The sequence below is a fragment of the Phytoactinopolyspora alkaliphila genome (assembly GCF_010550695.1).
In the GTDB taxonomy this organism is placed as follows: domain Bacteria; phylum Actinomycetota; class Actinomycetes; order Jiangellales; family Jiangellaceae; genus Phytoactinopolyspora; species Phytoactinopolyspora alkaliphila.
In genome coordinates, this window is the sequence record NZ_JAAGOB010000013.1 from 1 (window position 1) to 114,889 (window position 114,889).

At 68.1% G+C, this 114,889-nt stretch carries 105 protein-coding genes, 1 tRNA gene and 4 pseudogenes (1 of these 110 cut by a window edge); 64 read left to right on the forward strand and 46 right to left on the reverse strand.

Going from position 1 to position 114,889, the window contains the following annotated elements; all coding sequences use genetic code 11:
- The 4 genes from G1H11_RS27220 to xylB form a co-directional block, all read left to right on the forward strand.
- On the forward strand, positions 1-103 hold a 103-nt coding region (locus G1H11_RS27220), incomplete at its 5' end, for a hypothetical protein (protein WP_343074871.1).
- Positions 104-323: 220 nt separating this feature from the next.
- The gene (locus G1H11_RS20270) at positions 324-1,553 is read left to right on the forward strand and encodes an ROK family transcriptional regulator (protein ID WP_163820432.1); all 1,230 of its coding nucleotides are present in this window, start codon (positions 324-326) and stop codon (positions 1,551-1,553) included.
- 11 nt (positions 1,554-1,564) lie between these two features.
- Complete coding sequence (xylA, locus tag G1H11_RS20275) at positions 1,565-2,752, forward strand: xylose isomerase (protein ID WP_163820433.1); 1,188 nt, start codon at positions 1,565-1,567, stop codon at positions 2,750-2,752.
- A gap of 134 nt (positions 2,753-2,886) precedes the next feature.
- Entirely contained in the window at positions 2,887-4,278 is a 1,392-nt protein-coding gene (xylB, locus tag G1H11_RS20280) for a xylulokinase (protein WP_163820434.1), read from the forward strand.
- Here xylB and G1H11_RS20285 read toward each other — a convergent pair.
- From G1H11_RS20285 to G1H11_RS20315, 7 genes are all read right to left on the reverse strand, one after another.
- A complete protein-coding gene (locus G1H11_RS20285; RefSeq protein WP_163820435.1) occupies positions 4,236-4,676 on the reverse strand; it encodes a 2'-5' RNA ligase family protein in 441 nt (146 codons plus the stop codon). The genes xylB and G1H11_RS20285 overlap by 43 nt on opposite strands.
- Positions 4,673-5,200: a class I SAM-dependent methyltransferase gene (locus G1H11_RS20290; RefSeq protein ID WP_163820436.1), complete on the reverse strand. Its 528-nt coding sequence runs from the start codon at positions 5,198-5,200 to the stop codon at positions 4,673-4,675. The genes G1H11_RS20285 and G1H11_RS20290 overlap by 4 nt, the downstream gene beginning before the upstream one ends.
- 107 nt (positions 5,201-5,307) lie before the next feature.
- The gene (locus G1H11_RS20295; protein ID WP_163820437.1) at positions 5,308-5,775 is read right to left on the reverse strand and encodes an NUDIX domain-containing protein; all 468 of its coding nucleotides are present in this window, start codon (positions 5,773-5,775) and stop codon (positions 5,308-5,310) included.
- Positions 5,776-5,796: 21 nt separating this feature from the next.
- Positions 5,797-6,444 carry a response regulator gene (locus tag G1H11_RS20300; protein ID WP_343074892.1) on the reverse strand — a complete coding sequence of 216 codons (648 nt, stop codon included), beginning with the start codon at positions 6,442-6,444 and terminating at the stop codon, positions 5,797-5,799.
- Between the two features lie 75 nt (positions 6,445-6,519).
- Complete coding sequence (locus G1H11_RS27225) at positions 6,520-7,824, reverse strand: histidine kinase (RefSeq protein WP_163820438.1); 1,305 nt, start codon at positions 7,822-7,824, stop codon at positions 6,520-6,522.
- Positions 7,800-8,651, reverse strand: coding sequence for an ABC transporter permease (locus G1H11_RS20310; RefSeq protein WP_163820439.1), 852 nt, complete (start codon positions 8,649-8,651; stop codon positions 7,800-7,802). The genes G1H11_RS27225 and G1H11_RS20310 overlap by 25 nt, the downstream gene beginning before the upstream one ends.
- Positions 8,648-9,535 carry an ABC transporter ATP-binding protein gene (locus G1H11_RS20315; protein WP_163820440.1) on the reverse strand — a complete coding sequence of 296 codons (888 nt, stop codon included), beginning with the start codon at positions 9,533-9,535 and terminating at the stop codon, positions 8,648-8,650. Before G1H11_RS20315 ends, G1H11_RS20310 begins: the two co-directional genes overlap by 4 nt.
- Before the next feature lie 243 nt (positions 9,536-9,778).
- Between G1H11_RS20315 and G1H11_RS20320 the strand changes: the two genes are divergently transcribed.
- Together G1H11_RS20320 and G1H11_RS26655 are read left to right on the forward strand one after the other, a co-directional pair.
- Positions 9,779-9,949 (forward strand): hypothetical protein, encoded by a 171-nt coding sequence (locus G1H11_RS20320; protein WP_163820441.1) that lies wholly within the window; start codon positions 9,779-9,781, stop codon positions 9,947-9,949.
- An 80-nt stretch (positions 9,950-10,029) separates the two neighbouring features.
- Complete coding sequence (locus G1H11_RS26655) at positions 10,030-12,927, forward strand: AAA family ATPase (protein WP_163820442.1); 2,898 nt, start codon at positions 10,030-10,032, stop codon at positions 12,925-12,927.
- 58 nt (positions 12,928-12,985) lie between these two features.
- Here the strand turns inward: G1H11_RS26655 and G1H11_RS20330 are convergent, their stop codons facing one another.
- Positions 12,986-13,609 (reverse strand): MBL fold metallo-hydrolase, encoded by a 624-nt coding sequence (locus tag G1H11_RS20330; RefSeq protein WP_163820443.1) that lies wholly within the window; start codon positions 13,607-13,609, stop codon positions 12,986-12,988.
- A 385-nt stretch (positions 13,610-13,994) separates the two neighbouring features.
- On the opposite strand from G1H11_RS20330, the gene G1H11_RS20335 reads away from it, so the two are divergent.
- Together G1H11_RS20335 and G1H11_RS20340 are read left to right on the forward strand one after the other, a co-directional pair.
- A complete protein-coding gene (locus G1H11_RS20335; protein WP_163820444.1) occupies positions 13,995-14,411 on the forward strand; it encodes a hypothetical protein in 417 nt (138 codons plus the stop codon).
- Positions 14,412-14,468: 57 nt separating this feature from the next.
- Complete coding sequence (locus G1H11_RS20340; RefSeq protein ID WP_163820445.1) at positions 14,469-14,942, forward strand: cupredoxin domain-containing protein; 474 nt, start codon at positions 14,469-14,471, stop codon at positions 14,940-14,942.
- A 115-nt stretch (positions 14,943-15,057) separates the two neighbouring features.
- On the opposite strand, the gene G1H11_RS20345 is transcribed toward G1H11_RS20340, so the two are convergent.
- The 7 genes from G1H11_RS20345 to gdhA form a co-directional block, all read right to left on the reverse strand.
- Entirely contained in the window at positions 15,058-16,209 is a 1,152-nt protein-coding gene (locus tag G1H11_RS20345) for a glycoside hydrolase family 3 protein (protein ID WP_163820446.1), read from the reverse strand.
- Positions 16,210-16,246: 37 nt separating this feature from the next.
- Positions 16,247-17,281, reverse strand: a complete 1,035-nt coding sequence (locus G1H11_RS20350) for an oligopeptide/dipeptide ABC transporter ATP-binding protein (RefSeq protein ID WP_163820447.1) — start codon at positions 17,279-17,281, stop codon at positions 16,247-16,249.
- The gene (locus G1H11_RS20355) at positions 17,278-18,420 is read right to left on the reverse strand and encodes an ABC transporter ATP-binding protein (RefSeq protein WP_163820448.1); all 1,143 of its coding nucleotides are present in this window, start codon (positions 18,418-18,420) and stop codon (positions 17,278-17,280) included. Before G1H11_RS20355 ends, G1H11_RS20350 begins: the two co-directional genes overlap by 4 nt.
- Before the next feature lie 3 nt (positions 18,421-18,423).
- On the reverse strand, positions 18,424-19,332 hold the full coding sequence (locus tag G1H11_RS20360) for an ABC transporter permease (protein WP_216843969.1): 909 nt from the start codon (positions 19,330-19,332) through the stop codon (positions 18,424-18,426).
- Positions 19,329-20,333 (reverse strand): ABC transporter permease, encoded by a 1,005-nt coding sequence (locus tag G1H11_RS20365; RefSeq protein WP_216843970.1) that lies wholly within the window; start codon positions 20,331-20,333, stop codon positions 19,329-19,331. The genes G1H11_RS20360 and G1H11_RS20365 overlap by 4 nt, the downstream gene beginning before the upstream one ends.
- An 18-nt stretch (positions 20,334-20,351) precedes the next feature.
- Positions 20,352-22,223, reverse strand: coding sequence for an ABC transporter substrate-binding protein (locus G1H11_RS20370; RefSeq protein WP_163820449.1), 1,872 nt, complete (start codon positions 22,221-22,223; stop codon positions 20,352-20,354).
- 202 nt (positions 22,224-22,425) lie between these two features.
- Positions 22,426-23,775 (reverse strand): NADP-specific glutamate dehydrogenase, encoded by a 1,350-nt coding sequence (gene gdhA, locus G1H11_RS20375; protein ID WP_163820450.1) that lies wholly within the window; start codon positions 23,773-23,775, stop codon positions 22,426-22,428.
- A gap of 334 nt (positions 23,776-24,109) precedes the next feature.
- Here gdhA and G1H11_RS20380 point away from each other — a divergent pair, with 334 nt between their 5' ends.
- The 4 genes from G1H11_RS20380 to G1H11_RS20395 all read left to right on the forward strand — a co-directional run bounded on the left by G1H11_RS20380 (position 24,110) and on the right by G1H11_RS20395 (position 28,897).
- Positions 24,110-24,718, forward strand: a complete 609-nt coding sequence (locus G1H11_RS20380; protein WP_163820451.1) for a dihydrofolate reductase family protein — start codon at positions 24,110-24,112, stop codon at positions 24,716-24,718.
- 29 nt (positions 24,719-24,747) lie between these two features.
- On the forward strand, positions 24,748-25,110 hold the full coding sequence (locus G1H11_RS20385) for a YciI family protein (protein WP_163820452.1): 363 nt from the start codon (positions 24,748-24,750) through the stop codon (positions 25,108-25,110).
- Entirely contained in the window at positions 25,107-26,432 is a 1,326-nt protein-coding gene (locus G1H11_RS20390) for a sigma-70 family RNA polymerase sigma factor (protein WP_163820453.1), read from the forward strand. The genes G1H11_RS20385 and G1H11_RS20390 overlap by 4 nt, the downstream gene beginning before the upstream one ends.
- A gap of 299 nt (positions 26,433-26,731) precedes the next feature.
- Complete coding sequence (locus G1H11_RS20395; protein WP_216843971.1) at positions 26,732-28,897, forward strand: MMPL family transporter; 2,166 nt, start codon at positions 26,732-26,734, stop codon at positions 28,895-28,897.
- Positions 28,898-28,994: 97 nt separating this feature from the next.
- Here G1H11_RS20395 and G1H11_RS20400 read toward each other — a convergent pair whose 3' ends face one another.
- Complete coding sequence (locus tag G1H11_RS20400; RefSeq protein WP_163820455.1) at positions 28,995-29,852, reverse strand: oxygenase MpaB family protein; 858 nt, start codon at positions 29,850-29,852, stop codon at positions 28,995-28,997.
- 111 nt (positions 29,853-29,963) lie between these two features.
- Between G1H11_RS20400 and G1H11_RS20405 the strand changes: the two genes are divergently transcribed.
- From G1H11_RS20405 to G1H11_RS20415, 3 genes and pseudogenes are all read left to right on the forward strand, one after another.
- Positions 29,964-30,881, forward strand: a complete 918-nt coding sequence (locus G1H11_RS20405) for an NADP-dependent oxidoreductase (protein ID WP_163820456.1) — start codon at positions 29,964-29,966, stop codon at positions 30,879-30,881.
- 227 nt (positions 30,882-31,108) lie between these two features.
- Positions 31,109-31,270 (forward strand): annotated as a pseudogene (locus G1H11_RS27230) (MerR family DNA-binding transcriptional regulator); the annotation flags it as partial.
- 117 nt (positions 31,271-31,387) lie between these two features.
- Positions 31,388-31,594, forward strand: a complete 207-nt coding sequence (locus G1H11_RS20415; protein ID WP_163820457.1) for a hypothetical protein — start codon at positions 31,388-31,390, stop codon at positions 31,592-31,594.
- A 25-nt stretch (positions 31,595-31,619) separates the two neighbouring features.
- Here the strand turns inward: G1H11_RS20415 and G1H11_RS20420 are convergent, their stop codons facing one another.
- From G1H11_RS20420 to G1H11_RS20435, 4 genes are all read right to left on the reverse strand, one after another.
- The gene (locus G1H11_RS20420) at positions 31,620-31,979 is read right to left on the reverse strand and encodes a rhodanese-like domain-containing protein (RefSeq protein ID WP_216843973.1); all 360 of its coding nucleotides are present in this window, start codon (positions 31,977-31,979) and stop codon (positions 31,620-31,622) included.
- Between the two features lie 116 nt (positions 31,980-32,095).
- Positions 32,096-32,419: a hypothetical protein gene (locus tag G1H11_RS20425; RefSeq protein ID WP_163820458.1), complete on the reverse strand. Its 324-nt coding sequence runs from the start codon at positions 32,417-32,419 to the stop codon at positions 32,096-32,098.
- A gap of 133 nt (positions 32,420-32,552) precedes the next feature.
- Positions 32,553-33,077, reverse strand: a complete 525-nt coding sequence (locus tag G1H11_RS20430) for a 2'-5' RNA ligase family protein (protein ID WP_163820459.1) — start codon at positions 33,075-33,077, stop codon at positions 32,553-32,555.
- 9 nt (positions 33,078-33,086) lie between these two features.
- Positions 33,087-34,067, reverse strand: coding sequence for a zinc metalloprotease (locus G1H11_RS20435; protein WP_216843974.1), 981 nt, complete (start codon positions 34,065-34,067; stop codon positions 33,087-33,089).
- 279 nt (positions 34,068-34,346) lie between these two features.
- Between G1H11_RS20435 and G1H11_RS20440 the strand changes: the two genes are divergently transcribed.
- From G1H11_RS20440 to ggt, 3 genes are all read left to right on the forward strand, one after another.
- Positions 34,347-35,111: a class E sortase gene (locus G1H11_RS20440; RefSeq protein WP_163820460.1), complete on the forward strand. Its 765-nt coding sequence runs from the start codon at positions 34,347-34,349 to the stop codon at positions 35,109-35,111.
- The gene (locus tag G1H11_RS25035; RefSeq protein WP_174257841.1) at positions 35,112-35,267 is read left to right on the forward strand and encodes a hypothetical protein; all 156 of its coding nucleotides are present in this window, start codon (positions 35,112-35,114) and stop codon (positions 35,265-35,267) included.
- A gap of 165 nt (positions 35,268-35,432) precedes the next feature.
- Positions 35,433-37,268: a gamma-glutamyltransferase gene (gene ggt, locus G1H11_RS20445; protein WP_216843975.1), complete on the forward strand. Its 1,836-nt coding sequence runs from the start codon at positions 35,433-35,435 to the stop codon at positions 37,266-37,268.
- On the opposite strand, the gene G1H11_RS20450 is transcribed toward ggt, so the two are convergent.
- Positions 37,258-38,613: a multicopper oxidase family protein gene (locus G1H11_RS20450; protein WP_163820461.1), complete on the reverse strand. Its 1,356-nt coding sequence runs from the start codon at positions 38,611-38,613 to the stop codon at positions 37,258-37,260. The two genes, ggt and G1H11_RS20450, sit on opposite strands and share 11 nt — an antisense overlap.
- 146 nt (positions 38,614-38,759) lie before the next feature.
- On the reverse strand, positions 38,760-39,659 hold the full coding sequence (locus tag G1H11_RS20455; protein WP_163820462.1) for a DUF3152 domain-containing protein: 900 nt from the start codon (positions 39,657-39,659) through the stop codon (positions 38,760-38,762).
- Between the two features lie 81 nt (positions 39,660-39,740).
- Here G1H11_RS20455 and G1H11_RS20460 point away from each other — a divergent pair, with 81 nt between their 5' ends.
- A complete protein-coding gene (locus tag G1H11_RS20460; RefSeq protein ID WP_163820463.1) occupies positions 39,741-41,099 on the forward strand; it encodes a dihydrolipoyl dehydrogenase family protein in 1,359 nt (452 codons plus the stop codon).
- Here G1H11_RS20460 and G1H11_RS20465 read toward each other — a convergent pair.
- A complete protein-coding gene (locus G1H11_RS20465) occupies positions 41,084-42,253 on the reverse strand; it encodes a 3-deoxy-7-phosphoheptulonate synthase (RefSeq protein WP_163820464.1) in 1,170 nt (389 codons plus the stop codon). The genes G1H11_RS20460 and G1H11_RS20465 overlap by 16 nt on opposite strands.
- A 490-nt stretch (positions 42,254-42,743) precedes the next feature.
- Between G1H11_RS20465 and G1H11_RS20470 the strand changes: the two genes are divergently transcribed.
- From G1H11_RS20470 to G1H11_RS20545, 17 genes are all read left to right on the forward strand, one after another.
- On the forward strand, positions 42,744-44,207 hold the full coding sequence (locus tag G1H11_RS20470; protein ID WP_163820465.1) for an amidase: 1,464 nt from the start codon (positions 42,744-42,746) through the stop codon (positions 44,205-44,207).
- Between the two features lie 196 nt (positions 44,208-44,403).
- Positions 44,404-45,054, forward strand: coding sequence for a TetR family transcriptional regulator (locus tag G1H11_RS20475; RefSeq protein WP_163820564.1), 651 nt, complete (start codon positions 44,404-44,406; stop codon positions 45,052-45,054).
- A gap of 129 nt (positions 45,055-45,183) precedes the next feature.
- Positions 45,184-46,704, forward strand: a complete 1,521-nt coding sequence (locus G1H11_RS20480) for an MFS transporter (RefSeq protein WP_163820466.1) — start codon at positions 45,184-45,186, stop codon at positions 46,702-46,704.
- A 174-nt stretch (positions 46,705-46,878) separates the two neighbouring features.
- On the forward strand, positions 46,879-47,634 hold the full coding sequence (locus G1H11_RS20485) for a TIGR03936 family radical SAM-associated protein (protein WP_216843978.1): 756 nt from the start codon (positions 46,879-46,881) through the stop codon (positions 47,632-47,634).
- 164 nt (positions 47,635-47,798) lie between these two features.
- Positions 47,799-48,110, forward strand: a complete 312-nt coding sequence (rplU, locus tag G1H11_RS20490) for a 50S ribosomal protein L21 (RefSeq protein ID WP_163820467.1) — start codon at positions 47,799-47,801, stop codon at positions 48,108-48,110.
- 12 nt (positions 48,111-48,122) lie between these two features.
- On the forward strand, positions 48,123-48,380 hold the full coding sequence (gene rpmA, locus G1H11_RS20495; protein WP_163820468.1) for a 50S ribosomal protein L27: 258 nt from the start codon (positions 48,123-48,125) through the stop codon (positions 48,378-48,380).
- Between the two features lie 115 nt (positions 48,381-48,495).
- Positions 48,496-49,851, forward strand: a complete 1,356-nt coding sequence (obgE, locus tag G1H11_RS20500; protein WP_163820566.1) for a GTPase ObgE — start codon at positions 48,496-48,498, stop codon at positions 49,849-49,851.
- A 70-nt stretch (positions 49,852-49,921) separates the two neighbouring features.
- Positions 49,922-51,070 carry a glutamate 5-kinase gene (gene proB / locus G1H11_RS20505; protein WP_163820567.1) on the forward strand — a complete coding sequence of 383 codons (1,149 nt, stop codon included), beginning with the start codon at positions 49,922-49,924 and terminating at the stop codon, positions 51,068-51,070.
- 9 nt (positions 51,071-51,079) lie between these two features.
- On the forward strand, positions 51,080-52,057 hold the full coding sequence (locus G1H11_RS20510) for a sulfotransferase domain-containing protein (protein WP_163820469.1): 978 nt from the start codon (positions 51,080-51,082) through the stop codon (positions 52,055-52,057).
- A gap of 68 nt (positions 52,058-52,125) precedes the next feature.
- The gene (locus G1H11_RS20515) at positions 52,126-52,440 is read left to right on the forward strand and encodes a type II toxin-antitoxin system death-on-curing family toxin (protein ID WP_216843979.1); all 315 of its coding nucleotides are present in this window, start codon (positions 52,126-52,128) and stop codon (positions 52,438-52,440) included.
- 28 nt (positions 52,441-52,468) lie between these two features.
- Positions 52,469-52,714, forward strand: a complete 246-nt coding sequence (locus G1H11_RS20520) for a type II toxin-antitoxin system Phd/YefM family antitoxin (protein WP_163820471.1) — start codon at positions 52,469-52,471, stop codon at positions 52,712-52,714.
- The gene (locus tag G1H11_RS20525; RefSeq protein WP_216843980.1) at positions 52,711-53,124 is read left to right on the forward strand and encodes a type II toxin-antitoxin system death-on-curing family toxin; all 414 of its coding nucleotides are present in this window, start codon (positions 52,711-52,713) and stop codon (positions 53,122-53,124) included. The genes G1H11_RS20520 and G1H11_RS20525 overlap by 4 nt, the downstream gene beginning before the upstream one ends.
- A 71-nt stretch (positions 53,125-53,195) precedes the next feature.
- A complete protein-coding gene (locus G1H11_RS20530; protein WP_163820472.1) occupies positions 53,196-54,458 on the forward strand; it encodes a glutamate-5-semialdehyde dehydrogenase in 1,263 nt (420 codons plus the stop codon).
- Positions 54,459-54,486: 28 nt separating this feature from the next.
- Complete coding sequence (locus G1H11_RS25040; RefSeq protein ID WP_174257842.1) at positions 54,487-54,633, forward strand: hypothetical protein; 147 nt, start codon at positions 54,487-54,489, stop codon at positions 54,631-54,633.
- A 12-nt stretch (positions 54,634-54,645) separates the two neighbouring features.
- The gene (gene nadD, locus G1H11_RS20535) at positions 54,646-55,242 is read left to right on the forward strand and encodes a nicotinate-nucleotide adenylyltransferase (RefSeq protein WP_343074893.1); all 597 of its coding nucleotides are present in this window, start codon (positions 54,646-54,648) and stop codon (positions 55,240-55,242) included.
- Positions 55,243-55,293: 51 nt separating this feature from the next.
- The gene (rsfS, locus tag G1H11_RS20540) at positions 55,294-55,689 is read left to right on the forward strand and encodes a ribosome silencing factor (RefSeq protein ID WP_163820473.1); all 396 of its coding nucleotides are present in this window, start codon (positions 55,294-55,296) and stop codon (positions 55,687-55,689) included.
- The gene (locus G1H11_RS20545; RefSeq protein WP_163820474.1) at positions 55,686-56,321 is read left to right on the forward strand and encodes a histidine phosphatase family protein; all 636 of its coding nucleotides are present in this window, start codon (positions 55,686-55,688) and stop codon (positions 56,319-56,321) included. The genes rsfS and G1H11_RS20545 overlap by 4 nt, the downstream gene beginning before the upstream one ends.
- A gap of 46 nt (positions 56,322-56,367) precedes the next feature.
- Here G1H11_RS20545 and G1H11_RS20550 read toward each other — a convergent pair whose 3' ends face one another.
- Positions 56,368-58,569, reverse strand: coding sequence for an MMPL family transporter (locus tag G1H11_RS20550; protein ID WP_163820475.1), 2,202 nt, complete (start codon positions 58,567-58,569; stop codon positions 56,368-56,370).
- A gap of 146 nt (positions 58,570-58,715) precedes the next feature.
- On the opposite strand from G1H11_RS20550, the gene G1H11_RS20555 reads away from it, so the two are divergent.
- Positions 58,716-58,791 (forward strand) — tRNA-Ala (locus G1H11_RS20555).
- 12 nt (positions 58,792-58,803) lie between these two features.
- Here G1H11_RS20555 and G1H11_RS20560 read toward each other — a convergent pair.
- On the reverse strand, positions 58,804-58,959 hold the full coding sequence (locus G1H11_RS20560; protein WP_163820476.1) for a hypothetical protein: 156 nt from the start codon (positions 58,957-58,959) through the stop codon (positions 58,804-58,806).
- Positions 58,960-59,320: 361 nt separating this feature from the next.
- Between G1H11_RS20560 and G1H11_RS27235 the strand changes: the two genes are divergently transcribed.
- The 4 genes and pseudogenes from G1H11_RS27235 to G1H11_RS20580 all read left to right on the forward strand — a co-directional run bounded on the left by G1H11_RS27235 (position 59,321) and on the right by G1H11_RS20580 (position 61,956).
- Complete coding sequence (locus tag G1H11_RS27235) at positions 59,321-60,160, forward strand: helix-turn-helix domain-containing protein (RefSeq protein WP_216843981.1); 840 nt, start codon at positions 59,321-59,323, stop codon at positions 60,158-60,160.
- A 79-nt stretch (positions 60,161-60,239) separates the two neighbouring features.
- A pseudogene (locus G1H11_RS27500) lies at positions 60,240-60,326 on the forward strand (dihydrofolate reductase); the annotation flags it as partial.
- Positions 60,327-60,788: 462 nt separating this feature from the next.
- Complete coding sequence (locus G1H11_RS20575) at positions 60,789-61,343, forward strand: dihydrofolate reductase family protein (RefSeq protein ID WP_163820478.1); 555 nt, start codon at positions 60,789-60,791, stop codon at positions 61,341-61,343.
- 13 nt (positions 61,344-61,356) lie between these two features.
- Entirely contained in the window at positions 61,357-61,956 is a 600-nt protein-coding gene (locus G1H11_RS20580) for a dihydrofolate reductase family protein (protein WP_163820479.1), read from the forward strand.
- Here the strand turns inward: G1H11_RS20580 and G1H11_RS27505 are convergent.
- Positions 61,871-63,034, reverse strand: coding sequence for a serine hydrolase domain-containing protein (locus tag G1H11_RS27505; RefSeq protein ID WP_163820480.1), 1,164 nt, complete (start codon positions 63,032-63,034; stop codon positions 61,871-61,873). The genes G1H11_RS20580 and G1H11_RS27505 overlap by 86 nt on opposite strands.
- A gap of 221 nt (positions 63,035-63,255) precedes the next feature.
- Here G1H11_RS27505 and G1H11_RS20590 point away from each other — a divergent pair, with 221 nt between their 5' ends.
- The 8 genes from G1H11_RS20590 (at position 63,256) to G1H11_RS20625 (ending at position 72,934) form a co-directional block, all read left to right on the forward strand.
- Positions 63,256-63,807, forward strand: a complete 552-nt coding sequence (locus G1H11_RS20590; RefSeq protein WP_163820481.1) for a sigma-70 family RNA polymerase sigma factor — start codon at positions 63,256-63,258, stop codon at positions 63,805-63,807.
- Positions 63,807-65,057 (forward strand): hypothetical protein, encoded by a 1,251-nt coding sequence (locus tag G1H11_RS20595; protein ID WP_163820482.1) that lies wholly within the window; start codon positions 63,807-63,809, stop codon positions 65,055-65,057. Before G1H11_RS20590 ends, G1H11_RS20595 begins: the two co-directional genes overlap by 1 nt.
- 238 nt (positions 65,058-65,295) lie before the next feature.
- Positions 65,296-66,318 (forward strand): LacI family DNA-binding transcriptional regulator, encoded by a 1,023-nt coding sequence (locus tag G1H11_RS20600; RefSeq protein WP_216843982.1) that lies wholly within the window; start codon positions 65,296-65,298, stop codon positions 66,316-66,318.
- Between the two features lie 49 nt (positions 66,319-66,367).
- A complete protein-coding gene (locus G1H11_RS20605; protein ID WP_163820484.1) occupies positions 66,368-67,636 on the forward strand; it encodes a sugar ABC transporter substrate-binding protein in 1,269 nt (422 codons plus the stop codon).
- A 4-nt stretch (positions 67,637-67,640) separates the two neighbouring features.
- Positions 67,641-68,582 carry a carbohydrate ABC transporter permease gene (locus G1H11_RS20610; RefSeq protein ID WP_425501265.1) on the forward strand — a complete coding sequence of 314 codons (942 nt, stop codon included), beginning with the start codon at positions 67,641-67,643 and terminating at the stop codon, positions 68,580-68,582.
- Entirely contained in the window at positions 68,579-69,460 is an 882-nt protein-coding gene (locus tag G1H11_RS20615; RefSeq protein WP_163820485.1) for a carbohydrate ABC transporter permease, read from the forward strand. The genes G1H11_RS20610 and G1H11_RS20615 overlap by 4 nt, the downstream gene beginning before the upstream one ends.
- Positions 69,461-69,497: 37 nt before the next feature.
- Positions 69,498-71,090 carry a glucoamylase family protein gene (locus G1H11_RS20620; RefSeq protein ID WP_163820486.1) on the forward strand — a complete coding sequence of 531 codons (1,593 nt, stop codon included), beginning with the start codon at positions 69,498-69,500 and terminating at the stop codon, positions 71,088-71,090.
- Positions 71,087-72,934, forward strand: coding sequence for a GH39 family glycosyl hydrolase (locus tag G1H11_RS20625; protein WP_163820487.1), 1,848 nt, complete (start codon positions 71,087-71,089; stop codon positions 72,932-72,934). The genes G1H11_RS20620 and G1H11_RS20625 overlap by 4 nt, the downstream gene beginning before the upstream one ends.
- 84 nt (positions 72,935-73,018) lie before the next feature.
- On the opposite strand, the gene G1H11_RS20630 is transcribed toward G1H11_RS20625, so the two are convergent.
- Genes G1H11_RS20630 through G1H11_RS20645 form a run of 4 tightly spaced genes read right to left on the reverse strand, consistent with a single transcriptional unit; the run spans position 73,019 to position 78,757 of the window.
- Entirely contained in the window at positions 73,019-75,499 is a 2,481-nt protein-coding gene (locus G1H11_RS20630) for a beta-xylosidase/alpha-l-arabinosidase (RefSeq protein ID WP_163820488.1), read from the reverse strand.
- Between the two features lie 17 nt (positions 75,500-75,516).
- Positions 75,517-76,404: a carbohydrate ABC transporter permease gene (locus G1H11_RS20635; protein WP_163820489.1), complete on the reverse strand. Its 888-nt coding sequence runs from the start codon at positions 76,402-76,404 to the stop codon at positions 75,517-75,519.
- Entirely contained in the window at positions 76,401-77,351 is a 951-nt protein-coding gene (locus G1H11_RS26060) for a carbohydrate ABC transporter permease (protein ID WP_163820572.1), read from the reverse strand. Before G1H11_RS26060 ends, G1H11_RS20635 begins: the two co-directional genes overlap by 4 nt.
- A gap of 38 nt (positions 77,352-77,389) precedes the next feature.
- Positions 77,390-78,757, reverse strand: a complete 1,368-nt coding sequence (locus tag G1H11_RS20645; RefSeq protein ID WP_163820490.1) for an extracellular solute-binding protein — start codon at positions 78,755-78,757, stop codon at positions 77,390-77,392.
- A 168-nt stretch (positions 78,758-78,925) separates the two neighbouring features.
- Here G1H11_RS20645 and G1H11_RS20650 point away from each other — a divergent pair, with 168 nt between their 5' ends.
- A complete protein-coding gene (locus G1H11_RS20650; RefSeq protein ID WP_163820491.1) occupies positions 78,926-79,927 on the forward strand; it encodes a LacI family DNA-binding transcriptional regulator in 1,002 nt (333 codons plus the stop codon).
- An 84-nt stretch (positions 79,928-80,011) separates the two neighbouring features.
- A complete protein-coding gene (locus G1H11_RS20655) occupies positions 80,012-81,031 on the forward strand; it encodes a TerC/Alx family metal homeostasis membrane protein (RefSeq protein ID WP_163820492.1) in 1,020 nt (339 codons plus the stop codon).
- Between the two features lie 2 nt (positions 81,032-81,033).
- On the opposite strand, the gene G1H11_RS20660 is transcribed toward G1H11_RS20655, so the two are convergent.
- Entirely contained in the window at positions 81,034-81,462 is a 429-nt protein-coding gene (locus G1H11_RS20660) for a DUF1801 domain-containing protein (protein WP_163820493.1), read from the reverse strand.
- A gap of 191 nt (positions 81,463-81,653) precedes the next feature.
- Between G1H11_RS20660 and G1H11_RS20665 the strand changes: the two genes are divergently transcribed.
- Positions 81,654-82,280, forward strand: a complete 627-nt coding sequence (locus G1H11_RS20665; RefSeq protein WP_163820494.1) for a GyrI-like domain-containing protein — start codon at positions 81,654-81,656, stop codon at positions 82,278-82,280.
- A gap of 53 nt (positions 82,281-82,333) precedes the next feature.
- On the opposite strand, the gene G1H11_RS20670 is transcribed toward G1H11_RS20665, so the two are convergent.
- The 7 genes from G1H11_RS20670 to G1H11_RS20700 form a co-directional block, all read right to left on the reverse strand.
- Positions 82,334-83,389 (reverse strand): serine hydrolase domain-containing protein, encoded by a 1,056-nt coding sequence (locus tag G1H11_RS20670; protein ID WP_163820495.1) that lies wholly within the window; start codon positions 83,387-83,389, stop codon positions 82,334-82,336.
- Positions 83,386-83,916: a PadR family transcriptional regulator gene (locus G1H11_RS20675; RefSeq protein WP_163820496.1), complete on the reverse strand. Its 531-nt coding sequence runs from the start codon at positions 83,914-83,916 to the stop codon at positions 83,386-83,388. The genes G1H11_RS20670 and G1H11_RS20675 overlap by 4 nt, the downstream gene beginning before the upstream one ends.
- A gap of 83 nt (positions 83,917-83,999) precedes the next feature.
- The gene (gene helR, locus G1H11_RS20680; protein ID WP_163820497.1) at positions 84,000-86,162 is read right to left on the reverse strand and encodes an RNA polymerase recycling motor ATPase HelR; all 2,163 of its coding nucleotides are present in this window, start codon (positions 86,160-86,162) and stop codon (positions 84,000-84,002) included.
- A gap of 119 nt (positions 86,163-86,281) precedes the next feature.
- Positions 86,282-86,899: a dihydrofolate reductase family protein gene (locus G1H11_RS20685; protein ID WP_163820498.1), complete on the reverse strand. Its 618-nt coding sequence runs from the start codon at positions 86,897-86,899 to the stop codon at positions 86,282-86,284.
- A gap of 5 nt (positions 86,900-86,904) precedes the next feature.
- Positions 86,905-87,735 (reverse strand): metalloregulator ArsR/SmtB family transcription factor, encoded by an 831-nt coding sequence (locus G1H11_RS20690; protein ID WP_163820499.1) that lies wholly within the window; start codon positions 87,733-87,735, stop codon positions 86,905-86,907.
- 70 nt (positions 87,736-87,805) lie between these two features.
- Positions 87,806-88,144, reverse strand: a complete 339-nt coding sequence (locus tag G1H11_RS20695; protein ID WP_343074894.1) for a TfoX/Sxy family protein — start codon at positions 88,142-88,144, stop codon at positions 87,806-87,808.
- A 90-nt stretch (positions 88,145-88,234) separates the two neighbouring features.
- Complete coding sequence (locus G1H11_RS20700; protein WP_216843986.1) at positions 88,235-88,636, reverse strand: nuclear transport factor 2 family protein; 402 nt, start codon at positions 88,634-88,636, stop codon at positions 88,235-88,237.
- 76 nt (positions 88,637-88,712) lie between these two features.
- On the opposite strand from G1H11_RS20700, the gene G1H11_RS20705 reads away from it, so the two are divergent.
- Entirely contained in the window at positions 88,713-89,738 is a 1,026-nt protein-coding gene (locus tag G1H11_RS20705) for an RNA polymerase subunit sigma-70 (protein WP_163820501.1), read from the forward strand.
- A 57-nt stretch (positions 89,739-89,795) separates the two neighbouring features.
- Here the strand turns inward: G1H11_RS20705 and G1H11_RS20710 are convergent, their stop codons facing one another.
- The 3 genes from G1H11_RS20710 to G1H11_RS20720 all read right to left on the reverse strand — a co-directional run bounded on the left by G1H11_RS20710 (position 89,796) and on the right by G1H11_RS20720 (position 97,161).
- Positions 89,796-95,243: an ATP-binding protein gene (locus tag G1H11_RS20710; protein WP_246211652.1), complete on the reverse strand. Its 5,448-nt coding sequence runs from the start codon at positions 95,241-95,243 to the stop codon at positions 89,796-89,798.
- 196 nt (positions 95,244-95,439) lie between these two features.
- The gene (locus G1H11_RS20715; RefSeq protein WP_163820503.1) at positions 95,440-96,726 is read right to left on the reverse strand and encodes an RNA polymerase sigma factor; all 1,287 of its coding nucleotides are present in this window, start codon (positions 96,724-96,726) and stop codon (positions 95,440-95,442) included.
- Positions 96,727-96,741: 15 nt separating this feature from the next.
- Positions 96,742-97,161, reverse strand: coding sequence for a YciI family protein (locus G1H11_RS20720; protein WP_163820504.1), 420 nt, complete (start codon positions 97,159-97,161; stop codon positions 96,742-96,744).
- A gap of 177 nt (positions 97,162-97,338) precedes the next feature.
- Between G1H11_RS20720 and G1H11_RS20725 the strand changes: the two genes are divergently transcribed.
- The gene (locus tag G1H11_RS20725; protein WP_163820505.1) at positions 97,339-99,321 is read left to right on the forward strand and encodes a PAS domain S-box protein; all 1,983 of its coding nucleotides are present in this window, start codon (positions 97,339-97,341) and stop codon (positions 99,319-99,321) included.
- 149 nt (positions 99,322-99,470) lie between these two features.
- On the forward strand, positions 99,471-100,286 hold the full coding sequence (locus tag G1H11_RS20730) for an AraC family transcriptional regulator (RefSeq protein ID WP_163820506.1): 816 nt from the start codon (positions 99,471-99,473) through the stop codon (positions 100,284-100,286).
- On the opposite strand, the gene G1H11_RS20735 is transcribed toward G1H11_RS20730, so the two are convergent.
- From G1H11_RS20735 to G1H11_RS20750, 4 genes are all read right to left on the reverse strand, one after another.
- Positions 100,244-101,215 (reverse strand): NAD(P)-dependent oxidoreductase, encoded by a 972-nt coding sequence (locus G1H11_RS20735; RefSeq protein WP_163820574.1) that lies wholly within the window; start codon positions 101,213-101,215, stop codon positions 100,244-100,246. The genes G1H11_RS20730 and G1H11_RS20735 overlap by 43 nt on opposite strands.
- A 143-nt stretch (positions 101,216-101,358) precedes the next feature.
- Positions 101,359-101,514 (reverse strand): hypothetical protein, encoded by a 156-nt coding sequence (locus G1H11_RS20740; RefSeq protein WP_163820507.1) that lies wholly within the window; start codon positions 101,512-101,514, stop codon positions 101,359-101,361.
- Between the two features lie 223 nt (positions 101,515-101,737).
- Complete coding sequence (locus G1H11_RS20745; protein WP_163820508.1) at positions 101,738-102,268, reverse strand: CGNR zinc finger domain-containing protein; 531 nt, start codon at positions 102,266-102,268, stop codon at positions 101,738-101,740.
- Between the two features lie 325 nt (positions 102,269-102,593).
- Positions 102,594-105,443: a DUF222 domain-containing protein gene (locus G1H11_RS20750; RefSeq protein ID WP_163820509.1), complete on the reverse strand. Its 2,850-nt coding sequence runs from the start codon at positions 105,441-105,443 to the stop codon at positions 102,594-102,596.
- A 569-nt stretch (positions 105,444-106,012) separates the two neighbouring features.
- Between G1H11_RS20750 and G1H11_RS26660 the strand changes: the two are divergent.
- The 9 genes and pseudogenes from G1H11_RS26660 to G1H11_RS20795 all read left to right on the forward strand — a co-directional run.
- Positions 106,013-107,866 (forward strand): annotated as a pseudogene (locus tag G1H11_RS26660) (GTP-binding protein); the annotation flags it as partial.
- 171 nt (positions 107,867-108,037) lie between these two features.
- Positions 108,038-108,883: pseudogene (locus tag G1H11_RS26665) on the forward strand (exodeoxyribonuclease III); the annotation flags it as partial.
- 185 nt (positions 108,884-109,068) lie between these two features.
- Positions 109,069-109,554 carry a VOC family protein gene (locus tag G1H11_RS20765; RefSeq protein WP_163820511.1) on the forward strand — a complete coding sequence of 162 codons (486 nt, stop codon included), beginning with the start codon at positions 109,069-109,071 and terminating at the stop codon, positions 109,552-109,554.
- A gap of 18 nt (positions 109,555-109,572) precedes the next feature.
- Positions 109,573-109,914, forward strand: a complete 342-nt coding sequence (locus tag G1H11_RS20770; protein ID WP_163820512.1) for a YciI family protein — start codon at positions 109,573-109,575, stop codon at positions 109,912-109,914.
- Entirely contained in the window at positions 109,911-111,113 is a 1,203-nt protein-coding gene (locus G1H11_RS20775) for an RNA polymerase sigma factor (protein WP_163820513.1), read from the forward strand. Before G1H11_RS20770 ends, G1H11_RS20775 begins: the two co-directional genes overlap by 4 nt.
- Positions 111,114-111,190: 77 nt before the next feature.
- A complete protein-coding gene (locus G1H11_RS26065; protein ID WP_163820514.1) occupies positions 111,191-111,496 on the forward strand; it encodes an N-acetyltransferase in 306 nt (101 codons plus the stop codon).
- 35 nt (positions 111,497-111,531) lie between these two features.
- Positions 111,532-112,152 carry a DUF4232 domain-containing protein gene (locus G1H11_RS26070; RefSeq protein ID WP_163820515.1) on the forward strand — a complete coding sequence of 207 codons (621 nt, stop codon included), beginning with the start codon at positions 111,532-111,534 and terminating at the stop codon, positions 112,150-112,152.
- 118 nt (positions 112,153-112,270) lie between these two features.
- Complete coding sequence (locus tag G1H11_RS20790) at positions 112,271-113,188, forward strand: phytanoyl-CoA dioxygenase family protein (RefSeq protein WP_216843988.1); 918 nt, start codon at positions 112,271-112,273, stop codon at positions 113,186-113,188.
- A gap of 107 nt (positions 113,189-113,295) precedes the next feature.
- Entirely contained in the window at positions 113,296-114,102 is an 807-nt protein-coding gene (locus G1H11_RS20795) for a helix-turn-helix domain-containing protein (RefSeq protein ID WP_163820516.1), read from the forward strand.
- Positions 114,103-114,178: 76 nt separating this feature from the next.
- On the opposite strand, the gene G1H11_RS20800 is transcribed toward G1H11_RS20795, so the two are convergent.
- Positions 114,179-114,889: the 3' portion of an ABC transporter ATP-binding protein gene (locus G1H11_RS20800; protein ID WP_163820517.1), read on the reverse strand. Its footprint extends 363 nt past the window's final position; only the last 711 of its 1,074 coding nucleotides appear in the window; the start codon falls outside the window, past its right edge — the gene reads right to left on this strand; the stop codon is at positions 114,179-114,181.

The following is a 114,889-nucleotide window of genomic DNA, read 5'->3' on the forward strand; positions in this document are numbered from 1 at the left end:
CGTCATCACCCGCGTCGCCTACGGATTCAAAGACCCTCACGCCCTCATCGCCCTGGCCATGCTCTCCCTCGGCGGCTACCGCCCAGCCCTCCCGGGCCGCTAACCCACGGAAACGTCAGGAGAGCCCCAAATGATCATGTAAACCATGTTTTCTCGTGCGATACCAGGCCTGCAGGCATGGTGAAGCACGAGAAAACATGGTTTACATGATCATTTGGAGCGGAGCCCCAGGCGGCCGCGGTTGACGCCGGCGTGCCGGGACGGATACCGTCGGCGTAATTTGTTGTAGGCATATCGAAATCCGGCGCGACGAGGGCGATGCCATGCGGATCGAGCAGGGCTCCACGCACGAGGCGGTGCGCAGGCACAACCTCAGCGTCGTGCTGCGCCAGCTCCACCTCGGCGGTGATCTCTCCCGCTCCGAGCTTGCGGTCAGGACCGAGCTGAACCGCAGCACTATCAAGGCCCTGGTACACCAGCTCGGCGGTCTCGGGCTCGTGGCGGAGGGCCCGAGCGACCTGCGGGGAACCCCCGGCCGTCCCTCGCCCATGGTGGGCGTTCAGCGCAAGCGCCTCGCGGTGCTGGCCGTGGAGATCGCCGTCGATTCCGTGGCGGTGGCCACCGTGGGCCTGGGGGGTCACGTCCACGACCGGCGTCGGGTGGAGCGCCCGGATGATCGGTCGGAACCGGCCGAGATCGTCGGCATGGTGCGAGCGCTCGCCGCGGAGCTGATCCGCCCGGACCGGCCGATCATCGGTATCGGCGTGGCCATCGTCGGTATCGTCCGCGGCGACGACGGTTTCGTCCACGTCGCACCCAACCTCGGCTGGACCGCGGTTCCGTTCGGGGACGTCGTCGCGCGCGGGCTTCGCCCACTGGTGAACAGCGACGACGCCCCGGTCTTCGTGGCCAATGAAGGGGACCTCGGCGTGCTGGCCGAGCACACCCGCGGGGCGGCACGCGGATACGACGACGTCCTCTACGTCTCGGGGGAGGTCGGTATCGGCGGGGGCGCGATCGTCGGCGGGCAACGGCTGACCGGCGCCAGCGGCTACGCGGTCGAGGTCGGGCATCTGCCGGTGAACCCGCAGGGCAGCCGGTGCGGCTGTGGCGGTCGTGGGTGCTGGGAGACCGAGGCCGGTCAGCGCCGTCTCCTCCACCTGGCCGGCGTTCCCGACAGCGACGCCGGTCCTGCGGCCTTCGCCGGCGTCGTCGCCGCGGCGCGGGCCGGCGAACAGCGGGCTCGGCAGGCCGTGGAGGAGGTCGGCCGCTGGCTGGGGATCGGGCTGACCGGCCTGATCAACGTCTTCAACCCCGAGCGAGTGCTCCTCGGCGGCATGTACGCCCGTGCCTTCGACATCCTGGAACCCGTCGTTGTGAACGTGCTGCGTGAGCGAGCGCTCACGCCGTCGCCGGCGGAGATCGTCCCCGCGGCGCTCGGCAGCGACGCCGCACTGATCGGCGCTGCCGAACTGGCCCTCGCCCCCCTGCTCGAACACCCGGACACCGGCCTGAACGGCCGCGTGTCACTCACCGACCAACCCACCGGATGAAGGGAACCACCATGGCTGCGCATCCCACACGCGAGGACCGCTTCTCGTTCGGACTCTGGACGGTGGGCTGGCCCGCGCAGGACCCGTTCGGCCCCGCCACCCGTCCCGCGCTCGACCCGGTCGAGTCGGTACACCGGCTAGCCGAGCTGGGCGCCTACGGCGTGACGTTCCACGACGACGACCTCTTCCCCTTCGGGTCCTCGGACTCCGAACGGGCGGGACACATCGAGCGGTTCAAGACAGCACTGGCCGAGACCGGACTCGTCGTCCCGATGGTCACCACCAACCTCTTCAGTCACCCGGTCTTCAAGGACGGCGGCTTCACCAGCAACGACCGGTCGGTGCGGCGGTTCGCGCTGCGCAAGGTGATGCGCAACATCGACCTCGCCGCCGAGCTGGGCGCGTCCACCTTCGTCATGTGGGGCGGCCGGGAAGGCTCCGAGTCCGACGCCGCGAAGGACGTCGTCGCCGCTCTCGACCGGTACCGCGAGGGGGTCGACACCCTGGCGGCCTACGTCGTCGAGCAGGGCTACGGCCTGCGCTTCGCCCTCGAGCCCAAGCCCAACGAGCCGCGCGGGGACATCCTGCTCCCCACCATCGGGCACGCCTTGGCATTCATCTCCACCCTGGAGCACGCCGACATGGTCGGGCTCAACCCGGAGGTCGGCCACGAGCAGATGGCCGGTCTGAACTTCGTGCACGGTGTCGCGCAGGCCATGTGGCAGAAGAAGCTGTTCCACATCGACCTCAATGGCCAGCGCAGCATCAAGTACGACCAGGACCTCGTCTTCGGCCACGGCGACCTGCTGAACGCGTTCTTCCTGGTCGACCTCCTGGAGCACGGCCCGTTCGGCGGCGGCCCCGGCTACGACGGGCCGCGGCACTTCGACTACAAGCCGCTGCGTACCGAGAACATCGACGGCGTCTGGGCCTCGGCCGCGGCGAACATGCGGACGTATCTGCTGCTCAAGGAGCGGGCTGCGGCATTCCGGGCCGACTCGGAGGTCAAGGAGGCCCTGGCGGCGGCGCGTGTCCTGGAGCTCTCCGAGCCCACGCTCGCGCCGGGGGAGACCTACACGGATCTCCTCGCGGATGCGTCCGCGTACGAGGACTACGATGCCGAGGCCGCGGGCGCGCAGGGCTACAGCGTGGTCCGGCTCAACCAGCTGGCGCTCGAGCATCTGGTCGGAGCCCGCTAGTCAGTCCCCGCCCTAAATGATCATGTAAACCATGTTTCTTCGTGCTTCACCAGGCCTGTAAGCATGGTGAAGCACGAGAAATCATGGTTTACATGATCATTTAGGAAAAGTCGTCGGAGAAGGAGGCAGGCAACATGGCGCTGGTCGCGGGAATCGACTCGTCCACGCAGGCGTGCAAGGTGGTGCTCGTCGACGCCGATTCAGGGAAGATCGTCGACACCGGCCGGGCCGATCACCCGGACGGCACCGAGGTGGACCCGCAGGCATGGTGGGATGCGCTGGGCACCGCTGGTGCCGGCCTGCTGGAGCGGGCCGACGCGGTCGCCGTCGGGGGACAGCAGCACGGCATGGTCACCCTTGACGCTCAGCGCGACGTCGTCCGTCCGGCGCTGCTGTGGAACGACACCCGCTCCGCCGGCGCCGCGCGTGAGCTGACGAAGGAGTTCGGCGGGGCTCAGGCGTGGGCGGACGCGGTCGGCCTCGTGCTCGTCGCCAGCTTCACCGTCACCAAATTGCGCTGGCTGGCTCGGGAGGAGCCGGCCTCCGCCGAGCGTGTCGAGCAGGTCATGCTCCCGCACGACTGGCTCACCTGGCAGCTGGCCGGGCGCCCCGATCAGCCGACGACGGACCGCGGCGACGCGTCCGGCACCGGGTACTGGTCAGCGGCCACGGGTGAGTATCGCCCGGATCTGTTGGGCCTCGCCTTCGGGCGGGAGATCGGGGTGCCCAGGGTCGCGGCACCGGCCGAGGTAGTCGGCCGGACGTCGTCCGGCGCCGTCGTCGCACCCGGTACGGGTGACAACATGGGCGCCGCGCTGGGCCTGGGGCTGGCACCGGGCGACGTCGTCGTGTCCCTCGGCACCAGCGGAACCGTGTTCGCCACGTCGGAGGTCTCGGTGGTCGACGCATCGGGGTTCGTCGCCGGCTTCGCCGACGCCACAGGCCGGCACCTGCCGCTGGTCTGCACGCTGAACGCGGCGCGCGTGCTCTCCGCGACCGCCGCGATGCTCGGCGCCAGTTTGGCCGAGCTGGACCGGCTGGCCGTCCAGGCGCCGCCAGGATCCGGCGGACTGGTTCTGCTCCCGTACCTCGACGGCGAGCGGACACCCGACCTTCCGGATGCGACCGGAACCCTCGCCGGTCTGACCAGGGAATCTATGACCCCGCAAAACCTGGCCCGAGCGGCGATCGAGGGGATGCTCTGCGGCCTCGCCGACGGGGTGGACGCGCTCCGTGCGCACCAGGTGCCGGTGGAACGGATCTTCCTGATCGGCGGGGCGGCGCAGTCGGCCGCGGTTCAGCAGATCGCACCAGAAGTCTTCGGGGTCCCGGTTCTGGTGCCGAACCCGGGGGAGTACGTGGCGCTGGGAGCAGCGCGGCAGGCGGCATGGGCTCTGCACGGCGGCGACGAGGCGCCGGACTGGGACGTGAGCGTCGAGGCGGTCCTGGAACCCCAGGGTTCTGCGGACGCCATCCGCGACGCCTACCGGGCGGCGCGCATCCGCTCGCATCCCGAGACCGAGTGAGGATTGTTCGGTTTGCGGTGCACGGCGTTCAAGCACGGCGTCGCACGGCGAGGGTCATCGGAACGGGAACCGAGCGAGCATGCGGCTGTCGCCCGGCTGGTACCAGTGCAGTGACGCAGGCGGAACTCGAACCGTTCCACCGTCGCGAAGAGCGCTGTGAGCTCGTCCAGGAGGCGTCGGTCGATGATGCTGATGTCCGCGAACGGCCCGAGGAGCGTGATGTGCGCGTGGACCGAGTCGCTGTCCCGGCATAGGAACTCCGGGGCGTTCTCCTCGATCTGACGGCGGACCAGCGGCTCGATCTCGGCTACCGGTACGAGCAGGACCGAGGTTCCTGTCGACTCGTGGTCCCGAGCCGTGCCTGCGTTGCTGGGAGCCTCAAGACGGCTGTCGGTCACCGCGGCCGTCCGGTGAGACACAGCAGCGTGGCTCCGCTCCGGGCGGTTGCCGTGCACGTCGTCACCGCGTATCCGGCCTGTTCCAGCGCCGTTTCCGTGGTCTCGGCGGTGGAGCGGGCCTTGTCCCCGGACGGCGGCTCGTAGATGAGGTGGAGTGTCCCTCCGGGGGCGAGCATCCGGCGGATCTTCTCCAGTTCCTGGCCGGGGGGTCGAACCCAGAACAGGTTCACATTCACTGCGAAGACGGTGTCGAAAGCTAGGCCGGGCGGCTGGAGATCTTCGAGGGAGACGGTCCGGAGAGTAGCCAGGCCGGACGCGAGATGCCGGGCATTGAGCGCGGATGCGGCTTCTACCGCCGTGGACGATCGGTCGATCCCGCTCACCAGACCGGTTTCGAGCCGGTCGCAAATCAACGATATCGCCACCCCGCGGCCGCAGCCGATCTCCAAGATGCGTTGGCCGGGAGCGACCTGGATCTGATCGACCGCCCACGTGATGCGTTCAGGCACGGTTCGGCTTGCCATGGAGCAGGAGCCTAGCGCGGCGCCTCCTGGCTCGACGTTGCGCGTGGAGCCAGTATGAGGCTCGCACCCGCAACCTACGGCCAGGAGGTCCTCGGTAGGCTTCGCGGTCATCCCGCGAGGTGCTGCTCAAGCCGTTCGAGGAAGGCTCGCTGCGCGGCGACGATCTTCTCGCCCGCCACGGCCAGGCCGAACCATTCCACCCGATCGACCTCCGGAAACTCCTGTCTCCGCCCAGAACGGGGCGGCCACTCCAGTTCGAACGTCCCGGGCACCACCACGGCAGGATCGAGATCGGATTCGGCCGCCCAGACAGCCACGGTCTTGCCGCCGGACTGGCGTACGCTGCCCAGCTCTATCAGCTCGGTGTCGGGTGCCGGGACGCCGAGCTCCTCCTCGAACTCGCGTCGGGCCGCGGCCTGAGGATCCTCGTCGGGCTCGTACTCGCCCTTGATCACCGACCACGCGGCGGCGTCACGGCGCGCCCAGAACGGGCCGCCCATGTGTCCGAGCAGCACCTCCAGCACACCTCCGGTGCGACGGAACAGAAGGACCCCCGCGCTGTGTTTGCCTGCCACGCCGCTGATTGTGCCAGTGCCCTAGGCGTCAGGACCGCCCGGGATCGGGAGGATACCCAGCCGGTACGCCTTGGTGACCGCGGCGGTGCGGTCGTCGACCTCGAGCTTGCTGAAGATGCGGATCAGGTGGGTCTTCACCGTCGCCTCGCCGATGTACAGCTCGCGGCCGATGTCGGGGTTGGACAGCCCGCGGGCGACCGCCGTGAGGACCTCCGTCTCGCGAGGCGTCAGCACCGGAACCGCCGGCGCGCGTAGCCGGCTGACCAGGCGTGCGGCCACGGGAGGCGCGAGTACCGTCTCACCGCGGGCAGCGGCCCGGATGGCCTCGGCGAGCTGAGCTCTCGGGGTGTCCTTGAGCAGGTAACCGGTAGCACCGGACTCGACTGCGCGGACGATGTCGGCGTCGGTGTCATAGGTGGTGAGCACGAGCACGCGCGTACCCTGGCAGGACGACAGGATCGCGGCGGTGGCGTCCGCGCCGTCCATCTCGGGCATCCGCAGATCCATCAGGACGACGTCGGGGGACAGCCGCTGAGCGAGCGTCACAGCCTCGGCGCCGTCGCCTGCTTCTCCGACGACGACGAGGTCCTCCTCCGCGCTGAGCATGCCGGCCAGGCCGGCGCGGACCACGGGGTGGTCGTCGGCGAGCAGGATCCGCAGGGTGGTCACGCGCGCCAACGCTACCCGGACCCTGCGTGATCATCGGCGATCGGCCGGGTAACGGCACAGGACGATCGTCGATGATCACGCAGAGATGGGAACGTGAACCCGGACCGTCGTGCCGGCGCCAGGCGCGCTGACCACCTCGAGTCCGCCCCCCACCTGCTGGGCACGGGACCGCATACCACGCAGACCGAAACCCTCGGAGCGCTCCACCAGGAATCCCCGGCCGTCGTCGGTGACGCTGACCGAGGCGAGACCGTGGCCCTCCGGCAGAAAGGAAATGGTGATCCGGACCTGGCTCGCAGCGGCGTGCTTGCCGACGTTGGCGAGAGACTCCTGCACCGCCCGGAGGAGGACGATCTCGCCGTGGACCGGGATGGCGACGCGCGAGCCTTCCTCCCTGATCTCCGTGCGGACCCCGGTCTCGTCACTGAACCGGGCCGCGACCCGGCGAACGGCCTCGGGCAGATTCGCCTGCTGAAGGTCGACGGGAGCAAGAGCGTTGACCAGGGCGCGAGTCTCGGCGAGGTTGTCTCGCGCGGTGCGCTCCAGCAGCGCCAGACGCTCACGAACGGCGTCCGGGTCCCGCTCCAGGGAGGCGTCGATGGCCTGTGCGAGGGTCAGCACGCTGGTGAATCCCTGCGCCAGGGTGTCGTGGATCTCCCTGGCCAGCCGCTCTCGTTCGGCGAGGACGCCCCGCGCCCGCTCGGTCTCCGCGAGCTCCGACCGGGTCGCCTCGAGCTCGTCGATCACCGCGGCCCGGCTTTCCGCCTGGTTCACCACACCGACGATGAGCAGGCCCATCAGCAGCACCAGGCCGGCCTGCATGATCGCCTCGGGGACGTGGCGGACCGTCACGGTCCAGCCCCAGCCACCCAGGTGGATCAGCGTCAGCGTCATGCCGCAGATCCCGACCAGCGAGGCAGCCGCGGCCGCCCGAGGACTCGGCAAGAAGGCCCACACCTGTGGGAAGAGGCCGAACAACAGGAGGAACGCGCTGGTGTCGCCGCTGGTGACGAGGAGGATGCCGTAGAACGCGGACCAGGTGAGTGACAGGTAGAGCACCGCCCGGAGCGGACCCGGCTCCTCGAACAGGCGCACGCCCAGCACGAGATAGCCGGCGGCCATCACGGCGATGAGACCGGCCGCCGCCCACCGCTGGTCCGCTCCCAGCCGGACATCGATGAGGGTCGTGACGGCCGCCAGCGCGAGCAGACCCAGGTAGAGCACGTGCCAGATCGGGATGATCCTGCCCCACCAGCGATCCAGCTCGTCGGATCCACCAGACACCGGCGGACGCTCGGCCTCGTTGCCAGGTAGGTACCGGCGCAGTACCTCGGCGGCCGAGAGCCGCCACGGGCTCACCCGTCGTCCCGTCGCATCCACCGGAACGTCCGCGCCGCCAAGATCAACCCCAGGACGATCCAGGCCGTCAGGATCAGCGCTGTGGCGCCGTGTTCCCACGACCCCGATACTTCCATAGCCTCCATCTCGTCGGACAGCAGCGCGGAGCGCATCCCCTGGGCGAGCCACTTGACCGGGAATACCGACGCTACGGTCTGCAGCCACTCGGGAAGGTCGTTGAAGACGAAGAAGACGCCGGACACGAACAGCAGCACCAGCAGCGGTCCGACGACAAGGCTGTCGGCGCTCTTCGCCGACTTCGGCACCGAGGAGTAGGCGATGCCGAGGGTGGTCCCGGCGGCGGTGCCGAGGACGAATACCCACGCGAACGTCAGCCACTTCGTCGCGTCTGACGGCAGCTCCACCCCGAAGGCGAGAACGGCGACTCCGAGCAGGAGAGCCAACTGAGCCGCAGCGGTGACCAGGACCATGCCGATCTTTCCGAGGAAGTAGGCGACCGGCGGCATCGGCGTTCCGCGCAGCCGCTTGAGCGTGCGGTCGTCGCGTTCGGCCGCGATGCCGATTGCGAGCGTCTGGAAGCTGACCATCATGATCCCGGCGGCCGCCATGCCGGGAGTGAAGTATTGGACGAAGTCGACGCCTGGGGAGTCCTCGGTGAAGATCTCGCCGTCGGCGAACGCCACCGCGAAGACGGCCAGCAGCCCGATCGGCAGGAGAAAGCTGAAGACCACCGCGCCCTTCTCCCGGAAGAATCCCTTCAGCTCGAGCGTGGTCCGGGCGGCGGCGACGCGCAGCAGCGGGGGTGTAGCTGGGACGGTAGCGGTCCGAGGCCGGGTGGTGGTGTTCATGCGTGCTCCAGGTGCTCGGTAGGGCCGTCGTGACGGGTGGATGCGCCGATCAGGCGTAGGTAGGTGTCCTCGAGCGACGGGCGGGAGACCGTCAGTCCCGGGACCTCGCCGCCGAAGCGCGCGGAAAGGCCGGCGATGAATCGGGCCGGTTCGGCGGTCGCCATCTCCTGGCGGCTTCCACGGTCGACCCAGCCCACGACCGCCGTGTCCTGTTCTCGGCCGCCGAGGCGAGCAGGCGCGTCCACGGCGACGATCCGTCCGCCGGCGATCACGCCCACCCGGTCGGCGAGGTGCTCGGCCTCGTCGAGATAGTGCGTGGTCAGCAGGATGGTGGTGCCGTCGTCGGCGAGGGAGGCGATCAGATCCCAGAACTCCCGTCGGGCTTCAGGGTCGAATCCTGTGGTCGGCTCGTCAAGAAACAGCAGCTCAGGCCGGCCGAGGATGCCGAGGGCCACGTCCAGGCGGCGGCGCTGGCCTCCGGAGAGATGCCGGACTCGGGTGGAGCGCTTGTCCTCGAGCCCTACGGCATGGATCACCTCGTCGGCGTCCCTCGCAGCCGGATAGTAGCCGGCGAAGTGCCGGATGACTTCGTCGACGGTGAGCTCGTCATGGCCCCCTGTGTTCTGCAGGACGATGCCGATCCGGGCCTGCCAGGTGCGATCGGCCGTGGCCGGGTCCGTCCCGAGGACGCTCACCTCACCCCCGTCTCGCCGGCGGAACCCTTCGAGGATCTCCACCGTGGTGGTCTTGCCCGCACCGTTGGGTCCGAGCAGGGCGAACACCTCGCCGTGGTCGATGTCGAGGTCGACGCCGTCGACGGCTGGTGTGCCGGCGTACGTCTTGCGCAGGCCACGCAGGCTGATGGCGGCATTGGTTGTGTTCATGGCTCTCAGCCTGCCGGCGGTCAGGTCGCCGCGGCGAGATCTAGGAGGCTGACATGGGGTCCACCGGTCGACGTACCCCGCGGCCGGTGCCATGCCCTAGGGGCCTTAGGCGAAGGCGGGTGGTCATGAGGGCCTGACTAAGGCCCCTCCTGAGGCCAAGATGCGGCACCTGCCCGATGTGGGGGTGCGGCACTTACGGCGAAGCTCGGGTTATCACCGGGAGAACCGACGGAAGGCCACATCATGTTTTACACCGACGACGTGTTCCAGGCCATGCACGAGCAGCGTGCGCGGGAACTGCGAGACGAGAGCGTAGCGCGTGGCCTGCTTCGCAGGCAGCGGCCCACCCGGCGTCAGCGCCGACGTCGGCTCAGCCTGCCAGCGGCCGTGACCAGCCGCCCGCGGGCGATCTGATCGCCCGTCGGGTGGTGGCTTCGGACCCTCAGGCAGACGCAACCCGCACGATGTCAGTGCCGAGTGGCACGATGGAGGATGTGAGCCTTCACGTGACCCGTTCGGCGCTGCTAGGACGGGACGACGAGCTCGCCGATCTGCGTGACATCTTCAAGGCTGTTCGCGGCGGCGAGCCGTCTGCCGTGCTGATCAGCGGCGAGGCCGGCATCGGCAAGACCCGCCTGGTCGAGGAGTTCAGCGCGGAGGCGACCAGCGGCGGGGCACGGGTGGCCTTGGGCCGCTCCGTCGAGCTCGACGGCGACGAGCTGGCTTTCATGCCCGTCATCGGCCTGCTCCGCGACCTGCTTGCGGAGTTCGGTCCACAGCGTTTGATCGAGCTGGCCGGCCCAGGAGCTCAAGCGCTGAGTGCCCTTCTGCCTGAGGTGGGTGGCATCTCCGCCGGCACCAGCGCCGGTGGCCGTGGATCCTTGTATGAGGTCGTCACCTCGGTACTGGAAGGTGCCGCAGCCGACGTCCCGCTGGTGGCCGTTGTCGAAGACCTGCACTGGGCGGACGGGCCGAGCCGGGATCTGCTCCGGTTCGTGGTGCGCAGCATCATGGCCGCTCCGGTGCTGCTGATCATGACCTACCGGGCCGACGAGGTCGGTCGCGGTCATCCGCTCCGGCAGCTTCTCGCCGAGTTCGACCGATCCCGGCGAGTGGTCCGTGTCGACCTCCCCCGGCTCGGCCGAGAGGACGTAGGGGCGCAGCTTCAGCAGATCTCCGGCCACGACGTCGACACCGAACAGATCCAGCGAGTTTTCGAGCGCAGCGAAGGCGTGCCGTTTTACGTCGAGGAGCTGGCCCGCGCCGACCATCGCGACGGCGCGCCGGGTCTTCCCGACTCGCTGCGAGACATTCTGCTTGCCCGGTTCGAGCCGCTGCCCGAATCCACCCAGCGGTTGCTACGGCTGATGGCCATTGCAGGTCAGCGGGTCAGTCATGCGTTGCTTGACGCGGTGGCCGACTACGATCATGCCGCCCTCGAAGCGGCACTTCGCGATGCCATCTCCGCGGGCTTGATCGTCGTCGACGGTGACGGGTACGGATTCCGGCACGCGCTGCTGTGGGAGGCCGTCCATCAGGACCTGCTGCCCGGTGAGAGTGCCCGCACCCACGCCCGCTATGCCTCCGCCCTGCAGCGACGCCCGGAGCTGGTGCCCACGGGGCAGGCCGCGGCAGTCGCGCATCATCTCTACATGGCGCACGATGTGCCGGGTGCGTTCCGGTGGTCTCTGGCCGCCGCCGACGAGCTGATCAAGGCCTATGCGCACAGCAGCGCCCAGCAGAAGCTCGAGCGGGCGCTTGAGCTGTGGGATCAGGTCGACGATCCCGAGGAGGTGTCCGGCGGCACGCGGCTGGACCTCATGATGAGGACCGCCCAGGAGGCGTATGAATCGGGCGAGCATGAGCGTGCCCTCACGCTCATGAAGGCTGCGTCGCGGTATATCGACGAGGACGCCCGCCCGGTGGAGGCCGGCGCCTTCCTCGGACGGTACGGACGGCTGATCGGCAAGGCCGGGCTGCCAGACGCGATGGACATGTTGAACCGGGCGCGTGACCTGCTGCCCGTGGAGCCACCGTCCATCGCCCGGGCTCGGGTGCTCGAATCCCTGGCCATGATGACGATGCTGGAGTGGCGTCACGAGGAATCGCTTCGACTGGCCGACGAGGCCGAGGCGGTCGCCCGGGCAGTGGACGCGGACCAGCTTGTGGCCTCCGCCCGAATCACGCGCGCTACGGTTTGGGGCTCGCAGGGAAAGGTCAGCCAGGCGCTGGCCGAGTTCGACGCCGTCCGGTTGGCCGGCGAGGCCGAGTCCACGTTCGCCTTGCGGTATTACGTGAACCTTTCCGATGCGCTCAACCTGTTCGGCAGGTACGCCGAGTCCGTGAAGGTGGCCACGGCCGGCAGGGATCGGGCCGAGGTGATCGGACGCCGGCGGTCGGTGGGATCAATGCTGGCGGGCAACGCCGCGGACGCCATGCTCTCCCTCGGTGAGTGGGAGCGCGCCGAGCGGTTGATCACACGTTCACTGGACCTCCAGCCACCAGCCGAGCACGTACGTCACCTGCGCAAGCTATGGGCATTGCTCTCGGTGTGGCGGGGAGATCTCGACCCGGCCGAGGCCACCGTCGATCAGCTTCGGCGGGACATGTCCGCTGAGGTGATCTTCCCTCAGGAGTCCAGGCACTTGGTGATGGTCCGCGCGGACCTGCTTTATGCCCGTGGCGCGCACGAGGAAGCGTGGGCGATTGTGTCCGCCGAACTGCGATCCAGGGCCAGTCTGTGGGCCCCCGGCCACTACCTGCCCGTGGTGTATGCCGGTGCACGCGCCTTGGGTGCGCGCAAGCTCGCCCAGAGCGTGCCGGACGATGAGTTCATCGCCGAGGCGGACTGGTTGCGCACTAGGGCGGCGGAGCTCTCGGCAGCATCACCGATCACCATGTGGAGAGCGATGGTCGAGGCCGAGCTACGCGGGCATGATGGCGAGGCCTGGGACCGCGCGCTCGCCGAGTTGTCCGTGGCTGAAGGTCCCGCGCGTCTGGTCCCTTATGCGTGGTATCGACGTGGGTGGGCCGCCCTGCAGGCCGGTGACCGCCCAGAGGCGGAGAAGGCCCTTCGGCAGGCGGATGCCGAAGCCGGTGCGCTGGGCGCGGCTCTGGTCCAGGGGTGGGTGCGGACGCTGGCCGGGCGGACGCGTATCACGCTGGCTTCCGGTCACCCGGGTGGACGTCGCGGGTACGGCCTCACGGTGCGGGAGCGGGATGTGCTCCGTCTTGTGGCCGACGGCCGGAGTAACCGCGAGATCGGCGAGGCGTTGTTCATCTCCGCCAAGACAGCAAGCGTGCACGTCTCGAACATTCTGGCCAAGCTGGAAGTGAGCGGGCGTGGTGAGGCGGCGGCAGTGGCCCATCGGGAGGCTCTGCTCGATCCGTAGCTCGCTCACTTTGTAGCCAGGCGGACGTGTGGCTACGCGCCAGTGCGATCGACGGATGTCAGGCACTGGTCGCTGCTCGCCCGGGCGCAGACTCAGCGGTGATGGTGGTGGTGTCGCCATGACCGGGATACACCGTCGTGTCTGGCGGAAGGGTCAGCAAGCGGTCCTGGATCGACCGGGCGAGCGCGCCGGAGTCGCTGAATGATCCGCCCGTGGAACCCGCCCCTCCGCGGATCAGCGTGTCGCCGGTAAAGACTGCGTTCGCGGATGGCAGGTAAAAGCACACCGACCCGGGAGTGTGCCCCGGCGTGTGAAGAACGTGCAGGTCCTCTCCGCCGACGGTCAGGGTCTTGCCATCGACGAGGTGGGCGTCCGGAGCGACGCCGGGATAGACCCGATCCCACAGCATGCGGTCGGCCGGATGCAGGAATATCTGTGCGCCGGTGGCGTCCCACAGAGACCCGACTGCGCCGAGATGGTCATCGTGGCCATGGGTCAGCAGGATCGCCAAGACCTGGCGGCCGCTCACCACGTCGAGGATGGCACTGCCGTCGTGCGGCGCGTCGATCACCACGCACTCGTGCTCGTCGCCGACTATCCAGGCATTGTTGTCCACGAGAATTGTCTTACCGTCGAGACTAAAAGTTCCGGACGTGGTCGTGTGGCCGATGCGCACAGTCATGAGTGACTCCTGATGTGGTTGGCCGACGTCTGGACTCCACCGTATGTACAGGATAAGGGTCGGGTGTTCGGTTGAAGAAATACGCGAGCAAACGTGACGACTCAGGGCAACACTCACAAGTGAGCCTCTTGTCGAGAGTCTCGTCCGGGAAGATGGCGGACTGTGCGGCGGCGTTTCGGCCGATGATCCGGCGGTGTGTACGGGCGTACGCGCGAAGCCCCACAGGTTCCGGCCCGGACTTTCCCACGCAGAGCAGGAGTACAACTAGTGCGGGACACTTGTGCCGGAACGACGACATGGCGGCGTGCACCTGACGGCACAGGCATGGCGGTGCGAACAGCGCGGCGCGGACGTGCGAGCCGACGGATGAGGGAGAATCTGGCTGATGGGACTGCTGGACAGGGTAAAAGAGATGTTCAACCGGGACGCCGGCGAGGAGCCGCCCGAACTGCCTCTGGACGTGGAGAAGCGCCGTGCTCAGCTGGACGAGCTGGAGAACGCCTTGCGTTCCCTCACCCGGGCGATGGCCGGCGAAGGCGAGCGGATGAACAACCCGGGCTGGCGTGGCCGGGTCGACGACCTCCGGTTCGCGGCGAACGAGGCAGGCCGGCTCTCTCACGAGGGTTTCGACCGCGCTGCGTTGCATGACCTCGCTGCCGAGGTGCGGCCGCTGTATGGTGACGGTCCGGTTCCTGCGGAGTACGCCGCGTTCGCCGTGGAACACGAACGTGTCATGGGTGCCGTGCGGGAGCTGCGGCAGCCATTGCCCACCGAGGGCGAGGGCGACTCCGCACAGGGCTGACCGTACGGTTCTGCGATAGGACGACGCGACGAGGGAACGGCTGGGTAGGGTGGTGCGATGCGACGCCACACTCTGATCGCCCTGGCAGCCGTCGGTGCCATCGGCCTGGCCGGGTGCGGTGGGGACGACGCCGATCCCGCCGCCGACATGCCGGCCGAGACCGAGCCGGCCGAGGACGCACTCACTGAGGATGACACAGCCGAAGACGATCCTGCTGAGGGCGAGCCGGCGGAGGAAGATCCCGCTGAAGACGGGGACGTCGTCGAGACGATCAACGTCGAGGCCGGCGACCTCTACTTCGAGGGCATCCCGGATACTCTGCCGGCCGGCACCATCGAGATCGTGCTCGACAACGTGGGCGACATGCCGCACGACGTCACCATCGAGGAGCTGGATGACCTCCTCGTGGTGGCCGCGGGCGGCGGTGAGTCAGCCACCGGCACTGTGACCCTTGAGCCCGGCGAGTACACGTTCTACTGCGCGGTACCCGGACACCGGCCCCAGATGGAAGTGACCGTCACGGTCGAGTGAGCGCGAGGACGCCGGTCCTGACGCACTTCTGTCGTCCTGACGCCGTTCTGTCGCGCCAAAGGCTTCATGCCACGGGTTTGGCGCGACAAAAGAGGGTCAGGACGACAGGAGAGCGTCAGGATTGCACGGCGCTGAGCAGGCGCCTGGCCTGCTGCTGGTGATCGCGCGAGCCCACCGTCTTGGCCACGATCTCCGGGTCCACGAGCGGGTCGTCGAAGAGCCCCGCGTTCTTCTTCAGCCGCAGGATCCGCTCGACGGACTGGTCGAGCCGTTCCACGCTCAGCTCACCGTCTTCGACGGCCTTCCGGATCGTCTCGACAGCGGCGGTGAATGAACCGACGGTGGGGGTGAGCAGTTGGTCGGCTCCGGCCTGCAGGGCCCGCAGCGGCGCCTCGTGGTCGGGGTGCGCCATCCGGGCGGCGGACATCTCCAGCCCGTCGGTGACCACCACGCCGTCGAAGCCGAGTTCGGTGCGGAGGAGGTCGGTGAGGATCCGGCGGGACGTGGTGGCGATGGCTTCGGAGCGATCGAGCTCGGGGAAGATCAGATGCCCGGTCATGATGGAGTCGACGCCGGCGGCGATCGCCGCCTGGAACGGCGGCAGGTCCAGTTCCTCCCACTCCTCGCGGGTGTGGGTGATGACTGCCCGGCCGGTGTGAGTGTCGACGGAGGTGTCTCCGTGCCCGGGAAAGTGCTTGACCGTGGCTCGCACACCACCGGCCTGGAAACCCTCCACCTGAGCCTGGACGAACTCCGACGCCACTTGCGGGTCGGCGCTGAACGAGCGGTCGCCGATGACGGGGTTCGCCGGGTTCACGTTGACGTCCGCGACCGGCGCGTAGTTCTGCGCGATACCCATGCAGCGCAACTCGCGGCCCATCAACGTCGCGGCGTCCGTTGCCGCCGCGGCACCCGCCGAGGCGAGCACTCGCGCCGCCGGTATCCATGTGGCCGGCGGTGACATCCGGGCCACCCGCCCGCCTTCGTGGTCTGTGGTGATCAGGACCGGGATAGGGTCGGAAGAGCGCTTCAGCGCGGCCTGCTGGATGGCGTTGGAGAGCTCTGCCACCTGCACCGGGTTCTCGATGTTCCCGGTGTCGCGGAAATAGATGACTCCGCCGGGCTGATATCGCTCGACCAGCTCGGCGGTGCTGTCGACACCGTAGGCGGCCTGGGTGCGCGCCACCGACTCGGGGTCGGTGGTGTCAGCGGTGGCCCCGTACACCCGCAGGACGAACAGCTGGGTGATCTTCTCGTCCAATGTCATGTTCGCGACTCGCATCATTCACCAAGGCTTCCATGTGTCATGACCGCTGGATTGGGGCGGCCGCGACCTGCCGCTGTACGGGGTGGAAACACGCGTGCACCCGACCGCCCGGATCTTGTAGTGACTCATGTGCGTGACCCAGCCTAGGCCATTCTGTGACACAACGGTCATCGGCGAACGGACATCTGCTTGAGAACAGGCAATGTGCGCCGTCCTCGGCGTGGGACGCCGCGTCTGCGGCCTGCACCGGCTTGACCTGTTCCGCGCCAGGCTGCTCCACACCGTAGAGCACCGGGATGGCCGACAGAAGAGCCTGCGTATACGGGTGCACCGGGTCCGCGATGATCGTCTCGGTCGGTCCACGCTCGATCACCTGGCCCCGATAGATGACGTACATGTCGCCGTCGTCGCCGATGTAGCGGGCGGTGGCCACGTCGTGGGTGATGTAGAGGAGGCTCACACCGAGTCGTTCTCGCAGGTCGCGCAGCAAACTGAGAATGCCCAGGCGCAATGATACGTCGATCATGGAGACCGCCTCGTCGGCGATGAGTACCTCGGGGTCGACGGTCAGTGCGCGGGCGATCACCACGCGCTGGCGCATTCCGCCGGAGAGCTGGTGCGGGTAGCGCGGCAGCACGTAGCCGGGGTCCAGGCCGACCAGGTTGAGCAGTTCCTCGGCACGGTCATAGGTCCACTGCCGGCTCCGGCCGGTCTGCCGGGCACGCAGTTTCAGCGGGTCGTGCAGCGACTGGTGGATGGTACGGGTGGGATTCAGTGCGGAGTACGGGTCCTGGTGAATGAGCTGGACCTTGCGGAAGTGCGGCTGCTGCGCGCGGTGGCGCAGCGACGACATGTCGACACCGCCGATGGTGATCTCACCGTCGTCGTAGGTCTCCAGCCCGGCGATGATCCTGCCCAGCGTCGTCTTGCCGCACCCGGATTCGCCGATGAAGGAGATCGCACCACCCTTGGGGATGGTGAAGTCGACGCCGCGCAACGCCGGAACCTCGCGCTTGTCCAGGACGTTGCCTCGCTGTTTGAACGTCTTGACGATGTTCGTCCCGGTGATCACGCGGAGTCTCCCTCGTTGGTCTCGCGGGCGACGACGCCGTCCCCGTCCGCGGCCGGCTCGCGCCTCCCCGAGCCGATGCCCGACCACGCCCTCGAAGGCGTCATTTCCCGCTCGCTCTCCGAGGTCGTCGTCGTGAAAGTTGCGGCAGGCGCGACCGCGTGGCAGGCGACCATGCGATCGCCGGTGCTCTGGAACAGCGGGTCCACCGTGTCGCATACGTCCATCCGCAGGGCGCACCGGCTCCGGAAGACGCAGCCCTGGTCCGGGATGGTGGTGAGCGTGGGCGGCCGGCCGGGCAGCGCCTGTGCCTCGTCGATGTCGCCGGTGAGCCGGGGGATCGCCTGGATCAGCCCGCGCGTGTACGGGTGGTGGGGATCGCCGAGCACCGCGCGCACCGGGCCCTGCTCGACCAGCCGCCCGCCGTACATCACGGCGATCTCGTCCGCCACCTCAGCGACCACACCGATGTCGTGCGTGATGACGAGCGTGGTGAGGCCCCGTTCGGCGTGGATCTCGCGAATGATCTCCAGGATGTTCGCCTGGGTGATCATGTCGAGGGCGGTGGTGGGCTCGTCGAGGACGACGACGTGGGCGTTGAGCACGAGCGCGAGCATGATGCCGACTCGCTGGCGCATCCCGCCGGAGAGCTCGTGCTGGTAGGAGTCGAGGACTCGGGCGCCGTCCAGACCCATCCGGGCCAGCAGGTCGCGGGCTTCGGCCACGAGCGCGCGCAGATCCTTGACGTCGTGGGAACGGCCCAGGTCGAGGAGCTGTTTGCCGACAGTCTTCAGCGGGTTGAGTGAGTTCTGCGCCGCCTGGAAGACGTAGCCGATCTGTCCGCCGCGGGCCTGGCGGAGCTTGTCGCCGCGCAGCTGGACGACGTCGCCCAGGCCGCCGATGTCCACACTGCCCGCGCTGATCCGGCCTGGCGGCTGCACGGCGTTGAGCAGGGACAGCGCCAGCGTGGACTTACCGGAGCCGGACTCACCGACCAGGCCGGTGACGGTGCCGGGCGCGAGATCCATCGAGACATCACGGACGGCGGGCAGCTCGCCGGCAGCGGTCCGGTACACGACGGTCAGGTCGCGGATGCGTACGCTGGGAGGGCCGTCCGGAGACATGGGCGTGGTGAGGGTCATCGGTCACTCCACCCGCAGCCGCGGGTTGAAGACCTCGTCCATCGCGTCGACGACGAGCACGATGGCGATGGTCAGCAACAGGATGGCCAGCAGCGGCGCCAGCATGTAGGGCAGCCGGGCCGGCGTGGTCATGGCGCCGAAGTCGAAGACGGCGCGGTTGAGCATCACGCCCCAGTTCTCGCCGATCACCGGCATCACGCCGAGGAAGAAGAGACCGACCTGGGCGTAGACGGCGACGATCAGGCTCATCAGCGCGTTCATGGCGATATAGGGCGCGATGGGCGGAAGTAGCTCACGTCCGACGATGTGCCTGTTCGGCAGCCCCAGACCCCGGGCGGCCTCGACGAATCCACGCTCCCGAAGGGACAGCGTTTGCGAGCGGACGGCGCGCGCCAGCCCGCCCCAGCCGAGCAGCCCCAGCACCAGGCCCATCTCCCAGGCACCGGAGAACTCCCACACCGTGGAGAGGACCAGGAGCAGCGGCAGACCCGGGATGGTGAGGTTCACGTCGGTGATGCGCATCAGGACGGCGTCGAGCGCGCCCCTCCGGAAGCCGGCGACCAGCCCGACGGCGGTCCCGAGCAGCACGCTGACGACGGCTGTGATCAACGCGGTGAGCAGCACGTACCGGGAGCCGATGACCAGGAGCGAGAACACGTCGGTGCCCTGGAAGTCGGTGCCGAACGGGTGCCGGAGGCTGGGGGAGGCGAATTGCACCGATGGATCCCGGGGCAGCGGCCGGTCGTAGAGCATCGGCCCGATGGAACCCATGAACGCGAAGCCGAGCATCAGGACGACGCCCAGCAGCCGGCTGGGCTTGCGCAGGAGGACTCGCCAGACGCTGCCCCAGAAGTTGCGCCGGAGAGTGGCCCGGGTGACGGTGGCACCCGTCATGGCGGCGACGTCGCTCATGCGGCATCACCTGCCCGCCGCACCCTGGGATCGATCACCGTGTAGAACATGTCGGCGACGATGTTCGCGACGATCACCGCGGCCGTGATGAGCAGGAACGCGCCGGTCATGACCGTGATGTCGCGCCGTCCGATGCTGTTGATGAGGAGCATGCCGAGGCCCGGATAGTTGAAGATCCGCTCCACGAAGATCGCTCCGCTGAACAGCGCCGCGATCGAGAGGGCGAAGATGGTGAACAGGGGCAGGATGGCGTTGCGGGCGATGTAACGGAAGATGACCGACCGCTTCATCCCGCGCAGCTCTGCCGCGAGGATGAAATCGTCGCCCAGCACGGTGACTACGCTGGACTTCATGGCCAGGATCCAGCCGCCGTAGCTGGAGATCGCGTACGTGGCGATCGGGAGGATGGCGTGCTGGCCGAGGGACAGGATGTAGTCCAGGTTGAATCCGGGCTCGTACAGGATGTTCACCGCGCCGGACCGAGGCAGCACCGGCCACAGCGTGGCGAAGATGGCCGCCAGGATGAGCGCCACCACAAAGTCCGGCAGGCCGCGCAGCAGTGAGCCGGACAGGGTGAGCGCGTCACCGAGTTTGCCGGAACGTTTGATCGCGGCGTACACCCCGATGAGCACGCCCAGGACGAAGCTGAGCACGGTGCCGATGAGGACGGGGATGACAGTCCAGCGGGTGGCTTCGCCGAGGATCGTGGAGACATCCACCCGGGTGACCACCGACTGTCCCAGGTCGAGTCGGAGCAGCGACCCCATGTACTCCAGATACTGCTCGAGAACGCTGCCGGTGGGCCGGAACCGGTGCAGCATGGCGGTCTGCGCCTCGGCCTGCTGCGGGGAGTGCCCCTGCTGGAGCAGTAACTCGTATTCGGCCTGTACCGGGTCGCCCGGCATGATGCTGACGATCACGAAGGTGAACGTCAGCACCACCCAGATCATGACGAGCCCGCGGGCCAGATGGCCCGCGAGCCGCCGTGCTATCCCCTTCAACGTGCGTATCTCCGTGTATCAGCCGGCCGCGCTGACCCAGCCCTGCTGGATCCAGACGCCAGCGAGGGCGGCGACACCGGTGATACGGCGGGCGTCGTCGGGCGGATCGGTGATGAACCGGTTGTTGTTGGAGAACTGGGTGTTGATGTAGTCCCACATCTGGATGGCGGGAAGGGTCTCGTTGGTCACCTGGGCGAGGATCGACATGATCTCGTCGACCCGCTCCGGGCTGGCTGTGTTGAGCTCGTGTGCCAGCTCACCCGGGTTGACCGTGCCGATGCCGTCGACCTCGACAGTCTCCGGGCCGCCCTTCCAGTTGCCGTCCTCGCCGGGCGGGGAGTAGCTGAGGTTCCCCTGCAGGACCTGCCAGCCGTTGGACTGGCCGTAGAGCCGCTGGAAGATGTTGTACGGGCTGGGGCCCAGGCCGATCAGCCAGAACCCCACCGGGTACTCGCCGTTGGCCATGTCCTCCTGGTACACCGTGAAGTCGGGTGCGGTCAGGATCTCCGACTGGATGCCGAACTCGTTGAGCTGAGTGGCGATGTTCTCTCCGGCGGTGATCCAGTCGGAGAAGCCGGTGACCACCTGGATGGGAACTTCGAAGGGCTCGCCGCTCGGAAGCATCCAGCGGCCGTTCTCCTGCGTCATTCCCGCAGCCTCGAGCTCCTCGGCAGCGCGGTCGAGATCATGTGCGTACGGCTCGAGCTCGCCCGCGACCTCTCCCGCCCAGGCGTCCAGGACCTCCTGGTGCATGCCGGAGGTGGTGATGGCCGGCGTGCCGCCGTCGGGGGTCGCGATGCTCACGGTCTGCTCACGGTCGATCGCGAAGGCCAGCGCCCGGCGGACGTGGACGTCGTCGAACGGCTTGTAGCTCTGGTTGAAGGCGAGCCCCGCGACCACGGGCGAGTAGGTGCGGCTGACCTCGTTGCCGGGTACCTGCTCGATCTGCTGGACGACGTCCGGCGGGACCGCGGTGAACTGTGCGAAGTCCAGCTCGCCGGCCCGCAGGTAGTCCCAGATCTGCTCGTTGCCGGTGTAGTTGCGCAGGATGACCTGGTCCGGGGCTACGAGATGGTCGTGGTGAAAGTGCTCGTTGCGGACCAGGAGCGCCTCGCTCGGGTTGATCCGCTCCAGCACGTACGGCCCCGCGGACACGTCCTCCTCAGGTGCGAAGCTGGCCAGCGCCTCGCCTGCCTCGCTCACCGTCTCACGGGCGGCCTCGCCGGCGTCGTCGTCATTGCGCGCCGCCTCGAGGGTTTGGGCGAAGTCGTCCGGAAGCTGATCGGCGTAGACGTGCGCCGGCACGATGACCATGTCCATGATGCCGTTGATGAACGTGCTGGTGGGATTCTCCGGATCCTGGGTGAACTGGACCGTCTTGTCGTCGATCACCTCGACGTCGGACGCTGTGCCGGCCGCGCCGGGGGAGAGGATGAACGCTCCGGCACCGCGGGTGTAGGCGATGTCGGAGGAGACGACGACGTCTTCCGCGGTCACCGGGGTGCCGTCGGACCAGGTGGCGTCGGGGTGAATGGTGACCGTGAGCGTCGAGTTGTCCGGCGCCACGTCCCATTCGGAAGCCAGGCCCGGATAAAATTCGCTGGGATTCGTCGGGTGGTTCTTCACCCAGCCCAGGCGCATGGAGTTGTAGCCCAGGTAGGAGTTGCCCTGGGGGAAGAACGGGTTCGGCGGCGCCGTGGCGTCCAGCTGCGTGGCGGCGATGGTGGTGTAGACCCCGCCGCGCTGAACCTCGCCCTCGGCCGGCGTCTCGTCGACGGCTCCGTTCTCGTCGTCGGGCGTGGTGGGCGAGTCGTCGTCGCCGTCGCCGCCGCATGCGGCGAGCACCAGCGCGACCGCCGCCAGGCTTGCTGTGAGTCGTGTGACCTTCATGGTGCTGCTCCCGAGGTGCGTCGTCGTCGCCGCAAATGGCACCGGTGGTTTAGACCTTTGCCCGGAAGCTAGCGCGAAAATTATTACCGGTCAATAGAGAGGCAAACGGCTTTGTCGAAACTGTTACCAATCGGCCTCGCCTGCCGGTGGTACGCCGGATTTGTGCACGCTCACCGTGAGCGGTGGCTACGCCGCAAGGGCATCAGATGACGCCCATGGCGAGCATAGCGTCCGCCACCCGGGTGAAACCGGCGATATTGGCACCGGCGATGTAGTCCCCCGGAGAACCGTATTCTTCAGCGGTCTCGGCGCATCGATCGTGGATGCCGCACATGATCTCGGCCAGGCGGTTCTCCGTGTACTCGAACGTCCACGAGTCTCGCGACGCGTTCTGCTGCATCTCGAGTGCGCTGGTGGCGACGCCCCCGGCGTTGGCCGCCTTGCCGGGCGCGAACCGTACCCCAGCCTCACGGAATACCCTCACGCCGTCCGGTGTGGTGGGCATGTTGGCTCCCTCTCCGACCACCCGGCAGCCGTTCTTGACGAGTGTGGCGGCGTGGGCGCCGCTCAGTTCGTTCTGTGTGGCCGACGGCAGGGCGATGTCGCAGGGAACGTCCCATACGGGTTGATCGGCTACGAACTTCGCGGCGCCGCCGCGGAGGTCTGCATACTCCTCGATCCGGAGACGCCGGGTTTCCTTGATGTCCTTGAGGATCTCGAGGTCGATACCCTTCTCGTCGACCACGTAGCCGGCGGAGTCCGAACAGGCCACGACGGTTCCACCGAGCTGGTGGACCTTCTCGATCGCATAGATCGCCACGTTCCCGGACCCGGAGACCACCACCCGTTTGCCGTCGAACGACTGCCCGTGGGCCTTGAGCATCTCGTTCACGAAGTAGACGGTTCCGTAACCGGTGGCTTCCTTGCGGACCTGGGATCCGCCCCAGGTGAGCCCCTTGCCGGTCAGTACCCCTGATTCATAGCTGTTGGTCATCCGCTTGTACTGGCCGAACAGGTAGCCGATCTCTCGTGCGCCGACGCCGATATCACCCGCGGGCACGTCCAGATACTCGCCGACATGCCGGCCCAGCTCAGTCATCAGCGACTGGCAGAATCGCATGACCTCGGCGTCCGAGCGGCCCTTCGGGTCGAAGTCGGAACCGCCCTTGGCGCCGCCGATGGGCATGCCGGTGAGGGAGTTCTTGAAGATCTGCTCGAAGCTGAGGAACTTGATGGTTCCGAGATAGACGCTGGGGTGGAAACGCAAACCACCCTTGAACGGGCCGAGCGCTGAGTTGAACTGGACGCGGAAGCCACGGTTCAGCTGGATCTGACCGGAATCGTCCACCCATGGCACCCGGAAGATGATCTGCCGCTCCGGCTCGCAGAGCCGGTCGAGCACGGCGGCCTCTACGTATTCCGGGTGCTTGACCACCACCGGCCCCAGGCTGCCCAGCACCTCGCGCACGGCCTGATGGAACTCCTGCTCGCCAGGATTGCGGCTCAAGACCTCTGCGTAGATGCTCTGCAGTTTTTCATCCAGGCCTGACACAGCGGCCACCTCCACGGCTTCTCGGACGCAGCCGCCCGAGTCTCGGCATACTTCTCCTTCGTCCCACGGCATGTGCCGTGGAATCGGCGACTTTGGCGATTTCCTCGAGATTACCTGCCCGCGTATGCGCGGGAACCGCTCGGCCCCGCCTTGCTGCTCGGGCCGCCCGGTGATCCGGTGCCGTGGAGGGAGCGGGAGATTCGTCGTGGACCGGAAATCGTCATGGATTCAGCCGCCGTCGCTGTCGATCCGGCGCTTGGCCATTCGTGTAGAGGGTGAGGACCGGCCAGAGAGACCGGCCCGGTCCGCAACCAGAGACGAAAGGAAGAACGACGTGGCCAGGATCATCGTGACAAACAACGTGACGCTTGACGGTGTGATGCAGGCGCCGGGACGGGCGGATGAAGACCGCCGCGGTGGCTTCGAACACGGGGGATGGGCGCTGCCCTACAACGACGACGTCATGGGCCGGGTGATGGGTGAGAGTATGGCCGGCACCGGATCGCTGCTGCTCGGACGGCGGACCTACCAGGACTTTCACGCCTTCTGGCCGCAACAGACCGGCAACCCGTTCACCGAGGTGCTCAACAAGACGCAGAAGTACGTCGTGTCGACGACGCTCGACGAGCCGCTTCCCTGGGAGAACTCGACGCTGATCCCGGGGGATGTGGTCGCGGCGGTGTCGAAGCTCAAGCAGCAGCCGGGCAAGGACATCGCCGTCCTCGGTAGCGGCGAGCTCATCCAGACACTGGCCCGGCAGGATCTCGTCGACCAGTACACGCTGCTGATCCACCCCGTCCTCCTCGAATCGGGTCGCCGCCTCTTTCCCGACGGCGGCACATTCGCCTCGCTGCGGCTCGCCGATACCGTCACCACCACCACGGGGGTCATGATCGCGACATATCAGCCCGCCCGAACACACCCAGCACACAGCCGGCGGTAACGTCGGCACCTCGAAGGAGGAGCATCACCATGACGCAATACCTTCTCAGCATCTACCAGCCCGACGGTCCGACGCCGCCGCCGGAGTTCCTGGAGCCGATCATGCGCGACCTCCAGGCGGTCAACGCCGAGCTCCAGGCGGCCGGGGCGTGGGTTTTCGCCGCGGGGCTCCATCCGGCCAGCTCCGCCACCGTGCTTCGGGTCAGGGACGACGACGTTCTGGTCACCGACGGGCCCTACACCGAAGGAAAGGAGCACATCGGTGGCTTCACGGTGATCGAGGCGGCGGATCTGGATGCCGCGCTGAAGTGGGGCCGCAAGCTGGCCCGCGCTCTCACCCTCCCGGTGGAGGTCAGGCCGATGATCGACGACGAGGAGCGTACCTTCGCGTGACTCCGGGCACGCCGCGACCGTCCGCTGCGGACATCGAGCACGTCTTCCGCGAGGAGTACGGCCGCGCGGTTGCCGTGCTGGTCCGCGCCTTCGGAGACATCGACGTCGCGGAGGAGGCGGTCCAGGACGCGTTCGCCGCGGCGGTACAACGGTGGCCGGAGGTCGGCCTGCCGTCGAGCCCGGCCGGATGGATCATCACCACGGCCCGCAACAAGGTCATCGATCGGCTACGGCGTGAAGCCTCCCGGGCTGATCGGCACGCCCAGGCGCTGCTGCTGCGCGCTGATGCCGAACCGGTCGAGGAGGGACCTGTGCGTGACGACCGCCTGCGCCTGATCTTCACCTGCTGCCATCCTGCTCTCGCCACCACGGCGCAGGTCGCGCTGACGCTCCGGCTCCTGGGCGGGCTCAGCACGGCGGACATCGCCCGGGCCTTTCTGGTGCCGGAGCCCACCATGGCGCAGCGACTCGTGCGGGCCAAGGGGAAGATCCGCGACGCTGGGATCCCGTACCGGATCCCCGCCGAGGCGGATCTGCCGGAGAGGCTCAGCGCCGTCCTGGCGGTCGTCTATCTGATCTTCAACGAGGGATACGCGGCAAGCTCGGGCGACGAGCTGGTCCGGGAAGACCTCGGTGCGGAGGCGATCCGCCTGGGCCGGGTGCTGGCCGAGCTGATGCCCGACGAGCCGGAGGTCCTCGGTCTGCTCGCGCTCATGCTGCTGATCGAGTCGCGTCGCGGCGCCCGGGTCGGAGCCGATGGCGGGCTTGTACTCCTGGGCGGCCAGGACCGCGCCCAGTGGGATCGTGCGCTGATAGGCGAGGGCCAGGAGCTGGTCCGGCGCTGCCTACGGCGTAACCAGCCGGGCCCGTATCAGATCCAGGCGGCGATCAACGCCGTGCACAGCGATGCGCCGACCGCGGCGGACACGGACTGGCGACAGATTCTGGCCTTGTACGACCAGCTCCTGTCCGTTGCACCGGGCCCGGTGGTGGCCCTCAACCGGGCGGTGGCGGTGGCCGAGGTGGACGGTCCCGGCGCGGCATTGGCTCTGGTGGAGGGGCTGGACCAGCGCGCGGTCCGCGGTTACCACCTGTTCCACGCCATCCGCGCCGATCTGCTCCGCCGACTTGGCCGCGACGACGACGCGATCCAGGCGTACGGCGAGGCGATCACCCGGGCTGGCAACGCCGCCGAGCGTGAGTTCCTGCGCCGCCGCCGTGACGCCCTTCCCCACGATCACGGGGAGGGTGGGGAGGTGGTGCGGCCGGCTGTCCCACGCCCCTTGTCTCGTGGGACAGCCGGCCCCGACTCCGTGTCCTGAGGACCGGGTTCGGTGCCGGGAGTCTAATGCCCGGGCCCGGTGCTCGCCCCCGGATGGGGCGGGTGGGGGTGGCCCCAGTGCACCATGTGCGGCTGTCGCCAGCACTGCTCGGTGGCTGACACCAGCGCGCCGCGCGTCCGGCTGGAGAACGATGGAGACGGCAGCTGCACACGGGGGAGCTCGCCAGCCGGCGGTCTCAATCGTCGCGACCCATCCACCTATGCCGAGTCCCGATGCCCGAGGAGGGCCGTACGGTGCCCCAGCAGACAGCCCGTCCCCCATTCAGGATCCGCCCACCCGTGACAGTCCGGATCGCCCGGTGGAGCGCGACTCATCCGTGGCGCGCCATCGGGGCGTGGTTCACCTTCATGGTCCTGTGTGTGGGCGCGCTGAGCCTGGCTGGGATTCAGCAAGCCAGCGATGTCGAACTCGGCGTGGGGGAGGCCGGCCGTGCGGACCAGATCGTCGCCGGCAGCGATCTGGAGCCGTCGATCACCGAGAATGTTCTGATCACCGCCGAATCGGGGTTGCTCGATCCTGCGACGGCTCGGGCGGCCGCCGCAGACGTCGCGGCGCGGATGTCGGCGCTGCCCGACGTGGCCGGCGTCGACGAGGCGATCCCCTCCGGGGACGGCGAGTCCGTGCTGGTTCCGGTCACCGTCGCTGGTGACGCCGAGACCGCTGACGAGCGGGTCGGTGCGTTGCTCGGTGTCACCGAATCGATCGACGAGCAGTACCCGGACCTGACGATCGAACAGGCCGGCGAGGCGTCGATCTCGGAGGCGTTCTTCGAACTGCTGGAAGAAGACCTGGGCACCATCGCCATGCTCAGTGTCCCCGTGACGCTGATCGTGCTGCTCCTGGCCTTCGGTGCGATTCTGGCCGCGGGTGTGCCGGTACTGCTGGGCATCTCCTCGGTGGCATCGGCGATCGGCCTCTACGCGCTGGCCTCTTACGCGATCCCGGACGGCGGCACGGTGACGCATCTGATGCTCCTGATCGGGCTTGCCGTCGGTGTCGACTACTCGTTGTTCTACCTGCGCAGGGAACGGGAGGAGCGCGCCAGGGGACGGGGCACCGTCGAGGCGATCGAGATCGCCGCCGCCACGTCCGGGCACTCCGTAGTGGTGTCCGGCCTTGCCGTGGCCGTCTCGATGGCCGGGCTCTACCTGTCCGCCGACGTCAACTTCTCTTCCATGGCCACCGGCGCGATTCTCGTGGTCGCGGTGGCCGTCGCCGGATCGCTCACCGTTCTGCCTGCCCTGCTCGCCAAGCTGGGCCATCGGATCGACCGGCCCCGGGTGCCGGTCCTGTGGCGGCTCACCAATCAGTCGCGGCCGGCGCGGTTCTGGCCTGCCGTGCTGCGGCCCGCGCTGCGGTATCCGGCGGCGACGCTCGTGGTCGCGGTGCTGGGCCTGCTCGCCGTCGCCGCGCCGGCCACGGACATGAAGCTCAGCGACCCGTCGGAGGAGAACTTTTCGCGCAGCCTGCCGGTCATGCAGACCTACGATCGGCTGGTCGAGGCGTTTCCCAGCTCCGGTACGTCACACATGGTGGCGGTCGAGGCCCGGGAGGGTGACGAGAACGTTCTGCGCTCGGCGCTGGCCGGTCTCGCGGCGCTGACAGCTCAGGACAGCCGCTTCGCTCACGATCAGGCCCCGGTGGTGCAGGTGTCCGGTGACGGTCGGGTGGCGACGATGACGGTCGGTGTTCCATACCCGGCGGAATCCGCGGAGGCCGAAGCGTCGCTGGACGTCTTGCGCGGGGATTTCGCGCCACGCGCACTGGACGGGCTCGACGCCGAGTACGCCGTCGGCGGAGAGGTGGCGTCGACCGTCGACTACACGGACAACCTGGCCTCGAAGCTGCCGTGGATCATCGCGTTCGTCCTGGCGCTGGCGTTCATCATGATGACAGTCACCTTCCGGTCGGTGGTGATCGGCCTGACGACGGTGGCGGTGAACCTCCTGTCCACGGTGGCCGCGTTCGGAGTGCTGGCCGTCGTGTTCCAGAACACGTGGGCCGAAGGGCTGCTCGGCTTCACCTCGACCGGTTCCGTGGTGGTCTGGATCCCGCTCTTCCTGTTCGTGATCCTCTTCGGCCTGTCGATGGACTATCACGTGTTCGTGGTCAGCCGGATCCGCGAAGCCGTAGACCGAGGGCTGTCCACCAAGGACGCCGTTCGAAACGGGATCACCGGTTCGGCCGGGGTCATCACCAGCGCGGCGGTGGTCATGGTGGCCATCTTCGGCCTGTTCGCGGCGATGCGCGTCGTGGAGATGAAGCAGATGGGTGTGGGCCTCGCGGTGGCGGTGCTCATCGACGCGGTGATCATCCGGGCCGTGGTGCTGCCGTCGCTGATGGTCCTGCTCGGCCGGGCCAACTGGTGGGCGCCTCGGTTCCTGCGGGGCCGGGTGCCGGTCTTTCCTGCGAATGAGGACCGTCAGCTGAAACCTGTGTCCTGACGGAGTCGGTACAACGGAGGAATGAGCCTGGTGTCGCGGAGGAGTGAATCCGTTGTTGTCATCGTGACATCAATGTCACTCCTCCGCCGCAGTAACGTCACTCCGCCAGATTCGAGTGTCGATAGCGCGGCGTTGCCCCAGCGAGCTCCGCCCGGCGCATGGCGTCGCGGTATATCGGCCCCTCTCGGATCGGGAGGAGGCCGATCACCGCGCGCAGACTCCGCGCGCTCAGACCCGCGACGATATCGGTGGTGGGGAGGCCGGGCGCCTTGTACAGGCGTCGAGCCCACGGGGGCAACAGCCCGAAGGCGGTGCCGGCAACGGCGAGCCAGGGGGGCCGTCCCACCGTCCAGCCGATCTTGCGTGGCATCGGCGGGAAGAGGAGGAAGCGGGCGACGTCGCGGGCCGCGGGTGTCAGCGCGAGTTCGGGGCGGACGCCGCGGTAGTAGTTCGCTACACCGGCGGCGGACGCGGGCACGATCGCGGGATCGAGACCGACCAGCTCGGCGGCTCGCAACTGTTCCGAGTAGTAGCCGTCCACCTCGTCATCGGTCAGCCGCACGCCGGCTCGCCGAGCTGTGCTGAGGAACGATTCCACCTCGGTGACGTGCACCCAGCGCAGCAGACCCGGCTCGTCGACCCGATACTCCTCGCCGGTCTCGGGATCCCGGGCGCGGAGCCGGTCATGAATCCTCTGGACACGCTGCCCCGCTTTCCTGGCGTCCTCGGTCGTCCCGTAGACCACCGTGGTGACGTACTCGGCGGTGCGGAACAGCCGCGCCCACGAGTCGCGCCGGAAATCCGTGTTCTGAACGACGCCGCCTACGGCGCGCGGGTGCAGGGCCTGCAGGTAGAGGGCCCGTATTCCGGCCACCCACAGGATCGGTTCGGCATGCACCCGCCAGCTGACGCTCTCCGGCCCGAACAGCCCGAGGTCCGCCTCGGCTTCCGTCATAGCTCCAGCGTACGTCGCACGTGTCCCTCGCTCCCGATCCTGTGGAGGACGTGACAGGGTGGGGGAGGAGCAGCGGGAGCGCCGGAGTCGCGGTGAAGGGACGGGGCCACCATGGGCCGAGCAGTGGTGTTCGACGAGTACGGCGATGCTGAGGTGCTGCGGGTCGTCGACGCCGATCCGCCGGTACCCGGACCCGGAAAGGTGCGGATCCGGGTCCGCGCAGCTGGCCTGCAGCCGTTCGACGTCAAGCTCCGGCGCGGCGACACAGCCGACTGGGCCCCGGCGAGATTTCCGCAAGGCGGTGGGTCCGAGGCAGCGGGTGTGGTCGACGCTCTTGGCGACGGAGTCACAAGATTCGCCGCGGGCGACGAGATCCTGGGCGGGACCACCGGGCCGGCACATGCCGAATACGCGCTCGCGAAGGTGGACGACCTTATCGTCAAGCCGGCCAACATGCCCTGGGACGAAGCGGGAGCGCTGTCGGCATCCGGGCAGACCGCCCATGCCGCCCTGACCGCTTTGGGGGTGCGGGCAGGGGAGACGGTGCTGATTCACGCTGCCGCGGGCGGAGTCGGATCGATGGCCGTGCAACTCGTACGGGCGTGGGGCGGCGTCGTCGTCGGAACCGCGAGCGAGCGCAACCACGCCTACCTGCGTGAGCTGGGAGCTGTCCCGGTCACGTACGGAGACGGGCTCGTGCAGCGGGTCCGCCAGGCGGCCCCCGGCGGGGTGGACGCCGTCCTCGACGCGGTGGGCACCCGCGAAGTGCTGGACGCCTCCGTCGAACTGGTTCCGGACCGGAACCGGATCGGCACCATCGCCGGTCAGGAGTTCGCGGGTGACCTGGGCATCCGTTCGCTCGGCCTGGAACGCTCCGCCGGCCGGCTGGCCGAGCTGGTCAGCCTGTACGACGACGGGCGGCTGCGGGTCCACGTGCATGCGACCTACCCGCTTGAGGACGCCGCTGCGGCGCACCGCGAGGTCGAAAGCGGGCACGTGCGCGGCAAGATCGTGCTTACCGTGTCATAGGGAAGTATGGGGGTAGCCAGGCGTGACGCCGGAATCGTCTGCCGTCTCCCTGCTTCGGGCGACGAGGATCCATGCCGTGACTACCGACATTGTCCGGGTGATTGCCCGGACAATGTCGGTTCACTGCCCGACAAGGCGTCGCACACGTTGACCCTCAACCTGGTTGAGATGGCAAGGTGCGATCCATGGACGACGAGCGGCTGGACGACGAGCAGGTGGACCACGATCTGCGCGGCATCGGGCAGATGGCCCGAGCGAGCGGGCTGAGCGTCAGCGCTCTGCGTTTCTACGACCGTGCCGGCGTCCTGGTGTCCGCCGTCACTGACCCCGGTTCCGGGTATCGCCGCTACGCGCCCGATCAGGTACACGCCGCTCGGCTGGTGGCCGGGTTTGGCGCTGGCAGCCGGGCTTCGGCATCCGGCCCGCGCCGGCGGTGGCCGCGGCCCTGGTGACCGGCTTCGGCACCGGGCTGTTCACCACCCATGTGGTGCCCATGGTGCTCGGCAATGCCCCGCGCACGCACCCTTGCCCGCGTCCAGGCCGTCGTCCTCATCGCCCAGTCGGCCCCCTTGCTGCTCACCAACAACGGGCCCGGCCTGCTCGCTGATGCGACTCGAGCCGATCTGGTGATCGGCGTCTGCGCGGGCAGCCTGATCATGTGCACGCTGGTGGCGCTGTCCTCTCCGGCACTGCGCGGGCATCGGACCCGGTGAGCCTGGCCTTCCGGTGCTGCTGGGGTCACCGCCTCAGCAGCCGCCGCCACAGTGACCGAGTGCGGCGCCGTCCGGGCTCGGCTCCCGTGACCACCGGGTGCCCGGCCGCTGCCCACGCCTTGGTCCCGCCCCGCAGCGAGAACGACGTCCGGCCGGTCCGCGCCAGCGCGGTGGCGCCGCGGAGCGATCGGATGCCCGTCGAACACACAGTGACCACCTGGCCGCGGGGGAGCTCCCCCTCGCGGACCGCCAGCTCGCGCAGCGGGATGTTCACAGCTCCGGCGACGTGGCCGGCGGCGAACTCCTCAGGCGAACGGACGTCGACGATGAGGTCACCGGCCATCCACATGGCGTAGGCGGTGGGGACGTCGATCTCTTCGCTCACGGTGCCGTCGTGCCCTCCGTTTGTCTACCGACATTGTCCGGGTGATCACCCGGACGATGTCGGTTCGCTTGGCTTGGTGCCGGCTGCCGGATCCGTCCTTGCCGCTGCGCCCTGGTTCACCCCTGGATTGGACGCAGCCGCAGCACGTCATCGGTGAGGTCGGCGATGCGCAGGACGGCGTCGGTTCCGCCGTCGGGGCCGAGCAGCCGGAGGGTATCTTCGCTGTCGCCGCTCCAAGTCTGCTCGTCCGAGGCCACCGGCGCGTCCACCGGGCCGAGCGCCCAGCGGACGAAGGTGCCGTCCGGGCGGAACTCGATGCCGTCGCGGCTCCGGGCTGGCGGCAGTGGGTACTCGGCCGGCCGGTAGACACGGATGTCCTCGGTGTCCTCCTCCTGCATGTGGACCCAGCGGCGGAAGAGTCCGGGCGGCAAAACAGGCATGCTTCCAGTGTGCACGCTTGCGGGACAGCGAGCCCGGGAATCAGCGAGCCCGGCGGGTCAGCCGGCTTGGCTCAGTGAGCCAGGGATCCGTGAGCCAGGGTCTGCCAGTCCGCGGTCCACGCTCTGCCGGCGATCAGGGGATATGGCCCAGCGGCCAGCGCTCACCGGTGCCGCTGTCGATCAGCGCCGCCCGGTCGGCTCGGACCTTCAACGGCACGACGTCGTTGACCGCCGCCGCGATCTTCGGCAGCGCGGCGAGCTGAACCCGCGGCGCGAGAGTGCAATGCGGTATCCAGGCACCGGGAAGGTAGTTGTGGTGCAGTTGCGCACCCGTAGCCACCAAGGCCTCCGCAATCCTTGCCTGCCTGGCCACGACGTTCGCGTCCATGGCGGGGATCAGCCAGGTCCGGCCTCTGGGGAACGTGCCGACACCGTCGAAGGACAGCTCCACCGGCCCGCCGTCGGGTACCTGCTCGACGGCCGACCGGACGTCGTCCAGACACCATTCCCGCAGCACGGCATAGGAGAGATGCGGGACGTGGCGGCCATGGGTGTGGGAGCGCAACGTGGGAACGCCGCCTTCCTCCAACCGGTCCCAGAGCCGGCGCACGGCTCGCTCGGATCGGGCGTCGAAGAGCAGGCACACCGCCAGAGCCACGACTCCACACTAGTGTCCGGCGGAAGCCTGGCCGGCGGTCGACGCGGTTCCCGTCGCCGCGGTGCCGGCTGACGGGCTTCCGGCTGGTGCGGTGAGCAATGCCGCACGAGGGCCGGACAAGGCGGCGTTCATCCGCTCCACCTGCCCGGCCGTGAACATCGCCATGCAGGCGTCGTCGGTGTAGTCCATGAAATTCATGAACATATCGCCGTGCGGACCGTTGGCGCAGCTGACGGTGGGATAGGTGGGGCGGCCCTGGTTCGGGCCGCCCTGGTTGGGGGTGTCGTCGACGAAATCGCTGCCGTGGCAGCCTTCGCCGTCGTCGCCCCAGATGTGGCGCAGGTTGAGCCAGTGGCCTACCTCGTGCGTGGTGGTGCGACCGCCGTCGAACGGAGTGATCGCGGTGCCGGTGGTGCCGAAGGCGGTATGGGTGATCACCACGCCGTCCGTGGTGGGCGGGCCGCTGGGAAACTGCGCGTAGCCCAGCACGCCGCCGGCCAGCTGGCAGACCCAGATGTTCAGGTAATGCTCGGCCGGCCAGGCGTCGGAGCCGCCGGTGGCTCCCGCCTTGACCGAGTCGTCGGTGCCGAAGGCAGGCACGGACGTAGGTACCCGGATGATGCCGCTGGTCGGCTCGCCGTCCGGATCCTCCTCCGCCAGGAAGAACTCCACACGCGCGTCGCCGACGAGACCGCGCCACACCTCCGGAATGAGGGCGATGTCCGGCGTCTCCCCGCGGAAATCCCGGTTCAGCACCTCGATCTGGCCGGCCACCTGCTCGTCGCCGACGTCGTCGGGCGACTCCCGCACCACATGGACGACCACGGGGATCCGGGCGACCTCCTGCCGCGCCGCCTCGGGACGCCGGAAGGTGAAGTTCTCCAGCTCGGCGCACCGGCCCGCGTATCCCGGCGCGGAGTCCAGCAGCCGGCGGTGCACCGGCATGGTCGCGCATCGCTGCGGGGTCGCGACGTAGGGCAGCTCAGTCACACTCCGACGTTATCGCCGGCTTCGGGGGAAGATCACGTCAACGGTGAACAGAGGGCAGAAACAGCAGGCTCCACGCCAGCGTGAGGGCGGTCGATCCGACCCACATGGCGGGGTTGGATGCCGCCGGGCTCGTCACCCGGACACCGCGTGGGACGAAATGTCCCATATGCCCGGACGGCGCCTGCGGACCGCTGTTCTCGGATTGACGATCAGGAACTCACCTGGTCAAGTAGCCGTTGGGGGAGATGTCAGGGTGTGGGCGGAGCTACGGGGACTCGGATGACCATGCGTGAACAGGCGGAGACGGGACAGCCACGCTCGGGCGCGAGGGTGCGGGGCACGCCACCACGGCGCAGCGTGCCCGCGATGATCGCGGGCGGGTTCGGGGAACTGCTGCTGACCGCTGGTGCGCTCGTCCTCCTCTTCGTGGTCTACCTTCTGTGGGGAACCGGCCTGCAGACGGCGGCTGCGCAGGACGACCTTCGCGGCCAGCTCGATCTTGGCGGTTCAGCGAGCTCGTCGCAGGACGGCTCGTCGCCGGACGAGTCGGACAGCTCATCGGACAGGTCGCTGGATGAGCTGGCTCTCGGTGACGCGTACGGCATCATCCGGATCCCCCGCTTCGGTGACGACTGGGAATGGGTGATCGTCCAGGGAGTCGAGGACGATGATCTGCGCAATGGCCCCGGGCACTATCCGGACAGTGCCAATCCGGGGGAGCTGGGAAACTTCGCCGTCGCGGCGCATCGGTCCGGTCATGGCGAGCCGTTCGCCCCGTTCCCGCGATTGCACGTGGGTGACATCGTGGAGATCGAGACCGTCGACGGCACCTTCGTCTACAAGCTCGACGACGCCCCCGACGGCGACTCCGACGGGAATCGCATCTCGATCAGCGACAGCTGGGTGGTGGACCCGGTCCCGGGCCAGCCGCGGGATGCCGAGCCGGTGGAGAAGCGGATTACCCTGACTACGTGCTGGCCGCGGTTCGGCTCGTCCCACCGCATGTACGCGACCGGAGTTCTGATCGAGGAGGAACAGCGTTAGATGTATGCCTGGGTGTGGCGCCACCTGCCCGGACCGTGGCCGGTCCGGCTGGTCATCTTCCTGATCCTACTCGCAGCGATCGTGTACGCGCTGTTCATCTGGGTCTTTCCCTGGGTTGAGGAGACTCTGGAGATCAGCGAGGTCACCGTCGGCTGACGCCGGCCTACCGCCTGCGCTCGCGTCCCGCGACCCATCTGCTCCTGGTGGGCGGACCGGGTCTTCTCATGCTGCCCGGGAACCGGCAGGGTAGGAGTGCCCGGAGCGGACGGACGACGTGTCCCGGCCGCGCGGGCGGAGTGCCCGGACCGTGAGGAGCAGGCCATGACGTGGAAACGGCAGAGTCGAATGGGAGCCGTCGCCGTGACGGCGACGGTGCTGGCAGCGGGGCTTCTCGGGCCCGCGCACGCCGGAGACGCAGACCCGCAGGGGCGCGGTGGGCCGAAGGAGCCACCGAAGACGCCGGTGGCCGTCGGGATTGGCGGCGCCGTCTCCACGGTGGACGCGGATGCCACCGCCGCGGGCCTGCGGATGTTGCGCCGTGGCGGCACCGCCGTGGACGCCGCGGTCGCCGCCGCGGCCGCGCTGGGCGTGACCGAGCCGTTCTCAGCCGGCATCGGCGGCGGCGGGTTCTTCGTCTACTACGACGCCGCGTCTGGCACGGTCTCCACGCTCGACGGCCGGGAGACGGCGCCGGCTACGGCGGGAGCGGATCTCCTGCTCGACCCGGAGGCCGGCGAACCCCTGCCCTTCCAGGAGGCGCGGGTCAGCGGCCTGTCCATCGGCACGCCCGGCACGCTTCAGACGTGGGACGACGCGCTCGACCGCTGGGGCAGGTTCTCCCTGCGGACCACCCTGCAGCCGGCGATCCGCCTGGCCAGGAGTGGGTTCGTCGTCGATGAGACCTTCCATTCCCAGGTAGAGGACAATGCGGATATCTTCGCCGACTTCCCGGCATCCGCCGAGCTGTTCCTGCCGGATGGAGCACCGCCCGAGGTCGGCACAAAGCTGCGTAATCGGGACCTGGCCGACACATACAAGCTGATCGCCAAGCACGGCACCGACGTCTTCTACTCCGGTGAGATCGCGGAGGAGATCGCCGCGACGGTCCAGGCACCTCCGGTGGCCGACGATGCGGAGCGCGTCGTCCGTTCCGGCGAGCTCAGTGTCGACGACCTTGCCGGCTACCGGGTGATCGAGCGCGAGCCGACGCTCGTCGAGTACGACGGTCTGGAGGTCTACGGCATGGGCCCGCCGTCGTCGGGCGGATCCACCGTGGGAGAGGCGCTCAACATCCTGGAGAACTTCGAGCTCGACTCCGGCGACGAGGCCTCTGCCCTGCACGTGTACCTGGAGGCCAGCGCGCTGGCGTTCGCGGATCGCAACCGTTACGTCGGCGACCCCGACGTGATCGACGTGCCACTCGCCGAGCTGCTCTCCCAGGGGTTCGCCGACGAGCGGGCGTGTGAGATCGACCCGGATCAGGCGGCACCGAAGCCGGTGGCGCCGGGCAGCCCGGACGGAGACTACGCCCCGTGCGGTGAGTCCGCCGATGCTGCCGGGGCTGTCCCGGGTGGCGGCTCGACCACCCATCTGACCACAGCCGACCGGTGGGGCAACGTCGTGTCCTACACGCTGACCATCGAGCAGACCGGCGGCAGCGGGATCACCGTCCCCGGCCGTGGGTTCCTGCTGAACAACGAGCTGACCGACTTCAACGCCGTGCCCACCCAGGGCGATGCGCCGGATCCGAACCTGCCCGGCCCGGGCAAGCGGCCGCGCTCGTCGATGTCTCCCACCATCGTGCTCGATGAGGGGGAGCCCTTCCTTGCACTGGGCAGTCCCGGCGGCGCCACCATCATCACCACGGTCCTGCAGACGCTGCTCAACCGGATCGATCTCGGTATGGATCTTCCGGACGCGGTGGCGGCGCCGCGGCTGTCGCAGCGCAACGGCGCGGTCACCAACGCCGAGCCGGCGGCACTCGGGACGCCGGTGGCTGCCGAGCTGGAGGAGCTGGGTCACGTGTTCAGCGAGACTGCCGAGATCGGCGCGGTGACCGGCATCGAGTTCCTGCCCCGTGGGCGGATGATGGCGGTCGCGGAGCCGGAGCGGCGTGGCGGAGGCAGCGCGGGAGTGCTGGTCCCGGTCAGGCGCTGACGCGGCAGGAGACGCGGATGGCGACCTGACCCTTGGGCGGGACCCGGTAGGTGTCCCGCCAGATCTCGGGGTCGGTGTGCCAGGACGCGTCTCCGGCCGGAGCTCCCCGCACCTCCAGCACCTGGAACGGGTTGCCCAAGAGATGCACCGGCCGCTGCACGTCGTCGTCGTTGATCACGAGCCAGTCCTCGACGGTGCCGAGGCTGTCGCGTGCCCACCTGTCCAGGGTGACCTCGCGGCCGTCCGCGAGATATCGGCAACCGGAGCCGTCGTGCCCGTTCTGGTCTCCGGCGACGCGCACGGTGCGTTGCTTGACGACCGGCCCCGTGGGAATGGGTAGCGTGTCGACCAGCTGCCTCGGCAGCCGGCTGAAGATGGGGCGCCCGTCGACCACCATCGACGCCAGCTCCGCGGCCGGGACCGCAACGCTGCGAGCGTCGTGCTGGTAACCCTGCGCAAAGACCCGGTAGGTGCCTGGCTTGGTCGCTCGCACCAGCAGCTCGGCCCGGTTTCCCGGCATGAGCATGACGCCCTGGACCGGTCGCGCGCGGGTGAACGGGATGCCGTCCTGGCCGATGTGGTGGAGCGTGTGCCCCTCGGCATGCAGCCAGACGCAGCGTTCGGGATGGGCGTTCAGCACTCGCCAGCGCTGGATCTCGCCGGGCCGGATGTCGATCTCCGGCTGCCGCTGGCCGTTCACCCGGAGAAGCGGGACGGCAGCTCCGTGACGTCCGGGCCCGTGCCCGTCGATCACCAGCACCCGGTCACGGGCCGCCGCGATGGCAGGCACCCGGTCGATGTCGCCCTCGACGACGACCGGCCCAACGAGGCGGCCGCACGAGCGGCGGGCACGTTCGCCGAGCGGGTAGTACCAGTGCAGGCCGGACGGCTGGTCGGCTGGGACGTCGTAGTCGTACTGGTGGCTGCTGCCGGGCGGCACCCGGACGAACACGTTGTCGCTCACGCCGCTGGCCGAGACGTGCGGCCCGGTGACCGGCACGTCGGCGGAATCGGTGCCGTTGTGGATCCGGATGGTGATCCGGTCACCCGCTCGTACCCGGAGCAACTCTCCCGGGCCCGCGTGTCCGTATCCTGCCAGGCCAGGCTTCGATGCCGCCGCGACGTCCTCGGGGGTGACGCGCACCGAGTGGTACAGCTTCCGTTCGTGACTGCGGATCTGCTCCAGATCACGCAACGGCCGGCCCGCGGAAAGCGCCGGATGCGGGCTGCCGGGCTGCCGCTGTGCCGGGACGGCGGTGTCGTTCCCCATGGTGGGCCGCGCGGCAAGGTCGCCTGGTTCGGCGGGCTGTGGCCTGCGGGTGCCCGGGTAGCGTGCAACCGTCATCGTGGCGTTCTCCGTCCCGAATGCGTGTAATGTCATGGATGTCATAAAGTCAAGAGCAGAGTCATGTTCTCGGGACGGATCTTGCCACAGCTGGGGCGGCAGGTGCGATCAGCCGACCGGATGAACTCGTCTCGGCTGGGCGTCCCTCAGCGCGCCGGCCACGGATTGGCCGTGCAGCCCTCCAGCGATTTGGTCTGCTGAACCATCACGGGGGCGCGGGCTCCCTCGGCGGGACAGCCCACGTGGCCGTGGCCCAGCGCATGACCGACCTCGTGGTTGATCAGGTACTCGCGGTAGCTGAGGAGATCCGCGCCGAAGGTGCGCGATCCCAAGCCCCAGCGCTCGGCGTTGATGACGGCCCGCGTGCCGTTCCAGCACGAGACCCGCCCACGGGTGAGCAGCGGGTAGCACTGGTCGTCGGTCAGGCCGGCGCTGGACAGGGAGACGCGGAAGTCCACGTCGCCGCGCTCCACTCGCCGGAACCGGACGCTGTCGTCATGGCCCCATCCGCGCTCGTCGTTGAGGATGCTGTGCACGTCGTCGGCGAACTCGTCGGCGCTGAACGGAAGGCCGCGCTCCACCTCGACCACGTAGCGCCGGACATCGCCAGACCTACCGCGGGGCGGCCGCGCACCGCCAGGCACCGTGCGGTACTTGCCCTCGGCGCTGTCCGGCGGGTCCACGGGGTACGGCTGGCGGCGGCCGTTGACCACGGGCCCGTAGACCCTGGCCGGAACGGACGGATCGAGCGTCGGCTTGCGCCGGCTGTCCTGGCTGCGGGAGTGGTCCGGGTCGCGCTGGGCCGGATCGTCCGGGCCGTTCACGTCGGGATGCCCCAACTGCGGCCCGGCCAGAACAGTCCCGCGGCCGTCAGTTGGGCCATCCTGCTCGCCGGGCACGGCGGCGACGATCGTGGCCGCGCCGGCGCAGAGCAGGATGACCGAGCCCAGCAGGGCTCGCCATGCGCGGGCGGGATGTGCCGGCGGCCGCGCTGACTCGGTGCGCGTGCGAAGCCGGCGGAAGGCGCGGATGAATGATCTACTCATGACCACTGAACAGGCTAGCCTGTGTGGAGTGGTCGTGAGCAATTCCTGCGACGAGCGGTGGACGGAGCGTGAGCGAGACTCATGAGCGAGCAAGCGGATGTCGTGGTTCTCGGCCTGGGCGTCGGCGGCGAAGCCGTGGCCGGGTGGCTCGCGGAGGCGGGTCTTGACGTCGTCGGCGTCGAGGGGAACCTCGTCGGCGGCGAATGCCCGTACTGGGGATGCATTCCCAGCAAGATGATGATTCGCTCGGCGGGCCTGCTCGCGGAGGGCCGCCGGATCGACGGCATGGCCGGCCACGCCGAGGTCCACCCGGACTGGGCACCGGTGGCGCAGCGCATTCGCGACGAGGCCACCACGGACTGGAACGATCAGATCGCGGCAGACCGGCTGACCGGCAAGGGCGCGCGGCTGGTCCGCGGATGGGGCCGGCTGGCCGGGCCGGGCGCCGTGGAGGTCGACGGAACCGTCTATCGGGCGCGCCGGGCCGTCGTCGTCGGCGCGGGCACAGCACCGGCCATCCCTCCCATCGAAGGGCTCGCCGACACGCCGTACTGGACCAACCGCGAAGCCCTGGAGACCAAGGAGCTTCCTGAGTCCCTGCTGGTGCTCGGTGGCGGCGCCATCGGGCTGGAACTCGCTCAGGCGTTCGCCAGATTCGGCTCGCAGGTCACCGTCGCTGAGGCCGCGGACCGCTTGCTGTCGATGGAGGAACCGGAGGCCTCCGACGTGGTTCGTGCCGCGATGGAGGCTGACGGCGTCCGGGTGCACACCGGCAATGCCGCATCCATGGTGAGCCACGACGGGCTCGAGTTCGCGGTCACTCTCCAGGACGGCACGGACCACACCGTCCAGCGCCTGCTCGTCTCGGTGGGCCGCCGGGTGCAGCTCGGGAATCTGGGCGTGGATACGGTGGGCCTCGACCCGTCGGCGCGGGCCATCGAGGTCGACGAGCGGATGCGGGCGGCCGAGAAACTCTGGGCGGTAGGCGACGTCACGGGTCGTGGCGCGTTCACCCACGTCGCGATGTACCAGGCCGCGATCGTCGTCCGCGACATCCTCGGGCAGGAAGGGCCGCCGGCTGACTACTCGGCGCTGCCGAGGGTCACGTTCACCGACCCGGAGGTCGGCGCGGTGGGGATGACCCAGGCTCAGGCGGAGAAGGCCGGACTGCGGGTGCGGGTCGGAGTCGCCGAGGTGCCCTCCACCACCCGCGGCTGGATCCACAAAGCCGGCAACGATGGCGTCATCAAGCTGGTCGAAGACGCGGACCGGGGCGTGCTGGTCGGGGCCACGACGGCCGGACCGCACGGCGGTGAGGTGCTCGGTGCGCTGGCGGTCGCCGTCCACGGCGAGGTGCCGGTGGAACGCCTGAGGCACATGATCTATGCGTACCCGACGTTCCACCGCGGCATCGAGGAGGCCGTTCAGTCGCTGGCCTGAGTTCCCGTCGTGCGGCGTGCGCGGACGGCGCCGGCGAGCTCGCTCAGGACGTCGGTGGTGGCCTCCCACCCCATGCACGCGTCGGTGACGCTCTGGCCGTAGGTCAGGGGCGCGTCGCCGAGATTCTGCCGGCCGGCAACCAGGAAGCTCTCCAGCATGATCCCGGCGATGCCGGATTCCCCGGCCGTGATCTGCCCGGCGATCTCACCAGCGACGGCCGCCTGCCGGATGTGGTCCTTGCCGCTGTTTCCGTGGCTCGCGTCGATGACGAGCCGCTCTGGCAGTTCCGCCTTGTGCAGCAAGGCCAGGGCGTCTCGGACGTCTGTAGGCCCGTAGTTGGGTCCGGCCTGGCCGCCGCGGAGGATGACATGGCAGTCCGGGTTCCCCGCCGTGGACACCGCGGCGGCCCGGCCGTCCTCGTCGACGCCGAAGAAGACGTGGCTGTTCGCCGCCGTGATGCATCCGTCGATGGCGGCCTGGACGTCGCCGCTGGTGGCGTTCTTGAATCCCACGGGCATCGAGAGTCCGGACGCGAGCTGGCGGTGGACCTGGCTCTCCGGTGTCCGGGCGCCGATAGCGCCCCACGACACCGTGTCGGCGATGTACTGCGGGCTGATCGGCTCCAAGAACTCGCACCCCACCGGGAGGCCGGTGCCGAGGACGTCGAACAGCAGCGTCCGCGCCGTGCGCAGGCCGCGCTGGACGTCGAACGTCCCGTCCAGGCCGGGATCGTTGATCAGGCCCTTCCAGCCGACCGTCGTCCGCGGCTTCTCGAAGTACACCCGCATGACGATGGCCAGATCGGCGCGGTGCTGCTCGGCCAGCGGGGCGAGGCGGCGTGCGTAGTCCAGGGCAGCGTCGGGATCGTGGACCGAGCACGGCCCGACGACGACGAGCAACCGGTCGTCGTCGCCGGCGAGGATGGCCCGGACGTCGTTCCGTGACCGGCGGACCAGCTCGGCATGCTCCTCACTGAGGGGGAGCTCCTCGAGCAGCTCACGCGGAGCGGTCAGAGGTTTGAAGCCGGTGATTCGCAGGTCGCTGGTGGTGAGGTGGTCGCTGGGCGTGTGCCGTTCGCCGGGTGTGGGGTGTTCGCTGGGCGTGGGGGCGCCCGCGGCGTCGGTCGAACGGCTGCTGGGGTGAGTGTGCGACATGGCTGGGTGCGCTTTCCGTCTCTGGTATGGACGGCGGGAGACCCAGAGTTCCACCGGAGCCGCCCGCCTGAATGACGAAAGGCAGAGACGAGACGTCTCTGCCTTAGTGGCTCCGGGTGGAGATGTTGGTCAGCGTGCGCTGCCTCCGGCTCGACCCGGAGCCGCAGTAAAGCGCCGATACCAACGATTCTCAACCACGTCGCGGACTATAACACAACACGTCCGTGTGAAGCTCTGGATCTCCGCGTGTGAGTCCTGACCGCTTGTGGATCAGATGGCGAAAGCGCGCCGAGGAACGTCGTTCGTTCACCTGATCGTTTAGCGTCCACGAATTGAGACGAGATCAGACGGCACATCGAGGCATCTACCGCGGTGTTTGCCCCCTGATCATCACCGCCGGGGCGATCAGACGACATATCGACGATCAGGTGGTCAACGGATACTGCGGCGATTCGCCGGACACGTCGCGCACTCGCCGTCGTAGGGTCGAATGGTGACCGAGATCCACGAGCTGACGGCGCTGGAGCTCGCGGCGGCCGTCCGCGCCGGCGAGACATCTCCGCACGAGGTGCTCTCGCACGCGCTGAACCGGGCCGAGAGGCTGGGTCCGGACCTCGGAGCGTTCATCACGCTGACCCCCGAACTGGCCCGCCATCACGCCGATGCAGCCGCCGGCGCCGCGGCTGAGCGGCTCACGGCCGCCGAACATCGGGAGCGCCCACTGCTGGGCGTGCCGTGCCCGGTCAAGGACCTGAGCATGGTTGCCGGGGTGCCCACCCGGGCAGGCAGCGCTGCCGTGGAAGAGGTGGTCGCCGAGGTCGACGACGGTGTCGTCACGCTGCTGCGCGCAGCCGGCACCATGATGCTGGGCAAGACCAACACCCCCGAGTTCGGCCTGCCGGCGTACACCGAGCCCGCCATCGCGCCGCCGGCCCGCAGCCCGTGGGATCCGCGCCGGTCGGCCGGGGGATCGAGCGGGGGAGCCGCAGCCGCCGTGGCGGCGGGCATCGCGCCGATCGCGCACGCCAGCGACGGCGGAGGCTCGATCCGCATCCCGGCCGCGGCGTGCGGCCTGGTGGGGCTCAAGCCGAGCCGTGGACGGGTCAGTCCCGGTCCCTACGGCGTCGACGGCGCCGGGTTTGCGGTGCACGGCGTGCTCACGCGTGATGTCCGGGACACCGCCGCCGGCCTGGATGTCCTGGCGCAGCCGTGGCCAGGGGACACCTACACGCTCCCGGGGCCGCGCACCAGCTTCCTGGACGCCTGTGACCGCGATCCCGGACGGCTGCGCATCGGTGTGCTCATTCAGCCGGTCATCACCGACACCGAGGTGGATCCGGAGTGCCTCACCGCGGTGCGCGAGACGGCGACACTCCTGCAGGAGCTGGGCCACGACGTCGAACCCGCCCCGGTGCCCTTCCCGGCGAAGCGATGGTCGTCGTTCGAGGCGCTCTGGGCGGTGCTGGCGCTCAGCGCTCCGGTGGCGCCGGAGGCCGAAGACCGCCTGACCCCGCTGACGCGCTGGCTACGAGACGCGGGCCGTTCGGTGTCCGGGCTCAAGTATGCCCAGGCGTTCAACACGGTGCAGCTGATCACACGAGAGGCCGCGGCGACGTGGGCCGAGTACGACGTCATCTTGTCGCCTACGCTGGCCCGCCCGCCCGCGTTCGTCGGGGAATTGCGCGACGACGACGATCCGGCCGCCGATTTCTCGGCACAGATGGCTTACACGCCCTGGACGAGCGTCTGGAACATCACCGGCTGGCCGGCGGTCAGTTTGCCCCTGCACTGGACGGAACTGCCGGCGACGGGACGGGACGAGCCGCACGGCACGCCGCTGCCGATCGGGGTGATGCTGGGCGGGCGGCTGGGCGCCGAGGAAGGCCTTCTGTCGCTGTCCGCGCAGCTCGAAGAGGCGCGCCCGTGGCGGCACCGCCGCCCGCCGATCTGGTAAGAAGCGGCCGAAGTGATGCAGGTCACATTTTACTCAGGAATTAGTGGGGACCCAGTCCCCGTTTCACCCGGTGTTCGGTGCAAAGCGGGGATTCAGTCCCCAGATGCCGAAAAAATGGGGAGACAATCCCCGGATTGCCGTGGATGATGGCAGGGAAGGGCTCGAGATGGCAGCAGCCCGAGGAGTGGAGCAGGAGATGGGCGCGAAGAGCGTGGGGGTGGCCCCGCCGGAGAGACTGCGGGCGGACGCGTCCCGCAATCGGGACCGCATCGTCAGCGCCGCTCGCGACGTCCTCGTCGAGTTCGGCCCGGACGTCCCGCTGGACACCATCGCGAGCCGGGCGGGAGTCGGTAACGCCACTGTATACCGGCACTTCGCCAGTCGGCGGGAGCTGATTCTGCAGGCCACGCTGTACTCGATGGCCCGGATCGCGGACGAGGCCGAGGCCGCCCTGACCGACGGCGACGATCCCTTCGAAGCGCTGCGGGGTTTCATCATCCGTGCCGCGGACGAGCGATTCGGTTCGTTGTGTTCGTTCTTCGGCGACGACTTCGACAAGTCCGACCCGCAGGTCCGTGCCGCCATCGACCGGCTCGAGGGCGCCGTCAACGCCCTGATGGACCGGGCTCGCCGCTCGGGCCAGTTGCGTCGCGACGTCGCCCTTGGCGATCTCATGGTCGCCGTCACGCAGCTGACCCGCCCCATCGCGGGCACCGGCTGTGAGTTCGCCATCCGCTATTTCCGTCGTCATCTGCAGTTGTTCGTCGACGGACTGCACAATCCTGTCCGGTCAGAGCTGCCCGGCGTAGCTGTCACCTTGGAAGATCTGGAGCGCCGCCAAAGCTGATCACGAAAGACCGAAACACTCCGTAGGCCACACGCCGATCTGCGCCACCGCGATGCGCACGCGGCCGGGCTGACGGCGGTCACTCACGTCACTCACCACCCCTTTGAACAACCGATTGGTGGATCACGCATGTCCGAAACATCCGAACTAGCGGCGCGGCCGGGGGCCGATCCGCGCCGGTGGCGGGCGCTGGCCTTCATCGCCATCGCCCAGCTGATGGTCGTCCTCGACGGCACCATCGTGAACATCGCCCTCCCATCCGCTCAGGCCGACCTCGGCATCTCCGACGCGAACCGTCAGTGGGTCATCACCGCCTACGCGCTGGCCTTCGGAGGACTCCTCCTGCTCGGTGGCCGCATCGCCGACCTGTGGGGCCGGAAGAACACGTTTCTGACCGGGCTGGTCGGATTCGCGATCGCCTCGGCCATCGGAGGCGTCGCCGCCAACGAGGCGATGCTGTTCGCCTCCCGTGCCCTGCAGGGCGTCTTCGGCGCACTGCTGGCTCCCGCCGCACTGTCCCTCCTTGCCGTCACCTTCACCGACGGCAAGGAGCGCGCGAAGGCGTTCGGCATCTTCGGCGCTATCGCCGGTGGCGGCGCTGCTGTGGGGCTGATCCTCGGCGGCGTCCTGACCGAGTATTTGGACTGGCGCTGGGTATTCTTCGTCAACATTCCCATCGCCGCGGTCGCCTTCTTCGGTGCGCTGACCGAAATCCGCGATCCCAAGGAAAGCCGGAACCCCTCGCCCCTCGACATTCCCGGAACGCTCCTGGGCACATTGGGTCTGGTGGCTCTCGTCTACGGCTTCACCCGCGCCGAGACCGACGGCTGGACCGACCCCGTGACCGTCGGCATGTTCGTGGCGACCGTCGTGTTGCTTGGTGTGTTCGTCGCTGTCGAACGGAAAGTGAAGGCTCCGCTGCTGCCGCTGCGCGTCGTCCTCGACCGCAACCGTGGCGGTGTCTACCTGTCAATGGGGCTGGCGATCGTCTCGATGTTCGGCCTGTTCCTGTTCCTGACGTACTACCTGCAGATCGTCGAGGGCTACAGCCCGGTGCGCACCGGCGTGGCGTTCCTGCCGATGGTCGCCGGCATGATTACCGGTTCCACCCAGATCGGCGCCAGGCTGATGACCCGGATTCCCGCCCGCTACCTCATGGGCCCGGGTCTGGCGATCGCCGCGGTAGGCATGTTGATGCTTACCCAGCTGGAGCCCGGCAGCTCGTACGTGGGCCTGATCCTGCCCGCCCAGGTCTTGCTCGGACTCGGCCTGGGGACGACGTTCATGCCGGCGATGAGCCTGGCGACGTACGGTGTGGAGCCGCGCGACTCCGGGATCGCCTCCGCCATGATCAACACCTCGCAGCAGGTGGGTGGCGCGATCGGCATCGCGTTGCTGAACACCATCGCTGCAAGTGCCACCACCACCTACGTCGCGGCCAACGCCGCTTCGGCGGCGTCGCCCGAGCTGCTCCGGCTCGACGCGATGGTGTACGGCTTCACGTCGGCGATCTGGTGGGCGGTCGTCATCCTGGCGGCAGCCGCGGTGGTGGCCTACACCTTCGTCACCGCAGGCAAGCCGGCCGACGACGTCGCACTAGCCGCTGACGGCGAGGGCGACGGTGAGCTGGCGCCGGTGATGGTCCACTAGCGCCGGCACCTCCCGGGGGTGTTCACCCTCCCCCTCCTAGCCCTTGGCATGGGTTGCGGTCGTTGAAATCGGGCAAATCGGACCGAATCACGACCACAACCCATGCCAGGGGTTGTGGTCGTGCGGGTGGAGGGGGCGCGCGGGATGGTACTGGGGGCTCGTAGGCTGTCCGGCGTGAGCACCCAGTCCCACAGAGCGGCGCCGGACCGTCATCAGCTGCCGGCCGTGCAGAAGCTCCGAGTCCGCTTCGCCAAGCGAGGCCGGCTGCGGTTTACCAGTCACCGGGACTTCCAGCGCGCGTTCGAGCGAGCACTCAGGCGTGCGAAGGTGCCCATGGCCTACTCGCACGGGTTCACCCCGCACCCGAAGGTCTCCTTCGTCGGGGCGGCGCCCACGGGCGCGGCCAGCGAGGCAGAGTACCTGGAGATCTCGCTCACCGAGCGACGAGATCCCGCCCAGGTCCGGGCCGACCTGGACGCGGCGCTGCCGCCCGGCCTGGACGTCCTCGAGGTCAGTGACACCGAGGGCCAGAAGACGGCGCTGGCGGATCTGCTGCGCGCATCGTCGTGGGAAATCGCACTCGACGAAGCGTCCGGGGCGGAGGTCGCTGCCGCCGTGACGGCGTTCATGGCCGAGGAATCGGTGCCGGTGGAGCGCCTGACGAAGAAGGGCGTGCGCACCCTCGAAGCCCGCGGAGCGGTTCTTGACGCCGCAGTGCACGTAGCCGCGTCGTCGCCGGGGCAGGCGGACCAGCCGAGCACGGTGGTGATCCGGTGCGTCGTCGAACACCAGGCGCCCACCGTGCGCCCGGAGGAGATCCTGGCCGGTCTACGGGTCGCCACCGGGTTCACGCCGGTGTCCCCGCCGCGGAACAAGCGGCTCGCGCAGGGCGTCTGGGATGCGCAGCGGCGTGAGGTGGTGGCTCCTTAGTGCCGGTGTCCCAGCCTCCTGCGCCGGTTTGACCTGACGCGGCCGGAGTCCGTATTCTTGGTCGTCGGCGTGCTTCACGCCTGAGCTCGTGTGCCCGCTAGCGGCGCGCGTGTGCCCAAATCCCGAGCTAGACCATTAGGCCCGATTGAGAGAGTGAGCCCGCGGTGTACGCGATTGTCCGTAGCGGCGGCAACCAGCAGAAGGTTTCTGTCGGCGATGTCATCAATGTCGACCGGCTCGACAGCAAGGCCGGATCCTCGGTGACCCTGCCGGCGCTGCTCGTGGTCGACGGCGACGCCGTCACCAGCGAGGCGAAGAAGCTCGCCAAGTACACGGTGACCGCCGAGGTCGTCGACGAGGTGAAGGGTCCCAAGATCCACATCCTTCGCTACAAGAACAAGACCGGATACCGCAGGCGCCAAGGGCACCGGCAGAAGTACACGCAGGTGAAGATCACCGGCATCGAGACGAAGTAGGCAGGAAGCGCTATGGCTCACAAGAAGGGCGCCTCGTCCAGCAAGAACGGGCGCGACTCCAACGCACAGCGGCTCGGCGTGAAGCGTTTCGGCGGCCAGCTGGTCAACGCCGGCGAGATCATCGTCCGTCAGCGCGGCACCCACTTCCACCCTGGTGAGAATGTCGGGCGCGGCAAGGACGACACGCTGTTCGCCACGTCCGCGGGCGCGGTCGAGTTCGGCCGCAAGCGCGGCCGCAAAGTTGTCAACATTGTCCCGGCGGGGGAATGACCCCCCGTCTTCAGACGTTGTGAGAGAAAGCGGGCCGGTCAACGCGACCGGCCCGCTTTTTCGTCGGGCAGAGCGTCCGGATTGAGGGTAAGGAAGGGAGGTTCGGGCCGTGGCGATTCCGTCGTTCGTAGACCGCGTCGTACTGCACCTGTCCGCCGGCAACGGCGGTCATGGCTGCGCGTCCGTGCACCGGGAGAAGTTCAAGCCATTGGGTGGCCCGGACGGCGGTAACGGTGGGCGCGGGGGCGACGTCGTACTCGTCGTCGACGCCAACACCACCACCCTGCTCGACTACCACCGCTCGCCGCACCGCCGCGCCGGGAACGGAAGCCCGGGCGAGGGCGGCCACCGCAACGGCGCCGACGGCGACGACGTGATCTTGAAGGTCCCGGATGGCACCGTCGTGTCCGCTGCGGACGGGGAGGTTCTCGCGGACCTCGTCGGCGACGGCTCGCGGCTGGTCGTGGCGCACGGCGGCCGGGGCGGGCTCGGCAACGCCGCGCTTGCCAGCACCAGGCGCAAGGCGCCGGGCTTCGCTCTCAAGGGCGAGCCGGGCGAGGCTCTGGACGTCGTCCTCGAACTGAAGAGCGTCGCGGACATCGGGCTGGTCGGCTATCCGAGTGCGGGCAAGTCCAGCCTGATCGCGGCGATCTCCGCTGCGCGCCCCAAGATCGCGGACTACCCGTTCACCACGCTGGTGCCGAACCTCGGTGTCGTCGAGGCCGGCGACGTCAGGTTCACCGTCGCCGACGTTCCTGGACTGATCGAGGGCGCCAGCGAGGGCCGGGGTCTCGGGCACACGTTCCTCCGCCACGTCGAGCGGTGCGCCGCCCTGGCGCACGTGGTCGACTGTGCGACGCTGGAGCCGGGCCGCGACCCGCTCAGCGACATCGACGTCATCGAGACCGAGCTGGAACGCTACGGCGGGCTCGCGGACCGGCCACGCTTCGTCGTCCTGAACAAGATCGACGTCCCGGAGGCGCGGGAGCTTGCTGAGTTCGTCCGCGCCGACGTCGAGGTGCGCGGCTGGCAGGCGTTCAGCGTCTCGGCGGTGAGCCGGGAGGGCCTGCGGGAACTCACCTTCGAGATGGCGAAGATCGTCAGCGCGGCGCGTGCCGCGGCGCCGCCGCCGGAGGCCACCCGGGTCATCCTGCGGCCCACGGCGGTCGACGATGAAGGCTTCACCATCACCCACGAGCGCACCCACGACGGTGAGCGCTTCCGCATCCGGGGCCGCAAGCCGGAGCGCTGGGTTCTGCAGACCGACTTCTCCAACGACGAGGCCGTCGGTTACCTCGCGGACCGGCTGGCCAGGCTGGGCATCGAGGAGCAGCTTGTCAAGGCCGGAGCGAAGGCCGGCGACGAGGTAGTGATCGGCGGCGAGGACGCCGTCGTCTTCGACTGGGAGCCCACGGTTCAGGCCGGGGCGGAGCGGCTGGGGCCGCGCGGCACCGATTCCCGCCTGGCCTGACCGGTCTCAGGGGAGATCGGCACGAGCACCCGGCACGAGCAGGGCACGAGAGTTGAGGAGTGACGTGGACATGGGGTCGGCCAGGACCCGCGAGCCGATCGCGAAGGCGGCCCGGGTGGTGGTCAAGGTCGGGTCGTCGTCGCTGACCACCACCAGTGGTGGCCTGGACGAGACGAGGCTCACGGCGCTGGTGGACACCCTGGGCTGGGCCCGGGCAACCGGCCGCGAGGTGGTGCTGGTCTCCTCCGGCGCCATCGCGGCCGGACTCGCGCCGCTGGGCATCCCGAGCCGGCCGCGCGACCTGGCCCGGCAGCAAGCCGCCGCGAGTGTGGGGCAAGGCCTGCTCGTCGCCTACTACACGGCGGCGTTCGCTTCGCACGGCCTTCAGGTGGGCCAGGTGCTGCTGACCGTTGACGACGTCACCCGGCGCTCGCACTACCGCAACGCCTACCGGACCCTGCACAAGCTGCTCAGCCTGGGCGTGGTGCCCGTCGTCAACGAGAACGACACCGTCGCCACCCACGAGATCAGGTTCGGCGACAACGACCGGCTGGCGGCGCTGGTGGCGCAGCTCGTCCACGCGGACGCCCTCGTCCTGCTGTCGGACGTGGACGGCCTGTACGACGGCGACCCGCGGCGGCCCGGCGCGTCGCGCGTCGCCGACGTGCATGACCCCGCCGACCTGGACGGGCTGCAGATTGGCGGCACCGGCCGGTCCGGGCTCGGCAGCGGGGGCATGCAGACCAAGGTTGAGGCGGCGGCGATCGCCACCGGCGCCGCCATCGAGGTGGTCCTTGCCTCCGCCCCCGAGGCGCGCGACGCCCTGGCCGGGGCCGAGGTCGGCACGTGGTTCCATTCCCGGTCGCGGCGGCGCTCCACCCGCCTGCTGTGGCTGGAGCACGCCGCGGATGGGCTCGGCCGGTTGCACCTGGACGCCGGTGCCGTGCGGGCCGTCGTCGAGCGGCGCAGTTCGCTCCTGCCGGCCGGCGTCACAGCCGTTGACGGGCGCTTCACCGCGGGAGATCCCGTGGACCTGGTGGACGAGGAGGGGCGCGTCGTCGCTCGCGGGCTGGTGAACTACGACGCCGCCGAGCTGCCGCCGCTGCTCGGCCGGTCCACCCGCGAGCTGGCCCGCGAACTCGGCGCCGAATACGAGCGGGAGCTGGTGCATCGCGACGACCTGGTTGTGCTCGCGTCCCGCTCCGGGCGCTCTGGCTAGGATCGGCGGATGCCCTCCGCCCCCGTCCGCTACCGCTCCTACGACGACGACAGCTCCCGCTGGCTGAGCTTTCCGTTCCGCGAGGGTGACATCGTCATCAGCACCCGATCCAAGAGCGGCACCACCTGGATGCAGATGATCTGCGCGCTCCTGGTGTTGCAGACGCCGGAGCTTCCGGCACCGCTGCCGACACTCTCACCATGGCTGGACTGGCTGGTCGAGCCGCGCGAGGACGTGTACCGGCGGCTGGCCGAGCAGGATCACCGGCGTTTCATCAAGACGCACACCCCGCTGGACGGCCTGCCGATCGACCCCCGCGCCACCTACGTCGTGGTGGCCCGCCATCCGCTGGACATGGCCGTCTCGCTGTATCATCACGCGGAGAACCTCGACCGCGACCGGATGCGTGAGCTGATCTCCCCGGACGAGCCGGGACCTCCGCGTCGAGCCCGGCCGGAGCTGCGGGAGTGGGTCCTCGGCTGGATCGAGCGCGACGACGACCCGCGCGAGCAACTGGACTCCCTCGCGGGAGTCATGCTGCACCTGTCCGACGCGTGGTCTCGCCGAACCGAGCCGAACGTCGTTCTCGTGCACTACGACGACCTCTCCGCAGACCTCGCGGGCGAGATGCGCCGGCTGGCCGAGCGGCTGGGGATCACCGTCCCGGAGGAGCGGTGGCCTGCCCTGGTACGGGCCGCGTCGTTCGACCAGATGCGTGCCGACGCGGACCGGGTGGCACCGGACCCCGCCGGCATCATGAAGAGCAAGGCGGCGTTCTTCCGCTCCGGCACGTCCGGCGCCGGGCGCGACATGCTCTCCGACGACGAGCTGGCCCGCTACCGCGCCCGGGCCGCGGAACTGGCACCGCCGGACATGCTGGCCTGGCTGCACCGGGACGCGCACGCCCCGGACGCGGAGGTCTATCAGATCGCCGCCGGCCTTGCCGACCGATACGCCGACGCGCTGCGCCGGCTGGGCACGGCATGAGCGGTATCCGGTATCTCACCGCTGGCCAGATGGTTCGAATCGCGGAATTGGCCACGGGGTCGACGCCTATGATCCGGGACCGCGGGCAGCTTGCGTCGGCCGCTGAGCGCCCGTCGTCGTCGATGTTCGGCGCCGAGATGTATCCCGGAGTACTCGACAAGGCAGCCGCGACGTTCCATTCGATCGCGCGATTCCATCCTCTCGTCGACGGCAACAAGAGGATGGCGTGGCTCGCCGCGGCGGTCTTGTGCGAGCTCAACGGGCTCGAGGTGATCGCCACGAACGACGAGGCGTTCGACCTCACGATGGCGGTGGCACGCGGCGAGTATGACGACGTGCCGGAGCTCGCCCGGGCGCTGGAGCCGCTGATTCGAACTGTATAAAACAGCGTGTGTTCTGTACATTTCAGTCATGGCTGCAGAGCCGTTGCGCGAGATTCCGGACGAGATCTCGGTGACCGAGGCCAGGAAGATCCTTGGTGAGCTCGCCGAAGCCGCGGAGAATGGCCGGGTGATCCATTTGACCAAGCGCGGTCAGCGCATCGCGAAGATCATGCCCGAGCACTCTCAGGCCGATGTCGACGAGGCGTTCATGCAAAGCGCCGACTGGATCATCGACCGGTACAGCGACATGTTTGACCGCATGGCAGAGCTGTGACCAATACGCGATTTCCCACCCTTGGCGAAGCGCTGGCGATCAACCGGAGATTCACCGGTCTCGCCGTGCGCGACATCGGCCTGCTCGCATCTGCGCTGGGTCGGCCGCAAGCCTCGGCATTCGGGCGGGACGCGTATCCCGATCTTTGGAGCAAGGCGGCCGCCCTGGTGCATTCGGTGATCCGCAACTACCCCTTCATGGAGGCGAACAAGCGCACTTCAACGGTTCTGGCGCTCAACCTCCTCCGAGTAAACGGCACAGACGTGGACGACGTGGATACTGAAGCGATGCTCAGTATCGCCGTTGCGGTCGCCAACAGCGATATCGACGTGGACAAGATCGCTGTCGCCTTGCGCGTGGCGGTGGAGCGGGTCGAGCCGTTCGATCCACGCTGGCACCTGCTCGCCTGATCCGCCGATCAGAACACGGATCGCACCCCGCCTGGGGGCCCGGCGCGTGCTTCGCGACGTAGAATTCCGGCATGACCGATGAGCTTGCCGACTCCGTTCTGGGCGCTGCGCGCCGTGCCCGCGCAGCCGCCGCTGACCTCGCCGTCCTGACCCGGGCGCAGAAGGACGCCGCGCTGGAGGCTATGGCCAGCGCGCTTGAGGCGGAGACGCCGCGCATCACCGATGCCAATGCGCAGGACGTGGCGCGGGCCCGGGAGAACGGCACCAGCGAGGCGATCATCGACCGGCTCCGGCTGGACGAGAAGCGGATCGCCGCGATGGCCGACGGGTTGCGCCAGGTGGCCGGTCTCCCGGACCCCGTCGGGGAGGTCGAGCGCGGCTATGCGCTGCCGAACGGGCTGCAAGTCACGCAGCGCCGGGTGCCCATGGGAGTCGTCGGCATCATCTACGAGGCGCGGCCGAACGTGACCGCCGATGCCGCGGGGCTGGCGCTCAAGAGCGGAAACGCGGTGCTGCTGCGGGGCTCCTCCAGCGCGCTGGCGTCCAACACCGCCATCGTCGACGTCGTGCGAGCGGCCACCGCACGCACCGACGTGCCGCAGGACGCCGTCCAGCTGGTGCCGGGTGACGGGCACGAAGCCGCGAAGCATTTGATGCGCGCCCGTGGCCTGGTCGACGTCCTGATCCCGCGCGGCGGGGCGGGCTTGATCCGCAGCGTCGTGGAGGAGTCCACGGTGCCGGTGATCGAAACCGGCGTCGGCAACTGCCATGTCTACGTCGACGCCGACGCCGACCTCGACAAGGCCGTCGACATCGTCCTCAACGCCAAGACGCACCGGCCCAGCGTCTGCAACGCGGCCGAGACGCTGCTGGTGCACGCGGACGTCGCCGGTGCGTTCCTGCCGCGGGTCCTGGGTGCGCTGCAGGATGCGGGGGTCACCATCCACGGCGACGAGCGGGTACGGGGTTACGCCGAGCACGTCGTTCCCGCCACCGACGACGACTGGGCTGTGGAGTACCTCTCCCTGGACCTGGCCGTCGCGGTCGTCGACTCGCTGGACGACGCCGTCGCGCACATCAGGCGCTGGGGGAGCGGGCACACCGAAGCGATCGTCACCCGGTCCCTGGCCGCGTCTCAGCGCTTCGCCGCGACCACAGACTCGGCGGCGGTGATGATCAACGCCTCCACCCGGTTCACCGACGGCGAGCAGTTCGGCTTCGGCGCGGAGATCGGCATCTCGACCCAGAAGCTGCACGCGCGCGGGCCGATGGGGCTGCGTGAACTCACTACCACCACCTACGTCGTCACCGGCGACGGGCACGTGCGCGGCTGAGCTCGGCGGCTGGGATAAAGTGTCGGGCATGGACAAGCTCGTGCTGCTGGCGGAAGAGGCCCACGTTGACGAAGGCGGCTTCCCCGCCGTGGGGTGGGGCATCGGGGCTTTGGTCATCCTGATGACGCTGCTGCTGGTGACGCTCGCGTTCGGCAAGGGCCGGCCGCACGCCTGAGGTGGCGCCGCGGTGAGTGAGCGTAAGCGGCTGGGCATCATGGGCGGAACGTTCGACCCGATCCACCATGGTCACCTGGTCGCCGCGAGCGAGGTCCAGCATGATTTCGGCCTGGACGAGGTCGTTTTCGTGCCTACCGGTCAGCCCTGGCAGAAGGGTGATCGCGACGTCACCGCCGCTGAGGACCGCTACCTGATGACGGTGATCGCGACCGCCTCCAACCCGCGATTCTCCGTCAGCCGGGTCGACATCGACCGCGGCGGACTCACCTACACGGTGGACACCCTGCGCGACCTGCGCGACGAGCGGGGTGACAACACCGACCTGTACTTCATCACCGGGGCCGATGCCCTGGAACAGATCCTGTCCTGGCGCGACGTCGACGAGCTGTTCGACCTCGCGCACTTCGTCGGCTGTACCCGTCCCGGCCATGCGCTCTCGGATGTGGGGCTGCCGGACGGCAAGGTGACCTTGGTCGAGGTGCCGGCGCTGGCCATCTCCTCGAGCGAGTGCCGGGAGCGGGTGGGCACGGGTGAGCCGATCTGGTATCTGGTGCCGGATGGGATCGTGCAGTACATCAACAAGCGTCGCCTCTACGTCTCGGCGTAGGATCAACGGTGAGAACACACCGTTTTCCCGCCCAGATGAAAGGTTTGGGATTTGCCCGCAACCGAACGAGCTGTCCAACTCGTCGTCGCGGCCGCTGAAGCGGCGGCCGACAAGCTGGCCGAGAATATCGTCGCCTTCGACGTCTCTGAGCAGCTGGCCATCACCGACGCGTTCGTCGTCTGTTCCGCGTCCAACGACCGCCAGGTCCGTGCCATCGTCGATGCCATCGAAGACCGGCTGCGCGACCTCGATGCCAAGCCGGTGCGGCGCGAGGGTGAGCGCGAGGGCCGGTGGATCCTGATCGACTACATCGACGTCGTCATCCATGTCCAGCACGCTGAGGACCGCGTGTACTACTCGCTCGAGCGGCTGTGGAAGGACTGCCCCACCATCGCGCTCCCGGAGAGTGTGCAGGTGGGCCGGGACGGCCACGGGGCTGGGGAGTGAGCCGGCGGATCGTGCTGTGGCGACACGGCCGCACGGAGTGGAACGCAGCGGGCCGGTTCCAGGGGCAGACCGATGTCGAGCTCGACGACGTGGGCCGGCAGCAGGCCCGCGACTCGGCCGCCCGGCTCGCAGCCTTGGAGCCGGATTTGCTCGTCACCTCCGATCTCAAGCGCACCCGGGACACGATGGCCATGCTGGCCGCGCTGACCGGAGCCGAGGCCGAGCTGGACGTCCGCCTGCGGGAAACCTACGCGGGGGAGTGGCAGGGCTGCACAGCCGCGGAGATCGCGATGCGCTGGCCGATCGAGTACAAGGCGTGGCGTGCCGGTGACCCGCTGCTGAGGGTAGGCGGAGGCGAAACCCGCCAGGAGGTGGCGGACCGGATGAAGGCTGCCGTCGTGGATGCCGCCGCCCGCCTACCGGGAGACGGATTGGCCGTCCTGACCTCGCACGGTGGGGCGGCCCGGCTGGGGATCGCGGCTTTGATCGGCATGCCCCTGGAGCTGTTCACCAACATCGGCGGGCTGTCGAACTGCTCGTGGTCCATGTTGCGTGAAGGCGACGACGGCTGGATCCTCGTCGAGCACAACGCCGGGACGCTTCCTCCGCCGGTGGTCATCGAAGAGGGCTGAGAACGTCAAGCACTATCTCCGCTGTGGCGGGAAAGCAATCGTCGGCTCAGCGGCTCGTGCTTTGTGCCGGCCGCCGGTTGTCGCCGGCTTGGTCGGTGAGTCGGGCGCCCTCCACGTCGAGGCTCGGCAGCAGGCGGTCCAGCCAGTGTGGCAACCACCAGGCTCGATCGCCTACCAGCGCCAGCACTGCGGGCACGATCGACATGCGCACGACGAACGCGTCGAACGCGATCGCCGCGGCCAGTGCCAGGCCGATCTGCCGGACGTCGCTGGCGTCACCCAAGGCGAACCCGCCGAAGACGCTGATCATGATGACAGCGGCGGCAGCCACCACGCGAGATCCGTGCTGGAACCCGACCCGGATGGCCGACGTCGCGTCCGCGCCGTGCACGTACTCCTCGCGCATCCGGGTCACCAGGAACACCTCGTAGTCCATGGCAAGTCCGAACACCACACCGACGATGAAGATGGGCAGGAGACTGATGACCGATCCGGTCGGCTCCAGGCCGAGCGGCCCCTCCAGCCAGCCCCACTGGAACACGGCCACAAGCGCGCCGAAGGTCGCCGCGATGGTCAGCAGGAAGCCGGCCGCGGCCTTGGCCGGAACCACGATCGACCGGAAGGCGATCATGAGCAGGACGAACGACAGCCCCACCACCAGGAGGAGATAGGGGAGCAGGGCGTCACCCATCTTCTCGGTGAAGTCGATGAACACGGCGGTGGTCCCCGTGACGGCCACCGCGGCGCCAGACTGTTCGGCCGTGGCCGCTATGTCATCGCGGAGACGGCCGACGAGCTGTTCGGTCTCCTGGCTGTCCGGGCCGCTGGCTGGGATGACGCCGACGATGGCGGTGTCGCCCGCGGCGTTGAACTCCGGCGGAGCCGCGGACTGCACTCCCTGGAGCTCAGTCACGGCGGCGTGGACCTGGTCGGCGGCGGCCTCGGGTGCGTCGCTGCCGGCAGCGTCGACCACCACCATCAGCGGGCCGTTGAACCCGGGACCGAACGCCTGGGCGGTGAGATCGTATGCCCGGCGCTGCGTGCTGTCCTCGGGATAGGTGCCCTCGTCCGGTATGCCGAGCCGCAGGTCGGCGATGGGGCTGGCGAGCACTGCCATGCCCACGACGGCGACGCTGAGAACTGCGACCGGCCGCCGTGTGACGAGGTCCGCCCACCGGCGGCCGAGCGTCGGCTTCTGCTGATCCTCGCCTTCAGGATCGCGCACCCTCAGGCCGGGGACCCGGACACCGAGCACGCGCCTGCCCGCAAAGCCCAGAAGCGCCGGGAGCAGCGTCAGAGCGACGACAACAGCGATCACGACGGTGACGGCGGCCGCCAGGCCCATCTCGGTGAGGATCGGGATTCCGACGACGGACAAGCCGGCCAGCGCGATCATGACGGTCAGGCCGGCGAACACCACGGCCGAGCCGGCGGTGCCGATGGCACGCCCGGCGGCGTCGGCACCCTCCCGGCCGGTGGCCAGCTCGTGCCGATACCTGGAGACAATGAACAGGGCGTAGTCGATGCCCACCGCCAGGCCGAGCATCAGCGCCAGGATGGGCGTCGTCGAGCCCATGTCGATGAAACCTGTGGCCGCCGTGATGGCGGCGATGCCGACGGCGACGCCGGTGATGCCGGTGACCAGTGGCATACCGGCCGAGACCAAGGAACCGAAGGTGATGATGAGCACCATGGCGGCGACGCCGAGACCGAGCAGCTCGCTGCCGACCTCGGGCTCACTCTCGATCGCATCCCCGCCGAGCTCGACGGTCAAGCCGGCGGACCGGCCGGACTCAGCGGCGGCGAACAGCGCCTCCTTCGTTTCCTCTTCGATCTCGATGAACGGCACGGCATAGGTGATCTGGGCCAGTCCGATGGTGCCGTCCTCGGAGACGAGGCCGGTGTCGTATGGGCTCTCCACCTGCGCGACCTGCTGGTTCGCCGTGACCTCGTCGAGTACGCGGGCGACGATCGCCTCCGTCTCAGGGCCTTCGAGTGTCTGGCCGTCGTCGGCCACGAACACCACGCGGGCCGAGGCGCCGTCCACGGGGGTGCCGGGGAAGCGCTCGTCGAGCAGGTCGAACGCCTCCTGGGACTCGGTGCCGGGAATGGTGAACGAGTCCGATGTCTGCCCGGACAAGGTGGCGGCGCCAATACCGACGGCGACGACGACGGCCAGCCAGATCAAGCCGACCAGCCTCCGGCTCTGATAGGAGAACCGGCCGAGCCGGTACAGAAACATCGCCATGGCACCCTCCACAGTTCGGTCACGCAGCGCGCGAAACCTGAAAGTCACTCCTATTTGACAGTAACTGTCATAATGATCGGACGCAAGGCGGACCCGATTATGAGCTTCGGCCGGGTGTCGGTTAAGCTAGCCGGGCTGTTCGAAAAGGGGCTGTGGCGCAGCTGGTAGCGCACCTCCATGGCATGGAGGGGGTCAGGGGTTCGAGTCCCCTCAGCTCCACCATTTGGTCGAAGTTCAACCCTGCCCCGTTTCGGTGGGCAGGGTTGCTTCGCAGAACTCGGCGTGCAGGCGGTTCGTCGGGTTGAGGACGGTCTCGTAGACGCCGGTGAACTCGGATCGCACGTCGAGGTTCTCGGTGAGGTGATCTTGGCGAAGAATGCCTGGTTGCACAGCCTCAGGCGGGCGTCGTCGCACGCGGCGGTCGAGTGGGTGGCTCGGATGACGGCGTTGTGTTAGTCGATGGGTGATCCGCCGATGGTCCAGCACACGGTCGGGTCGTCGCGTCCTTCGGCGGCTCCGGCTCGGCCGAGTGCGAACAGGAATTGGTCGAGGTTCACTCGATCGGCCGGACGATTGGGCGCTTGGTCGTGCTCATTCGGGATGGTGGTTGGCTCCTCGTGCTGTCCGTGCGGTCTTCTCGGTGGTGGCGTGGTGGTGTCGGCACTCCTTCGCCGGAGACACGCGGAGGCCTTCGATCGTAGGGTCTCTTGAGCCCTGGCGGCGTTCTCGGTGGTCGGCGATGCTGTGATGTGTGAAGTATGTATCTAGAGTGGCGCGCCCGCCACTGGACGAATTGATCGATGATCTCTACTACCTGGAGGGCGCGCGGCCGTACCCTCGCCTCACGCTGCCGCCTATGCCGTCGGCGGTGCTCATCCTCAATCTCGGGGAGCCGTTCCACATCCGTGCCGGCACCGAGGTCGAGACGGCTGAGTATGCCGACGGTTGTGTGGTGACCATGCCTACCCGCGCTTTCGAGTTCGGCTACCCGCCCGGAACCCGGTCGGTCGGCGTGCACTTCAAGCCGTGGGGGCTGGCGCCGTTCCTGCCGATGCCCGCGGCCGAGCTGCGGGACCGGCCGGTCACGGTGGAGCAGGTGTGGGGCCGCTCCGGCGTTGCCGAGCTCCGAGACAGGCTGACCATGGCGAGCGGTCCGCACGAGATGCTGACGTTGCTTGAGCTTGAGTTGATGCGACGCCTTGGCGACACCGTCGGCTTGGGCCTGGTCCGGCAGGCGAGCACTGTCATCGCGGCGGCCTCGGGAGCGCTGGCGATCAGTGACCTGGGCGTGGCGACCGGCGTCAGCAGCACCCACCTCGCGCAGCGGTTCAAGGAACTGATCGGCGTCACCCCCAAGCGGCTCGCCCGCACGTACCGCTTCGCCGCGACGGTGCAGGCGATCGATCCCGCGGGTCCGGTCGACTGGGTCGACCTCGCCGATCGCGCCGGGTACTTTGACCAGGCCCATTTCGGCCACGAGTTCCGGGCATTCACGGGGCTCACGCCGACCCAGTACGTCGAAGTCCGGCGGCGGTTCCTCCGCGAGCATCCCGGCCATGCGCTCGACGTCGGCCCGCTGCCGGCCGATTGATTTCTTACAAGACCCGACAGCCCTCGATCCGCCACGATAGGCACCCTGAGCGGAGGGGAGGCACACGGGCAAGGTGGTCATGGACAACACGGTGTCGGTGGACGGCTTGATTGCCGACGAGAACCACAGGATCGGGCTGCTGTTCGACTGGATGTCCAACGGTGACGCGTGTGGCCGGGTGCTCGCCGCGGGACTCGTCGACCAGGTCACCATGGACGTCTTGCCGGTCGTGTTCCGGCCTAGCATCCGCTGCTTCGGATCGATTGACTCACATCCCATTCCGCCGGTGGCGGCGGCCGTTGCGGCCGCGGAAACCGGTGGGCTGAGTTCATGACCGGGACGATCGGGGACGCTGAACAGGATCACGCAGCGATAGCTAGGGCGGTCATCGAGTCCAACGTGTACCTGACGTTGGGACGGCCGACGAGACGGCCACTCCCTGGAGGCGAGGGATTCGACCAACCCTGTCCAAGCGCCCGCGGATCAGCATGGTGATCTTCGACTCGACCCTGCCGATCTACACCGGCCAGGCGGTCTACATGTCCGACGTGGCCGAGGAGCTGTCCGGAGCCGAGTTGGAGCGGGGCCTGGAGCCAGATTCATGCCCACACAACCTAGAGGAGCAGCAATGGGAAAGATCATCGTCTACAACCAGATCACCGTCAACGGCGCCTTCGAGGCGCCCTCCCCCGAGGAATGGTTGGAGCTCGACGCCGACAGTGGTGAAGCTAACCTCCAACAGTTGATCTTGGCCGACGCGATGCTCCTCGGCCGCAAGACGTACGAGGGCCTGGCAGCCGTCTGGCCGCACCTCGGCGAGGATCCGACGATGGGCTACTTCGCGGAGCGAGTCAACAGCATGCCGAAGTACGTCGCCTCGCGGACGCTGAGCGGACCGCTGGCGTGGAACGCCACCCTGATAGAAGGCGAGGTCGTTCAGGCCGTCCCCGCACTCAAGGAGAAGCACACCGGCAACCTGATCGTCTCCGGATGCGGGGAACTAGCGCACACCCTCGCACAGGAGGGCCTGGTCGACGAGTTCTGGTTCTGCGTGAATCCGCATCTGTGGCCGTCCGGGCCGCGGGTCTTCGACGGTGTCGGCCCGATCCGCCTCCAGCTCGTCTCGGCCACACCCTATCGTTCCGGCGTCGTCTGGCTACGCTACCGGCCGGCCGGGGCCTGAGGGGGGAAGAGTCATGGGAAAGACGATCATGTACGCCGCTATGTCGGCCGACGGCTATGTCGCGAGGACCGATGGTGATATCGGCCCACTCTTCGACTGGTTCGGAAACGGCCCGATCGCCTGGAACTGGTTGGGCGGGGAGATGCGTACCAACCAGGCCTCCAAGGACTTCATCCAGACCGTCTACTCCGACATCGGCGCGATGGTAGTCGGACGGTATGTGTTCGACCAGACCAACGGCTGGGATGGTCAGGCCGTGGCCGGTGATCACGTCTTCGTGGTGACGCACGAGCCGCCCAGGACCTGGGAGTACGCTGACACCGCGCCGTTCACTTTCGTGACCGGCGGGGTCGAGTCGGCCATTGCCCAGGCACGCGAGGTCGCTGGCGACCGGATCGTGGATGTCGCGGCCGGGAACGTCGGTGGCCAGGCTCTGCGCCTCGGGGTGATCGACCAGGTGGTGATGAACGTGGTTCCAGTGGTGTTCGGCGACGGCCGGCCGTTCTTCGGCAGCGCCGCCGGCGAGGTCACCCTCGCCAACCCCTCCCTCGTCGCCCAGGGTGACGGGGTGACTCATCTCCTGTACGACGTGCCAAGATCGGCCAAGATCTGACCAGCAGCGGGCCGGGGCGTGCCGGTCGCATCCTGGTGCCGCTACTGGTTGGTGGTCGGATCGAGCCTGCGTGGTTTCTCGGTCCCGCAGCTGAGATCTCGCAGCATGTTCGGACGGCCCGTTGGCCTGGCCATAACCCCGCACCAGATGTCGGGTCAGGCGGCCATCGCTTCCCAGGTAGCGAACGCCAGGCCAAGAGAGCGCTCGTCCCCCGGTGGTGGTGCCGGTCATCTTGTTCATGGTGTAGGCCAGCGTCATGCCCGCGTCGAGATCGATGATCACCAGTGAGCCACCGTAACCGCCCCAGTACAGCGTGTTGGCGTTGGGCATGCCCGTACCGATGGCGAAACCGAGCCCGAACCGGATCGGTATGTCGAGGACGAGGTCGCGCCCGTCGACCTGTGGCGTCAGCGCCTTGCGGCATCCCGCCTCGAGGCATCGGCAACGCCCGCTCGCTCGCCAAACTGCACGCGGCCAGCCCGATGTGGAAGTCGATGCCGAGAGGTTCGGCGAGTTGCTCACGGAAGACTGTGCCCACCGTCTGCCCCGTGATCCGGCGGACCACCTCGCCCACAAGGTACCCCTGGGTGATGGCGTGGTAGCCCGAGGCCGTCCCCGGCTCCCAGAACGGAGCCTGCGCCGCCAGCAGCGTCGTCACCTTCTCCCCATCCAGCAGGTCTTCGGCGGTGATCGGCATCTCCCAGCCGGACAGGCCGGACGAGTGGCTCATCACCTGCGCCACGGTGACGTGCTCTTTGCCGTTGGCCGCGAACTCCGGCCAATAGCGCGCCACTGGCACATCGAAATCGAGCTCGCCATGGTCGGCTAGTAGCAGCGCAGTCAATGCTGTGACCGTCTTGGTGGTGGAGTAGACGCCCACGATTGTGTCCTGCAGCCACGGACGACTCTGGCCGTGGTCGGCGAATCCGCCCCACAGGTCGACGACGATGTCGCCTTCGACCGTCACACAGAACGACGCGCCCACGTCTCGTCCGGTGGCCAGGTTCTCCTCGAAGACCCGACGCGCCCCGTCGTAAGCGTCGTCGGTGAAGCCGTGCACGGAGATCTCGCTGGTCACATGCGCTCCTCACGCTGGAATCGGCCGATGACCACGTCGCCGCACCCAATGATGCATGCGAACGGCACGAGCCGCCAGGAGTTTCTTGTCCGCTCGAAGCCCGGGTGCTACGACAAGCCGATCGAGGGATCGCGCGGCTCGCAGGACAACGATCGGGTGTGTGTGGTCGTCTTTGTCTGTGACGGGACGTGACCGGCGGCCCGCATGGCGGTAGGAGCACAGTGACAGCCGAGGATGCGCTCGTTGTCGTGGCCGGCGAACGCCACCGCGCGCTGGTCGGGTATGCCTATCTGCTGACCGCGGATCTGGCGGAAGCCGAGGACCTGGTCCAGGAGGCGATCGTGCGGACGTTCGCCCGGTCATTGCGCGGCCTGGAACTCCAGGATGCGGAAAGCTATGTGCGCCGTGCGGTCTTGCGGCTGTACGTCGATGGTCACCGGCGCTGGGGTCGCTGGCTCGGCGTCCGGCATCTGGTGGCCACGAGAAGCGACGATCGAGGAGCGCTGGCCGGCCCAGAACTCACCGACACTCAGATCGACGTGCGACGAGCGCTGGCCGATCTCCCTCGCCGGGAACGCGCCTGCGTGGTCCTGCGCTACTTCGAGGACTTGACCGTTCCGCAGATCGCGGACCGGTTGGGCGTGAGCGACGGATCGGTGAAGCGATACCTGAGCCAGGGTGTGCGGCGGCTGAGGACCGTGCTTGGCGCGGCGGTCCCCGCCGCCGACGACGGCGATCCCGCGCCCGGCGGCGTGGGCACGAAGGAGCGATGATGACCGACGAACTGAGGCAGCGGCTCCAGGAGATCGCAACCGCGGCAGGGAGCGCTGCCCGCGACGGTGACATCGCCGGGATGCGTGCGCGGGTGCGCAAGGGTCGACGGCGCCGGATGGTCGCGGCTACGGGCATCGGCGTGATGGTTGCCGCGGCGAGCGTCGGCGTGGTTGTGGCGCTCGACGGTTCTCCCGAGCCATCGGTTGCTGGTGGGGCGTGGGAAGCGTGTGGGCAGGAAGTCGAGACCGCCGCCGCTGGAGCGTTCGGTAACGCCGACGTCTTCGCCGACGACGGTCCGGTCAGCCTCCGACTCGATCCGCTCAATGCGACTGGTTCCGGGGAGGTGTACGTCGCCGCGGAGATGACCTACGCGGCCAGCGGCGTAGACAGGTTCGCTGTCGTGAACGCGGGTGGATCACCGCTGGCCCTGTGGGTGGTCGACGCCGGCGGGCGAGTCGTCGGCACTGCGCGCCCGGTAGGAACCTATCCGGACGATCTGGTGATCATGCCGCAGGACTCCACCTGGATGGATGTCGGGTTCGAGGTGCGCTCGTGCGGTGACGCCGGCGGAACAGCGCGCGGGGAGGTGCTCCCGTCCGGGGACTACGACGTCGTCGGGGCTGTGGGCGTCGCCCCGGCGCCGGCGGGCCAGTCCGACGAGCCCACCCGGGCTGTCGCCGTCGTGCTGGCATCGTCGGTGCTCACGGTGGGGGAGAAGGGCGACGGCCCGGCAGTCGATTCGCAGTGCGAGGCCGCCTGGCCGCAGGACGCCGTCCCGTCCACGGACGGTCACGAGCTGGGCCTGCGGATCGAAGGTCCCGCCGACCTCGGCGAGGTGGCGCCACAGGATCCGGACGACGGCGACCCGCCGGGTGCCGCGTTCACCGTGACCGCCACCAATACGGGCGCCGACCTGGAAGGCTGGACCGGGCACCCGTGGATCGTGGTGGTCCGGGACGGGGTCGTCGTGGGAACAACCGGTGGGATGGACGACATGGGGCTGGATGCCAGCATGGCGGCAGGCGCGTCCATCGAGTACGACGCGTGGGTGCCGTTGCATGACTGCGCGACAGTGGGGGTGGGTGAGCATGCCGATACCGGCGGCGGTGAGCCTCTGCCCGCGGGAACGTACGAGTTGTACGCGGAGATGGAGTTCTTCTTCACCACCCCGCCCGGCGACGACGGGCCTGAGCAGGACCGTACCGACGTCACTGCCATAGGTGGTCCCTGGGCCGTCACCGTTCCCTGACCGTCCTCGCCCCGCCAGAGCACCGTCGTGAATGATCATTGCCGAGTCACTACCCGCCCAGGGGTAGTAACTCGGCGGTGATCAGCGGGCGGGCGCGTCAGCGACGGGGCGTCGCGAACTCCTCATGTCCCAGGACCGCGAGCGCTCCGACCGAGAACGGGAGATCCCATCCAGGTCTTGTAACCGGTATCAGATACCGGTTACATTGATCTGTACCAACGACAGCGAGGAGGCTGGCGTGGCGGTATCCACCGGTGAGGGCGTGACGATCCGCGATGTGGCGGCACGCGCGGGTGTGTCGATCGCCACGGTTTCGCGGGTCCTCCGGGGCAATATTCCGGTCTCGGAGCCCACCAAGGAACGCGTCCTCACGGTCGTGTCGGAGCTCGGATACCGTCCGAGCGTGCTCGGCCGATCGCTCGCCGAAGGCCGGCACGCGGCCAACGGCATCGTCTTCCCGGACCTCTCCGGCCCGTACTACGCGGAGGTCGTGCTCGGCTACGAAGAAGCCGCGGGCGAGCTGGGTCGATCGGTGCTGATCCTGTCCACTCATGGTCGTGACGCCGCGCCGGAGATGGTCCGGGAGCTGGCCAGGCGTGTCGACGGCATGGTCGTGCTGGGCCGTACCGTCAGCGACGAGGTGGTTCAGGAAATCGCCGCACGCGGCCTTCCGATCGTCCTGCTCGCCCGGTCTGCGGCCGGTGAAGTCGATTCGGTGAACGCCGAGAACGTCGCGAGCGCCATCCGGCTGACCGAGCATCTGATCGACCACGGACACCGGACGTTCGCCGTGGTCGGCGGCGCCGAAAGCTCGCCGGACACCATGGAGCGCTGGGCAGGGGTCCGCACGGCACTGCTGCGGGCCGGACTCACCCCACCTGCCGAGCCGGTTCCGGCCGGGTTGCGCGAAGAGGAGGGCACACGCGTCGCCGAGGACCTGCTCGTGGCCGGTGTTCCCGACGCTGTCGTCTGTGCCAACGACGAGCTCGCCCTCGGCGTCATCACCGGCCTGCGTGCCGCGGGAATCGACGTGCCGGGGCAGGTGGCCGTCACCGGCTGGGACGACGTGATGGCCGCACGCTACGCCGGACTGACGACGGTCCGGCAGCCGATGCGCGAGCTTGGAGTACGCGCGGCGCGAATGCTCGATTTGCGGATCCGCGGCGACGCCGGGCCGGCGCGCCACGAGGTCCTGCCCACCAACCTGGTGGTCCGGAACAGTTGCGGCCGGCATGAGCCGCCTGACCTGGACCGCCGCTGATCGCCGGGCGGCGAACGCCGTCCGGCTCGCGAGAGAGGTGTCTGTGCCGATGAAGACCAGAACACTCGTGAGTGGAGCGCTCGTGGCCGCCGTGATGCTGGCCGCGTGTGGACGCGATGACGGCGGGGACGGCGGTGATGCGCCAGGGGACGCCGCTCCCGCGCCGGAGGTCACCGGACCGGTCGAGGGTGAGATCTCGGTCTGGGCGATGGGGACCGAAGGTGAGCACCTCGATGTGCTGGCCGACGAGTTCATGGCGGAGCATCCGGAGGTGACCGTGTCGGTCACCGCCGTGCCGTGGGATGCCGCCCACGATCGCATCGTCAACGCCATCGCCGGTGGCCAGGTTCCAGACGTCAGCCAGATCGGCACCACCTGGATGGGTGAGTTTGCCGCCATCGGCGGTCTGGAACGCACGCCGGACAGTATCGATCCCGGTCAGTTCTTCGAAGGCGCGTGGGACACGACGGTCGTCGACGGGGTGAGCTATGGGGTTCCGTGGTACGTCGAGACGCGCCTGCTCTATTACCGCACCGACCTGGCCGAGGAGGCCGGCTTTACTGAGCCGCCCACCTCGTGGGATGAGCTCAAACAGATGGCCGAGGGGATGACGGACGCCGGGGCCCAGTACGGACTCAACCTGCAGCCCGGCGGTGCTGGTGCGTGGCAGATGTTCATGCCGTTCTTCTGGCAGCAGGGCGGCGAGATCGTCGACGACAGCGGAGCGTTCACCCTCGACTCGCCGGCCTGTGTCGACGCTATGACGTACTACAACTCCTACTTCGAGGAGGAGCTGACGCCCCGGCAGGAGAGCGACGTGCCGATCGAGAGCCAGTTCGCCGACGGGGAGGTGGGTGCGTTCATCAGTGGCCCGTGGATGGTCGGCATCGTCGACGAGGCGGGCGCCGATCCCGACGCCTGGACCGTCGCGCACCAGCCCGTCGAGCAGTCGGGCACGTCGTTCGTTGGCGGCGCGAACCTGGGTGTCTTCTCCGACAGCGACAACAAGCCGGCAGCGTGGGCGTTCGTCGAGTACGTCAGCCAGCCCGAGGTACAGGCGACATGGTACGAGACCGTGAACGCGCTGCCGGCCGTGCAGGCCGCGTGGGACGATCCCGCGCTGAGTGGTGACGAGTTGCTGACCGCTTTCGGTGACCAACTCGAGGACGCCAAGGCGCCGCCGGCGATTCCGAACTGGGAGCAGGTAGCCTCGGCGATCGACAGTCAGATCGAGCAGGTCGCGGTAGGCGGCGTGGCACCGGAGGACTCCTGCGCCGCCATGCAACAGGAGGCAGAGGCGATCGGCACCGGGCTCTGAGCCGATGACCTCGCGAACTGCTTCCAGCCGAGCGCATCGGACGGACGTGAGACGCCGTCCGATGCGGCCCGGCCGAGCCCGCGAAGGCCTGGTGGGGTGGAGTTTCGCGCTGCCCTTCGTGGTCTTCTTCACCGTGTTCATGGCGGGGCCGATCCTTGCGGCGCTGGTCACGAGCTTCACCGACCTTCGGGTCACGGACATCCGAAGCCCGTTCAGCGTCGATATCGTCGGCGTCGACAACTACGTCGCCGTCCTGCAGGACCCGATCTTCCATCGCGCGGCCGTCAACACCGCCATCTTCGTGCTCGTGGGCATCCCGCTGACCATGGTTCTCGGGCTGCTCACCGCGGTAGGGCTGAACTCGGCCATCGTGAAGTTCCGCACCCTGTTCCGAGTCGGCTACTACATGCCCGTGGTGACCAGCATCGCGGCCGTCGCGGTGGTATGGCGGATGGTCCTGGGCGCCGAGATCGGTCTGGTCAACGGCATTCTCTCTGTCTTCGGAATCACCGGGCCGGGCTGGCTCACCAGCTCGTCGCTCGCCCTTGGGTCGCTCATCGTGATGGCGGCCTGGCGGAACATGGGCTTTCTCATGATCATCTTTCTCGCGGGGTTGCAGACCATCCCGCGGGATCTCTACGAGGCAGCGGAGGTGGACGGATCCAGCCGGTGGCAACAGTTCCGGCATGTCACCCTGCCGTTGCTCCGCCCGACAATGCTTTTCGCGGCCGTCATCACGGGCATCGGCTACCTCCAGTTCTTCGAGGAGCCGTTCGTGATGACCCAGGGTGGCCCGTTGAACTCCACACTGTCGGTTGCCTATCACGCGTACAACCAGTTCAGCTTCGGAAACTACGGCTACACCGCCGCGGCGTCATATGTGCTCTTCCTGGCGATCGCGCTGCTGACCGTGTTCTGGTTCCGGCTCTTCAGGCCGCAGACATGACCGCCCCAACGATCCCACGGGGCAGCCATTCCCCGAGTCAGCCGACCGGACACAAGGGGCCTGGCCGAAGGCGCGGTTGGCTGCTGCACCTCGGCCTCCTCGGTGGCCTCATTCTGGTGGTCACGCCGTTCGTGTGGATGATCCTCGGCTCCTTCAAGACCACCGCGGAGCTGCGCAGAGTCCCGCCCACCTGGCTGCCTGAACAGATCACCCTGAGCAACTATCAGGATCTCTTCGAGCGTCTGGACTTCGGCCGCTACTTCTTCAACTCCGCTCTGGTGGCGACGGCGGTGACGGTCGGCAATCTGGTCTTCTGCTCGATGCTCGGCTACGCCCTGGCCAAGCTGCGCTTCCCGGGTCGCCGGCCGCTGTTCCTGCTGGTCCTGACGACGCTGATGGTGCCGGGACTGGTGACGTTCATGCCGCTGTTCGTCCTGGTGGCGAACATGGGATTGGTCAACACCCATGCCGGGCTGGCGTTGCCGTTCGTCGCGCAGGCATTCGGCGTCTTCCTGATGCGCCAGTTCATCATCGGCATCCCGGACGACCTGCTCGATGCCGCCAGGATCGATGGTGCGGGTGAGCATTACATCTTCTGGCGCATCGTGATTCCGCTGACCGGACCGGCACTGGCGACGCTGGCCATCTTGATGTTCCTCGGAAGCTGGAACAACTTCCTCTGGCCGCTGGTGGTCGCGACGACGGAGGACATGTACACCCTCCCGGTGGCGATCGCACTGTTCTCGACCGGCCAGCACGAGACCAATCTGGGGCTGCTCATGGCCGGGTCAGCTGCGGCCCTGGTCCCCGTACTCGTGGTGTTCGTCGCCTTGCAGCGCTTCTTCACCCAGGGCATCGCCATGACCGGCATCAAGTGATTCACACCATTCCGACGGAGCTCATACGGAGGTAGTAGTGAGACGACTGATCGCGATCGCCATTGCGACGCTGCTCGCGGCCACGGTGAGCGTTGCCCAAGCCGCGGGGCCGCGTGATCGTCTGGTCGGCGACGACGCCATCCTGTCCGATTACGCCGCCGACACGTGGCACTCGTTCGTCAAGCTCGTCGAGCCACGTACCGGCCTGCCCGCCGACAACATCGGCGGCGACCTGCATCCCCGGAGCCGGTCTGCCTACACCTCACCCACCAACATCGGCATGTACCTGTGGGCGACGCTGGCCGCGCGCGACATCGGGCTGGTGACCGAGAAGGAGGCACGCGAGCGGATCGGCCGGACACTCGACAGCGTCGAGCGGCTTGAGCGACACGAGGCGTCGGGCCAGTTCTACAACTGGTACCACCCCACCACGCGGGAGCTTCTCACCACGTGGCCGGAACCTCCGGGACATCCCGTCTACCCCTTCCTGTCCAGTGTGGACAACGGCTGGCTGGCCGCTGCGCTGATCATGGTCTCGAATGCCGTGCCGGAGCACCGCGACCAGGCATGGCAGCTCGCCACCAGCATGGACTTCAGCTGCTACTACGACCCCGACGCCAAGGGACCGGATGCCGGCGCGGGCCTGCTGAGAGGCGGTTTCTGGGTCGAGGGCGGGGCGCCTCCGGACAGCGACGGTTATCCGCGCGGCGACTACTGCGGCATGGCGGAGGACGTCGTCTACACCGGTCACCACTACGGCGCCTTCAACACCGAGCCGAGGGTCGCGTCGTACATCGGCATCGCACTGGATCAGATACCCGCCGAGCACTACTTCGCCGGCTGGCGGACGTTCCCCGACACATGCGACTGGAACTGGCAGGGCGCGCAGCCGGTTGGAGAGTGGCGCACCTACCTTGGCATCGACGTCTTCGAAGGGACGTACCGGTACTCCGACAAGCTGGTGGTGCCGACCTGGGGCGGCAGCATGTTCGAGGCGATGATGGTGCCGCTGGTGGTTCCCGAGATCGAGTGGGGTCCGGACAGCTGGGCGGTGACTCACCCGCTGTACGTCGAGGCGCAGATCGAGTTCGGACTGGAAGAGGCCGGATACGGCTACTGGGGATTCTCCCCGGCCAGCGACCCGGCCGGTGGCTACCGGGAGTACGGCGTCGACGCCCTTGGCCTGGATCCCGACGGCTACGCCGCCGACGCCGAGGGGCTGACGCTGGTGGACACCGGCTGGGACGACCCGGACTGCCCACGTGAGCCGGCTCCCATCGACGAGTACGGCGAGGGCGTGGTGACACCGCACGCCGCGTTCCTGGCGCTGGAGGTCGCTCCGGACGCGACGCTGGCGAATCTGGCCAACCTCGCTGACGACTTCCCTGACCTGTATGGCCGCGGCGGCTTCAAGGACGCGGTCAACGTCGCCACCGGTCAGATTGCCGACCGCTACCTCGCGCTGGACCAGGGCATGGTGATCGCCGCCGTGGCCAACCACATGCTCGACGGCGGCCTGCGCGACTACCTGAGCGAGTCGCTGGAGCCGTCGCTGCGCCCGTTGATGGAGATGGAGCAGTTCGGGGCGACTCGCACGACGCCGAACGACGATATGAGAGGAGCGCGATGACATCCGCGAGCCGCGATGCACGGACCGACTGGGAGAGCCGGATCGGACGCCACACGGATGTGCGGACGTACCGGCCACCGGCGCTTGAGGCGCCTGCTGGGCTCGAGGCGACGCCCGGCCGGGGACAGGTGACCCTCACCTGGGACCCGGTGGACGGGGCGGTCGGCTACCTCGTCCAGCGCGCGGATGCTCCTGATGGCGCCTACCGGCCGGTGGAGGTGGGGGAGCCGCTGGTTCGCGCGGTTCCGCACCCCCCGTTCACCGACACGACGGTGGTTCCCGGGCGGCCCGTGTGGTACCGGGTGTCCGCCGTCGGCGCCGTCGACGATCACGAGCAGCCCGCGTGCAGCCCGGTTCCCGCGACGCCGGCCGCTGACGGAGCCGCTCGCTGCATGGTCGCGGTAGACGCGGCGGCAGCCCTGGGCCCCGTCCACCGGCCATGGCGGCCGATGATCGGATCGGAACACCTGAGCCAGCTCGGCTACGGTGCCGGCCCCGGCGGCAGGCACATCGGCGACGAGTTCGCCGAGGCGTTGCGTATGGCACACGAGGATCTCGGCGTGCGTGCGGCGCGGGCGCATGCGATCCTCCACGACGAGCTCGGCGTCTACCGGGAGGTCGACGGCCAGCCGGTTCATGACTTCAGCGGCATCGACCAGATCTATGATCAGCTGCTCGAGATTGGCCTGCGCCCCATCGTCGAGATCGGATTCATGCCCCGTGACCTGGCTCGGGACCCGTCGAAGACGGTGTTCGAATACGACGCGATCATCTCGCCGCCCCGAGACTGGGAACGTTGGGAATCGCTGGTGGCCGACCTCACTGCTCACCTGGTGGACCGGTACGGGCTCGAGGAGGTGCGCACGTGGGGCTTCGAAGTATGGAACGAGGCCAACCTCGAAGTCTTCTGGGCGGGAACACCCGAGGAGTATCTGCGGCTCTACGACGTCACCGCCCGTGCCGTGAAGGGTGTGGATGCGCAGCTGCCCGTGGGCGGTCCGGCATCCGCGGCGGCCGGCTGGCTGGATCTGTTCCTGGAGCACGCGAGCAGTACGGGCTCCCCGGTCGATTTCCTCTCCACGCACACCTACGGCAACGCCCCACTGGACCTGCGTGCACTGGCGGCCAGGCACGGCTTTCCCGGCTTGCCGCTGTGGTGGACGGAATGGGGCGCCCACGCCAGCCACTTCAACGGTGCCCACGACTCGGTGTGGAGCGCGGCGTACCTGGTCCGCGGCATGGTGAGCGCGATGGGCCGGCTGGACGCACTGGCGTACTGGACGGTGTCGGACCACTTCGAAGAGCTGGGCCGGGCGCCTTCCCTGCTGCATGGTGGATTTGGGCTGCTCAGCGTGGGGAATCTCCGCAAGCCGCGGTGGTGGGGCCTATGGATGCTGGAGCAGCTGAAAGAGGAACGAGTGGCCGCGGACGTCACCGGTGACGGCGCCGGTGACATGGTGGACGCCATCGCGTCGCGCAGCCCGGACGGCAGCGTCACCGTCGTCGTCTGGAACGGCACGGCCGACGTCACGAAATCTATCGGGGAGCCGTTGCTCGACCGGCAGGTGGAACTCACCGTGACTGGGATACCCACCGGCCGGTACGAGCTGCGGCATCGCCGGCTGGACGAGCGCCACTCCAATCTGAACGGCGCGTGGGCCGCGGTCAGCCAGGGACGCGACTGGCCGGACGACGAGGACGAGTGGGCCGAGCTGCGCCGCTCCGACCGGCTGCAGGACCTCGAACCGCCGGCCACTGTCGAGGCCGGTGACGATCCCATCACCATGACGTTCGAGATGCCGATGCCGGCGGTGTCGCTGATCGAACTCCGGCCCATCGCCTAGGGACGCTGACTCGGACCACCCGCTCGTCTACCGACATTGTCCGGGTGATGACCCGGACAATGTCGGTTCGTCGGTCTCGACCCGTCAGCAGCGGGCGACGCTCACCTTGACCACACGCTCGTCCCCTGGCGTGACGACGTGCGACTCGCCAGTCACCGCGATGGTCGCACGCTGCGAGACGTCGCCGTCATCGGCGCCGGCCACTGCCTGCGGTTCGGACTCCGCCTGGGCGATGCCGTCGGCGCGCGGGCGCGACCGGTTGCCGGCCGCGGAACGGCCGACCCACACCACGACGTCGCCTGGTTCGACGACGCGGACCATGCGGCGGCCGGTGAAGGCCAGCCGAGTGGTGGGCACCTCGAAGCGCACGACGGCCGACTCACCGGCGTCGAGGAGAACCCGGTGGTACCCCAGAAGCTGGACCGTCGGCCGGGTGACACTGGCCACGAGATCTCGCCCGTACAGCTGTACCACGTCAGCGCCGGCGCGGTCGCCGGTGTTCGTGACCCGGACAGACGCCACGAATGCGCCACTGGCGATCACCGCGGGATCGACGGTGAAGTCGTCGTAGGCGAACGTCGTATACGACATGCCGTGCCCGAACGGCCTGACCGGAGTGGTGTCTGCGGTGGTGACGTCGTTCGGGCCGCCGAGCGGCGGGTGCAGATACGTGTACGGCTGGGCTCCGGCCGAGCGTGGCATCGAGACGGGAAGCCGCCCGGACGGATTGACCCGCCCGGAAAGCACCCCGGCGACGGCCGTGCCGCCCTCCTCGCCGGGGAAGAATGCCTGGAGCACCGCGCTGGCGGCGTCCGGTCCGTCCAGCGCCCAGTCGATCGCGTACGGGCGCCCGGTGATGAGGACGAGCACGGTCGGGGTGCCGGTGGCCCGCACCGCTTCGACGAGATCCCGCTGGACACCGGGCAGTTCGAGACTCTCGACGTCGTTGCCCTCCCCCACGGTCCCTCGCCCGAAGAGTCCGGCTTGGTCTCCGGCGACGACCACCGCGACGTCGGCGTCACGCGCCACGTCGGTCGCCGCGGCGAACCCGGAACGGTCGGCGCCCTCGACGTCACACCCACGCACGACGACGATCTCCGCCCCGGCGAGCGCGCCCGTGGCTGATTCCTGGCGGAGCCCGTCCACGACGGTGGGTATCTCGATCCCGACCGGGACATCGGGTCGGTGCGCGAGCACATGGTTGACGAACGAGTAGCAGCCCAGCAATGCCTCGGCGCGGTCGGCGTTGGGGCCGATCACCGCGATACGGCGCGGCGTCGTCCGGCCGGGACCGCCCAGCGGAAGCACGCCGTCGTTCGACAGCAGCACGATCGATTCCTCGGCCAGCCGCCGGGCGAGATCCCGGTGCTCCGAGGAGTCCAGGTCAACCGGCGCCGGCGGGTCGCCTTCGAAGGTCTCGTCGAGCAGGCCGAGCTCCTCCTTCTGGGCAAGCGCGCGCAGCACCGCGCGGTCGACGAGCTTCTCGTCGACCAGCCCGGCACGCACCCGTTCGGCGAGCGGTCCGAGGTAGGCGTCGCCGGTCGGCAGCTCGATGTCGACGCCGGCCGTGAGCGCCTGTGCGGCCGCGTCGCCGCGGTCCGCGGCCACTGCGTGCAACAGGGTCAGGAACGCGACGGAGAAGTAGTCCGACACCACCGTCCCCGTGAATCCCCATTGCTCCCGGAGCAGGCCGGTCAGCAGGTCGGCGTCGGCCGCCACCGGGACGCCGTCGATCTCGGCGTAGGAGTTCATGACCGAGCGGGCGCCTCCGTCGAACAGGGCCATCTCGAACGGCGGCAACAAGAGATCGACCAGCTCACGCGGCCCCGCGTGCACCGGGGCGTGGTTGCGCCCGGCCTGGGACGCCGAGTAGCCGACGAAGTGCTTGAGGGTCGCGTGCACGCCGGCCGACTGCAGCCCCCGCACGTACGACGTGCCCAGCGTCGCGACCACGTACGGGTCCTCGGCGATGCACTCGTCCACGCGGCCCCAACGCGGATCCCGGATCACATCGAGAACCGGCGCGAGCCCTTGGTGGATGCCGAGCGCCCGCATCGACGAGCCGATCACTCTGCCCATCTGCTCGACGAGGTCCGGGTCGAACGACGCCCCCCAGGCGAGCGGCGTCGGGAACGTCGCGGCCTGCCACGCGGCCAGACCGGTCAGGCACTCCTCATGCACTAGTGCGGGGATGCCGAGGCGGGTGTCCGAGCGCAGCCGGCGCTGCTGGTTCCACAGCCAGTCCGCGCGTTTGACCGGGTCGACCGGATGGGTTCCGTATACCCGGGTCAGGTGGCCGATGCCATGCCGGATGGCATCCCCGAAGGGCTGCTGTGATGCGGTTGCGGTCATCTCTTCCTGCATCGGCGCGACCTCACCTGGGTGGTCCTGGCTGTCGCTGCTGGCGCCGCGATCCTGGTCCACCCAGTAGCCGACCAGCTGTGCGAGCTTCTCCTCGAGCGTCATCCGGGCGAGCAGATCGCGGACGCGCCGGGACGCGCGGGGCGGTGGTGGAATGGCGGCGTCGACGTCAGTCACGAAAGTGGGCTCCTTCTTCGGGGTCATCGGGGGTCATGCGGGCCTCATCCTTTGACCGCGCCTTGCAGGCCCCCGACGATGCGCTTCTGGAACACCAGGAAAAGCACAAGGGCAGGCAGCATGGACAGCGAGGTGAAAGCGAACACACCGGCGATGTCGGCGGAGTACTCCGAGGAGTAGTCCGCGACACCGAGCGGGAGCGTGCGCATGTCGCCTTGCAGGAGCAGCAGCGGTAGCAGGTAGGCATGCCAGGACTGGACGAACGCCACCACTCCGACCGTGACCATCGCCGGCCAGCAGAGTGGAATGACGATCCGCCAGAAGAAGCCGATGCGCGATGAACCGTCGACCATCGCCGCGTCCTCCAGCTCGTTCGGCAACGCGGCGATGAACGGGCGCAGGATGACGACGCTCAGCGGCAGCGTGAACGCCGCTTGGGGCAGCGCGATTCCCCACCAGGTGTTGCTGAGCCCCATGTTCTGGCTGACGAGGATGAACAGCGGGATCGCCGCGACAGTCGCGGGAAACAGCAACCCGGCGACGAACACCGTGAACAGCGCCTCGCGCCCCCGGAACCGATAGCGCGCCAACGGGTAGGCCGCCATCATCCCGAAGACCACGACCACCACCGTGGTGATGGCGCCGATGGCCAGCGAGTTTCCGGTGAACTGCCAGAACGCCGGGTTAGTGAACGCGTCCCGATAGTTGAAGAGCACCCACGGGTCCGGCCAGCCGCCTGGGTTCTGCGCGAGTTGGGCGTTCGTCCGGAAGCCGCCGAGCACGGCGATCAGTACCGGCCCGAGCGATGCCGCGGCGATGACGAGCGCGAGCACGTAGACGAGGGGATTGCCGCCGGAATAGGCATCGCGGCGGCCCCGTTGACGTCCGGTGGCGGGCTCGGCGGGTGGCGCGAGCACAGTCGGGGTTGTCATCGTCCGGCCTCCTTCGTGTCCCGCCGCAGGAAGATCCGCTGGTAGGTGATCGCCATGACGAGCGCGATTACGAAGAGGATCACCGAAGCCGCGCCGGCGATGCCGTAGTTGCCGCGCTCGGTGCCCTGGTTGACGAGGAACGTCACCATGGTGGTCGTCGAGTTGGCGGGGCCTCCGCGGGTGAGGACCCACACCATGTCGAACAACTGCAGTGATCCGATCATGGACAGGAACGCCCATGTCCGCATCGTCGGGCCGAGCAGCGGGATGGTGATCTTGCGTTGTGTCTGCCACCAGGTGGCGCCGTCGAGTTGCGCGGCTTCGTACAGCTCTTCTGAGATGCTCTGCAGCCCGGCGAGGAACAGCAGGATCGGCAGGCCGAGGTACTTCCAGGTCAGTACGATCAGGATGGTCCACAGGGCGAAGTCGCGATCACCCAGCCAGCCTTGCGGAGGTCCGGTGAGCCCGACGGCCTCCAGCAGCGTGTCGATGACCCCGTAGCGTGGTTGCAGCAGCTGGAACCAGATGACTCCAGCGATGACCTCGGACAGGACGAAGGGCACGAACACGATGGTTCGCAGCAGACCCTGGCCCTTCATCTTGCGATTGAGGAGCAGTGCTATCCCGAGACCGAGCGGCAACTGGAGGAGGATCGACCCCACGACGATCGTCATGGTGTGACCGACGGCGCCTTGGAAGACGTCGTTGGTCAACACCGACGCGTAATTCCTGAACCCGACGAAGTCCTCGAGCGGACCGAAACCACGCCACCGGTACACGGACATCTGCACCGCCGTGAGTACCGGCACGATCACGAACAGAGCGAACAGCGCGAGCGCGGGCGTGACGAAGAACAAGATCTCCGCGGCCTTACGCCAGTCGCGCCGGGATCCCCGGCCCTTTCGGGTGGTGGCACCCGTGAGTGGAGGTTCCGCTGGCGGCTTCATCGGGTGGCGGCCGCCAGCGGAACCGGCTAGTGCCTTCGTCACTGCTCGGCTTCGTACGCTTCTCGGATGGCGTCGACGACGTCCTGCGGCGTGGCGTCGCCGGCGAACATCTCCACGATCTTGTCGTTCATCGCGCCACCGATCGACTCCCCGAACTGGGTGTCGAAGTAGAGCATGTTGTACGGAGCGGCGGAGAGCGGCTCGATCAGCGCGGCCAGTGCCGGGTCGGCCACCGAGTCCGAAGCTGCCGCGTTGACCGGCAGACCCATGTTGTTCTCGGCGAACGTCTGCTGCATCTCGTCGGAGACCAAGTACGAGATGAAGTCAGCCGCTACATCAGGGGCGTTCGCCGACAGCGCCCACGCGTCACCGCCACCGATCAGCGCGCCCGGCGCGCCTTCCTGTCCCGGGATCTCCGGGAACGGGAACCAGCCGAGGTTGCCTGCCAGGCCCTGGCCGTCCTCGGTCAGACCCTCCATGACGCCGGGTTCCCAGTGTCCCGCCAGTTCCATGGCCACCCGCTCGGTCGCCAGCAGACCTGAGGCCGACGTCGGACCCTCCTGTGCCGGTGTCGCCAGGAACCCGGCGTTGAACGGCTCGGCCGCGATGATCTCCTGCAGCGTCTCACCTGCGCGCAGGAAGCAGGGGTCAGGGTCGGAGAAGTCGAGCGTGTTGACCGCCTCGGTCAAGACCTCCTCGGAGCACTGCCGCAGCGCGGTGTAGTACCAGTAGTGCGCGGCCGGCCAGCCGTCGCGGGCGCCGACGGCGACAGGCTCGATGTCCGCAGCCTTGAGCGCATCGACCGCGGCGAACCAGTCGTCCAGATCCTGCGGCGGATCGGTGATGCCGGCCTCCTCGAAGAGCGACGTGTTATACCAGAAGCCGACCGCACCTGCCGTGAACGGCAGCGCGTACGCACGGCCTTCCACCTCGTAGGTGGAGCCCACACCGCCGAGGTTTGCGATCGCGTCGGCCGCGAGATCGGTGATGTCTTTGGTCAGGCCCGCCTCGACGTGGGCGGTGAGTTCCCCGCCGCCGCGTTCCATGTAGATGTCGGGCATGTCACCGCTCTGGAACGCGGCATTGAGACGCGTGAGCATGTCTTCGTGCTCCTGCGCCGTGATCTCGATCGTGACGTTCGGGTTGGCCTCCATGAAATCGGCCGCCGCCTGTTCGTATACCCCTCTGCCTGGCTCATTGTTCGAGTTGTGCCACCACGCGAGGGTGATCGGCTCGTCGCTGTTGCCCTCATCGGTGCCCTGATCGCCGCCACTGTCATTGTCGTCAGCGGTGTCCGCGCCGTTGTCGTTGTTGTCGGAGTCGCCGCCCTGCCCTGCGCAAGCGGTAGCAAAGAGCGCACCTGCCACCACGAGTAGCAGAGCCTGCTTCCGTGTTCTGTGAGTCATCTCGGTGCCCTTCCAGTCGTCCCTGACGGAATGTGCCGGAGTCTGGCAGCCCGGTCGGAAGGGTGTCAATCGTTATCGACATCGATATCGACAACGGTATCGATATCGTTATCGAGTCATGCCGTCGATCAATATGCCGCGGGCACGCCGGCACGCTACTGTCATGTCATGCAGCCCACGGGAAGGGTGACCATCGGCGACGTCGCGAGGACCGCAAAGGTCTCGGTCGCGACGGTGTCGAAGGTGATCAACGGCCGGTACGGCGTCGCGCCGGCCACCGAGCTACGGGTCCAAGAGGTCATCAAGCAACTCGGATACGAGTCGTCACTCGTGGCTCGGAGTCTCCGCAGCCGCCGCACGAACGTCATCGGCATTCTTCTCGCGGAATTCGAGCCGTTCTCCACCGAACTGCTGAAGGGCATCTCTGAGGCCGTGGACGGGACCGGCTATGAGCTGATGGCCTACACCGGCGGTCTCGGCCGGCATGATCGGGTGGGCTGGGAGAATCGCTATCTGACCCGCCTGGCAGGCACGCTGATCGACGGCGCCGTGCTCGTCACGCCCACCGTGAGCATCGAGCACGAGACGATTCCCGTCGTCGCCGTCGACCCGCACGCCGGACCGTCCGGCACCCCGACCATCGACGCGGACAGCCTCGCCGGCGCTACGGCGGCGACTCAGCATCTGATCTCGCTCGGACACACCCGTATCGGCTTCCTCGGCGGCCGCGTCGACCTCGAATCGGCGAGGCTTCGGGAGCAGGGCTACCGCTCGGCGCTGGAGAAAGCCGGAATCAAGACCGATCCCGCTCTGATGCGGATCGGCGGTTACCGCCCAGACCTGGCCGATGCCCCCGCCCATGAGTTGCTGTCGATGCCTGATCGCCCGACGGCGATCTTCGCGGCCAACGACCTCTCCGCGATCCGCACCATGGAGATCGCTCGTGAGCTCGGGCTTCGCGTCCCGGAAGACATTTCAGTGATCGGCTTCGACAACGTGCCGGAGTCGGCGCTGACCGACCCTCCGCTCACCACCGTCGCCCAGCCCATCCATGAGATGGGGGCGGAAGCCCTGGGCATGGTCATCGATCTGATCAACGGCGAGTCCCGTTCGCCGCACGTCCGGCTGCCGACAAGCCTGATTACACGCGCCAGCTGTCGCCCGCTGTGAGCGAACAGGACCAGCAGCGCTTGCTCGCTGGCATGATGGTGACTCTCGCCTCAGCTCGAAGCGGAATCGCAAGGGGAGGAACCTGTGCTCGACATCAGCGCACTCACCTGGGCTGTCACCATTGGGTTGATCATCGCGCTGCTGACGGTCGATCTGGCCCTGGCCGCGGCCCGGCCCCACCGGGTCGGGTTCGCGGAGGCGACCGCCTGGTCGGTGTTCTACATCGCTGTCGCCGTGGGCTTCGGAGTGTGGTTCACCCTCCAACACGGCGGCCGGTACGGCACGGAGTACTTCGCCGGCTACATCGTCGAGAAAAGCTTGTCGGTGGACAACCTCTTCGTCTTCGTCATCATCATCGCCACCTTCGCCGTGCCGGAGAAACACCAGCACAAGGTGCTCACCTTCGGCATCGTGCTCGCGCTGATCATGCGTGCGATCTTCATCGCGCTCGGTGCGACGTTGCTGGCGCTGTTCTCGTTCATGTTCCTGCTGTTCGGCCTGCTGCTCGTGTACACCGCTGTGCAGCTGTTCCGGCACCGCCATGAGGACCCTGACGTCGAGAACAACGTCATGGTCAAGACTGCCCAGCGGGTCCTGCCGATCACGACGGAGTACGTCGGCGGCAAACTCGTCGCCCGCCTCGGTGGGCGCCGCGTATTCACGCCGCTGTTCGTCGTCTTGATCGCGATCGGCAGCGTCGACCTGCTCTTCGCCATGGACTCCATCCCGGCGGTGTTCGGTGTCACCGAGGAGCCCTACATCGTCTTCACGGCCAACGCATTCGCGCTCCTTGGCTTGCGCGCTCTGTTCTTCCTGGTGAAGGGACTTCTCGAACGACTGGTCTACTTGTCGGCCGGACTGGCGCTGATCCTCGCGTTCATCGGTGTCAAGCTCATCCTGCACTGGGCCCACGTCGATCTGGACGATCGCGTCCCAGAGATCTCCACGCCAGTCAGCCTGATAGTGATCGTTGCCGTACTCGCGGTCGTCACCGTCGCAAGCCTGATCAAGACCCGGCGCGACCCTTCCGCGAAGGCCCACCCGGGCGCGCTGCGCGCACACTCGGGCCGCACAAAGAAGACCGACGACGGCCACACACCCTGACGTCACATCCTCTGGCCCGGCAGATTGCTGGCCTGCTCGATCCAGGACCGGAGCTGATCCTCGTCGAGCTCGTCGTCCTCGTGGATGTCGAGGTAGCGCACCTCGTCGTGCTTGGACGCCTTCGGTGGCATGGGATCGAGCGACGCCCCTCTGAGGAACTGCAGTTGCACGTAGTTCGTGTAGCAACGGAACGACAGATGCCCGTCCTCACCGTTGAGACCGTAGAACGGCTGGTTCCACTTCACGGCCTTGTGACCATCGGAGACCGTGCGCACGATGAGGTCGTCGAGGCGTTTCCCGACGTCGCGTTTCCATCCCGGCATGGCAGCGATGTAGTCCTGCACTGGCCCGTTCCCCTCGCCCTTGGGGATCTGCGGATTGCCGCCCGAGAGCAGCTTCGGCCCTGCGTCGTTCTTCTTGCGATCGGTCATGGCATGACATCCTGGATGCGGTCCGTGACAGCCGGCGAGCTGATTCGCGAGCGCGGCGACGTGAAATTGTAGCCCGACGTGATCCCGGCTCGGCACGCGCCGACTCGCGCGGACAGCGCGGGGCCTACTCGTACGCACTGAGCCTCGTGCAGGCAGAAAGGTCGTGGCTCGCGACGCGAGCTCAGGTACCGGTGACGGACAGAATCGATTTCAAGCGGCAGCTCGACGCGTACCGCGCGAAGAAGGGGCAGACCCGGATCGTGGATGTGCCCGATCTGCAGTACCTCATGATCGACGGGCATGGCGACCCCAACTCGTCTCCGGCCTTCTCCGACGCTGCACAGGCGCTCTACCCCCTGGCGTACACGCTGAAGTTCGCCAGCAAGCGAGTCCTTGGGCGCGACTACGTCGTCATGCCCCTGGAGGGCTTGTGGTGGGCCGACGACATGGAGGCGTTCACGACGTCACGTGACAAGTCCCAGTGGGACTGGACGCTAATGATCATGATCCCCGACTGGATCGACCAAAACATGTTCGCCGGCGCCGTCGAGCAGGTCGAGGCCAAGGATGGCCCACGGCGCCTCCACGAGGTCCGACTGGACTCCCTGTCCGAGGGCCGCTGTGTGCAGACCCTGCATGTCGGCTCCTACGACGACGAGGCCGAGGTGCTGGCGCGGATACACCGCGAGTTCATCCCGGACAACGGGCTGCGGATGGTCGGCAAGCATCATGAGATCTACCTCAGCGACTCCCGCAAGGTGGCGCCCGAGAAGCTGCGCACCATCCTCAGGCAGCCAGTCACCGCGTCAGCCTTGTGAACCGGCGGAGGATCCGGTCGAGTGGGCCGGGCGAGGTGCGCGCCGCATTTCGATCATCGGACGTGAGCCACGAGCCGCAACAGGAGGCGGTGGGCCAGGCTGCGGGGGCGCATCTGGTTGACGGTTGCGGCCACGTAGACGTCCCGTTCCGGGAGGTAATAGAGCACGTTCCCGAACGCGCCAGAGTGACCGATCATCGCCGGGAAAGGTGTGAACGGCGACTGCCAGCGGGGCAATTTGAACCGCATGATACCGATGCCGTAGTCCATGGCGTCGAGGCGGGAGAAGATCGGGTTCCAGTGCGCGGTCATCTCGGTCAGGTACTGCGCAGGGAACAACTCACCCGTGATGAAGGCACGAAGAAGTCGCACCTGGTCGGCCGAGGTCGACACCACGGCGCCATCCGGAGGGAACGAAGCGATTGCCTTCGGGACGTGCACAGGGGTGGGGCCGTGCAGGACCGGTGCGGCCTCGCCGTAGCGACTCAGCGTCTGCGGTGTGAACAGCCACGTGTGGCGCAGTCCGAGTTTGTCGATAATCCGGCTGCGGATGGCGTCGTCGTAACTGCCTGATGTGGCGACCTCGACGATGCGTCCGAGCAGTTGGTAGTTGGTGTCGCCGTACTGCGCCTTACCTGGTGTCGACGGGGCGAACCGGCTAGGCACGGCCCGTGCCATCTCGATGAAATCCTCGAAGGTCCACGCGGCGTCGGTGCGGAGCATGTCATCGAGGAAGGTGGTGCCGTCGGGGCGCTTCTGCTCGAAGTAGTCCGGTATCCCTGAGGTCTGCGCCAGCAGCTCGCGCACGGTGATCGCCGGACCGTAGTCGTGGCCGTTGTGCACGTTCAACCCGCTCATGGTGTCCTCACCGAGCAGCTCGGCGACGCGCGTGTCGAGTGTCAGGACGTTCTCCTCGCGAAGCTGCATGATCATCGCGGTGGTGTACAGCTTGGTGATGCTGGCGACGAAGTACGGCTGGCCGGTGTCGCCGTATCCCCAGGAGAATCCGGTGGACGGTTGCTCGATCGCCACGCTCATCGACGAGACCTTCGGCTTCGCGGCGTAGCGGGCGGCGACTCGATCGAGCTTGGCCGAGATGGGCAGACTCATGGCGTGATCCGTTCGAGTTGTCGTTGTGTTGAGGCCAACCAGTCGAGCTCAGCCCTGGCATGGGCGATGCCGTTGGCGAGCGTCGCCGAACGGAGTACCTGGCCGGCCTCGGTAGCGTTCGCCGGAACGGCGATCGCCTCCAGCGCCGCCAGTTGTTCGGCTACTTCCTGCCGGCGGGTGTCCACCAGCTTCTGGATGCGGTCCGCCGGCAACCTGTCCGCGAAGAACAGCCGCGCCAGGAACGGCTCGCGGATCGGCGGTGTCTGCAACGGTGAGGCGAGCCATGTGTCCAGTTCGGCCAAGCCGCGGTCGGTCGCGCTGTGCAGATGCAGGTTGGGCCGATCCTCCTGCACCACAGTGCGGCGGGACGCCAGGCCGTCGTCCACCAGAGTACTGAGCGTGCGGTACACCTGCGACTGATCCGCCGTCCAGAAGTGCCCGACGCTCTCGTCGATGACCTTCTTCAGCTCATAGCCGCTCATCGGCTGAATGGACAGGAGCCCGAGGATCGCGTGCCGTAAGGACATGGATAGATGATAGCGCACATATGTGTATTGACATATATGTGCGCTATCACTCGATGGGGCTCGGTGCCGTTACATTGCCTGCGTCACGTGCTCGTGAGGATGACGAGCTGCTGGGTAGCCCGGGTCATGGCGACGTAGCGGTCGACGGCTCCCTCGTGGCCAGTGCCGAATGCTTCCGGGTCGATGAGGATCACCAGGTCGAACTCGAGCCCCTTCGAGTGTTCCGGGGCCAGGGAGCGCACGCGCGGTGACGGCTCGAACGTGCCGGATTCGATGTCAGCAGTGCCGATGACGCAGGCTGTGCCTTCGGCGTGCGTGGCAAGCCAGGTGTCGAGGATCGATCCCAGATCCGACGTCGAGCCGTGGACGACGGGGACGTCGCTGCTGCGGATGGAGGTTGGCACGTTGGCGTTCGGGAGCACCGCCCGGATGACGGGCTCGGCTTCCGCCATGACCTCCTCCGGCGTCCGGTAGTTGATATTCAACGAGGCCAGGTTGACCCGGTCGAGCCCGATCCGCGTGAGCCGTTCCTGCCACAACTCCGTGAACCCGTGCCTGGCCTGGGCCCGGTCACCGACGATGGTGAAGCTACGGGACGGGCAGCGCAGCAGCAGCATCTGCCATTCGGCATCGGTCAGCTCCTGGGCCTCGTCCACGACGATGTGCGCGAAGGGGCCGGCGAGCTGGTCGGAGACATCCTCGGGCAGGGCGCCCTCGTCGACGAGAGCGTCGCGGATGCCCTCCTGGCTCAACTGGGCGATCATGCCGTCTTCGTCGTCGACCTGCAGGAGCGCGTCGACGACCCGGTCCATCTGCTCTCGTTCGGCGTCGGCCGCCCTCTTCTGCCGTCGCTTCCGGCGTGAGGCCTCCGGGTCACCAAGCCGTTGCCGGGCGGCGTCCAGCAGTGGGAGATCCGACACCGTCCAGGCGTTGGGATCCTCGCGTCGTAGCTTCCCCACCTCGTCGGGGGTGAGCCAGGGAGCGCACATGCGCAGGTAGGCGGGCACCGACCACAGGTCTCCCACGATGTCTGCTGCTTCGAGCAACGGCCATGCCCTGCTGAAGACCCTGGTCAGTTCCCTGTTCTGCACGAGCGAGCGGCGCAGCAGGTGGGCCGGCACATCCTCGCCGTCGTGCTTGTCGATCAGGATGGCCAGCAACTCCTCCCAGACCTGGTCACGAGCCTCGTTGTGCGCAGTGCCCGGGTCCGGAGCCTCGAACGCCTCGGCCCAGTCGGCGGCACTGAGCGAGATGTCGGACCAGTGAGTCTGGACGGTCATCCCCGTGGTGGGCGGTTCCTCGTACAGCCTGACCGCAGGCTCGATCACCTTCACCATGGCCGCGGAGGACTTCAGACGCGCCACGTCCGGGTCTGTCTCGGTCCTCGCGGAGGCTCCTTCGGAGACGAGATCGCGCAGCGTGCAGGTCCGCACGCCTTCCTCACCGAGGCTGGGAAGGATGTCGGCGACGTAGGCCAGATAGGCCTGGTGTGGACCGACGAACAGCACGCCACCCCTGCCGTCACGAAGGCGAGGGTCGGAGTAGAGCAGATAGGCAGCGCGGTGCAGAGCGACGACCGTCTTCCCCGTGCCCGGACCGCCGTCGACGACGAGAGCACCGCGCGAACTCGCACGGATGATCGCGTCCTGATCGGCTTGGATGGTGCCGAGCACATCTCGCATCCGGGGCGACCGGCTGCTGCCGAGACTGGCGATGAACGCGGACTGGTCGTCTAGCGCGGCGTGGCCTTCCAGCCCGTCAGCGGCGAAGACCTCCTCCCAGTAGTCGCTGATCCGGCCGCGGGTCCAGCGGTACCTGCGGCGGCTTATCAGACCCATCGGATTGGCATGCGTGGCGGCGAAGAACGGCTCGGCCGCCGGGGCGCGCCAGTCGACCAGCAGCCGACGACCCTCGCTGTCGGTCAGGCCGAGCCGCCCGATGTAGACCGGCTCGGGATCGTCTGCGCTGACCATGCGTCCCAGGCACAGATCCAGGCCGAAGCGTCGCAAGAGGTGCAGGCGGGCGGTCAGCCGGTGGACCTCCAGGTCTCGGTCCATCGCCGCCTGGCCCGTGCCGCCAGGGGCCTTCCGCTGGACGTCGAGGCGGTCGGCGAGGTCGGCGATCTGTTGCCGGAGCCTGTCCGCGACGGCGGCGAAATGCTGCTCGTCGGCGGCGATCAGGGCCGGGTCGCCCTTGGCGGAGAGATGTTCAGGCAGGTTGAACGCACTAGTGGTCATGGGGTTCACGTCGTCAGCTCCGATATCGAGGCAGTGGCTTCGAGGCCGGAGACTGATTCTGCACCCCACCCGGGGTCTTGCGGCAAGGCCCCGGGTGCGCTATAGCTTAAGAGTGGGAGGAACGGCTATCAGCGTGTGCGGTCGTAGACCATAGCCATCTCACCCAGCTCCCCGGTCTCCTGGTGTGTGAGCTTCCACGTCGAAGGCGGCAGGCCGTCGTCGAACAGTTGCTGTCCGCCTCCGGTGATCTCGGGACTGATCATGAGATACAGCCGGTCGAGCAGGTCGGCGGCGAGTACCGCCTTGATGATGCTGGCGCTGCTGTTGACGAGTATGTCGCCCTCGCCGGTTGCCTTGAGCTCGTTGACGACGTCCGCGGTGGGGGCGTTCACCACACGGGTGCGTTCCCACGGCGCCTCGGTCAGGGTGGTCGAGAGGACCACCTTCTCGGTGTCGACCAGCCACGTGGCGTATCCCCGATCACGTGGATCGGCATTCTTGTCGTCGGCGACTGACGGCCAGAATCCGAGGAATCCTTCGGCGTTGAGCCGGCCGAGCAGCGCCGTGGTCGCGTTCTGCCAGATGCGGGAGAGGTGGTCGCGCGCGACCTCGGTGACGGCGTACGGGACGATGGCGCCCAAATCGCCCGGTCCGCCGGGACCGTTGTAACGCCCGTCGAGGGTGAGATTGATGTTGGCGGTCACCCTGCGGCTGGTCGAGCTGGTCGAGCTGGTCGAGCTGGTCATGATGGTCATTCCCTTCCCGTGGTGGGTGAGTGGGTGGTTCGCTGCGATGCGCCCACGGCCTCGGCGAGGTTGTCCAGTACCTGGCCCCAGCCCGTTGTGATCCCGGCGATGTAGGGGACGGCTTCAACTGTCGTGTCGGTGGTGGTCAGGTCGACCCGCAGCCGGGTGCCTTCCGCTACCGCGGTGAGCATCACGTCGTAGTGGCCGGTGAACGAGACCCCGCCGGTCGCGTCCAGCACCGAGAGGTCGAAGGTGAGATGCGCAGGCTCCTGCGCGGCGTGGACCTGGCCCTCGGAGCGATACCGCCCCTCGGCGTCGCGGTACTCGAGAACGGCACGCCCACCCGCTCGTGGCTCAAGAGTGCAGTCGGTGACCGTCATCGACGGTGGAACCCACCAGGCCGCCAGCAGGTCAGGGTCGACCCAGTACCGCCAGACGGCCTCCGGAGGCGCGGCCAGCACGCGCTCGAAGGAGGAGGTGCGACCGTCCGCCCACCGGTCTCGGTCCGCGACCTTGGAATCGGCTTCGATGGCGGCGCGGTACCGCGCGATGACGTCCCGCTCGCCCTCGTGTGCCTCCGTGGCCTCAATCAGTTCTTGTAGCCGCCTCGCGAGAGCGACCAGCGGCGCTGTCTCGACTGCGTAGACGCGACGTTGCCCGAGCGGGAAGACGGTGACAAGGCCGGCTCGAGCCAGGGTCTGGAGGTGTTTGGTGGTCTGCGGCTGCCGTAAACCGGTCAGTTCGGCCAGCTCACCGACTGACCGGGGCCGCTCGGCAAGCAATTCCACGATGCGCCACCGCGCACCGTCCCCGAGAGCTGACGTGATCCGATCCATGGAGCAGAGTATTCACGTAGACGAATATTCGTGTCAAGGAATATTTTGCCCCATCGGGTTGGAGAGCTGATCAACCTCTTTCCCGTCCGGCGTACTCCAGCGTGACGCCCACCCAGAATTCGAGGTCTTCCTGGGTTGCGACGGCTGCGTCGTCAATCGCGATCCAGCCCTTCCCCATGTTCCGTCCGGTGCCCATGTCGGCGGGGCGTGCGCCATCGGCGGTGAGCAACTCGTCCGCCCGCTCCGGGGCAGCGCGTATCAGAAGGCTGCCGTCGCCCATCACACTCAGAATCATTCGCTCGTTCACCATGAACGCGAGACCACCGAACATGCGCACTTCACGGAATGACCTTTGAGTTGTGAGTGATTCACGAATGCGGGCCGCAAGTGCGTTCCGTCGATTCACCACCAGCAACTCCTTTCTGAATTACCGGCGAGGCCGCGCCGCATGGCTGTCAACCGCTGTGCGGCGCGGCCTGAGTGCACCGCCTCCGCCCTCCTACTGCTGCTGTGGTGGAGCGTACGAGAGGCGATCGAAGATGAGCAGACTCTCCACGATCTGCCCCTCACGAACAGTGAAATGTTCGGCGGCAGGTGCGGTGCTGGTCGTTGCCGTGTGCGGATAGTAGAACAACAGCGCACGTTCGCCGTCGCCGAGCGCCGCGACATCCGTCAAACCAGTAAAGACCTGGAGAAAGCCGCCCAGGTACTCGCGGTACGCGTCCTTTCCCTTGATGTCTTCGCCAGGCGCCCGGCAGAAGATGTCCGCGGCGACATACGCTATCGCCGCATCGAGGTCGCCACTGGTCCACGCTCGGTGGTACGCCAGTGCCGTCCGGAGTGCGGGGCTGGGGCTGATCTCGTCGATCATGTCGATCCCTTCGCGTTGTGTGGACTTCACATTGGTAGGACACCGGCGAACAGCGAAACGGAACGGTCTGAGTGGATATTCGCCAGCGCTGTGAGACGATGCCTCGGTGAGCGAGGCCGTCTTCGATCAGGCCCGGACTGGTGATGAGCAGGCATTTCGTGAGCTCACGGACCCCTACCGAGCCGAACTGCAACTGCACTGCTACCGGATCCTCGGATCGCTGACCGACGCCGAGGACATGCTGCAAGAGACGCTGCTGGCCGCCTGGCGCAACTTGGACAGTGTCACCAGCCACTCATCGTTGCGGGCGTGGCTTTACCGCATCGCCACCAACCGCTGTCTCAACGAGTTGCGAGCTGCCAAGCGACGAGGGCCACCCGAGCCTGTCCCGCCGTTTCAGCCGCCGGAGCCCACGCACCGCTCGGACGTGACCTGGTTGCAGCCCTGCCCCGACACCCTGCTTGCCGGTGTGTCCGAGGCGGCACCCGGGCCCGAAGACGTGTACGACGCCAAGGAGACGGTTCGGCTGGCGTTCATCTCCAGCCTCCAGCACCTTCCGCCCCGCCAGGCGGCGGTGCTGGTGCTCCGTGACGTCCTCGGCTACCCCCTGGGCGACGTTGCGGCGATGCTCGAGGTGACCACTACGGCAGCCAAGGGTGCGCTACAGCGAGCGCGGGCGGCGCTCGCCCGGCGCCGTCAGGCCGATGCTGTGAGGCCGGCGTCGGCGGATGAGCTGGAGAACGGCATCAGCGAGCGGTTCGCCGAAGCATTCACCAGCGACGACATCGAGGGCGTGGTCGCCCTGCTCACGGATGACGCGTGGCTGGCGATGCCGCCCGCACCGCACCAGTACCACGGCGCCGCAGCGATCGGCGCGTTCCTCCGGACCAGTGCCGCGTGGCGTGGAGAACGGCACTTTCTGTTGCTGCCCACCCGCGCGAACCGGCAGCCGGCGTTCGGTTGCTATCTTCCCCGGCCCGACGAGCGGACCGCGGACGCCGTCGGCATCGTCGTCCTCACGCTCTCCGGAGACCGGATTCACGGCATCACGCACTTTCTCGGCGCAGGCCTGCACGAGCGTTTCGGGCTGCCGGACTCGATCGACCCCGGGTTACCGACATCATCAGGGTGATCATCCGGACGATGTCGGTACCCTCGCCTGAAGCTTGCCACCCTCAAGCCGCCACAATCAGGCTGGGGTGAGGCCGCGCTCCACTGCGGCGATGATCTGCGGCCGCAGTTCCTCCGGCCGGATGATCGCGTCCACGGATCCGACGCGCTGCGCGCGCTGTATGGAGTGCACGCTGTCGAACTCGGTCGCGACCTCGCCCAGCTTCTCCGCGCGCACCGACGTCCGCAGCTCGGCCAGGTGGGCAACGAGGCCAGCGCGTTCCGCGCCTTCGGAATCGGCGATGCGGCCCTCCAGTTCGACGACCCGTGGATCACGGGCGGTGCGCGCGTTGACCTCCGCGGCGAACACCACGGCCGCGGCCGGAGCACCACCCAGCACGGACGCGTACGAACCCTCGACCGCGAGTACCGTCATGTTCGGGTTCAGCGCCTTGGAGAACACCACGAACGCGCCGCCGTGATAACGGGAGATGACGCAGAACACGATGGGCCCTCGGAAGTTCACGATGGCCCTGCCGATCTCGGCGCCGTACTCCAGCTGCAGCTTGCGCATGGACTCCGGCGACCCGTCGAATCCGGACAGGTTCGCCAGCACCACCAGCGGCCGGTTCCCGCTCGCCGCGTTGATCGCGCGGGCCGCCTTCTTCGACGACTGGGGGAACAACGTGCCGGCTGTGTAGGCGTCCGGACCGTCGGTGGGCGGAAAACCGTGCCGCGGTACGGACCGCGACTCGATGCCCAGCAGGCATACCGGCCGGCCGCCCAGGTGCGCATCCTGGACGACGGCCGTCTCCGCGTCGGCCATTCCGGCCCAGCGTTCCAGGACCGGATGGTCCTGGTCGGCCAGTGCCCGCATCACGGTGCGGATGTCGAAGGCCTTCTTGCGGTCCGGGTTGGTCTCCGGAGAGAAGATCTCCCCGATGGTGGTGAAATCGCTGCCTGCGGCGGCATGGGGGAAGCTCGAGATGTCCCGGTCCACCGGGTCTGTGGTGGCGGCCTTGCGTGGGCCGTTCTCGTCCGGCAGCACGTAGCTGTGCTCGTAGTGTGAGAGCAACACGTTGTGCGCGGCGCGCAGATCCGGAGCCCAGTACTGTGCCTGGCCGTTGGGGCCCATCACCCGGTCGTAGCCGCCGATGCCGTAATTGTCCTCAGCCGACACGCCACCGGAGAAGTCCAGGGACTGCTTGCCCGTCAGCACCATCGCCGAGTCCGGAGTCATCACGAGTATGCCCTTGGTGTGCATGAGCATCGTGGCTTCGGCGTTCCAGTACGGCTGGGCGCCGACGTTGATCCCCGCGACGACGATGTTGATCTCGCCGCCGTCCTGGGTGAAATGCACGATGCGCCGTAACGCTGCCGCGATCCAGTCCATGTTCTCGGTGCCCGAGTCCATCGCAATGCGAGCGCCCGCGGACAACGCGTACCACTCGACCGGAACCCGCAGTCGCTCGGCGAGGTCAAGCGCCGCGATCACTCGCGCGCATTCCGGCTCGGAGAGCGCGCCCAGCGCCTTCGTCGGATCACCGAGCAGCACCACCCGGGTCATACCCTCGGGGAACCGCTCGGTCGGCGTGCTCGCGACACCGGCCACGATCCCGGCCTTGTTGAGCCCTCTCGGCCGGTCGGCGGGGACCAGCTCGCCCGACTCGCCGAGGTCGTACTCGGTGAATGATCCGCCCGGCCCGGCGATCATGCCGGTCAGCTCGTACGGATAGACAGTGCCGCGACGACGTGCTCTGAGCACTTTCTGGCCGTAGTCGTCGAGGGGCTGGATCGGCTCGGACGGCGGATCCGTGACCTCCAGCCGGATGCCTGTCGCCACGTCGTAGGAAATACGCACAGCGATGGAATGCAGCTCCCCGGTCGACACGTCACGCTGTCGGCCGAGAAAGACCACCTCCTCGACCCCGGCTCCAGCCGTCGTCGGCACGACGCGCTCGGCGATGGCCCGCACGTCATCGGGCCTCAGGTCGCTCGGCGGCCACACGTAGAGGAAGATCCGGTTGGTGTCCAGGCGCTTGTTCGCCGGTCGTTGCGCTTGTACCTTGCGGATCGCGTCGAGGCAGGCACCGAGCGCACCCTCGATCGCGGGCAGCGCATGGATCCGGCCTTCGGCGTCGCGCAACGGCGTCAAGTCACGGACCTGCGCCATCGCCACCAGGCGCTCGTCGGACGGATTCGTCGGCGCCACACAGCGCAGCAGGTAGACGTCTTCGTCGGCGGACGGCAGCCGGGTCAGGTCGAAATGCCTCAGCCGCTGCAACTGCAATCGGTGCCCGATCATCGGGTGCAGGCCGCGGATGAGCCGTTCCTCGCTCAATCCCGTGGACCCGGGCCGGAAAGTGAAGTGATGGTGCAGAACCGCGCCACTGTTCCCCGCCACGGTGGTGGTGATACGGCTCAACCTCGTCGGCAACGCGGCGGCGGTCAGCACCGCTCGCAGTTCAGCCGCCATGACGTCCACGTCCGTGGGGTGACCTGGCCAGTCGAGGTAGATGTCGGCGGTGAGGGACGCGGAGTCCGGCTGGGCCGCGACCACCTCGGCCACGGCCGCCAGCGCGTCCTGCAGCCCGGGGAAGCCGGCGACGGTGGCCAGCAACCGGTGCGGCTGACCGTCGAGCTCGTAGCTCGCGGTCACGAACGCCTGCCCCCTGACCGGCTCGCAGCGTATGCCGGTCAGACCGTGGTCACGGTAGTACCGGCGACTCATGACCTCGAGCAACGGGCCGACGTCGGCATCGGCACGCCCGATTCGCTGGCCCAGCAACCGCACGAGCGGCTCCGGGCTGGCGACCATCTCGGCGATCCGCGCCTCCCGGTCGTCGGCGTCGGGATGCTGGTCGAGGTGGCGCAGATGCTGCCGGACCCCGGTGTAGACCTCGGCGCGGGTGCGGCGGAGCAGTGGTTGAGCGAACCAGCGGAACACCAGGCTGCGAGCGAGGTCCCCGATCACCGGGAAGCGCAGCTGGGTCGCCACGACCAGGTGTTCCAGCGCCTGCCCGACGGTCTGCCGCAGTTCGCCTCCGGGGGGAGCCTCGGTGAGCCACTGCTGTAGCAGCGCCGTGATGACCGCGGCCTCCGCCCCGGCGCGCTGCTGCGCGAGGAAGATCCGGAACACCGCCTCTTCCAGCGCGGGCGTGCGGTCCAGACCGTCGACTCCGTAGTGGTCCAGTACCCGGGTGAGCCGGCCCTGAAAGGTGTCGGACAGTCCGGCACGCTCGGCGTCGAGGCTCTGCATGTATGTGTGGAAATGCTCGCGCGGGCTGCGGACTCGGGTCTCGGCCTTGGTTCCTTCGCCCTCCGGCTTGTTGCGGCTGAGCTCGGAGAGGTCGGCGAAGACCTCCAGGAGCCCGACCTCGGCCTCCAACGGCCGGTGTGGCAGTTCCGCTCGCGCGGCCAGGTAGTCCGTCAGAGTCCGGTCGTCGTCGTGGGGGTCGACGTCGAAGCCGAGCAGCATACTGCGCAGGTCCGCCAGACCGCGCTGGACCCGGTGTTCGGCGGAGAGCCCGTTCGGCTCGGCCGGAAGGTCGAGCTCGACGGCGGCGGCCGCAGGGGACGCCACGGCTTCGGTGTCGTCCAGCGGCTCCAGGCGCAGCAGCGGCGCGCCGGTGCCGACCTGGCTGCCGACGGAGACCAGGCACTCGCGCATCCGCGCCCGGAACGGCGCCCGCAGCACGGTCTCCATCTTCATGCTCTCCAGCACCAGGACCGGCGCGCCGGCTTCCACGTCACCGCCCGGCGGGACCGGGGTGGCGACGACCAGCGCGGGTGCCGGCGAACGCATGACGCCACCCTCGTCCTGGCTGATGCGGTGCGTGACGCCGTCGATCTCGACCAGGTGAATCGGTCCGTGGGTGCCGGTGACGAGCCGGAACCGGTGCCCGTTGAGGTGGATCTGGCCGGTGTGCTCGTCGAAGCGCTCCAGCTCCGCGTCGATCGTGCGCACTCCGGTGCCCGAGACGAACCCGACCCGGTACCGGCCGGGGCCGATCTCGGCGACGGTGAGGCGATAGCTCGCGCCCCGCAGCTTGAGGTCGATCGGTCGAGCGCTCTCGTGCTGGACCTGGGGGCGCCCGCCGTGCGCCGTGGACAGCAACCGCTGCAGTTCGGCGCGCTTGTCGTCCTCGTACGCCTCGATCGCCGCTGCGGCCAGCGCGACACCGGAGTGCTGCTGGGCGGCCAGCCGGCCCTCGGCCCGCACCCGGTCGATCCACCCGGTGTCCGCGCTGCCGTCGATCACCTCGGGCTCGTCGAGCAGATCGAGCACGAAGCTCTTGTTGGTGGTGCCGCCGTCGATGACGACGGTGGTCTCCCGCATCGCGCGGCGCAACCGTGCCAGTGCCTCAGCCCGGGTGCGGCCGTAGGCGATGATCTTGGCGATCATGGAGTCGAAGTCGGCCGGGATCTCGTCGCCCTCGCTGACACCGGTGTCGACCCTGATGCCTGGGCCGGTGGGTAGGTCGAGCAGGGCGATGCGGCCTGGAGCCGGCGCGAAGTCGCGGTCGGGATCCTCGGCGTTCAGCCGTGCCTCGACAGCGTGTCCCAGTTCAGCGGGCGGAAGGCCGGTCAGCTTTCCGCCCGCTGCGACGTGCAGCTGAGCCTTGACCAGGTCCATGCCGGTGGTGGCCTCGGTGATGGGGTGCTCCACCTGGAGTCGGGTGTTCACCTCCAAGAAGGCGAACAGCTGGTCCTTCGGGTGATAGAGGAACTCCACCGTGCCGGCGCCACAGTAGCCGACAGCGAGTGCCAGCCGTTCTGCGGCCGCCTTGAGCTCGCCTGCCTGCTCCGGGCTGAGGACGGGCGACGACGACTCCTCGATGATCTTCTGATTGCGGCGCTGTACCGAGCAGTCCCGCACGCCCAGCGCCCACGCAGTGCCCTGGCCATCGGCGATCACCTGAACCTCGACGTGCCGGGCGCCGGTGACCAGGCGCTCCAAGAACACCACACCGCTGCCGAACGCGCGCTCGGCCTCCAGGCGAGTCCGCTCGTATGCCTCGGCGAGCTCGTCCGGGCCGGTGACGACGCGGATCCCGCGCCCACCGCCGCCGGCGGTCGCCTTGAGCATCAGTGGGTAGCCGATCCGGCCGGCCGCGTCCAGCGCCGCGTCGAGATCCTCCACCGGGCCACGGCTCCACGGCGCGACCGGAACGCCGACCTCCTCGGCGATCAGCTTGGCGCCGATCTTGTCGCCCAGCCTGCGCATCGCCTCGGGACCCGGGCCGATGAACGTCACCCCCAGCTTCTCGCACAGCTCGGCGAACGCTGGATCCTCGGCGACGAAGCCCCAGCCGACCCACGCGGCATCCGCTCCGGTCTCGACGAGCGCACGTTCCAGCACGGCGAGGTCGAGGTAGGGGCGCGCTGAGGCCGGGCCGAGGTTGTAGCTGATGTCCGCGTCCCGGACGAACGTGGCCGTGGCGTCGGCGTCGGTGTAGAGGGCTACTGTTTCAATGCGTGGCCCGCCTTCGGCGTTGAGCTCACCGACGGCGTGGATGAGCCGCATGGCGGACTCTCCCCGGTTGACTATCGCGACACGACTGAACACGAAACGAGCCTCACAAAGTGGACGACAGGCGAACACGGCCTTGCGGCCGCTCATCCAGCATCTCGCTTACCGGCCGGTAGGGGCATGGTTCGTCGCATGACGTGCTGAGGCGCAATTTTCGTGGGAACCCGCCAAACACGCTCCGTGAAACCGGTCAGCCGAGGCCGGTCAGCTTGCGCCTGAGCACGGTGCGTTCACGCTCGTTGCCGCACAGCTGTGTCGCCCGCTCCAGCTCGGTGCGCGCCTCGTCGGTGCGACCCAGGCGGATGAGGAGCTCCCCTCGAACACTCGGCAGGAGGTGTGAACCCGGCAGCGCTCCGTCCGTAGCCAACTCGTCCACAATGTGCAGTGCGGCCACTGGTCCACGGGCCATGGAGACGGCCACCGCACGGTTGAGCTCGACCACCGGTGACGGCGCGAGCCTGCCGAGTGCCTCGTACAGCAGCACGACGCGCTCCCAGTCGGTCTGGTCGACGGACGGGGCGACGGCGTGACACTCGGCGATCGCCGCCTGCAAACCGTAGGCGCCCAGTCCCTGGCCGGCCTGTGCCGCCCGGGCGAGGGCGGCTCGTCCCCGGCGGATCGCCGGGCGGTCCCAGCGGCGTCGGTCCTGGTGCTCCAGCAGCACCGGCTCCCCGTCCGGCCCGGTGCGGGCCGGGAAGCGAGCCGCGGTCAGTTCCAGCAGCGCCAGCAGGCCGTGGACCTCCGGTTCGCCGGGCATCAGCCGAGCCAGGATCCGAGCCAGCCGCTGTGCCTCGCTCGCGAGATCAAGGCGGATCAGCTCCTCACCGGAACTCGCCAATGTGGCCTCGGTGAAGACGACGTAGACCACATTGAGTACCGAGCCGAGCCGCTCGGCCCGCTCGTCGGCGGACGGCACCGCGAACGGCACCCGGGCTGCGCCGAGGGTTTTCTTCGCCCGAGTGATCCTGGCCTGCACGGTGGCAGTGGGAATGAGGAACGCCCGTGCGATCTCGTCGCTCGTCAAGCCACCGACCACCCGCAGCGTCAATGCGATCCTCGACTCCCGGGAGAGCATCGGATGGCAGGAGATGAACATCAACGCGAGTACGTCGTCGTCGATCTGATCCGGGTCCCAGAGCCCATCGTCGGCGCTCTGGACCGGATCGGCAGGCGCGCTGCCGGAGGCGACGCCGCCTTCGCCCAGGTTGTGGGCGAGTGCGGCGTATCTCTCGTTGAGGGCCGCACGCCGGCGGAACGCGTCGATCGCGCGCCGCCGGCCCACGGTGAGCAGCCACCCGGCCGGGTTGCGGGGGACGCCGTCGCGTGGCCAGGTCACGAGCGCCTCGGCCAGTGCTTCCTGGGCGAGATCCTCCGCCAGCGAGAAGTCACCGCAGTACCGCGCGAGCGCGCCGACGATCCGTGCGGACTCGATCCGCCAGACCGCGGCGACGGCCTCACGGCCGGTCGGGTCGGCCATGTGCTGTGGCTCCACTCAGAGCTGGCCCGTGGCCTCGCGCCATGCTCGCTCTTTCTGGATCCATTCGTTGTCCTGCGGAAACTCGTCGATCGAGGTGACCCGGCGAATCTCGGTCTTGAAGCCGGGGCCGGTCATCGGCATCCGCTTGGCCCATTCGACGGCTTCCTCTTTCGACGATACGTTGAGGATGTAGAAGCCGGCGAACAACTCTTTGGTTTCGCCGTACGGGCCGTCCGTGACCACGGGAGGCTCGGAGGAGTAGTCGACGACGACGCCCTGCTCGGCATCGTCGAGGCCCTCCGCGGCGACCAGGACGCCGGCCCGGATCAACTCGTCGTTGTACTTGCCGACGGTCTCGATGATCTCGTTGAAATCGGTGTCCGACATCCCGGCGAACGCCTCGTCCGTGGCCCGCATGGTCAGCATGTACTTCATGGTGCTGCTCCTTGGTGTGTCCCGGGGCCCGCTTCTCGGACCCTCTCGCCCCTAGGTCGAACGGGGAATGCCGTGGATCGACACACTCGCGGATTTTATTGCACGGCGCATGCTTACGCGGGCTCGTGCCGTCCGCTCGGGTCGTGGTTGTGCGCCCCGCCGCATAGTGTGAGAGGCATGGGAAAACACACACCGACGATCGTCGTGATCGATGACTCCGCCGAGGTGCGCTCCCTGATCAAGGCGCGGCTCCGCCTGTCCGGTCTGCTGGACGTCGTCGCCGACGGATCGGACGGAGCGGAGGCTGTGGGCCTCGCCTACCAGCATGAGCCGGATTTGCTCCTTCTTGACATGTCCATGCCGACCATGGACGGCCTCGACGCGCTGCGCGGCATTCTCGCGGTCTCGCCGGACACGCGCGTCATCGTGTACAGCGGCTTCGACGGCCATGGCATTGCCGAGCGGGCTCGCGAACTTGGCGCTGTTGCGTTTTTCGAGAAGTCCGTTCCGGTCGACGAGCTGGCCGGCAAGATCATGGCCGTCTGGTCTTCCGCCGAAAGCCGGAAGAGCGGTACGACGCCGCCCCCGCAGCGGCGACTGGCGGTTGTGAACGAGGCCGCACAGTTGCCGGATGATCTGCGGCAGAACGATGAGCAGAACATCGTGGGTGAGCACCTGGAGCGTTTTCGCGAGGTCTTCGACGGGGCGGCCATCGGCATGGCGGTCATGACCCTGACCGGGAGCATCGTCCGAGCCAATCGTGCGTTGGGTGCCCTGATACAGGCCAAGCACGAGGACCTCGTCGGTCTCGACTACGGCGTACTCACCTCCGGGCGCGGCGACGAGCTCGACGCCGCGCTGCGCGAGGTCAATGAGAACGACACCGATCTCGTCCACATCGAGCACGACGTCGGCACGGGATCCGAGGTGCGGAAAGTCCTTGCCACCCTGGCTCCGGTGCGTGACTCCAGGGGCCAAGCGCTCTACGTCTTTCTCCAGGTCCAGGACATCACGGCGCAGAGAGCGGCTGAGGACGAGCTGCGCCTGAGCGAAGAGAGATTCCGGCTCCTGGTCGAGGCGGTCGGCGACTACGCGATCTTCATGCTGGATCCTGAGGGCCACGTCGTCAGCTGGAACACCGGTGCGCAGCGCAGCAAGGGGTACGCGTCGGACGAGATCATCGGTCAGCACTTCCGCGTCTTCTACGGTCCGGAGGATCAGGCACGTCGCCACCCGGAGGAGGAACTGGAGATCGCGCTGCGTGAAGGGCGCTATGAGGAAGAAGGGTGGCGGCTGCGCAAGGATGGAGGGCGATTCTGGGCGAATGTGTTGATCACAGCGGTCTTCAACGAGGCGGGCGAGCACATCGGATTCGCCAAGGTCACGCGGGACACCACCGAACGTAAAATGGCAGAGCAAGAGCGCGAGAGGGTGGACGAAGCGCTCCGGGCCGCCAACACCTCCCTCGAGAAGCTCAACGACCGGCTCCGTCAAGCTGCCGCGGATCAGGCGCAGTACCTCGCGGTAATCGCGCACGAGCTTCGCACCCCTGCCACCGTTCTCGGTGGTTCGGCGGACACATTGTCGAAGCATTGGAGCGAGATGAGCGCCGGGGAAGTCGGTGAATTGCTGGACGGGATGGCGGCCAGCGCGGGTCGTCTACGGCGGTTGCTGTCGGATCTGCTGATCGTGTCCAGGCTGGAAGCCAACTCGCTGCAACTGAAGAAGGTGCCGACCAATCTCTCCACTGTGGTGGAGAACACCGCGGACTCGGCTCGCACGGCGAATCCCGGCGCGGAGATTCTGGTCGAGATGGACACCGATGTCGAGGCGATGACTGATCCCGACCGCGTCGCCCAGGCTCTCGACAACCTGATCGGCAATGCTCTGCGATATGGCGCGTCGCCCGTGCGGGTAACGCTCAGGCAGGAAGGTGGAATGGCGGTCATCCGCGTCGCCGACGAGGGACGCGGGGTGGCCCCGGAACTTCAGCCTCGTCTCTTCGAGCGGTTCGCCACGGGGATGGCGTCGGGAGGCACCGGTCTCGGCCTGTTCATCGTGCGAGAACTCGCCCGCGCCCACGGTGGTGACGCCGCCTACGAGCCGGGCACGGTTGAGAATCCGGCCGGCGCGTTCGTGTTCTCCATCCCGCTGGGATGACCATGCCCGAGCGTGCGGCGGCCACGGGCCTTCCGGTGACCGCGATCGTCTTCACTGGCGTGATGGTCGGCGCTATAGCCAGGCTGGTGGCGTGGGCGGTTGCCCCGTGACCGGCCGGAGCCGGTAACACGACAGGTATCCTGCCGGACATGCAGGGCGATGTGCATGGACTGCCTGGGCACAGATTCCGCGTCGGTGGTGGAGCGGCCGGTATCGAGCGGCTCGAGGCTACATTGCTGGGCGAGGCGTTCGCGCCCCACCGGCACGACACCTATGCGGTCGGTATCACGCTGGCCGGTGTGCAGACATTCCGCTACCGCGGCGAGCGACGGCATTGCTTGCCGGGGCAGTGGCACGTGCTGCATCCGGACGAGGTGCACGACGGCGCGCCGGCGAACGACGACGGCTTCAGCTACCGCATCATCTACCTCGACCCAGCTCTGGTTCTGGACGCTCTTGGCGCCGGAACGCTGCCGTTCGTCGCCGATCCGGTGATCAGCGCTCCGACGATGCCCTTGGCGCTGTCCGCATTCCTGACCCGCATCGACGAGCCGCTGGACGAGCTTGAAGCCGCCGAGGTGACCACGGTGGTGGCGGACGCTTTACATGCTCATGCCGACGCACCGCTCCGCACCGGCACGGTCATCGATGTCATGGCCATGCGCCGGGTGCGGGAGCTGCTGATGAGCGAGCCCACCCGGCGGTACCGTGCCGACGAGATCGAGACGGTCACAGGCATGAACCGCTGGTCGGCCGCCCGCCAGTTCCGGGCCGCCTTCGGCACGAGCCCCAGCCGGTTCCGGACGATGCGGCAGCTCGACCTGGCTCGGACGCTGATCCGCGGCGGTCACCGGCTGGCCGACGTCGCCAGCATGGCCGGCTTCGCTGATCAAGCCCATCTGACCCGAATGTTCAAGCAGGCCTATGGGTTGACGCCGGCAGTCTGGTCCGCGGCGGTGGCGTGATTCCCCGTTCTCCCGGCCCGGTCCTGGGCCCGGGTCCGGGTCCGGGTCCGGGATCGGGATCGGGTCCGGGACCGTAGGGCGTGCACGACGGCGGCCATGTCGGCGCGGGCGTGGCCCAGCTCGAGGGTCTCCCGGTAGAGAGCGAGGCACGCGTCCGTCAGTGGAGACGCGGCGCCGCGATCGTCCGCCGCGTCTGCGATGAGCTGGTTGTTCTTCAGCACGTCGGCGATGGCGGCCTGCACCTCGAAGTCCGCGTCGACCAGCTTGGCGATCTTCGCCCGGGATACGGCTGACGCCATCGGTCCGGCGTCGAGGATCTGCCGCAGTGTCGCCGGATCGAGTCCGTGCTCCTCGGCGAAGTGGAAGGACTCGGCGAGCCCGGTCACCAGGGTGATCAGGAACAGGTTCACCGCGAACTTCATCTCCAGCGCCGACGGCACGTCACCGCAGCGAAACGAGTTCGCGCACATGGGCTGGAGCAAGGGCCGCACCCGCTCGACGTCCCCGGGCTGGCCGGCGAGAATCGCGATTAACTCGCCCTTCTCGGCAGGACCGCGTGACCCGGAGACCGGAGCCTCGACGTAGCCGCCTCCGGCCGCTGTGACGTCGACGGCCAGCCCGCGGGAGTACGACGCTCCGAGCGTGCCCATCTGCACCAGCGTGCGGCCGCGGATCATGGACGCGAACCGTGGTGTCCGGCGGGCCAGGATCGCGTCGACGGCCGGCTCGTCGGCGAGCATGAGCAGAACGACATCGGCTCGCCGGAACACCTCGGCCGGGTCGGCGGCGCGTTGTGCGCCCGCCGTCACGACGGGGTCGCAGCGCGACTCCGTCCGGTTCCACACCACCAGCGGTACGCCGGCCCGGGCCAGGTTCAGCGCCATCGGCTGGCCCATTACTCCAAGCCCAATGAATCCCACGGTCTCCACGGCATCCCTCGTCTCCACGGCAACGTCAGCGCGCCAACCGGACGCGCCGGTGATCTTGCTGACGTTTCTATTCGGACCAGGGCACACGGGTCTTGAACGATTGTGCGAGGTGGTCCGGCGAGCCGGGACGGCCGGGTGGCAAGTCAGGCGAGGATGCGGAAGGCCTTGGTCATGATCGCTGACGCGTCCTCCCAGGTGGGCAGGGCGTCGATCTCAACGATGGTGTGCCTGAGCGGCTCGGTGTCGTACAGTTCGACCCGCCAGCCGTTGCTGTCGTGGTCGAGAATCCCCCGGATCACGCTGGTTCCCTTCAGACTCGGTATGGCGAACGATCAGCCAACGTGAATTGTGTCACTTTCCGGGCCGAGTGTCGCGTCGAAATCATCGGCCGTTCAGGTGATTCTTCGCATGGGCCGCGCGGTGGAGCCGATGCCTGGCCGGCCGCGTCGTACGCGCGATCGCGTTCTCGCGGAACCACTTCCTCGGCGAGCGGACGACCGCGACGATGGCCGGGAGCTCCGATCAGGCGGCCAGGCGAGCGCCACGCGCGCGATGCCGCCGGACCGCTGCGCGGTTTCCACAGGATGGGGAGCAATAACGCTGGCGCCCGTTGCGTGAGACATCGGCATACACTCGCCCGCACCCGGCGGCGGAGCACCGCCCGAGACGATCCATCCCCCGCCCGGTGAGATGCAAGGCGGTGCCCGCTGCGATGAGCGCGCACACCTGCCGGTCCACTGGGAGATCGTCCTCCCGGAAATGTAGGTGCCATCCCGTACCCGCGTGGTCGGTGAGCTGCGGAGCTTCGGCGTGCTCTCGCAGGAGCACGTTGAGCCGGGATGCTCGCTCCTGGTTCTCGGCACTGTCGATCACCTCGGCCCATCGCTGGAGAAAAGAGCTGACGGCTGTGAGGTCCTGCTCGCGCGCTCGACGCTCCAACACAAGGCCGGCGTCGGCGCATCGCTGCTCAAGGTCGACAATGCTGAGTGGCGGGCTGTTGAGCAGGCTCACCCCCAGCAGGACCGCGTCGCGGCCGTAAGGGTTGAAATGCATAAAGCTATTACATCAAGCTCAGCGCATGACATGCAATGAAAGGCATCTCTGGGGGACCGACTCAACCCACGCCACCAGTGAAGGGCTGGTGAGTTACCAGCGTTGCCCGTGTGGTCTTCGACGCGTGATCCTGACGCATCTGCATCGGGACCCGATGGCCGTCACCGAGACGGTGGCATCCTTCCATCATGAGGCGGATGCTTGAAGGAGGCGGCAAGCCGTGCAGTCTTCAAGCCGTGCAGTCTTCAAGCCGTGCAGTCTTCAAGCCGTGCAGCCTTCCCATCTGGACAGCCCAGCCCGGTGAACGAACCCTCTATCCTGGGCATTAGAACGGTGCTGGGTCTGTGCGCTGAAGGTCTGCGTCGACGTTGGGGTAGGCATATCGAGCGGCGCGGGCGCGGTCATGCATGTGGGCACTGGTATGACAAGCTGCGGGCCTTGGCTGGCTCATGGCGCGTTTGGCGGCAGGGCTCGTCGGCGCCGGTCGCATGATCGGCATGCAGCGGCAGACGTACTGACAGCCGCATGCCAGATACCGGCGCGTCTCCTCGCCGGATCTAGGCATCGGTACCGAGAACGGAGACCAGATTTCACCTTCGCGAATGCCCTGTTCCGCGGTGGGATTGGAGCCGGAACAGGGACCAGCGTCGACTCCCGTGCCGGTGCGTGGGCCGGGTAGCGCGGGCATCACCACGGGTGTCCGATTCACGTATGTGTGACCGAGCGGGCTGCGCCAGACAGTGATCTCGGGCGATGGTTTGCTCACTTTCCATGCGCCGTCGTGCTTGAGCCGATGATCGTGCCGGCAGCAGCAGGCGAGATTCGAAGCGGTGGTGAGGCCGCCGTCGGCGTGGTCTACCACGTGATCTTGATCGGTGCGAGATGCGGGCGCTCGGCAGGCGGGATGAGCGCAGGAGCGATCCCGGATCTGAATCAGCCGTCGCAACCGTGCTCCGGCGGTGCGCCGCGCCGCGTCTCTCATGTCCGTGCCCACGCTGGTGCTGGCTGCAGTGGCAGGGGCAGGGCCGGTGGCTGCAGTGGCAGGGGCAGAGACGGTGGTGGTGGCGTCGTCGGTGTCGCTGTCGATGACATTCCGGTGATGCTGGGCAGCGATGTCCGCGATCACCTCCGACCACGTACCTAGGTGCGTCGGGTCGCGGGTGAATTGCTTCAGTTCGCTCTCCTTGATGTGAAGCTCGACAATCGAGTGACGGCGATGTCTTGCGGGCACCTCACCCTGCTTCCGCTCCCGGTTCTGGCCGCGATGCCCATACCCGTGCCCATGGCCGTTCCCATACCCGTGCGGATCTCGGTGCCGAGCCTGTCGCCGGGTGGTGACCCCGCAGTCGATGGGGCGTCCGTCGGCGCCGCAGATCACCCAGCGCCACTCCGCGCCCGCCATGGTTTCGATGACGTCGCGGGCCAACGAGGCTGGGACGAAGTCCCAGCCGACGATCTCGGCAGGGTGTTCGTTCGTGCCGAGCAGGGCGGCGATCTCCACACGCATCTCCCGTACCGGCCAGGCGCCCGAGCGGTTCTTCGCTGTCGCTGCGATGTGCCCGCGGGTCGTCTGCTGCGCTGGGCGGTCGCCACGGCGCCCGTCGCAAGGACTTCCGTCGCCGCTGCCGTCACCGAGGTTGCCGGCAACCTTCGCAGCCAGGCCGTCGCCGCTGCCGCTGGGCTTGCCGGGACTACTAGGCCCGCGAGGCGGCCCGCCGGGTTCGTCTGGTGGGTTGGGCTCGTCTGGTGGGTTGGGCTCGTCTGGTGGGTTGGGTTCGCCTGGTGCGTTGGGCTCGTCTCGGCCGTCGGTCTCATCCGGTCCGTCGTGCTCGTCGCGGCCTTCGGGTTCGTCCGGTGCGTCGTGCTCGTCGCGGCCTTCGGGTTCGTCCGGTGCGTCGTGCTCGCCTGGTCCGTTGAAATCATCCCGACCGGCAGGTTCGTCCGGTCGGTTGTGCACGTCGTGGTGGTATGTGCCTGCGTCGCTGGCTCCACCGTTCCTGTCGCTGTGGTCTCCGGCGCCGGCATCGGGGGTGCTGTGCCCGGCGTTTGGGGCGCTGTACCCGGCGTTGGGGGACTGGGCGCTGTCCTCGCTGCTGAACCGGCTGCTGCCCGTTCTGTTCGCCGCACGGATGTGGTCCGTGGCCGGCGCTCCGGATTGGGAGCTTGGGCTCCCTGGTTCGGCGAACGGGTGGGCGAGGACGTGGGCGATGATCTCGTCGTCGGTCATGAATTCGAAGGTCGCGTCGAGCATGCCGAGGAACACGTCGGCCCGGACGTGCGCGATCCGGCGTCTGTCTCCGGCCCGTTTGCATGCCCTGGCGAGGACGTCTACCCGGTCACATGCGGCCGCGACTCTGTCCACCGGCAAATCCAGACCACTGAGGTTCGCCGTGCCATCGTCGTTGCGCGACCCTTCGACCCTGCGCCCTTTGACCGCCGCACGGTAGCGCTTCTCCGCCCAGTCTGGGTCGATCGCGATGGCGAGGCGCTTAATCTTGTCGATCAGCTCTCCGACAAGCAATCCGGGAGCGAGCGGAAGCAGGTCAGCGATGATCTGTGCGGCTTGATCGTCGCTCAGCCCGGTGGTCCACTGCGTGAACGCGCGGGCTCGGGCTTCGTCCAGGTTTCCGGCGTACATAGCCTCGCCGAGCATCGGCAGCCGCCGGTGCACGTCCCACGCCAGAGCGAAGGTGGTGTCGGACCGGCGGCGGGACCATACAAGCGCGGCGCGGGCTTCCTCGGCGGCGAACTTCCCTGGATGTTCCAGACGCGACACCCTGTCCGCCGACTGGTCCCTGCGAAGCCCGGACTCCAGCACCGCTGCCAAGAACGCCGCGTATTCGTGCCCCGCCTGTCGGTAGGTGGCCTTCATCACCTCGACAACGTCGCCGCCACGAACACGACTGATCGGCAGCTCCGCCAGCACCGCGGCCAGCTTCGGCCCTGGTGGGTACGACGCCAAACCGTCCGGCGCCCGCATCGGTTCGTGCTGATCAGACTCGTGCTCGTGGGACGTGTGCTGGCCGGACGTGTTCGGGTGGGGCGCGCGTGGGCTAGGCGCGTCCCGAGTCGTGTGATCCGGGCCAGGTGTTCCCTGCGGGGGTGCGGGCGCGTCATCAGCCTGCCAAGGCACGGCGGGGAGGTGATCACCGTCCCACCCGGCGGCGTCTGCCACGGCGGCCACCTCCTTCTTATAGTTTCCGGGGCGAGTGCACCTCACTGCGCCCGTGCAGATCAGGCCGGTGATGGTGTGTCCTGCCAGAATTGATCAACTGACTCCATCATAGATCGAATCTATGTTCGATTCAATGCTTGTGACATGGAGAAATGAGGGAATTAGATGTCAATCCGGATTTGACGACGCCAGCCGGAGGGCCGGTAATCAGCGGCCCGGGAGGGGCTTGCGCCTCGACGCTGGCGCGGTCTCCGCGAAAACTCCCGACGTGCTACCGGTGCCGCCGAACCCACCCGGCATTCCGGGGTGCGTCTCCCCGCTAGCCCCGGGGAGCCGGCCCTGAAACGCCCCGTCGCCGGGCGGTACGGCGCGATGTCCGGCCCGTGGTTGATCGATGAAAGCAATCCTTCATGGCCCCGCTGGGCCGCGCCGAAAATCCGTTGTCCGCCGCACTCCTGGCCTGCTGTAATCGCCGGGTCGGCCGACGATCCCGAGGAGACGTGTTATGCGAGGAACGTTCATGTCCATTCAGAACGGCATCCGGACCTATCCAGAGGACATGACACCTCGTGACCACACTCAACCTTGGGATTCTGGCGCATGTAGACGCCGGTAAGACGAGCCTGACCGAGCGGCTGCTCTATGCCGCCGGTGTCATCGACGAGGTCGGCAGCGTCGACGACGGCAGTACCCAGACCGACTCTCTCGCGTTGGAACGCCAGCGCGGAATCACAATCAAGTCCGCGGTCGTCTCGTTCACGATCGACGACGTCACCGTCAACCTGATCGACACACCCGGCCACCCGGACTTCATCGCAGAGGTGGAGCGCGTCCTGTCCGTGCTCGACGGCGCGGTCCTCGTGCTCTCGGCCGTGGAAGGTGTGCAGGCACAGACGCGGGTCCTTATGCGGACCCTCCAGCGGCTGGGCATACCCACGCTGATCTTCGTCAACAAGATCGACCGCCGCGGTGCGCGCCAGGACGATGTTCTGCGCTCCATCGCGCAGCGGTTGACCTCCGCCGTCGTCTCGATGGGATCGGTGCAGGACATCGGATCCCGCGCCGCTCGCTTCACGGCGTACTCCACCGCCGACCCGGTATTCACCGCCGCACTCATCGAGACCCTGGCTGATCACGACGACGCGCTCCTGGCGGCCTATGTCGACGACGAAGGGGCACTGTCCGGGGATTGCCTCCATGCGCAGCTCACCGCGCAGGTCAGGAAAGCCCTGATTCACCCGGTGTACTTCGGCTCGGCCATCACGGGTGCGGGTGGCGGCTCCCTGATGCGTGGAATCGCGGAGCTGCTTCCCGCGGCCGGCCAGGACGCCGGCGGGCCTGTCTCGGGCACGGTGTTCAAGATCGAGCGTGGGGCGGCCGGGGAACGGATCGCCTACATCCGGATGTTCAGCGGAACTCTGCGCGTCCGGGACCGGGTCCAGGTGGGCCGTGACCGGGAGGGCAAGGTCACCGGGATCCGCGTCTTCGACCGCGGCTCGACCGAGGAGCGGGAGACGGTGTCCGCGGGGCGGATCGCGATGCTCCGCGGTCTCAGCGACGTTCAGATCGGCGACGTCGTCGGTGATTCGGGGCTGGTGGCGCCAGGCGGTGGCTACTTCGCCCCACCGACGTTGGAGACCGTCGTCGTTCCTCGAAACCTCTCCGACAAGGGCGCCCTGCACCTTGCCCTCACCCAGCTCGCCGAGCAAGACCCACTGATCGATGTGCGCCAGGACGACGTTCGCCAGGAGATCTCCGTCTCGCTCTACGGCGAGGTGCAGAAGGAGATCATCCAGGCGACGATTCGCGACGACTACGGCATAGACGTCGACTTCGAGGAGACCACCACGGTGTGCATCGAGCGGCCGCTCGGCACCGGGGAAGCGGTCGAGTTCATCTACACGGACTCGAACCCGTTCCTCGCCACAGTAGGCCTGCGCATCGAACCGGCGTCGATCGGGACCGGCGTCGAGTTCGCGCTCGGCGTGGAGCTCGGATCGCTGCCGCGCGCCTTCATGACGGCGATCCAGGACACCATCACCACGACGTTGCGCCAGGGCCTGTACGGCTGGCAGGTCACCGACTGCACGGTCGCGCTGACACACTCGGGTTACGCGCCCCGCCAGAGCCACGCTCATCAGGGCTTTGACAAGAGCATGTCGAGCACCGGCGAGGATTTCCGGTTCCTCACGCCGCTGGTGCTTCTCGCGGCGCTGAAGCGAGCGGGCAGCAGGGTCTGCGAACCGATGCACCGGTACCGCGTCGAGATCCCGGCGGACGTGTTCGGATCGGTGGTGCCGGCTCTGGCCCGTCTGGATGCGGCTCCCCGCACGTCCGTGACGCACGGTTCGTCGTGCACGCTGGAGGGCGACATACCGGCGGCCAGGGTGCACGAGCTGCAGCAGCAGCTGCCCGGCATGACCAGTGGCGAAGGTGTCCTGGAGACCTCCTTCGACCACTACCGGCCGGTCCGCGGGCCGGCTCCGTCCCGGACCCGGACGGACCACAACCCCTCAACCGGCGGGAGTACCTCTTGCACGTGCAACGCCGTGTCTGAGCGCTCCGCTACGGTGGTTGGCGTGAGAGTGGCGACGTGGAACGTGAACTCGGTCAAGCAGCGGGTGCCGCGGCTTCTGCCGTGGCTGGATGAACGCCGCCCGGACGTGGTCTGCCTTCAGGAGACCAAGCTTAGCGACGACGCTTTCGCCACGTTGCTCGGTGACGAGCTCGCCGGGCGCGGCTACCAGTACGCGGTACACGGTCAGGCGCAATGGAACGGTGTGGCCATCCTGTCCCGGGTCGGGCTCGAGGATGCGGTGCCGGGACTCGATGGCGGCCCCGGGTTCCCAGACCCCGAGGCGCGGGCGGTCTCCGCCACCTGTGCGGGGATCCGGGTGCACTCGGTGTACGTGCCGAACGGACGGACTCCCGATTCGGACCACTACCACTACAAGCTGGCATGGCTGGCTGCCCTGCGCGACGTCGTCGCTACTGGTCCCGAAGAGGTGCTGGTGTGCGGCGACGTCAACATTGCGCCGGCCGACGCGGACGTGTTCGATCCGGACGCGTACATCGGGCAGACCCACGTCACGCCGCCCGAGCGGGCGGCGCTCGCTGAGCTTCAGGCTGTCGGATTGCGAGACGTGGTGCGTGACCGATGGCCCCACGAGCGGGTGTTCACGTACTGGGACTACCGCGCCGGGATGTTTCACAAGGACCTCGGGATGCGCATCGATCTGGTGCTGGCGGCGAATCCGGTGGCCGAACGGGTCCAGGCGGCATGGGTAGACCGGCATGCCCGCAAGGGCACCGGACCCAGTGACCACGCTCCGGTGATCGTCGACCTCGACGACGCGCCCGACGGCGACATCGGGCCCGTGGTGCCCCCGCCGTCCGCGCGTCCGGCCAAGCGCGGCTCCGCCAGGCTGCCGCAGACCTAGAGTCATCTCTCGAGAACCCGCGAGGGCGCGCTTGGCGGGAAGATTCCCCGGGAAGGTGTCCGATCGGGCGGTCTGCCGATCGTCAGATCAGTAGGAGGGCAAGCCTCATCGGATTCTCGGTTCGCTGAGCCTGCCGGTGGGCTGCTCCTCCGCGTCAGGCACATCCCACCAAGGAGGATCGGCAGATGACATCGACCACCCCTCAACCCATCCCGGACACGTACCGACGGATCACGCCCTGCCTCGTAGTGCGTGGCGCCGGCAAGGCGCTGGAGTTCTACGCCGAGGTGTTCCACGCCACTGAGCGCATGCGCTTCCCCGGCCCGAACGGGACCATCGCCCACGCCGAGGTCCAGATCGGTGACTCGGTGCTCATCGTGGAAGACGAGTCTCCGCACATGGGCACGTCGGCGCCACCGCCGGAAGGCATCAGCGGCTCGCCGTCGTTCCTGTTCATCTACGTGGATAACGTCGACGACGTTGTCGCGCATGCCGCGGAACTGGGCGCCAGCGTGCGGCGCGCCCCCGAGGACCAGTTCTATGGTGACCGGGACGCTCACGTCGTGGACCCGTTCGGGCACCACTGGAACATCGCGACGCACGTGGAAGACGTGGAACCGGACGAGTTGACGCGGCGGCTGGCCGCGTTCCAGGAAACAATGGCTTCCTAGCCGAGGAAGGTGGGGCAGATGAAGTACGTGCTGTTGTTCGTCGACACCGAGCAGTTCGCGAACGACCTGGAAGCCATGGGTCAGGATGAGCGGGACCGGGCGTTCCAGCGAGTCAACGAGTGGTTCGCTGAGCATGCCGGCAAGATCAGGGGCGGAAGCAAGCTGCAGCCCGCCGACACTGCTACCACGGTGCGGCTGGAGGGCGGCGATCCGGTGATCACGGACGGCCCCTTCGTGGAGGGCAAAGAAGTGGTCAGCGGATACGCCGAGATCGAGGTCGCCGACCTGGACGAGGCAATGCGGATGGTCAAAAGCTGGCCAGGCTGCCCGGTGGTCGAGATCCGCCCGCTGGAGTCATGACGCCCGCGGAGCAACCGTCGCACGCCGAGCTGGCCCGTGTGGTCCGTGAGCACGCGGGCCGGCTCGCCACGTCCCTGGTGCATGTGATCGGTGATTTTTCCGCCGCTGAGGACCTCGTCCAGGATGCCGTGCTGGCCGCCCTCGAACGATGGCCCGCCGACGGCATCCCGGACCGGCCCGATGCCTGGCTGTTCACCGTGGCCCGGCGCCGTGGCCTGGACGTCCTGCGTCGGGAGAGCAATTACCGCAGGAAGCTGGCACGGCTGCAGTGGCCGGTGCAAGCCGAGCCCGACGATCGGTTGCGGCTGATCTTCACGTGCTGCCACCCCGCGTTGGCGCGCTCCGCGCAGATCGCGCTGACGCTGCGGGTAGTGTGCGGGCTGACCACCGCCCAGATCGCGCGAGCGTTCCTCACCACGGAGAGCGCCGTCGCCCGCCGGATCACCCGCGCCAAGCGCAAGATCACCGACGCCGGTGTTCCGTACCGGATTCCAGGCGATGACGAACTCCCCGGACGGTTGAATGACGTCCTTACCGTGATCTACCTGCTGCTGAACGAAGGCTACGTCTCGACCAGCGAGCACGCGCATTCCCGTGACCTCGTGGAAGACGCCGAATGGCTGGCCGCGCTGCTGCACGCGCTCATGCCTGCCGAGGTGGAGGTCGCCGGGTTGCTCGCGCTGATCCGGCTGCATCGGGCGCGGGTGGCCGCCCGTTTCGACCCGGATGGCGCGATCGTGTTGCTGCGGGATCAGGACCGGTCGCTGTGGGACCGGCAGGCGATTGCCGAGGCCACGCGGCTACTCGCGCAAGCCGCCCGGCGGCGTGATCCTGGCCCGTATCAGCTTCAGGCCGCGATCGTCGCCTGTCACGCCGAGGCCGAAAGCTGGCAGGCCACCGACTGGGAACAGATCGTAGTGCTGTACGACATGCTGCTCCACCTCGCACCGTCTCCGGTCATCCGCCTGCACCGAGCCATCGCCGTGCGATACGTGGAAGGACTGCATGCCGCAATGGCCGAATTGGGGTCACTCGGCGAGGAACTGGACCGCTATCACCTGTACCACGCCACCCGTGCCGACTTGTTGCGAGAACTCGGCGACGCCGACCAGGCTCGTGCCGCGGATCGCCGTGCCTTGGAGCTGACTGCCAACCCGGCCGAACAGGCGGTGCTCCGCGGGCGCCTCGCCTGGGATTAGCCGGCAGCGACCTATGCTGAGGACACCGGTCACGTGCGGAACGGGCCGAGTACTTCGTTGCCGGAAGGGGAGGCCACGTGAGTGGAGCCACAGAATACGCCAAGGTAGTGCGCAACGATTCCGGCCACAGGTACGAGATCTGGGTGGGGGAGACGCTTGCGGGAGCAAGCCACTATCGTGAGTCCAGCGAGCACATCGTCTTCACTCACACCAAGGTCGACGACTCGTTCTCCGGGCAAGGGCTCGGCAGCACACTTGTCCACGGCGCGCTCGAAGACGCGAACGAGCGCGGCAAGCAGATTGTCCCGGTGTGCCCGTTCGTGGCGTCGTTCATCCGCGAGAATCCTGAGTTCGTCCCCCACGTGCGCTGGCCCGATATCTAAGCCTGAGGCTCTGATTCCGCAGCTATCATCGCTGGGTGACGACGACTACCAATCGGCCTCTGACGCGCAAAAGCACCCGCCTCTTCGCCGTGTTCACCACGACGGCCCTGACGTGTCTCCTCAGTGCGTGCGGCATGGCGCCGTGGGGCGCGTTCGCTCCCGGTCCGGACGTCGAGTATTCACCGGAGTCGTTGCTGGAGCCTCCGCCGATACCGGAGACTCCAGCCCCGGTTTCCGACTGCCCGGAATCCGGCCTGATGCTCTCTGCGGGCGTCGCCGACGCCGCGAGCGGTCTGCGTGTGCAGGACATTCAGGCGGTCAATTGCGGATCCGAGCCCCTTGAGCTGGAGGGCTATCCGGAGATCACGGTGCTCGACGCCGGCTGGCAGGTCCTCGACATCACGGTCAACCACGGGACGACGTCGATCGAGTCGCCGGAGCCTGCACCGGTCACGCTTGCCCCGGGCGAGACCGCGAGGGTCACCCTGGTCTGGAGAAACACGGTGACCACCACGGAATCCTCGGAGATTCTCGAAGGCGCCGTGGTTGAGATCGCGTCCGCCGTGGGCGAGCCGGCCCAGATGGTGATGCTGGAGTACCCGATCGATCTGGGCAACACTGGTCAGCTGGACGTCACCGCTTGGAGTCTCTTCTGACCACCTGAGGGTCAAAATGCACAAGCCCTCGCCAGTACGGCCATGGTGACAGCGATCCAGTGGCCGTACTGTCGGGTCAGAAGTAACATGATCCGGTATCTGCGAGGGAGGACTCGTCGTGAGTTCAGTCGCCACTGCGAGCCGGGCGCCGGTCGCCTCGGCTGGAACGCTGCACGCCCGCGAGGTCACACTCGACGCGACTCACCTGGGTGAGCTGCGCCGGACCGAACCGGACAGGGACCCCACCGATCTCCAGCGACGCCTGGCCGACGACGGCTACCTGTACCTTCCGGGGTTCCACGACACGGACCATGTCCGCGCTGTGCGCGCCGACGTGGGGGCCAGGTTCGCCGCCGACGGCCTTCTGGAGCCGGGCCCGCTGCCCGACCGGCTCGTCGCGACGGAGTCGTTGCGCTCTTCCACGGTCAGGGCGGGCATCGCCCGTGCCAGCTCCGCGCTGACCGGCCTGCTCTACGGCGGGCGAATGGTTTCCTTGCACGAGGCGCTCCTGGGTGAGCCGATCGTCCATTTCACCTACACGTGGCTGCGGGTGGTCCCGCCTGGTCTGGGCACGGCTCCCCACGGTGACGGTGTCTTCATGAACCGCGGATCGCAACGCCTGCGGACCACCTGGACGCCGTTGGTGGACACCAGCTTCGACCTCGGCGGCCTGATCATCCTGGAGGGAAGCCACCGGCTGCCGGAGATCACCGACGACTACGGGCGGCGCGACGTCGACACCTTTTGCCGGAACACGGGGGAGACACCTGGCTCCTGGGACGGAGCGCTCTCGCACGACCCCGCAGAACTGCGGGACCGGCTCGGCGGTCGCTGGCTGACGGCTGACTTCCGCGCCGGCGACGTCATCGTCTTCGGGATGTTCACGGTGCACGGAAGCCTGGACAACACCTCTGACCAGGTGCGGATGTCTACGGATTCGCGGTATCAGCCGGCCAGCGAACCTACCGACGAGCGCTGGATAGGTCCGGAGCCGATCGCGCACGGGCCCGACGCCAAGAAGGGGCTCATCTGCTGAACCCGCACGACGCGGCAGAGCCGGGTACCGCTCAGCCCGAGTCCGCTCCGCCTGACGCCGCTCAGCCGGATACCGGCAGGCCCACACGGCCTGCCGGTATCCGGCTGGTGCGCGGCGCCACGGACGACGCGTCCCTGGGACGGGTGTTCCTGTCCGGGGCCATCCCCGACGGCGCCGGGCTCGGCGGCACGCGGGTGCTGGGCGTCTACGCGTTCGTCTATCTGGTCAGCGGCGCCGGACGATACCGGGACGAGCGGGGGGCCGATCACCGGCTCGTCGGCGGCAGCACGATCACCGTGTTTCCCGGCCTCAAACACGACTACGGTCCGTCTCCGGGGGAGCCCTGGACCGAGCGTTACGTGCTGTTCGACGGGGCGCTCCCGCGGATGCTGGAGGAGCGGGGAATCCTGGACCGTTCACGGCCGGTCGGGCGGCTCGTCCCCGTGGAGAGCTGGGTGCCGCAGATGGAATCGATCACCGAGCCAGGCGCCGGCGGTGTGCGCTCGGCCTTGATGGAACTGTCTCGGCTGCAAGTCCTCCTGTCCGCCGCGCGGATGAGCGCGGAGCGGCCCGGCGAGCATCCCTCCTGGTTCCGCGAGGCGTGCGTGCTGCTGCGGCACGAGCCGGCGTTGAGCCTGGACCGGGTAGCCGGCGCCGTGGGGATGTCCTACCACCGCTTCCGTAAGGCGTTCACGATGGTAGCCGGCGAGCCGCCCGGCCGATGGCGGACGCGGCACCGGATGGACGACGCCGCCCGGATGCTGCAAGGCGGCTCGACCATCCGGCAGATAGCGCTGGAGCTGGGGTTCTGTGACGAGTATGCGTTCTCGAGGCGGTTCAAAGAGGTCTTCGGCGTCCCGCCGTCCACGTTCCGCGCGGAACTCCCGAAGGTCCGCCCCGCCGTCTCGGAATGATCACGTAAACCATGTTTCTTCGTGCGATACCAGGCCTGCAGGCATGGTGAAGCACGAGAAAGCATGGTTTACATGATCATTTTGGAGGGGGCGGGGTGGCGACGCCGCGCAGATTGAGCTCCTCAGAAAAGTGGCAGGCGGCGAAGGTGCCGTCGCCCACGTCACGCAACGGCGGCTGCTCCTCCGCGCAGATCGGTTTCGCGTACCGGCACCTGGGGTGGAAGTAACAGCCGCTGGGCGGATCGGACGGGTCGGCGACGTCACCGGAGAGCACGATCCGGTCCCGTCGGTCCCTCAGCAGCGGGTCCGGCTTCGGCACAGCGGACAGCAGCGCTTCGGTGTAGGGGTGTTTCGGGTTCGCGAACAGTGTCGCCGTGTCCGCCATCTCGACGACCTTGCCGACGTACATGACGGCGACCCGGTCGCACAGGTACTCGACTACGGAGAGATCGTGCGAGATGAACAGGTAGGTCAGCTGGTGCTCCACCTGCAGATCCTGCAGCAGGTTCAGGATCTGCGCACGCACCGAGACATCGAGCGCGGAGACCGCCTCGTCGGCGACGACCAGCCGAGGGTTCAGGCTCAGCGCCCGGGCGATCCCCACCCGCTGCCGCTCGCCTCCGGAGAACGCGTGCGGGTACCGGCTCATGTACTCGGGGCGCAGGCCGACGTCGCGCAGCAGGGCGCCGACGCGGTCCTCGAGCTCACTGCCGGAGGCGATGCCGTGGATCTTCAGCGGCTCGCCGATGATGTCGCGCAGCGTCATCCGCGGGTTCAGGGAGGACTG

What these genes read in the sequence shown, in the direction of transcription:
- G1H11_RS20725 (WP_163820505.1), top strand. Translation starts at nt 97,339, where the DNA reads ATGGGAAAACACACACCGACGATCGTCGTGATCGATGACTCCGCCGAG.
- xylB (WP_163820434.1), top strand. Translation starts at nt 2,887, where the DNA reads ATGGCGCTGGTCGCGGGAATCGACTCGTCCACGCAGGCGTGCAAGGTG.
- G1H11_RS20330 (WP_163820443.1), bottom strand. Translation starts at nt 13,609, where the DNA reads ATGACTGTGCGCATCGGCCACACGACCACGTCCGGAACTTTTAGTCTC.
- G1H11_RS20650 (WP_163820491.1), top strand. Translation starts at nt 78,926, where the DNA reads ATGCAGCCCACGGGAAGGGTGACCATCGGCGACGTCGCGAGGACCGCA.
- G1H11_RS20710 (WP_246211652.1), bottom strand. Translation starts at nt 95,243, where the DNA reads ATGCGGCTCATCCACGCCGTCGGTGAGCTCAACGCCGAAGGCGGGCCA.
- G1H11_RS20625 (WP_163820487.1), top strand. Translation starts at nt 71,087, where the DNA reads ATGACATCCGCGAGCCGCGATGCACGGACCGACTGGGAGAGCCGGATC.
- ggt (WP_216843975.1), top strand. Translation starts at nt 35,433, where the DNA reads ATGACGTGGAAACGGCAGAGTCGAATGGGAGCCGTCGCCGTGACGGCG.
- G1H11_RS20720 (WP_163820504.1), bottom strand. Translation starts at nt 97,161, where the DNA reads ATGAAGTACATGCTGACCATGCGGGCCACGGACGAGGCGTTCGCCGGG.
- G1H11_RS20520 (WP_163820471.1), top strand. Translation starts at nt 52,469, where the DNA reads ATGGCTGCAGAGCCGTTGCGCGAGATTCCGGACGAGATCTCGGTGACC.
- G1H11_RS20730 (WP_163820506.1), top strand. Translation starts at nt 99,471, where the DNA reads ATGCAGGGCGATGTGCATGGACTGCCTGGGCACAGATTCCGCGTCGGT.
- G1H11_RS25040 (WP_174257842.1), top strand. Translation starts at nt 54,487, where the DNA reads ATGGACAAGCTCGTGCTGCTGGCGGAAGAGGCCCACGTTGACGAAGGC.
- G1H11_RS20775 (WP_163820513.1), top strand. Translation starts at nt 109,911, where the DNA reads ATGACGCCCGCGGAGCAACCGTCGCACGCCGAGCTGGCCCGTGTGGTC.
- G1H11_RS20510 (WP_163820469.1), top strand. Translation starts at nt 51,080, where the DNA reads ATGCCCTCCGCCCCCGTCCGCTACCGCTCCTACGACGACGACAGCTCC.
- G1H11_RS20455 (WP_163820462.1), bottom strand. Translation starts at nt 39,659, where the DNA reads ATGAGTAGATCATTCATCCGCGCCTTCCGCCGGCTTCGCACGCGCACC.
- G1H11_RS20610 (WP_425501265.1), top strand. Translation starts at nt 67,641, where the DNA reads ATGACCTCGCGAACTGCTTCCAGCCGAGCGCATCGGACGGACGTGAGA.
- G1H11_RS20460 (WP_163820463.1), top strand. Translation starts at nt 39,741, where the DNA reads ATGAGCGAGCAAGCGGATGTCGTGGTTCTCGGCCTGGGCGTCGGCGGC.
- G1H11_RS20360 (WP_216843969.1), bottom strand. Translation starts at nt 19,332, where the DNA reads ATGAGCGACGTCGCCGCCATGACGGGTGCCACCGTCACCCGGGCCACT.
- G1H11_RS20630 (WP_163820488.1), bottom strand. Translation starts at nt 75,499, where the DNA reads ATGACCCCGAAGAAGGAGCCCACTTTCGTGACTGACGTCGACGCCGCC.
- G1H11_RS20660 (WP_163820493.1), bottom strand. Translation starts at nt 81,462, where the DNA reads ATGACCGATCGCAAGAAGAACGACGCAGGGCCGAAGCTGCTCTCGGGC.
- G1H11_RS20425 (WP_163820458.1), bottom strand. Translation starts at nt 32,419, where the DNA reads ATGCCTGTTTTGCCGCCCGGACTCTTCCGCCGCTGGGTCCACATGCAG.
- G1H11_RS20685 (WP_163820498.1), bottom strand. Translation starts at nt 86,899, where the DNA reads ATGACCAGCTCGACCAGCTCGACCAGCTCGACCAGCCGCAGGGTGACC.
- G1H11_RS20345 (WP_163820446.1), bottom strand. Translation starts at nt 16,209, where the DNA reads ATGACATTGGACGAGAAGATCACCCAGCTGTTCGTCCTGCGGGTGTAC.
- G1H11_RS20270 (WP_163820432.1), top strand. Translation starts at nt 324, where the DNA reads ATGCGGATCGAGCAGGGCTCCACGCACGAGGCGGTGCGCAGGCACAAC.
- G1H11_RS20415 (WP_163820457.1), top strand. Translation starts at nt 31,388, where the DNA reads ATGCCCCGCGCACGCACCCTTGCCCGCGTCCAGGCCGTCGTCCTCATC.
- G1H11_RS20480 (WP_163820466.1), top strand. Translation starts at nt 45,184, where the DNA reads ATGTCCGAAACATCCGAACTAGCGGCGCGGCCGGGGGCCGATCCGCGC.
- G1H11_RS20475 (WP_163820564.1), top strand. Translation starts at nt 44,404, where the DNA reads ATGGGCGCGAAGAGCGTGGGGGTGGCCCCGCCGGAGAGACTGCGGGCG.
- G1H11_RS20745 (WP_163820508.1), bottom strand. Translation starts at nt 102,268, where the DNA reads ATGCATTTCAACCCTTACGGCCGCGACGCGGTCCTGCTGGGGGTGAGC.
- G1H11_RS20580 (WP_163820479.1), top strand. Translation starts at nt 61,357, where the DNA reads ATGGGAAAGACGATCATGTACGCCGCTATGTCGGCCGACGGCTATGTC.
- G1H11_RS20335 (WP_163820444.1), top strand. Translation starts at nt 13,995, where the DNA reads ATGGGACTGCTGGACAGGGTAAAAGAGATGTTCAACCGGGACGCCGGC.
- G1H11_RS20440 (WP_163820460.1), top strand. Translation starts at nt 34,347, where the DNA reads ATGACCATGCGTGAACAGGCGGAGACGGGACAGCCACGCTCGGGCGCG.
- G1H11_RS20670 (WP_163820495.1), bottom strand. Translation starts at nt 83,389, where the DNA reads ATGAGTCTGCCCATCTCGGCCAAGCTCGATCGAGTCGCCGCCCGCTAC.
- rpmA (WP_163820468.1), top strand. Translation starts at nt 48,123, where the DNA reads ATGGCTCACAAGAAGGGCGCCTCGTCCAGCAAGAACGGGCGCGACTCC.
- G1H11_RS20465 (WP_163820464.1), bottom strand. Translation starts at nt 42,253, where the DNA reads ATGTCGCACACTCACCCCAGCAGCCGTTCGACCGACGCCGCGGGCGCC.
- G1H11_RS20690 (WP_163820499.1), bottom strand. Translation starts at nt 87,735, where the DNA reads ATGGATCGGATCACGTCAGCTCTCGGGGACGGTGCGCGGTGGCGCATC.
- G1H11_RS20310 (WP_163820439.1), bottom strand. Translation starts at nt 8,651, where the DNA reads ATGAACACCACCACCCGGCCTCGGACCGCTACCGTCCCAGCTACACCC.
- G1H11_RS20320 (WP_163820441.1), top strand. Translation starts at nt 9,779, where the DNA reads ATGTTTTACACCGACGACGTGTTCCAGGCCATGCACGAGCAGCGTGCG.
- G1H11_RS20470 (WP_163820465.1), top strand. Translation starts at nt 42,744, where the DNA reads ATGGTGACCGAGATCCACGAGCTGACGGCGCTGGAGCTCGCGGCGGCC.
- G1H11_RS20400 (WP_163820455.1), bottom strand. Translation starts at nt 29,852, where the DNA reads ATGACGGAAGCCGAGGCGGACCTCGGGCTGTTCGGGCCGGAGAGCGTC.
- xylA (WP_163820433.1), top strand. Translation starts at nt 1,565, where the DNA reads ATGGCTGCGCATCCCACACGCGAGGACCGCTTCTCGTTCGGACTCTGG.
- G1H11_RS20615 (WP_163820485.1), top strand. Translation starts at nt 68,579, where the DNA reads ATGACCGCCCCAACGATCCCACGGGGCAGCCATTCCCCGAGTCAGCCG.
- G1H11_RS20645 (WP_163820490.1), bottom strand. Translation starts at nt 78,757, where the DNA reads ATGACTCACAGAACACGGAAGCAGGCTCTGCTACTCGTGGTGGCAGGT.
- G1H11_RS25035 (WP_174257841.1), top strand. Translation starts at nt 35,112, where the DNA reads ATGTATGCCTGGGTGTGGCGCCACCTGCCCGGACCGTGGCCGGTCCGG.
- G1H11_RS20675 (WP_163820496.1), bottom strand. Translation starts at nt 83,916, where the DNA reads ATGTCCTTACGGCACGCGATCCTCGGGCTCCTGTCCATTCAGCCGATG.
- G1H11_RS20715 (WP_163820503.1), bottom strand. Translation starts at nt 96,726, where the DNA reads ATGGCCGACCCGACCGGCCGTGAGGCCGTCGCCGCGGTCTGGCGGATC.
- G1H11_RS20340 (WP_163820445.1), top strand. Translation starts at nt 14,469, where the DNA reads ATGCGACGCCACACTCTGATCGCCCTGGCAGCCGTCGGTGCCATCGGC.
- G1H11_RS20385 (WP_163820452.1), top strand. Translation starts at nt 24,748, where the DNA reads ATGACGCAATACCTTCTCAGCATCTACCAGCCCGACGGTCCGACGCCG.
- G1H11_RS20765 (WP_163820511.1), top strand. Translation starts at nt 109,069, where the DNA reads ATGACATCGACCACCCCTCAACCCATCCCGGACACGTACCGACGGATC.
- G1H11_RS20405 (WP_163820456.1), top strand. Translation starts at nt 29,964, where the DNA reads ATGGGCCGAGCAGTGGTGTTCGACGAGTACGGCGATGCTGAGGTGCTG.
- G1H11_RS20315 (WP_163820440.1), bottom strand. Translation starts at nt 9,535, where the DNA reads ATGAACACAACCAATGCCGCCATCAGCCTGCGTGGCCTGCGCAAGACG.
- G1H11_RS20575 (WP_163820478.1), top strand. Translation starts at nt 60,789, where the DNA reads ATGGGAAAGATCATCGTCTACAACCAGATCACCGTCAACGGCGCCTTC.
- G1H11_RS20530 (WP_163820472.1), top strand. Translation starts at nt 53,196, where the DNA reads ATGACCGATGAGCTTGCCGACTCCGTTCTGGGCGCTGCGCGCCGTGCC.
- proB (WP_163820567.1), top strand. Translation starts at nt 49,922, where the DNA reads ATGGGGTCGGCCAGGACCCGCGAGCCGATCGCGAAGGCGGCCCGGGTG.
- G1H11_RS20355 (WP_163820448.1), bottom strand. Translation starts at nt 18,420, where the DNA reads ATGACCCTCACCACGCCCATGTCTCCGGACGGCCCTCCCAGCGTACGC.
- G1H11_RS20770 (WP_163820512.1), top strand. Translation starts at nt 109,573, where the DNA reads ATGAAGTACGTGCTGTTGTTCGTCGACACCGAGCAGTTCGCGAACGAC.
- G1H11_RS20595 (WP_163820482.1), top strand. Translation starts at nt 63,807, where the DNA reads ATGACCGACGAACTGAGGCAGCGGCTCCAGGAGATCGCAACCGCGGCA.
- G1H11_RS20550 (WP_163820475.1), bottom strand. Translation starts at nt 58,569, where the DNA reads ATGGCGATGTTTCTGTACCGGCTCGGCCGGTTCTCCTATCAGAGCCGG.
- G1H11_RS20515 (WP_216843979.1), top strand. Translation starts at nt 52,126, where the DNA reads ATGATCCGGGACCGCGGGCAGCTTGCGTCGGCCGCTGAGCGCCCGTCG.
- G1H11_RS20370 (WP_163820449.1), bottom strand. Translation starts at nt 22,223, where the DNA reads ATGAAGGTCACACGACTCACAGCAAGCCTGGCGGCGGTCGCGCTGGTG.
- G1H11_RS20635 (WP_163820489.1), bottom strand. Translation starts at nt 76,404, where the DNA reads ATGACAACCCCGACTGTGCTCGCGCCACCCGCCGAGCCCGCCACCGGA.
- G1H11_RS26060 (WP_163820572.1), bottom strand. Translation starts at nt 77,351, where the DNA reads ATGAAGCCGCCAGCGGAACCTCCACTCACGGGTGCCACCACCCGAAAG.
- G1H11_RS20290 (WP_163820436.1), bottom strand. Translation starts at nt 5,200, where the DNA reads ATGGCAAGCCGAACCGTGCCTGAACGCATCACGTGGGCGGTCGATCAG.
- G1H11_RS20450 (WP_163820461.1), bottom strand. Translation starts at nt 38,613, where the DNA reads ATGACGGTTGCACGCTACCCGGGCACCCGCAGGCCACAGCCCGCCGAA.
- G1H11_RS20605 (WP_163820484.1), top strand. Translation starts at nt 66,368, where the DNA reads ATGAAGACCAGAACACTCGTGAGTGGAGCGCTCGTGGCCGCCGTGATG.